This window comes from Azospirillum sp. VT-I1 (assembly GCF_055698305.1).
In genome coordinates, this window is the sequence record NZ_CP168804.1 from 635,001 (window position 1) to 747,305 (window position 112,305).

Here is a 112,305-nt window from a genome sequence, read left to right on the forward strand (position 1 = left end):
CCGATGCTGACATCCAGTCCATTGGCCGACGAGAGCTTGGCCGAGTACAGCCCCTTGCCCTCGCTGGTGAAGCCGGTCACCCGTTCCCCGCCGCTCAGCACCGGCGTCTCGCCCTTGTAGGCGAGGAAGCCATGACCGCTGTCGCGGGAATCGAGGGTCAGCGTCTTGTCGAGGCGATAGGTGCCGCCGCGGACATAGGTGGTGTCGATATCGCTCGACCGCATGGCGTCGCGTGCCTTCTCGAGGCTGGCGAAGGGGCCGTCGGTGCGGTCAGCGTTGGGAGCGGCGAGCCGCCCGGACCAGCTGTCATTGCCCTTGGTGGACACGAAGAAAGCGGTCTGGTCGGTGGTCGGCATCAATTAATCCTCCGTTCTGATGGAGGCATGAGTCAAATTTTTTAGTTAAATTTTTATTTACGGCCTTAGTACCTCTGATGGACAGGTGCGAACCGCGAGATCGGTTTCTTGTATCTGGGTACCCTATTCAAATTTGAAGGCAGTCCTGTTCGGTTTTGTCTGCAAAGCTCCATCAAGTCGGCTCATCGGTCTCGTTGAGAGATGGTTCACCCGATACGTGTGCATGCGGATGGACGGAGTTCGGCGGCCATCGCTGATGCATCACAGGGCATCACTGTGCTGGTCATTTTCTGGAATTTTATGATAAGCTCGTGACCGCCGGGGTCTTGTTCTTGGTCATACAGCGGTGCCACGCCCAGTTCAGCGTCAGGACCGCCCGCCCCGGCCTACAGGACGTGAAAGGGACCTGTCTTGAGCGAAGAGTTGAAGAACGTCACCGCGACGAACGTCACCGCGACGGTAAAGTGGTTCAAGCCGGAAAAGGGTTTTGGGTTCGTCCGCCTCGCCGATGGCTCCGGCGAGGCCTTCTTGCACGCTTCGGTCCTGGCTGCCGCCTCCCTGCCCAACCCGGTCGAGGGCACGACGGTGGTCTGCGATCTGGCCCAGGGCGCCAAGGGGCCCCAGGTCGTCGCCATTCACTCCGCCACGCCGCCGGAAACGCCGCCGGCCCCGCGGGCCCGCAACCAGCGCCCGCCCCGCCCCACCGCGTCGGCCGCCCAGCCGTCGGCCCAGCCCGAGGAGGGCGGCGAGCCCCTCGTCCGCGCGCCCAAGCCGCCGCGTGAACGGCGCGAGCGTCATGCCGAGCCCACCGGCCCGGCGACCATGGCCTACGGCACGGTGCGCTGGTACAATCTGGACAGCCAGTCCGGCCTGATCGAGCCGTGGGAAGACGGGGCGACCGTCTATTTCGACCGCGCCACCCTGCGCCAATCCGGCCTGGACATCGTCGCCGACGGCGAGGACGTGCGCTATCTGGCCGTCGGGTCGGAGGATGCGCCGGTCGCTCAGCGGGTCGAACTGATCTGACGGAAAACCGCTGCCGGAAAACGATGCCGTGCGGAGGGCCCGACAGGCGCTCCGCACGAATTTTTTCCGTTTCTCCGGTCAGAAGCGTGTCGACAGGGTGAAGAAAACGCGCGGGGCGCGGTCCTGCGTGCTGAAGGGCGTGGTGATGAAGGGCTTCGCCACCTCCACGCTGCCGTCGATCCGCCGGAACACGCCGAAGCGCAGTCCGGCGCCGGCCGAGGCGAGCGAGCGGCGGCCGTGGCGCGTGCCGCCTTCATAGTTGTAGACCGCGCCATAGTCGCCGAAACCATAGGCGACGGCGTAGTCCAGCCCCTCCTCCTGCAGCGGCAGGATGTACTGCAGTTCCGCCCGGCCGGCGAAACCGCTGTCGCCGGTGATTTCCGACGGGTCGAAGGCGCGGCCGTACTGCTTGCCGCCCAGGCCGTATTCTTCCGACGACAGCAGCTGGTCAGGGCTGTACTGCGCTTCGCCGGACAGAACCAGGATCAGCGAGTCGTCCAGCGGCTGGTTGCGCTGGGCGGAGACCAGAAGCTTGCGGAAATCGCTACGCCCGCCGCTGCGGGTCAGGTTGGCGCTGCCGGACGAGGTGGAGTTCAGGATGTCCAAGCCCTTGGACAGCTCCGCCGTCAGCAGGTTCGCACCGCCCCAATCGTCGGCGAAGTCGTAGGAGACATTGGCGGCAACGATGCGCAGCCGGTCCTGCGAGAGCTTGTCGCCCAGCACGTCGGTGCGGCTGTCGCGGATGGTGAAGCTGGCGCCGGCCCGCAGGGTCTGCGCGCGGCTGCGGATGAAGGGGTGCGCCACCGCGATGCGGGCGGAACTGGTCAGGCTGTAAAGCTCCAGCGGACGGACGCTGTCGCCCGGCTGCGACCAGGAGCGGCGGGCGCCATATTCGACGGTCGTGCCTTCGGCATCCACCGGCACCAGCTGGCTGACGTCGAAGAAGCGCAACTCGCGGATCTGCGGGGTGACGATGCCCTGGGCGGTGGTGCGCTCGAACAGGCCGAGCTGGTCCTCGGCGCTGGCAACGCCGGTCAGCTGCATCGGACCGACCGAGCGGGTGCCGCGGTTGTCGAGCGACAGGAAGCCGTTGAAGGGCGTGCGCTCCAGCGCCAGCGTCAGACGGGAGGCGCCGGGAGTGTCGGGCGAAGCCTCCAGCACCGTCTTCACCGCCACGCCCGGCAGATCGTCGGCCAGCAGGACGTAGCGTTCCATGTCCGCCATGCGCAACGGACGCGACGCCTTGATCTTCTCTCCCATCCGCCGCAGCAGGTCCAGCCGGTCGGTCGCCTCGCCCTGGACGACCACCTCGCTGACATAGCCCTCGACCACCTGCAGGCGGACGACGCCGTCGCGGATGCGCTGGGCCGGCACCACCGCCTGCGACAGCACATAGCCGTCGTTGCGGTAGCGTGCGGTGATGGCGTCGCGGATGGCATAAAGGTCGGCGAGGGTCACCGGCTTGCCCAGCTTGTCGCCCCAGAGGGCGGACAGGCTGTCGGCATCATAGACGCCGTTGCCGTCGATGCGGATCTCGTTGAGCGTCAGGGTGATGCGTTCCGCGTCGCGGGGCGGCGGGGCCTTTTCCGGTTCCGGCATCTCGATTTCCGGGACCGACTGCGGCACCGCGGGACGCTCGAAACGCTGCTCCAGCCGGTTGGGGTCGAGCGAGGGCGGCAGCACCGGGGAAACCGACTGCGCCAGCACCGGCAGCGGAACGGCGACGCCGGCCAGCAGCAGGGCGGACAGGCGGACAAGGCGCAGGGCGGAACACGGAACGGGACGGGGCATGGCGGGAATCGCGGTCCTGGAAAGGGCGGCTCGAAGGCTATTTGTCGGTGAGCGCGGTCACGCCGGCCCAGTCCGGTTCGGCGGGATGGCCGACGCGCTTTTCCGCCTTGTGCAGCATCGCCAGCGCGGCACCGTCGCCGGCCACCAGGGCGCGGAAGCCGGACGCCGCCGCATCGAAGCGGCCGGCACGCCAATGGTCGAGGGCGGCGGCATAGGCGGCGCGCTGGGCGCGGTCCTCCGGGTCCGCGCGACGGGCCTCGGACAGCGGCTCGAACACCTCGACCGGTTCGCTGCGGCCGACCACCTGCACGATGTCCAGGGCGCGGAAGGCGTCCGGGTCGCCGTGGTGGCGCACGGTCTCGCCGCTGACCATCAGCGCAGTGTTGTAGTATTTGTTGGCACCCTCCAGGCGGGAGGCCAGATTCACCGTGTCGCCCATCACCGTGTAGTTGAAGCGGCGCGGCGAGCCGATGTTGCCGATCAGCGCCGGACCGGTGGCGATGCCAGTGCGGTTGGAGCCGCGCCCGCTGGCCGTCGCCAGCAGGGTCGGATCGTCCGCCATCGCCTGACGCATCGCCAGGGCGGCCGACACCGCGGCGCGGGCATGGTTGTCGATGGCATAGGGAGCGCCGAACACCGCCAGCACGGCGTCGCCGATGTATTTGTCGACGAAGCCGCCATGCGCCTCGATGATGTCGGTCATCACCGTGAAATAGCGGTTCAGCACGGCGACCAGCGCTTCCGGTTCCATCCCTTCCGACATCCTGGTGAATCCGGCGATGTCGCAGAACAGGATGGACAGGTCGCGCTCCTCCCCGCCCAGGCTGGGCGACTGGCCCGACGCGATCATGTCGTCGATCAGCGAGCCCGGCAGGTAGAGCCTGAAAGCATTGCGGATGTGCCGCTGGTCGCGGTCGAGCACGGCGAAGCGGAAGCCGAGCGCCAGCGGGAAGACCAGAAGCGCCGCCAGCGCCGCTTGCAGATAGGGCAGCACCAGCCCGCCCTGGAACGCCTGCACCGCCACCCCGCTCCACCCCGCCAGCAGCAGCAGCAGGCCGGCCGCGGCCACCGCCGGCCGCGTCGCAAGCGTCACGACCGCAGCCAGTCCGGCCAGCAGCAGGACCAGGGCCGCGGCGGCGGGCCGGCCGGTTTCCTCCAGCGCATCATGGGCCATCAGATTGGAGATGGCGGCCGCGTGGATGTAGACCCCGGGGATGCTGTCGCGGGTGCGACCGGCGACATACAGGTCGCTCATCACCGGCAGGGCGCAGCGTTCGGGCAGGTTCAGCCCCTCTGGCTTCGTCACCCAGCGGTTGGAGGAGAGCTTGCGGTCCTCCACGTCCAGCACGGTGCCGACCATCACCGCCTTACCTTTGAAATGCTTGGCGAAATAGTCGGACTTGCCGGCTTCGGCACAGGCATGCAGGTCGGCCAGCGAATAGGTCGGGATGGCGCCGGGCGCCGTGGCGTGGTTGACCAGCAGCCGGTTGCCCTCCCCGCCCGGCAGCCGGTAGCCGCCCAGCGTGGCGGAGCCGTCGGCCCCCCGCTCCAGCGGTGCCTTCAGCGCGCGCGACGCCACCTCCACCGCCATGCCCGGCTCGGCCTTCGGCTGGCCGTCAGGTCCGGTCACGGTCAGCGTCAGCGGCACGCGGCGAAGCACGCCGTCCGGATCCTCCACCAGATTGACCGAGCGGACGTTGTTGACCCCGGCGGCGATCATGTAGCCGCGATAGGGCATCAGCGGGTCGCTCTGGTGCTGCACCTTGGCCAGCACCAGCCGGCCGTCCTTGCCGCCGCGGCGCAGGGTCAGCAGATAGTCGCGCTCGAAACCGGGGATCAGCGTCTCGACCGAAGTCGGGTGAACGAGGTCGAGGCCGATGGCCGCCGCCCCGCCGTCCAGCATCGCCCCCAGCACTGTGCCCAGCCGCGGCCCCCACAGCGCCTGCGGCGTGCCGGCGAAGGGCGGGCGGCGGTAGGTCTCCTCGTCGATGCCGACCACGACCACCGGCGACGGGTCGGGCGCCGGCCACGGGCCGTGCAGCCGCTCGCGCAGCCAGTAGAGGCTGTCGATGGACGGTCCCTGCAGGGATGGCGAGGCCGCCAGAGCCAGAAGCCCGGCGAGGACCGGTGCGACGGCGCCGAGCAGGACCAGCCTCACGCGCCGGGGCAGCTTCATCGTCGGCAGCCTCACGCCCGGCCGGTCAGAAACGGATCAGCCGGCCGAGAGCCGGGCCGCCGCCGGCCGCCGCCTTCTCGTCGATCTTGACGACGAAGGACTTCTGCCCGGCGGAGACCTTGTAGAGGCCGCCGGGTTCTAGCCCGGCGCCCTGCTTGGCGGTGTCCAGCGTGGTGCCGGGGACGTTGACGGTGGTCAGCGCGATGCCCTGCACGTCCAGCCGGTCGATGGTGACCGGGCCGGGGGCCGACAGGATCAGCACCGGATGGGTCTTGAACAGCGTGAAGTCAGGCTTGGGCAGCGGCGCCTTCATGCCCGGCAGCGCGATGGGCGCGCTGCGGAAGACGGTCACCCCCGCCTTGCCCGCCTCGTTCGACGCCAGCAGCAGCTTGCCGCCGTCGCAGGGCAGCGTGTGGCGGTCGATGGTTCCGCCCTGCACCGCCGACTCGCGGGCGCCGACCGTCACCGAACCGCCGGTGATCGTCTCGTTCACGCAGGATTCCAGGTAGCTCAGCGTCAGCGTCTGGCCGGATTTCAGCGACACGGTGCGGCCGGCCGTCAGATAGTCCATCGGCTGCACGCCGTCGACGCCATCCGACACATCCTCCACCAGCGCGGTGGGGGCGGTGCCGGCGGGCGCCGGGTCGGCGGCGAGTGCCGCCGGCGATGCGGCCAGCAGAAGCAGGGCGCCGGCGGCGAGCGCGCGGACAGGCGTCTGGAACGCGACGGACATGGAAACGGCCTCCCGGTCAATGCAACGGGGTATGCCCGCTGCGGACGGATTCGAAATGGCTGTGTACCCTTTAGCGAAGTTACCGGGTTACTTCAAATCCAATACGTCGGCCCGGCATCCCGTTGCCAGTAACGCCGCCCTACAACCGCCGCGAGATTGTCATATTTCCGAAACGAACCCGCAATTCCGGCGTCATCACCCGCAGCTATTGTACGCGTCCCGCGCTGGCACGGCCGTCAAGGCCGCGGCGGTCGGGACGGGCATCAATGGGGCGTCGCGACCGATCATGGGCACCGAACACATCGTCCGCTCCTTCGCGCAGGAACTGCAGCGCCTGTCGAACCTCGTGACCCAGATGGGCGGCGTGGCGGAGGCGCAGGTGGAGGCCGCGGTGAAGGCGGTGTCGCGGCGCGACGTCGGGCTGGCCTCCCAGGTGATGCAGGCCGACGCCCGGATCGACGCCTACGAACGCGACATCGACGCGGAGGCGGTGCGGCTGCTGGCCCTGCGCCAGCCGATGGCACAGGACCTGCGCGAGATCGTGTCGGCCTTGAAGGTCTCCGCCGACCTGGAACGCATCGGCGACTATGCCGCCAACGTCGCCAAGCGGTCGCTGGCGCTGGCCCAGGTGCCGGTGGTGCGCCCGGCGGCCGGCATCCCGCGCATGGGGCGTCTGGTCGAAGCCATCCTGAAGGACGTGCTCGACGCCTACATCGAGCGCGACGTGGACAAGGCCATCGCCGCCTGGGAACGCGACGAGGAGCTGGACGACCTCTACACCAGCCTGTTCCGCGAGGTCCTGACCTATATGATGGAGGACCCGCGCAACATCACGCCCTGCACGCATCTGCTGTTCATGGCGAAGAACCTGGAGCGCATCGGCGACCACGCCACCAACATCGCCGAGATCATCCATTTCCTGGTGGTCGGCACGCCGCTGACCGTCGTGCGGCGGAAGAACGACGGCAGCAGCTTCGCCGTGGTGTCGCCGGCTGTCCCGTCCGCCGACCTGACCGATCTGCAGGACGACGAGCACGGCCCGGCCGACGCCGGCTGACCGAGACGGCGACACTTTGTCCGATCCCTGCCGGTCGAAAGGCCGGAAAATCCCGTCCGCACAGCCCGCGCAGGGGAGATACCGCCGAAGTGCGGGGCTTTTCCGTTTGCATGCGGCGCGGGTGTCGGGTATTAGCCCGCCCCGTGTGTCCGACATTCGCCGCGGCACCCTGTCCCCTGCCTGAAACGAGACGACGCTGGTCATGCCCGCCGACGCATTGAGTTCCGCCCTGCTCCCCGCCGGACTGCACGACGTGCTGCCGTCCGAAGCGGCGCACGAGGCGGCCGCCGTCGAACGCCTGCTGGCGGAATTCGCCGCGCAGGGCTACCGCCGCGTCGATCCCCCGCTGGTGGAGTTCGAGGAGAACCTGCTCTCCGGACCCGGCGCGGCGATGTCCAAGCAGACCTTCCGGCTGATGGACCCGCATTCGCAGCGGATGATGGCGGTGCGCGCCGACATCACCCCGCAGATCGCCCGCATCGCCACCACCCGCCTGAAGAACGAGGCCCGGCCGCTGCGCCTGTGCTACGCCGGGCAGGTGCTGCGGGTGAAGGGATCGCAGCTGCGCCCCGAACGCCAGTTCACCCAGGTCGGCGTCGAGCTGATTGGTGCCTTGGAGGCGGAGGCGGATGCCGAGGTGGTGCTGCTGGCCGTCCAGGCGCTGACCGCCATCGGCGTGCCGCATTTGTCGGTCGACCTCTGCGTTCCCACCATGGTGTCGCGCATCTGCGCCGGGCTTGGCCTTGGCGATGACGAGATCCGGCAGCTGCGCGCGGCGCTCGACCGCAAGGATGCCGCCGCGGTGGCCGCCGTCGGCGGACCGGCCGCGACGCTGCTGGAATCGCTGATGAGCGCGTCCGGCCCCGCCGACCGCGCCATGAAGGCGCTGGCCGACCTGCCGCTGCCGGAGGGGGCCGAGAAGGACCGCCGCCGGCTGACCGACACGCTGGCCCTGCTGCGCGCGGCGATGCCCGACCTGACGGTGACCGTCGATCTGGTCGAGCATCGCGGCTTCGAATACCAGACCGGCCTCAGCTTCACCCTGTTCTCCCGCGCGGCGGGCGAACTGGGTCAGGGCGGGCGCTACCGCGCCGGGGCGCAGGGTGAGGCCAAGGGAGATGGGCGCGGGGAGCCGGCGACCGGCTTCACGCTGTACATGGATACGCTGCTGCGCGCGGTTCCCGCCGCCAAGGCGCCGGGGCGCGTGTATGTGCCGCACGGCACCGGCTGGGAGTTTGCGCGCCGGCTGCGCGCCGAGGGTTGGGTGACGGTGGCCGGGCTCGCCCCGGTGACCGATGCGGTTGCTGAGGCGAAGCGGCTCCAGTGCGGCCATTGGCTGGCCGGCGGGGACGTGAAGCCGGTCGGATGATCCGGTTCTAGGGTGAACGGACCCCCACGCCGCGCGGATGGTGCCCTGCGGCGGATCGGGCGGTCGGGCGGTTCCTTTTTGAAGTTTTGCGGAGACGAGAGATGGCCAACGTTGCGGTGGTCGGCGCCCAGTGGGGCGACGAGGGCAAGGGCAAGATCGTCGACTGGCTGTCCAGCCGGGCCGATGTGGTGGTGCGCTTCCAGGGCGGTCACAACGCCGGCCACACGCTGGTGATCAACGGCGTCGAATACAAGCTGAGCCTGCTGCCGTCCGGCGTGGTGCGCCAGAGCAAGCTGTCGGTCATCGGCAACGGCGTCGTCTTCGACCCGTGGGCCTTCATCCGCGAAGTGAACGCCATCAAGGAGAAGGGCGTCTCCGTCACGCCGGAGAACCTGATCGTCGCCGAGAACGTGCCGCTGATCCTGCCGGTGCACAGCGCGCTGGACAAGGCGCGCGAAGAGGCCAAGGGTGCGGGCAAGATCGGCACCACCGGCCGCGGCATCGGCCCGGCCTATGAGGACAAGGTGGCCCGCCGCGCCATCCGCCTGTGCGACCTGACCGACGACGCCGTGCTGGTGGAGAAGGTCGACGCCCTGCTGGCCCACCACAACGCCCTGTTCCGCGCGCTGGGCGCGCCGGAGATGACCCCGGCCGACATCCTGGACCCGCTGCGCGAGATCGCGCCGCAGGTGCTGCCCTACGCCGCCGTCGTCTGGAAGCAGCTGGACGAGCTGCGCCGCGCCGGCAAGCGCATCCTGTTCGAAGGCGCCCAGGGCACGATGCTGGACATCGACCACGGCACCTACCCCTACGTCACCTCCTCCAACACGGTGGCCGGCAACGCCGCCGCGGGCAGCGGCATGGGCCCGCGCGCCGTCGGCTATGTGCTGGGCATCTGCAAGGCCTACACCACCCGCGTCGGTTCCGGTCCCTTCCCGACCGAGCTGAAGGACGAGATCGGTGAGCTGATCGGCCAGAAGGGCAAGGAGTTCGGCGTCGTCACCGGGCGCAAGCGCCGTTGCGGCTGGTTCGACGCCGTCATGGTCCGCCAGGCGGTCAAGACCGGCGGCATCGACGGCATCGCCCTGACCAAGCTGGACGTGCTGGACGGCTTCGACGAGATCAAGGTCTGCGTCGGCTACCGCCTGGACGGCCAGGAGCTGGACTATTACCCGTCGAACGCCGGCTCCCAGGCCCGCGTCGAGCCGATCTACGAGACCTTCGAGGGATGGAAGGACACCACCCGCGGCGCCCGCTCCTGGGCGGAGCTGCCGGCCCAGGCGGTCAAGTATGTCCGCCACATCGAGGAGCTGATCCAGGCCCCGGTCGCGCTGCTGTCGACCAGCCCGGAACGCGACGACACCATCCTGATGACCGACCCGTTCGCCGACTGACGCGGCTGAAGGTTCGCAAGAAAAAGGGCCGGCGCTTTGCCGGCCCTTTTTCGTTTCCGTGGCCCCAACCCAGAACAGGAATATCGCATTCGGATTTGGTTCGCCGACAAAGCCCCTCTCCCCTTGTGGGAGAGGGGTCGGGGTGAGGGGTCGGAAACCGACGATTCCCAACGGCTTTCAGCCGTCGGCACCCTCATCCCAACCCTTCTCCCACAAGGGGAGAAGGGCTTCCGAAACGGAAAGTCATCGCTCCAAACTCAAACGCGATCGCCATTCGGATCACACCGACCGCGTCAGCCCGCCATCAACATGGATGTTCTGGCCGGTGATGTAGCCGGCGCCCGGCGAGGCCAGGAAGGCCACCGTGGCGGCGATCTCGTCGCTGCTGCCGTAGCGCTGCATGGGCACGCTCTGGCGGCGCTCCTCGGTCGCCGGCAGGCTGTCGATCCAGCCGGGCAGGACGTTGTTCATCCGCACATTGTCCGCCGCATACTGGTCGGCGAAGATCTTGGTGTAGGCGGCCAGGCCTGCCCGCGCGACGGCGGAGGTCGGGAACATCGCGCTCGGCTCGAACGCCCAGGCGGTGGAGATGTTGACGATGGAGCCCGACTTCTGCGCCACCATGACCGGCGCCACCAGCCGGACCGCCCGCACGACGTTCAGGAAATAGACGTCGATCCCGCGGTGCCAGTCCTCGTCGCTGATCTCCAGCAGCGGCCCCCGCGGGCCATGCCCGGCGCTGTTGACCAGCGCGTCGATGCGGCCCCATCGTTCCATCGTGGCGTCGACCAGCCGCTTCAGGTCGTCGTTGGACTGGTTCGACCCGGTCACCCCGATGCCGCCCAGCTCCGCCGCCAGCGCCTCGCCCTTGCCGGAGGAGGACAGGATCGCGACCTTGAACCCGTCGGCCGCCAGACGGCGCGCGGAGGCCGCCCCCATGCCGCTGCCCCCGGCCGTGACGACGGCCACCTTCTCTCCAGACATCCGGAACCCTCCTGAAACCATGTTGGTCCCGCCAACCATAAGGAGACGGGCGCATGGCCTCAAACGCGATTTCAGGATGGGAGGGCGGACGTCCGCAGCGTCAGATGTCGAAGTTGGCGGCGATGTTGCCGGTGGACTGCCGATGGCGCAGGGCGTCGGCCAGCGTCTGGTTGTCGAGCACGGCGGCGGTGGCGTCGCGGACCTGGACCATCAGCCAGCGGACCGAGCAGGTCGCCGTGTCGATGCAGTCCTCGCACGGCCGGAAGGACGCCTTGCTGGCGCAGGGGATCGGGGCCAGATGACCGTCGATCAGGCGAATCACCTCGCCGAAGGTGATCTGCGCCGCCGGCCGCGCCAGCCGGTAGCCGCCGCTCTTGCCGCGCTTGGCGAACAGCAGCCCTTCCTTGCGCAGTTCCACCAGGATCGCTTCCAGGAACTTGCGCGGGATGTTCTCGCGTTCGGCGATGTCGGCGATCAGGATCAGATCGCCATTGTCCTTCTCCGCCAGCATGATCAGGGCACGCAACGCGTATTTGGCTTTCTGCGACAGCATTCCGGCGGAATCCGTATTATTTGCGGCGGCGGCTGGTACGGCCGCCCCGATCTAAAGCTTCAGTGGTTAACATTTGGTGCCGGCCCGGTATTCCACCCAAAGGCGTGACACCCGACCGGACTTGCGGACCTTAGCCAGAATCGCCGCCCAATGCGACCGGCTTTGCGCGAATGGTTTGCGACGGCCGCCGCGGGCGCGTTAAGGTCGCGCGGCCCATTGGTCCGTTCCGCCATCTCCAAGCAGCCCGAAGGTCAGGACATGCAGTACGCCATCGTTCCGGTCACCCCGTTCCAGCAGAACTGCACGGTGCTCTGGTGCCCCGAGACGATGAAGGGCGCCGCCATCGATCCCGGCGGCGACCTGGACCGCATCCTGGCCGCCGCGAAGGCGAAGGGCGTGACGCTTGAGAAGATCCTGGTCACCCACGGCCACATCGACCATGCCGGCGCCGTCGCCGATCTGGCCGACAAGCTGTCCCTGCCGATCGAGGGTCCGCACCGCGAGGATCAGTTCTGGATCGACGGCATGCCGATGCAGAGCCAGATGTTCGGCTTCCCGCCCGTCCGTTCCTTCACGCCCAACCGCTGGCTGGAGGAGGGCGACACGGTGACCGTCGGCAACCAGACGCTTGAGGTGCGCCACTGCCCGGGCCACACGCCCGGCCATGTGGTGTTCGTCCACCGGCCGTCGAAGCTCGCCATCGTCGGGGACGTGCTGTTCCAGGGCTCCATCGGCCGCACCGACTTCCCCAAGGGCAACTACGCCGACCTGATCGCCTCGATCCGCGACAAGCTGTTCCCCTATGGCGACGACATCGCCTTCATCCCCGGCCACGGTCCGATGTCCAGCTTCGGGGAAGAGCGGCTGTACAATCCGTTTTTGAATGACTGAGGCGTAGGTCTAACTGACCCAACCGTCCCTCAATCCACCATCGGCTCGTCACCCAGCAGCAGGTCGATGCGCCGGCGCAGGCTGATGAGTTCGCGGCGCTGCATGTCGTCGACATAGGCGCGGTGCTCGCGCGGATCGCCCAGCTTGGCGGTGGCCCGGCGCAGCGCGTCGAGGAAGCGGCCGACCGCAGATATGGTGCGCAGCGAGGGTTCCTTGGCGGCGTCCTTGCGGCTGCGGGCGGCCTGGACGGTGCCGTCGCCGGCCTTCACCTGTTCCCACAGGGCCATCTGCTCTTCCAGATCCTTGATCCAGGCGATCTCGATCAGGGTGGAGCGGGACACGTCATGATGGGCGGCGGCATACTCCTGCTTGATCGTCTCCGGCAGGCTGTTCAGCCGCAGGGTGTGGCTGACATTGCTCTGGCTCTTGCCGATGATGCGGCCCAGCTGCTCCTGCGTGTAGCCGAAGCGGTCGATCAGCCGGGCCAGCGCCTCCGCCAGTTCCAGCGCATCCAGATCGACGCGCTGCACATTCTCCACCAGCGACAGCTCGTCCGGGTTGCCGGAGGTGACCAGCGCATAGATGGTCGCCAGCCCCAGCATCTCGTGCGCGCGCAGCCGCCGTTCGCCGGCGACCAGCCGGTGGCCGCCCACGACCTCCTGCACCAGGATCGGCTGCTTCAGCCCATAATGCGCGATCGAGTCGGCCAGCCCCTGCATCTCTTCAGGGTCGAAGTGACGGCGCGGCATGCCCGGATTGCGCATGATCCGTGCGACGTCGAGTTCCAGCAGCCGGGGCGGCTTGCCCACGTCGTCGAACAGGTCCGAATGATCGGGCGCGAGCGTCGGCATGTCGTGTTCTGGTCCCCTGGTTCCCAGTCCTTCCGGTTCCGCAACGGTGCCCCGCCGGTCCCGGCCATGTCAACGGTGGAGTGGAAGAAAAGGAGAACATGGCGCCTGCGGTTCGCAAGAATGCCGGCCGCCGTCCTTCCCGCCCCCTTCAGCCTACCTCCATCGGCGAATACGCCTCAAATACTCGACGACCATAAAGTTTCATGACTCGGTCACCGTTTTGTTAAACGATCATTCAAAATCCATTCGGCTGGCGCAATGAAACGTAACTCAGTAGAAAGGGTTGAAGCAGAGCCGAGGAATTGATCCGGCGTCTGTTGGGAGGTCGGTCGATGTCACTTGCTGAACGCAAGCTATTTGTCGAGCGCTGGATTCGCTCACCCCTGAAGGTCGCATCGGTAACTCCAAGCGGTCCCGAACTGTGCCGCGCCATGGCAAAGGCCGCCCAATGCGGTCCCGACCGCCGCGTGGTGGAGCTGGGGCCGGGCACCGGTCCGGTCACCTCCGCCCTGCTCGGCCATGGCGTCGCTCCCGGCAATCTGCTGATGGTGGAACTAGACCCCGCCTTCGCGGACCATCTGTCGGTGCTGCATCCGGACGCGACGGTGGTGCGCGGCGATGCGACGCGGGTGCATCGGATCGTCCAGGCCCATGGCTGGGAGACCTGCGACGCGGTGGTGTCGGGCCTGCCGCTGATCGCCATGCCGCTGTCGGTCCAGGCGCGGATCGTGCGCGGCGCCTTTTCCGTGCTGGCGCCCGACGGTGTTTTCGTGCAATTCACCTACGGCCCCTTCGCCCCGGTGAATCCGGAGTTGATCCGGCGGCTGCGGCTGAAGCCGCGGCGCCATGCCTGGATCGCCCGGAACCTGCCGCCGGCGTCGGTGTGGACCTTCCGCCGGCTGCCCTGACGAGTCGTTTTGACCGCTGACACTGTCCTGGATGAGGCGCGCGCCCTGATCGACGCGCGCCGTTACCGCCCCGCCCTGCGCCTGCTGCGCGGCGACGCCATTCCCAACGGCCTGGAGCGGCTGCAACTGCTGGGGCTGGCGCTTCTCGGCCATCGTGACGCCCCGGCGGCAATTGCCTGCCTGCGCCGGGTGCTGGCGGACCGTCCGGACGACGCCGACCGCCTTGCCGCCCTGGCCCAGGCCCATCAGGCCGACAACGCCCCCTTCCCCGCCGTCCGCTGGTTCGAGCGTGCGGTCCGAGTCGCCCCCGGACGCGCACCGCTGACGACGGCGCTGGCCGGCGCCCTGCGCCGCGACGCCCGCTATGACGACGCGCTGGTCCTGGCGCGCAAGGCGTTGGCAGGCGGCGATACCTCACCCGACATCCGGTACGAGGCGGCGATGGCCGCCGCCTATCTCGGCCGCGATGCGGAATCGCTGGCCCATTTCGACGCACTGCTGGCCGACGACCCCGAACATGCCGCGGCGTGGTTCGGCAGCCATGCCCAGGCGCTGCACGATCACGGCCCGGAAGAGGCGCTGCGCCGCCTGCGTCGCGCCACCCGCTGCGGCGGGGCCAACGGCAAATATTGGGGCTATCTCGCCGCCACCCTGCGGCTGCTCGGCCGCAGCGCGGAGGCCGATGCGGTGGAGGCGGCGGAGATCGGCGACAACCCAAAGCGCCGGCCGCTGCCGGACGGGGCCAGGGCGCTGCTGCCGAAGCTCTCGCCCGACTTCCGCCTGTTCGGCAACAGCGGCCGGCTGCTTCGCCATGCGCTGTCCTGCGCCACCACGCCGGGCCTGGTGCTGGAGTTCGGCGTGCGCCGTGGCACTTCGCTCGACCACATCGCCGATGCGGCGGGGCAGGAGGTCCACGGCTTCGATCTGTTCGAGGGCCTGCCGGAAGGCTGGGTGAACTCCCCCCGCGGGGTGCTGACCACCGGCAGCCAACTGCCGCCGGTGCGCGACAACGCCCGCCTGCATGTGGGCTGGTTCGAGGACAGCCTGCCGCCGTTCCTGGCGGCCCATCCGGGACCGGTGCGGTTCGTGAATGTGGACAGCGACATCTACGCCTCGGCCCGCACGGTGTTGACCGCGCTGGCGGATCGGGTGCGGCCGGGGACCGTCATCGTCTTCGACGAGTATATCGGCAACCGCAGCTGGCGCGACGACGAGTACCGGGCGTTCCAGGAGTTCGCCGCGGAGACTGCGGTGCAGTACGAGTATTTCGCGGCCAGTCCCTACACCAAGCAGGTGGCGGTGCGGGTGTTGGATATCCGATCATAAATGCTGCGGCGGTTGCCCCCTCCCCATCCCTCCCCGCTTCGCGGGAGAGGGGGTAGGACGCTTGCCGAAGCAATGTAGAGGTCGGCGGCAGTCCCCTCTCCCGCCGAAGGCGGGGAGGGTTAGGGAGGGGGCAAAACCCTCCCCCGCCGCCATCACCTCACCCCGCCGCCTTCACCTGCCGGCGGCGGGCATGCAGGACCGGCTCGGTGTAGCCGTTGGGCTGGACGCGGCCCTTGAACACCAGATCGCAGGCCGCCTGGAAGGCGATGCTGCCGTCGAAGTTGCCGGCCATCGGCTTGTACAGCGGATCGCCGGCATTCTGCTTGTCGACGACGGCGGCCATGCGCTTCATGACCTCCATCACCTGGGCCTCGGTGCAGATGCCGTGGTGCAGCCAGTTGGCGATGTGCTGGCTGGAGATGCGCAGGGTGGCGCGGTCCTCCATCAGCCCCACATCGTGGATGTCCGGCACCTTGGAGCAGCCGACGCCCTGGTCGATCCAGCGCACCACATAGCCGAGGATGCCCTGGGCGTTGTTCTCCAGCTCCTGCCGGATCTCGTCCTCCGACCAGTTGGGGCGGTCGGCGAGCGGGATGGTCAGGATGTCGGACAGAGATGCTGCCTGACGCTTGGCCAACTGGTCCTGCACCTCGGCCACGTTCACGGCGTGATAGTGGGTGGCGTGCAGGGTGGCGGCGGTCGGCGACGGGACCCAGGCGGTGTTGGCGCCGGCCTTCGGGTGGCCGATCTTGGCGACCAGCATGTCGGCCATCAGGTCGGGCATCGCCCACATGCCCTTGCCGATCTGCGCGCGGCCCTTCAGACCCGCCTTCAGGCCGACATCGACATTGTTGTCCTCATAGGCCGCGATCCATTTGGTGGCCTTCATCGCCGCCTTGCGGACGACCGGGCCGGCCTCCATCGAGGTGTGGATCTCGTCGCCGGTGCGGTCCAGGAAGCCGGTGTTGATGAACACCACGCGGTCCTTGGCGGCGCGGATGCACTCCTTGAGGTTGACGGTGGTGCGCCGCTCCTCGTCCATGATGCCGACCTTGAGGGTGTTGCGGGCCATGCCCAGCAGATCCTCGACGCGGCCGAACAGCTCGTCGGTGAAGGCGACCTCTTCCGGCCCGTGCATCTTCGGCTTCACGATGTAGACCGAGCCGGCGCGGCTGTTGCGCAGGGCGCCGTTGCCCTTCAGATCGTGCAGCGCGATCAGCGAGGTGAAGACGCCGTCCAGAATGCCTTCCGGCGCCTCGCTGCCGTCGGACAGCTTGACCATGTCGATGGTCATCAGATGGCCGACGTTGCGGACCAGCAGCAGGCTGCGGCCATGCAGGGTGACGCTGCCGGCCGGCGTGGTGTAGGTGCGGTCGGGGTTCAGCTTGCGGACGACCGTCTTGTCGCCCTTGGGGAAGCTGGCCTCCAGCGTGCCCTTCATCAGGCCCAGCCAGTTGCGGTAGGCGACGACCTTGTCCTCCGCATCCACGGCGGCGACGGAATCCTCGCAGTCCTGGATGGTCGACAGCGCGGCTTCCAGAACCACGTCGGCGACGCCGGCGGCATCGTCCTTGCCGATCACGCTGTTGCGGTCGATGCGGATTTCGATGTGGGTGCCGTTCTGCACCAGCAGCACGGCCGACGGGGCCGACGCCTCGCCCTGCCAGCCGACGAAGGCGGCCTTGTCCTTCAGGCCGGTCTTGCCGCCGGACTTCAGCGTCACCGCCAGCGCATCGCCCTCGACCGCATAGGCCGTGGCGTCGGCATGGCTGCCCTCGGCGAGCGGAACGCTGTCGTCCAGGAACTTGCGGGCCCAGGCGATCACCTGCGCGCCGCGGGCGGCGTCATAGCCGCCGGCCGCCGGGGTGCCGGGGATAGCGTCGGTGCCGTACAGCGCATCGTACAAGCTGCCCCAGCGCGCATTGGCGGCGTTCAGGGCATAGCGGGCGTTGGTGATCGGCACCACCAGCTGCGGGCCGGCGAGATAGGCGATCTCCGGATCGACGTTGCCGGTGCCGACGGCGAAGTCGCCGCCCTCCGGCACCAGATAGCCGATCTCGCGCAGGAAGGACTCGTATTCGGCCTGATCGAAGACCTTACCGCGGCGGGAGGCATGCCACGCGTCGATCTGCGCCTGCAACTGGTCGCGCTTGTCCAGCAGCGCCTTGTTGCGCGGCGCCAGCTCGTGCAGGAGCTGGTCGAGGCCGGTCCAGAGACGGTCGGCGTCGACACCGGTCCCCGGCAGCGCCTCGTTATTGATGAAGTCGTACAGCGGTTGGGCGATCTCGAGGCCGCCACGGCGGATCCAGTTGCTCATCTCGTTGCGTGTCCCATTCTCTTGCGCTCGGTTCGCAGACTCCTCTCCGGGAGTCTTGGTCATCGGTTATCGCGTCTTCCGCGCAAGCCGGTCAACACAATGTCGCACCGCAGCGTATGGAGAAATGGTAGCAGACGGCCGCCGTCCGCCGGCCCCGGTGAGGCCGCCGGCTCAGGCCACCGGGTCAGGCCACCGGGTCAGGCGAGCAGATCGAGCGCCGCCGCCGGCTGGGCGGCCGAGGCGCCCGGCATCGCCAGGACATCCGCCGCGTCGGCATCGCCACCAGCAAGCAGCCCGGCGACGCCGAGCGCCTCGCTGGATCCGAAGGCGGCGGCGCGCAGGGCGTTCACCTCCTTCTGGGCGGCCTCGACCATCTTGTCGTCGGCCTTGAAGCCCTCGCGCCGCTCCCGCCGCCGCTTTTCCGATTCATCCAGCATGTTGGCGGCCTTCGCCTCCCCGATGATGCGCTTGGAGGTGGCGAGCACGCCCTCCACCCGCTGGCCGAAGGCATCGGCTTCGCGGTAGCGCGACATCTTCATGGCGTTGTCGGCCATCAGCTGCTGGATCATCGGGCCGTGGCCACCGGTCGCCCTGCCGGTCGCCCCGCCATTCCCGGTCAACCCGGCGGCACCGAGCCCGGACAACACATCCTCGACCAGCCGGGCGACCTCGTCGGGCAGCGCGCCATCCTGAGACGCGGTTTGGCCGGCGGACCCAGCCGCCGCCGCGGCATCGGCGGCCATCAGGTCGGCGGCGGCTGCCGTGCCTTGGGCGGACGCGCCCTCCCCCGCCGAAAACCCGATGGTCAGCGTCACTTCGGTCTGCTGCAGGGTCAGGCTTGTGCTGCTGCGGGTGATGGTGGTCTCGCTGGACAGGACCGTTCCGCCGGCGGCCGCAGCGCTGTCGCCGGGCAGCCCCATCTCCGCCGCCGCCTTGATGCCGGCGCCATATTCCTTGGCGGCGCGCCCGGCCTCGCGCGCCAGCAGCGCCGCTTCGCGCGCCAGGGCCGCCAGCTTCTGCGCATCGCCCTGGGCGAAGCGCATCGCCAGCTTCAATTGCTCGATCTTGCGTTCGACCTGTTCCAGCCGGGCGGCTGCGGCCTCCTTGGACCCGCCGACCCGCCGCGCCTCCTCCAGCGCGGCGCGCGCGGTGGCGTTGTCGCTCTGCCATTTGGCGGAGGGCTGGGTCAAGGACTGCGCGCGCTCCGCCTTCTGGGCGAGCTGGCCTTTGGCGTCCTTCGCCTCCAGCTCCTTCTCCCAGGGTTTCTTCGCCTGCTGCAGTCGGAAAAGGCCGGACTGGCCGTCCGCCACCACGCTGAAGACGCTCATGCCGCCACCCTCCGGCCCGGCCGAACCAGGATGTTCGCGGCAAAGTTTAGCACAATCGCCGCGACTGTCCATTTCGCGCGACGCCTCCGTGGAACCCCGAAGGCTTGGCTGGTGTTTCACTTCACGACACCCGATTCCGCAACGGGCGGTTCGAAACCGCAGGCGCGGAGCCGCGGAATACCGGAATCCCGAGGAGGAAAGACACGATGCCGAACCGCGACATGACCGGCACCGGCGGAACGACCCCGACCGGCTCCACCACTGGACATTCCACCGCCGGCAGCTCCACCACCGCCAATACCCTGTCGGGCGGGCGCGGCAGCGTCGATGACATCAAGCAGACCGTCAACCGCGCCGCCGAAGACGCCGTTTCGACCGGTCGCGAGACGCTGGGCCAGGCCCAGGGCCGCATCCGCTCGCTGCTGGAACAGCAGACCGGCCGCGCCGCCGACCAGCTCGGCGGCGTCGCCAACGCCCTGCACAAGGCCGCAGAGCAGCTGAAGCAGGAAAATGGTGGCGAGAACGGCGGCGTGGTCGCCGATTACGCCGTGCAGGCGGCCGACCGCGTGGAGCGCGTCGCCGACATGCTGCGCGACGCCACCGTCGACGACATCGTCGGCGAGGTCGAAGGCTTCGCCCGCCGCCAGCCGGAGATTTTCATCGGCGCCGCCTTCGCCGTCGGCTTCCTGGCCGCGCGCTTCATCAAGAGCTCCGGCGAGCGGCGGATGCACCGTGCCTCCACCTCGCTGCGCGGCAACGCCCACCCGTCGCAGTCCGTGCGCAGCACCCGCGGCACCGCCTACGACACCGGCCGCGACCGCAGCCGCGACATGAACCGCGACTCCGACCGGTCGCCCAGCCGCGGCATGGCCGGCGGCATCGCCGAGTCCGTCAGCCGCAGCACGCCGTCCCACAGCGCGGACACCCCCACCACCGGGTCATCCAGCGTCAACACCGGCAGCCTCGCCGGCCGCATGGAGTCGGAGCGCGGGGCGGAGCGCCTGGGTGAGCCGAAGCCGGCCGCCGGCCGCATCGGCATGCCGCTGTCCACCGCTCCGGCCTCCGTCACCGGCCGCACCGCGTCGCCGACCGCCGATACGGCGCTGGGCACCAGCACGGTGAGCACGCCGGCCGGCGTGTCGGGCACCACCGGCAGCGCCGGCAGTTCCGTGAATGCCGGCACGACCGGCGTCAGCGGCGTTGGCAACACCGGCACCAGCGGGACCCAGGGCGGGGCCGCCGGCACCACCTCCACCTCCAAGCCGCAGGGTCAGCGTCCATGAGCGCCGCCGAGAACCGCTATGACGAGCCGCGGGATCCGCGGCAGGACCGGCCGCTTGCCGGCCTGTTCGCCGATCTCGCCCGCGAATCCGCCAACCTCGCCCGATCCGAGATCGCGTTGGCGAAGGCCGAGCTGACCGACAAGGCCGCCGAGGCCGCAGGCGGCGTGGCCTTCATCGCCGTCGGCGGACTGGTCGCCTTCGCCGGCGTCCTGGTCCTGCTTGCCGCTGCGGTTCTCGGCCTGTCCAACGTCCTGGCCCCGTGGCTGTCCGCGCTGATCGTCGGCGTGGTGGTTCTGGCGGTGGGCGGCATCCTGGCCTATGTCGGCAAGAACCGGCTGAGCCCCGCCAACCTCCGCCCCCGCCGCACCATGAACACGCTGGAAGAGGACAAGCGTTGGGCCAAGTCCCAGCTTGCCCGCTGAGGGGCCGGCCGATGACGGACGACGACCGCAACCCGCAGGACCTCGACGCCCTGGAAGGCGACATCCGCGCCAGCCGCGCGCGCATCGGCGGCACCGTCGAGGCGCTGCGCGACCGCACCTCACGTTTGCGCGACAGTCTGGCCCGGTGGTCGCCCCAAACCCTGATGGAGAACACCATGAAGCACACCTATACGCCGGCGACGCCGGAAACCCCGTCCCAGCGCTCCCACCAGCACCAGTCCGACCGCTATGAGAGCGGCCAGACCGTCCACTACAAGGGGTCGCGTTCGCGCTCCTCCTCCGACGGCTCGATGCTGAGCAGCGTCACCAGCAACCCGATCCCGCTGGCCCTGGTCGGCATCGGGCTGGGCTGGCTCGCCCTGTCCAGCACCGGCTACGACCGCCGCATCGCCCGGTCCAGCACCGTCCAGTCGGCCCGCCACCGCATGGGCGACGCCGTCGACTATGCCCGCGAGTCGCTGAGCAGCGCCACCGACAGCGTGCGCAGCGCCGCCAGTTCCGCCTATGACAGCGCGTCGGGCACCGTCAGCGGCATGATGGGCGGTTCGGACGACGACCATGTGTCGGGCCGGGGCGAAATCCATGGACAGCGGCAATCGCAAGGCTACGCCAGCCGCGGCATGTCGCGCCTGTCCTCCATGGCGCCGTCGACCGACCATCTGCGCCACCGCGCCCACGACGTGACGACCGGCTTCTGGGACCTCGTGGAGGATCATCCCATCGTCGCCGGCGCCATGGGCGTGGCACTGGGTGCCGCCATCGGCGCCGCCCTGCCGGGCACGCGCTATGAGAAGCAGTGGGTCGGCGAATATGCCGACGAGGCGACCGAGCGCGCCAAGGCGATCGCGATGGACGCGCTCGACCGCGGCACCCGCGCCGCCCAGGCCGCGGCCCAGACCGTGGTCGAGTCGGCCAAGGAAGACGTCCGCGAGGTGGTCTCCGAAGCCACCAACGCCGCCCGCGAGGAAGTGAAGAAGCCGGGCTGATCCCCCTTTCCCGGCTGACACGGACCGACCCCGCGCCCTCCCGGCGCGGGGTTTTCCGTATTGTGCAGTCCGGTTGCGGCAAACCGCCGCATTCCCGCCCTTCACCATCGACTTGGCGGTAGCGTGGTGGAAAGAGCGGCGCTATAACCAAGCAAGCCCGATGGGTATTCCCGGCGTGTCAGCCATGCACAGGCGCCAAAGCCGCGGAAACCCTGCACTTTAATCGACAAACGCCCCTTGCCCCAGGGAGTAATCAGGACTAAATTGGTCCTGTATTCGAAACCGGGTGAAACGGGGTGCGGGCATGATCCGGCTGAGCAAGCTGACCGACTATGCCATCGTCGTGTTGAGCGAGATGGCGCGCCAGGTCGGCACGGTCCATACCGTCGCCCATCTTGCCGACCGCACCGGCGTTCCCGCTCCCACCGTCGCCAAGCTGATGAAGGCGATGACCCCGGCGGGACTGACCACTTCGCAGCGGGGGCCGCCGGCGGTTATGCGCTGAGCCGCCCCGCCGATGCAATCTCCATCGCGGAAATCATCACGGCGCTCGACGGTCCCATCGCGCTGACCGCCTGCGTCGACGGCGCCGACAGCCAATGCGGGGTGGAGCAACTTTGCCCCATGCGCGGCGGTTGGGAAAAGGTGAACCGCGCCATCCGCAACGCGCTGGAGGAGGTGACGCTGGCCGACATGATGGCCCCCATCACCTTCCCGGCCCCGGCAGCCGCAACGAATTCCACAGCCGCCCAGCCGGCCCGCCCTGCGCACTGAACGGCGCGCACCGAACAGCATTCTTGAGAAGGACGAGGCAAAGCCATGGCCGCCCAACCGGAAACCGTCGAGCAGGTCCGCGCCGTCACGGAGCAGAAGTACAAGTACGGCTTCACGACCGACATCGAGGCCGACGTCGCGCCGAAGGGCCTGAACGAGGACATCGTCCGCTTCATCTCCGCCAAGAAGGAGGAGCCGGAGTGGCTGCTGGAATGGCGCCTGAAGGCCTTCCGCGTCTGGCAGACGATGGAGGAGCCGCAATGGGCCGCCGTCAGCTTCCCGCCCATCGACTATCAGGATGCGCATTACTATGCAGCACCCAAGAAGAAGGCCGGGCCGAAATCGCTGGACGAGGTCGATCCCGAACTGCTGAAGACCTACGAGAAGCTGGGCATCCCCCTGCGTGAGCAGGAGATACTGGCCGGCGTCGAAGGGTCGGAGGGCAAGAGCCCGGCCATCGCTGTCGACGCCGTGTTCGACAGCGTGTCGGTCGCCACCACCTTCAAGGCCAAGCTGGAGGAGATGGGCATCATCTTCTGCGCGATCTCCGAAGCGGTGCAGAAGCACCCGGAACTCGTGAAGAAGTATCTCGGCTCGGTGGTGCCCTACACCGACAACTACTATGCGACGCTGAACTGCGCGGTCTTCACCGACGGCAGCTTCGTCTACATCCCCAAGGGCGTGCGCTGCCCGATGGAGCTGTCGACCTACTTCCGCATCAACCAGGCCAACACCGGCCAGTTCGAGCGGACGCTGATCATCGCCGACGAGGGCTCCTACGTCAGCTATCTGGAAGGCTGCACGGCGCCCAAGCGCGACGAGAACCAGCTGCACGCCGCGGTGGTGGAACTGGTGGCGATGGACGACGCGACCATCAAGTACTCGACCGTCCAGAACTGGTATCCCGGCAACGAGGAAGGCGTCGGCGGCATCTACAATTTCGTGACGAAGCGTGGCGCCTGCCGCGGCAAGAACTCCAAGATCTCCTGGACGCAGGTGGAAACCGGCTCCGCGATCACCTGGAAGTATCCGAGCTGCATCCTGCAGGGCGACAATTCGGTGGGCGAGTTCTATTCGGTCGCCATCACCAACAACTTCCAGCAGGCCGACACCGGCACCAAGATGATCCACATCGGCAAGAACACCCGCTCGACGATCGTGTCGAAGGGCATTTCTGCCGGCAAGGCGCAGCAGACCTACCGCGGGCTGGTGAAGATCCTGCCCAGGGCAGAGGGTGCGCGCAACCACACCCAGTGCGACAGCCTGCTGATCGGCGACCAGTGCGGCGCCCACACGGTCCCCTACATCGAGAGCCGCAACCGCTCCGCCCGTATCGAGCATGAGGCGACCACGGCCAAGATCAGCGAGGACCAGCTGTTCTACTGCCGCCAGCGCGGCATCTCGGAAGAGGACGCGGTGTCCCTGATCGTCAACGGCTTCTGCAAGGAGGTCCTGAAGGAACTCCCCATGGAATTCGCCGTGGAAGCGCAGAAGCTGGTGGGCATCAGCCTGGAAGGCAGCGTGGGGTAAGGACATGCCCTCTCCGCTCCCCGAGGGAGCGGAGGAGGACAGAGTGAAGCCACCGGACGGCGTGCCGGAAGCCTGAAGAAGAGAACGAGGCGAAGACGATGATCGAAATCAAGAACCTGCACGCCACCGTGGACGGCAAGGAAATCCTCAAGGGCGTCGACCTGACCATCCGCCCGGGCGAGGTCCATGCCATCATGGGGCCGAACGGCGCCGGCAAAAGCACCATGTCCTACGTGCTGGCCGGCCGTGACGGCTATGAGGTCACTGAGGGCTCGGTCACCTATTACGGCAAGGACCTGCTGGCGATGGAGCCGGAAGAGCGGGCGGCCGAGGGCGTCTTCCTGGCCTTCCAGTATCCGGTGGAAATCCCCGGCGTCGGCAACACCACCTTCCTGAAGACCGCGATCAACGCCATCCGCAAGTACCGCGGCGAGAAGGAACTGGACGCCATGCAGTTCCTGAAGCTGATCCGCGCCAAGACCAAGGCGCTGGGCATGTCCGACGAGATGCTGAAGCGCGCGGTCAATGTCGGCTTCTCCGGCGGTGAGAAGAAGCGCAACGAGACGCTGCAGATGGCGGTGCTGGAACCGAAGTTCGCAATCCTCGACGAGACCGACAGCGGCCTGGACATCGACGCGCTGAAGATCGTGGCCGAGGGCGTCAATGCCCTGCGGTCGCCGGACCGCTCGATGCTGGTCATCACCCATTACCAGCGCCTGCTCGACTACATCGTTCCCGACCATGTCCATGTCCTGGCCGCCGGCCGCATCGTGAAGTCGGGCGGCAAGGAGCTGGCGCTGGAGCTGGAGAAGAACGGCTACCGCGACTTCGGCGCGAGCGAGGCGGCGTGATGACGGCCCCCAACACCCAAGCCAACTCCCGCTTGCATCCGATGACCTACTCGACGCGGGGCGCCGATCCGGCGACGGCGCCGGCCTTCCTGGCGCCGCTCGACGAGATGGGCGCCGGCCTGCCCGGCAGCGGCCTGTCCTGGCTGACCGAGCTGCGCACCGCCGGCCGCGAGCGCTTCGCCGCCGTCGGCCTGCCGACGATCAAGAACGAGAGCTGGCGCTACACCAACCTGCGCGACCTCGCCAAGGTCAGCTTCCAGCCCGCCGCCCCGGCGGCGGCCACCATCGACCTGCTGCCGACCGTCCGGGCCGAGGGGCAGGACGGTCCGCGTCTGGTCTTCGTCGACGGCCGCTTCCGCGCCGACCTGTCGTCGGTCGAGGGCCTGCCGCCGGGGGTGGAACTGCTGAGCCTCGCCGCCGCGCTGTCCACCCATGGCGACTTGCTGGCCGACCATATCGGCCGCCTCGCCGCGGCGGACGACCGGCCGCTGGTGGCCTTGAACAGCGCCTACCTCGCCGACGGCCCGGTGCTGCATGTGCCGGCCGGCGTCCAGGTCGAACGTCCCATCGAGCTGGTCTTCGTCTCCGTCGGGACCGAAGCGCAGGCGACCTCCTGCCACCCGCGCAGCCTGCTGATCGCGGAGGCCGGGTCGAAGGCGGTGGTGGTCGAGCACCATGTCGGCCGCGGCGCCGGCACCACGCTGTCGAACCACGTCACCGAGGTGTTCGTCGGCGAAGGCGCCACCCTGCACCATTACAAGTCGCAGCGCGAAGGCGGCGGCGCCATCCACCTGTCGCACATCGCGGCGACGGTGGCGACCGGCGGCTGCTACGACAACTTCATCCTGACGACGGGTGCCAGGCTGTCGCGCAACGAGGTGGTCAGTCGCCTGGACGGGACCGAGGCGCGGACGCATGTCAGCGGCGGCTATCTGGTCCGCGGCACCCAGCATGCCGACACCACCACGGTGATCGTCCACGCCAAGCCGAACGGCACCAGCCGCGAGGTCTACAAGGGCGTCATCGACGACACGGCGCGCGCGGTGTTCCAGGGCAAGATCACGGTCTGCCCGGATGCGCAGAAGACCGACGGCTACCAGCTGAACCGCGCCCTGCTGCTGTCCGACGGTGCCGAGATCGACAGCAAGCCGGAACTGGAAATCCACGCCGACGACGTGAAGTGCAGCCACGGCTGCACCGCGGGCGAGCTGGACGACGACGCGCTGTTCTACCTGCGCGCCCGCGGCATCGACCGCGACACCGCCCAGGGCCTGCTGATCGGCGCATTCCTGTCGGAATCGCTGGAGGAAATCGCCGAGGAGTCGATCCGCGACGCCTTCCAGGGAATCATCGCCGGCTGGCTGGAGGAGCAGAAGTAACCATGTCCGATGCCATCCTGAACCAAGCCTACGACGTGCAGCGGGTGCGGGAGGATTTCCCGATCCTCGCCCGCAGCGTCCACGCCAGGAAGGGAAAGCCCGGCAAGCCGCTTGTCTATCTGGACAGCGGCGCCTCCGCCCAGAAGCCGCGTCAGGTCATCCAGGCCATGACCCGCTTCCTGGAGGAGGATTACTCCAACATCCATCGCGGCGTCCATTTCCTGTCGCAGACCGCGACCGACCAGTTCGAGGCGGTGCGGGCCAAGGTCGCGCGCTTCCTGAACGCGCCGAACGACCGCTGCATCGTCTTCACCCGCAGCTCGACCGAGGCGATCAACCTCGTGGCCAGCAGCTATGGCCGGACCTTCCTGAACGAAGGCGACGAGGTCATCCTGTCGATCATGGAGCATCACGCGAACATCGTTCCGTGGCAGCTGCTCCAGGCCGAGAAGAAGATCGTCATCAAGGTCGTGCCCTGCGACGAGGACGGCGTCCTCGACATGGATGCCTACCGCGGCCTGCTGTCCGACCGCACGAAGCTGGTGGCGATCACCCACTGCTCCAACGTTCTCGGCACCGTCACCCCGGCGAAGACCATCGCCAAGCTGGCGCATGAGCGCGGCATCCCGGTGCTGTTCGACGGCAGCCAGGCGGTGGTGCATGGCACGGTGGACGTGCAGGACATCGACGCCGACTTCTACGTCTTCACCGCGCACAAGCTCTACGGTCCGACCGGCCTCGGCGTGCTGTACGGCAAGTACGACCTCCTGAAGAAGATGCCCCCCTACCAGGGCGGCGGCGACATGATCGAGAGCGTCAGCTTCGAAGGCACCACCTTCAAGGCGCCGCCGTCTCGCTTCGAGGCCGGCACCCCGCCGATCACCGAGGTCATCGGGCTGGGTGCGGCCATCGACTATGTCGAGGCGCTCGGCCGCGACGCCATCGCCGCGCACGAGCACGACCTGCTGCAATACGCCACGCAGCAGCTGTCGCAGATCGACGGCCTGCGCATCGTCGGCACCGCGCCCGGCAAGGGGCCGATCATCTCCTTCGCGCTGGAGGGCGTGCACCCGCACGACGTCGGCACCATCGTCGACCAGTATGGCGTCGCCGTGCGCGTCGGCCGCCATTGCGCCGAGCCGCTGGCCGAGCGGTTCGGCGTCGGACCGACCGTCCGCGCCTCTTTCGGCCTGTACAACACCCGGGAGGAAGCCGACGCCCTCGTCCAGTCCCTCCAGGCGGTCAAGGAGTTCTTCGGAGCATGATGGACGACCTGCGCGAGCTGTATCAGGAAGTAATCCTGGACCACGGCAAGAATCCCCGCAACTTCCGCCATCCCGACGACGCCAACCGCGAGGCGAAGGGCGAGAACCCGATGTGCGGCGACCGCTTCATGGTCTATCTGACCCTGAAGGACGGGGTGGTGGACGACGTGGCCTTCCAGGGCCGCGGCTGCGCCATCTCCACCGCCAGCGCCTCGATGATGACGGAGCTGGTGCGCGGCAAGACGGCGGCGGAGGCGGAAACGCTGTTCCATGCCTTCCACGAGCTGTGCACCCAGGACGAGCCCGACATCCCCGAGGGTGTCGACGACGAGACGATGGAAAAGCTGATGGTGATGTCCGGCGTGCGCCAGTTCCCGGTGCGGGTGAAATGCGCGACCCTGGCGTGGCACGCCATGAACGCGGCACTGCATGGCGAGGCTGCGGCCTCCAGCGACCAGTATTGAGGGAAGGGGGATCGAAATGCCCGATGAAACCCTGACGCAGCGCCCGATGGCCCCCAATCCGGCGGAAGCCGAGGCGCAGATGAAGGCCGATGCGGCGAGCGAGGCTCCCGAATCAAGGAGTTTGCCCCGATGCCCCAGCCGCCCGAGGGTTACGACCCGCGGGAGGAGATCATGGATCGCGTCGTGGCGGCCATCAAGACCTGCTACGACCCGGAAATCCCGGTCGATATCTGGGAACTGGGCCTGATCTACCGTGTGGACATGGATGGCCAGCGCAATGTCGAGATTGATATGACGCTGACCAGCCCCATGTGTCCGGTGGCCGGCGAACTGCCCGAGCAGGTCCGTCAGGCCGTGCTGGGCGTCGAGGACGTCAACGAGGTCAAGATCGAGCTGGTGTGGGAGCCGCCCTGGCACCAGGGCATGATGTCCGAAGAAGCCCGCCTGCAACTGGATATGTTCTGAGCCGTATTAGGAGACCGTCACCATGACCCGCCCCCTGCCCAAGGCGCTCACCATCACCGACGCCGCCGCGGAGCGCGTCAAGGCGCTGATGTCCAAGGCCACCGACGACATGGTCGGCCTGCGCATCGGCGTGAAGGCGCGCGGCTGCTCCGGCCTCAGCTACGACGTTCAGTATGCCAAGGAGAAGATGAAGTTCGACGAGGTGGTGGAGGACAAGGGCGTCACCATCCTGATCGATCCTGCTGCCGTCATGTTCCTGATCGGCAGCGAGATGGACTATGTCGACGACAAGTTCCAGACCGGCTTCGTCTTCAAGAACCCCAACGAGAAGGGCCGCTGCGGCTGCGGCGAAAGCTTCCACGTTTGAGGTCGGATGACGCCTCCACCGCTGCTCGCGGCGGTGGAGGAAATATCGTTATAAATCCCGCGTAATTTTGACTCATACCCTCACTTGCGCTATGGTGATCGCATCGCCACGCAAAGTTGGGGGTGTAAGATGGTGCAGAGCGTTTACAGCAACGCCTGGGCGGCGCTGACCGGCAATGCCGGTACAACCAAAGCGTCTCAGCTGTTTTCCAGCAAGGCCGCGCCCTCCCCTTCGTCGGCCGCACCGGCAGCATCGGCCGGCGACACCGTCGCCGTGAGCAAGCTTGGCAAGGCCCTGACCGGTATGGCGGCGAAAGCTTTCGAGCATCTCGACTCCGACAGCAAGAAGCAGTTGGAAAGCCTCGTCGAATCCGGCCGCGTGTCGGCGGATGACGCGGTGAAGGGACTGCGATCCCTGGCGAAGAATGCGCTGTTCAACCGCTTCACAACAGAGAGCGGCCATAGTGCTGAAGAGCAGCAGATGGCTGATCGCATGAAGGCACTGCGCGAACAGAACGCCGCAGCGGCGAAAGCCGCCGAGAATCCGGACCATCAGGCAGCGCTCGAGGATCTCGACCGATTGGGTGAAGCCCGGAAAAGCGGATCGGTCAGCCAGGAAGAAGTCAGCGCCATGCACCGCTCGATCTCCGAGCGCCTCAAGGGATTTGGAAAATCGGATATGCTGCGGTTCTCCGAAGAAGAGGGCTCTTTGATGGGGGCGGTCTTCACAAGCAAAGCCAATCGCTTCGCCGATCTTGATTTCGGCGAGGACGATCACGAGAACAGCGCAACGACCAACAAAATCCAGAGCGACGAAGAGATGGCTGCCGCCGAACGGCTCTTCGCCGCCGGCTTCAAGCTTGAAAACAACGCGATGGCGCGCTTCGCCGCCGATTACGACATTCCAGGTCTGGGCAAGGGCACCATGCCGGCTTGGCACAGTTTCAAACCGATCAGCCGATAGCGCTCAACACCCTGATGCCTAGGCACTGCCCGCCGCCCCCTCACGACATCGGGTTGGGCGGCGGCTTCGGCATTTCCGGCAGCGGGATGAATTCGCCGTCGTCGAGGTCCGGCAGTTTCATCCGCCCGGCGCGCCAGTCGGCCTTGGCCTGTTCGATCCGTTCCTTCGATGAAGACACGAAGTTCCAGTCGATGAAGCGCCGACCGACCGGTTCGCCGCCAACGGCGATGACGATGGATTGCGTGGATGCGGTCAGCACAGCCGGATGGCCGGAGCCGAATACGGCCATCCGCCCCGCCTCGAAAACCTGCCCCTCGACCTCCACCGTTCCCGTCACCACATAGGCCGCCCGTTCCCATTCCCCCGCCGGCAGTTCAACCCGGGCGCCGGGGGCGAGATCCCAGTGGATGTAGAACAGGGGCGAGTGGGTCTTCACCCCCGCCTTGGCGCCGAAGGCTTCGCCCGCCACCAGCCGGCCGCGAACCCCGCCCTCCTCGAAGGCCGGCAGGTCGCCGGTGCCGTAATGGGTGAAGGCCGGGTCGGTCTCCTCGTCCGCTTCGGGCAGGGCGACCCAGGCCTGGATGCCGTGCATCCGTCCGCCTTCCATCCGGGCGCGCTCGAAGCGTTCGGAATGGGTGATGCCGCGCCCGGCGGTCATCCAGTTCACCTCCCCCGGCCGGATCGGCTGTTCGGAGCCCACGCTGTCGCGGTGCATGATCTCACCCTCGAACAGGTAGGTGATGGTGGACAGTCCGATATGCGGGTGGGGCCGCACGTCGACGTCGCGCGGCAGGCCCGGCTGGAAATCGACCGGCCCCATATGGTCGAAGAAGACGAAGGGGCCGACCATCCGCCGCTGGACGAAGGGCAGGACCCGGCCAACCTCGAAACCGCCCAGGCTCTTCCGGCGTTGCTCGATCACCAGTTCCAGCATCGGTTTCCCTCCCTAGGATGTAACGGCGTTCGGATCGGCGTTCAGACGCCCGGATCGCGCTGTACGGTCTGGATGACCTCGAACCCCTCGAACTCCGGCGGCCCGACGTAAAGGGGCTTGCGGGTGCCGGCATTGCCATGGGCGGCGCGGAAGGCCTCCGACCGCGTCCAGCCCTGGAAGGCCGCCTCCGACTCCCAGACGGTGTGGGAGGAGTAGAGCCGGTATTCGTCCCGGTCGGGTCCGCGCAGCATGTGGAACTCGACAAATCCCGGAACCTTGTGCAGATGGACCTCGCGGTTCAGCCAGACCTCCTCGAACTCCTGTTCGGCCCCGTGGCGCACCTTGAAGCGGTTCATCGCGATGAACATGCGGCTTTCCTTCCCGGCATCGTCGGCAAGCACGACCTCGGCCCCGACCTTGACCAGGATAGAGGTTGGGGCCGTGGCGCGGCAATCAACCCAGCCCCTCACCGGTGGCCCTCGCGATTGCTTACGATCCGTTAATGTAAAAAGTTCTAATATGAGGAAAAAGATATGATGGCTGCAGGCCGGAATGGCCGGGCACGCAGCCGCGGGGGAATGGCATGACCGGAACAAGCGTAGCGCAGACGGCGGCGGACCGGGTCCGTTGCAGGCCGCCCGGCATCATTGCGACCATCGTCACCCTGACCGTCCCCTTCCTGCTGGTTCTCGAAGCGACGTGGCTGACGGGCTCGGCCGATCTCGCCCATTACCTGCCGCTGCACAGCTTCTTCGAGATCTTCGCCATCGCCGTGGCCGCCCTGATCTTCGCCATCGGCTGGCATTCCCACACGGACGAGACGCCGTCCGCCCTGCTTGCCCTGTCCACCGGCTTCCTCGGGGTGGCGCTGCTCGATTTCGGGCATCTGCTGTCCTACGCGGGCATGCCCGATTTCGTCACTCCGTCGGGACCGGAGAAGGCCATCGCCTTCTGGTTCGGCGCCCGGGGGATGGCGGCGGCGGCCCTCCTGCTGGCGGCGCTGCTGCCCTGGCACCCCGGATCGGCGGCTCTGCGCTACCCGCTGATCGGCGCGGTGCTTGCGGTAACCGCTACGGTCTTCTGGGTCGTGCTTTGGCATCCGGGGGTGCTGCCGCGCACCTTCATCGCCGGTGAAGGGCTGACACCGTTCAAGATCGCGGTCGAATATGTGCTGGTCCTGCTCTATGCCTGTGCCGCGCTGCTGTTCCACAGGCGGCGTCGCGAGGCCCGCAAGCTGGACGTCCACCGCATGGTCATCGCCGCCGTCGCCATCGCGATCAGCGAACTGTGCTTCTCGCTGTATCTCAGCGTCTACGACCTCGCCAACGTGGCCGGCCACATCTACAAGGTCATCGGCTACTGGTACCTGTACCGGGCCGTGTTCGTCACCGCGGTCAACCACCCCTACGAGGCCCTGCACCGCTCCGAGCGCGAGTTGTGGCGGGAAAAGGAGCAGGCGCGCGTCACCCTGCTGTCGATCGGCGACGGGCTGATCGCGACGGACACCGCCGGCCGCGTTACCCTGATGAACCCGGTGGCCGAACGGCTGACCGGCTGGTCCGGCGGCGAGGCGGCCGGACGGCCGGTGACCGACGTCTTCGACATCGAGAATGCCGAGACCGGGGAGCGGGTTCCGGTGCCGGTCCAGCAGGTGCTGGCGAACGGCCAGATGGTCGGGCTTGCCAACCATACGGTGCTGGTGGCGCGCGGCGGGCTCCGCAGCCACATCGCCGACATGGCGTCGCCCATCCGCGACCGCGACGGCACGCTGCACGGCGTCGTGATGGTCTTCCAGGACGTGACGGACGCCTATGCCAGCCGGGAGGCGCTGAAGGACAGCCTGTCGCTCAACACCGGCATTCTGGAAAGCGCCGCCTGCGGCATCATCGCCACCACGCTGGACGGCACAATTCGCGTCTTCAACCGCGAAGCGGAGCGGATCTTCGGCTATGGGGCGGAAGAGATGGTCGGCACCGCCTCACTCCCGCATCTCTATGACGGGGAGGAGCTTCGCGCCCATGCCGGCCGGCTGACCACGGAGCTGGGGCGAGCGATTCCCCCGGGCTTCGAGGCCCTGGTCGCCCGCACCCGTGACAGCGGCCTGCCCGATGCCGGCGAGTGGACCGGGATGCGGAAGGACGGCAGCCGCGTCGCCCTTTCCTCCGCCACAAGCGTGCTGCGCGACAGCGGCGGGGCGGTGCGCGGCTATCTGACCGTGGTGATGGACGTCACCGAACGGAAACGGGCGGAACGGCAGATCGAGAGCCTGGCCTATTACGACCCGCTGACCAACCTGCCGAACCGCCGCCTGCTGCTGGAACAGCTGGACGACCGGCTGCGCGCGGCGCGGCAGGGCGGGCGGTGCGGCGCCCTGATGTTCCTCGACCTCGACGACTTCAAGGGGCTGAACGACGCCCGCGGCCATGTCGCCGGCGACACGCTTCTTCGCGAACTGGCGGCCCGGCTGAACGCCACCCTGCGCCGGGACGACTTCGTCAGCCGGCTGAGCGGCGACGAGTTCGTCATCCTGCTGCCCGACCTGGGCGCCACGCCGGAGGAGGCATCCAAGGTCGCGTGGCGGGTGGCGGAGAAGCTGCGGCATGCCGTCGCCCAGCCCTTCCGCCTGGACCGCTACGAACACAGCATCTTCGCCAGCATCGGCCTGACCGTCTTCCCCAAGACGCCGGAGGAATCGGTGGAGGATCTGCTGAAGCAGGCCGACACCGCCATGTATGCCGCCAAGGATGGCGGGCGGAACACCGTCCGCGACTATGATCCCGCGATGCTGATCGATGCCCAGGCGCGTCTGGCTCTGCAGCAGGATCTGCGCAAGGCAGTGGATGCCGGGGAGTTCACGCTGTTCCTGCAGCCGCAGACCGGCGCCGACGGCACCCTGGTCGCGGCCGAGGCGCTGATCCGCTGGCAGCACCCGCAGCGCGGATTCGTCGCACCCGGTGCCTTCATCGCGGTGGCCGAGGAGTCGGGACTGATCCTGCCGCTGGGCGACTGGATCATGATGGAAGCCTGCCATGTCCTGCGCCGTCTGGCCGATGCCGGCAGCGGCTGCCACCTGTCCGTCAACATCAGCCCGCGCCAGTTCCGCCAGCAGAATTTCTGCGCCGGGGTTATCGCCGCGGTCCGCGCCAGCCGCATCGACCCGCGCCTGCTGACACTGGAGATCACCGAGGGGATCGCCATCGGCGACTGCGCCGACACGGTCGCCAAGATGTCGGAACTGGCAGCGGTCGGGATCTCCTTCTCGCTGGACGATTTCGGCACAGGCTTCTCGTCGCTGTCCTACCTGAAACGGCTGCCGGTGGGAGAGCTTAAGATCGACCGTTCCTTCGTCCAGGACGTCGACCGCAACAGCCACAACGCCGTGCTGGTGGAAACCATGCTGTCGATCGCCAGCCGGCTGGGGCTGAAGGCGGTGGCGGAGGGGGTGGAGACCGCGGCGGAGCGGGATTTCCTGCGCGACCACGGCTGCGCGGTCTTCCAGGGCTATTACTTCGACCGGCCGATGCCCGTCGACGACTTCATGCGCAAATATGTGCTCCCGGCGGAACGGACCGCCACCGAAGAGCCGGCGCTCGCCTGACACCCGCCCGCATGAAGCAGTGACGGCCGAACCGGCGGGGGAAGGCCGCCCGGCCGTCCCCCGAACCGGCGTTTCGGTTACTTCTGGGCGACCATCTTGGGCTGGCCGTTGTTCCAGACATACATCACGTAGTTCGGCTTGGTGATGTCGCCCTTCTTGTCGAATTCAACCGGGCCGACGACGGTGTCGTAGCTGCCGGAATGCAGGGCGGTCGACAGCTTCTTCCCGTCGATGCTGCCGGCCTTCTGCAGGCCCTGGGCGATCACCTGTACGGCGGCGTAGCTGTAGAAGGCGAAGTTGCCCGGCTCCGGCAGGCCGGCCGCCTTGAAGGAGGCGATCAGTTCCTGCGCCTTGGGATCGCTGGCGGCCGACGGGCTGTCGGTGTACAGCGTGCCCTCGCCGGCCTGGCCGGTGATTGCCCAGTATTCCTGGTTGTTCAGGCCGTCGCCGGCGATGAACTGCGGCTTCAGCCCCTGTTCCTGGGCCTGCCGGACGATCAGCCCCAGTTCCGGGTGATAGCCGCCGTAATAGACGGCATCGATCTTCTTGTCCTTCAGGGCGGTGATCAGCGCCGAGAAGTCGCGCTCGCCCGCCGTGACGGAACCGCGGTAGGCGACCTTGCCGCCGGCCTTCCCCAGCGTCTCGACCACGACGTCGGCCAGCCCCTTGCCGTAGGCCTGCTTGTCGTCGAGGACCGCGACGTTCTTGCCCTTGAAGGTCTCGGCCAGATAGTTGCCGGCGACCACGCCCTGCTGGTCGTCGCGCCCGCAGACGCGGAAGATGTTCGGGAAGCCCTTGGAGGTCAGCAGCGGGTTGGTGGCGGTCGGGGTGACCATCACCACGCCTTCCTCCTGGTAGACGTCGGCCGCCGGGATGCTGGCGCCGGAGCACAGATGACCGACGACCGCCGCGACCTGATCGCGGACGAACTGGTTGGCGACCGCCACCGCCTGGCGCGGGTCGCAGGCGTCGTCACCCACCTTCAGCACCAGCTTCTGGCCCAGCACGCCGCCCTTGGCGTTGATGTCCGCAATCGCCTGCTTGGCGCCGTACACCGACTGCTCGCCCAGCGCCGCCACCGGACCGGTGGTCGCCGTGCCGAGTCCGATGACGATGTCCGCCTGCGCCGTGCCGAAGCCGGCCAGCAGCGCCGTCGCGCTGACGAAGGAAAGGACGGTGAGACGCATAATATTTCTCCTGGGATGACCAATTTGCGCCGGTCCACGTCCATCGGCCCCGGCACATTCCCATTTCTGACCCAAGCGACAGGATTTTGAAAGCGCGATCATGGATTTCGCAGCGCTCCGACGGCTGACCGCGACCGTTGGCCGCTCCCGGAGATGTCTCACTATTTGGTATCTACCAAAACTATTTGACACACCCCGCGTCATACGCGAGCATTCAGAAAACAACGGCAAACAAACAAATCATGGGCGGAATCATCCAGGCGACGGAGCAGGAGGCGGAAGGCGGCAAGCCGCAGGGCGCCGGGACCCAGACCCTGCTGCGCGGACTTGCCTTGCTGGAATGCGTGGCCGCTGGCATCGGCGACGTGAAGGGGATCGCGGCGCGGCTCGGCACCCCGCGCAGCACGACCCACCGCATGCTCGTCAGCCTCGTGGCCGAAGGGTATCTCCACCACATCCCCTACAAGGGCTATCTGCTCGGCCCGAAGCTGATCCAGCTGGGGATGAAGGCGCTGGAGCAGCGCCCGCTGGTCGCCGTCGCCCGCCCGCATATCGAGGCGCTGGCACAGGCCACCGGCGACACCGTCCATCTCGGGGTCGAGGACAACGGCGAGGTCTTCTATCTCGACAAGATCCCCGGCACCCGCGGGCTGGAAATGCGCTCCCGCACCGGACAGCGCATGCCCATAGCCTCCACCGGACTGGGCAAGGCGCTGATGCTGGGCATGGCGCCGGCACGCTGGGCGGCGCTGCACGCGCTCACATGCCCCGCCGACCTGCCTCCCGACCGGCCGCGCCCCGCCGATTGGCCGGAGTTCCGGACGCAGCTGGACCGCTACGTCGCCCAGGGCTGGGCGATGGATTTGGAAGAGAACGAACTCGGCATCCGCTGCGTCTCTGCACCTGTACGCGATGGCCGCAATCTGGTGGTGGCGGCGATCAGCGTCGCCAGCGCCGTCCCCTACATGCCCGACGACCGCATGGCCACCCTGGGACCGCTGGTCCGGGCCACGGCGGACGCGATCTCCAAGGATTTGGGATGGACCGCAACCTGAACTCTTCCACCGCACCGGCGCTGATCGCGCTGGACTGGGGCACGTCGAGCCTGCGCGGCTTCCTGATGGACAGTGCCGCGCGCGTGCTGGCCGAACGGGCCACCGGCCACGGCATTCAGAACCTGCCGCAGCCCGGCCCTGCCGGGTTCGACGCGGCACTGGCCGGCCTGTGCAGCGACTGGCTGGACGCGAACCCGGACCTGCCGGTGGTGGCCGGCGGCATGGTCGGCAGTGCCCAGGGCTGGGTCGAGGCCCCCTATGTCGCCACCCCGGCCGATGCGGCGACGCTGGCCGACCGCGCGGCCCGGGTGGAGACGGCGTCCGGCCGCCGCATCCTGATCGCCCCCGGCGTTCTGCACGACCCGGCCGGCGCGCCCCCCGACGTGATGCGCGGGGAGGAAATCCAGATCGCCGGTGCGCTGGCCGAAAATGCCGACTGGGCGCGGAATGCCTGCATCGCCATGCCCGGCACCCATTCCAAATGGGTCCGCGTCACCGATGGGCGCATCGCCGCCTTCTCCTCCTACATGACGGGGGAGCTGTTCGCGGTCCTGAAGACCCATTCGCTGCTCGGCCGCCTGATGCCCGCCGACCGCGAGGCATCGTCCGAGGATGAGGCCGCGGCCTTCGCCTTCGGTATCCGCGCCGCGCAGTCCGCCGGTCCCGGCGACCTGCCGCACCAGCTGTTCGCCACCCGCACGCTGGGCCTGACCAAGCGCATGCCGGCGGAGGCGCTGGCCCACTACCTGTCGGGCCTGCTGATCGGGCACGAGCTGCGGTCCGGATTGGCGCTGTTGGCGGAGATGCCCGCCGGCACGCCGCTGCTGCTGATCGGCGCCCCGGCCCTGTGCAGCCGCTATGGACGCGGGCTCGCCGCATTCGGCGTCACGCCGGCGGCACAGCTGGGCAATACCGCGCCACGCGGGCTGTTCCAGTTCGCCGCTGCGGCCGGACTGCTTGCCACCGGCACAACCCCAGCACGATGAGCGCGCCATGACCGAACTTTCGCTTTCCGCCCGCTTCGATGCGGCTTTCTCCGCCCTGCCCCTGGTCGCGATCCTGCGCGGCCTGACCCCGGCGGAGGCAGAGCCGGCGGCGGCGGCCCTCTACGAAGCGGGATTCCGGCTGATCGAGGTGCCGCTGAATTCGCCCGACCCGTTCGACAGCATCGCCGCCATCCGCAAGGCCCTGCCGTCCGACGCGCTGGTCGGAGCCGGCACGGTGCTGACCCTGGACGCCGTGGACCGGCTGGCCGCCATCGGCGCCGATCTGGTGGTGATGCCGCATGCAGACACCGCGGTCATCCGTGCCGCGAAGTCGCGCTCGATGATCTGCACCCCCGGCGTCGCCACCGCGACGGAAGCCTTCGCGGCACTCGCCGCCGGGGCCGACGCGCTGAAGCTGTTCCCAGCGGAACAGATTCCCCCGACCGTGGTGAAGGCCTTGCGCGCGGTCATTCCGCACAGCGTGCGGCTGTTGCCGGTCGGCGGCATCACGCCCGACACCATGCAGCCCTTCCGCACAGCCGGCGCTTCCGGCTTCGGCCTCGGTTCGGCGCTCTACAGCCCCGGCCTGCCGGCGCCCGAAATCGCAGCCCGCGCCAAGCGCTTCGCCCAGGCTTGGGCGGAGGGATCGTCCGGCCGCTGATCGCCATCCCTTTTTCTGATCGTCACCTTTCAACGACCGGCGCACAAGCCGGCACACCCAGAGGGAATGCCATGAAGGTCTCCACTCGCCTGACCCGTACCGTCCTGACGGCCGGCCTGTCCGCCGGCATGCTGTTCGCGGGAGCCGCAACCATCTCCGGCGCCGCCCTGGCCGCCGAATATCCGGCGAAGCCCGTCGAGCTGATCGTCCCCTATGCCGCCGGCGGCGGCACCGACCTCGTCGCCCGCGCCTTCGCCGATGCGGCCAAGAAGCAGCTGCCGCAGTCGATGGGCGTGGTGAACAAGACCGGTGGCGGCGGCGCCGTCGGCCTGACCGAGATCATGGCCGCCCGTCCCGACGGCTACAAGATCGGCATGGGCACGGTGGAAATCACCCTGCTGCCGCATATGGGCGTCGCCCGCTTCACGGTGGACGATTACACCCCGATTGCCCGCCTGAACGCAGAGCCGAGCGCCATCACCGTCAAGGCCGACGCCCCGTGGAAGACGGTGGAGGAGTTCCTGGAGCACGCCAAGGCCAACCCCGGCAAGGTGCGCATCGGCAACTCCGGCACCGGCGCCATCTGGCATCTCGCGGCCGAGGCGCTGGAGGAGAAGACCGGCACCACCTTCAACCATGTGCCCTTCGACGGCGCCAACCCGGCCGTGACCTCGCTGCTGGGCGGCCATATCGAAGCGGTGTCGGTCAGCCCGGCCGAGGTGTCGAGCCAGCTCGCCGCCGGCCAGCTGCGCATGCTTGCCGTCATGGCGGAACAGCGCAGCAAGACCTTCCCCGACGTGCCCACCCTGAAGGAGAAGGGCATCGACCTGTCCGTCGCCACCTGGCGCGGCATCGTGGTGCCGAAGAAGACGCCGGCCGCGGTGGTCGACACCCTGCGCACCGCCAGCAAGGCCGCGGCGGAAGACCAGGCCTTCCGTGACCAGCTGGCCAAGATGAACCTGACCTGGGCCTATGCCGATGGTCCGGAATTCGGTCAGGTCATGCAGAAGGACAATGCCTTCTTCAAGGACCTGATGACCAAGCTGGGCATGGCGAAGTAACGCCGGACCGACGCCGTTCCCGGCGGTCCGCCGCCGGGAACGCCTTCATCGGTTGAGGAGACCGGACCATGAGCAACGCACCCGCAAGGGGCGAAGGCCCCGGCTTTGGCAACGCCATGCCGATGTCGACGAAGATCGCCAACCTCGTGATCGCCGTCGTGCTGATCGCCATCGCGGCCTCGGCCATCGCCGCGACCGGCGATTTCCCCAAGAGCATGCTGGCGACCGACGTGGGCTCCGCCCGCTTCCCGATCATCCATGCCGGCGCGCTGATCCTGCTGTGCCTGATCCTGATCGCCAACACGCTGCGCGCGCCCACCGCCCCGGCGGACACCGGAGATGCGCCGGTCGGGATCGCCGGCTATGCCGGCGTGGCGCTCGGCATGCTGGCGACCGCAGGCTGCATCGCCGCCATGGAGTATGTCGGCTACGGAGTGGCCACCGCCGTCTACATGGCGGTGATCATGGCGCTGATGGGACAGCGCAGCCCGGTCTGGAACCCCGCGCTGGCGGTCGGCGTGACGGCGATCGTCTATGGCGTCTTCCACTATGCGCTTCAGGTGCCGTTGCCGGTGGGGAGCCTGTTCGAATGACCGCCCACGCCTTTTTCATGGCCGCCGTGTGCGTCGTGGAGTATCGCCGCCATGCATGAACTCGATCTTCTGATGAACGGCTTCGCCACGCTGGCGGCGAATCCCCTGGCGCTGTTTCTGGCGCTGTTCGGCGTCACGCTCGGCATCATCATCGGCGCCCTGCCCGGCCTGACGGCGACCATGGGCGTCGCCATTCTGCTGCCCTTCACCTTCGGCATGGATCCGGTGTCCGGCCTGCTGATGATCTCCGGCGTCTTCTTCGGCGGCGTCTATGGCGGGTCGGTGACGGCGATCCTGCTGCGCATCCCCGGCACCCCGGCCGCCGCCGCCACCGCGATGGACGGGTTCGAGCTGACCAGGAAGGGCATGGCCGGCGTGGCGCTGGGCACGGCGACTCTCTCCTCCTTCCTCGGCGGCACGGCCAGCATCGTCGTCCTGATCTTCCTTGCTCCGGTGCTGGCAGGTTTCGCCCTGCAGTTCAGCGCGTCGGAGAGCTTCGCGCTCGCCGTCTTCGGCCTGAGCATCATCGCCAGCATCTCCGGCCGTTCGGTCATCAAGGGGTTGATTGCCGGCTTCCTGGGACTGCTGATCGCCACGGTCGGCATGGACCCGATGGACGGGTTCCCCCGCTTCACCGGCGGCTATACCGAGCTGTTCAACGTCCCCTTCATTCCGGTGATGATCGGCCTGTTCGCCGCCGCCGAAGCCTTCAAGTCGCTGGAGGACCCGAAGGTCCGCCTGGGCATGGCCGCGGCGCTGGGCCGCATCATTCCGGAATGGGCGACCTTCCGCCGGCTCGTGGGCACGGTGGCACGTTCCACCGGCCTCGGCGTGGTGATCGGCATCATCCCCGGAGCCGGCTCGGACATCGCCGCCTATGTCGCCTATAACGAGGCCAAGCGGTTCAGCAAGACACCGGAAAACTACGGCAAGGGCGAATTGGCGGCAGTGGCCGCCTGCGAGGCCGGTGCCAACGGCTGCACCGGCGGCGCGTTGCTGACCATGCTGACGCTGGGCATCCCCGGCGACGCCGTCACCGCGGTGATGCTGGGCGCACTGACGCTGCAGGGGCTGCAGCCCGGACCGCTGCTGTTCAAGGAACATGCGGATCTGGTCTTCACACTGTTTGCCGGCATGCTGTTCTGCTACGTCGGCATGCTGGTGATCGGACTGGGCTTGCTGCGTGTCATGGGCCGCGTCCTGCAGATGCCGAAGTCGGTTCTGACGCCGGTGATCCTGGTCCTGTGCGTTGTCGGCACCTATGCCATCAACAACAGCCTGTTCGACATCGGCATCATGCTGGCGGCCGGCATCGCCGGCTACTTCATGCAGAAGTGGGATTTCCCGGCCTCGCCGGTGGTGCTGGCGCTGATCATGGGACCGATGGCGGAGGCCAACTTCCGCCGCGCCCTGTCGCTGTCGGGCGGAAGCTACGACTTCCTCTACACCCGGCCGATCACCGTCGTGCTGCTGACCGTCGCCATCCTGACCCTGTTCCTGCCACTGGTGAAGCGCTGGCGCAGCCATCGGGCGGAGACGCGGCAAGCCGGCGCCGACAGCCGCTTGAACCAAGCCTGATTTTCAAAGCCTGACCATAAGGAAACACAGCGATGTTCGACGATCTGAAGGGCCGCCGCGTCCTCATCACCGGTTCGACCCAGGGGATCGGTCTGGCCGCGGCGCAGGCCTTCGCCCGCCATGGCGCCAAGGTCGGCATCAACGGCCGCAAGGCGCCGGCCGATCTCGACACCACCCTCAAGGCGATGGAATCGGTGGGCGGCGAGGCGGCCTTCTTCGCCGGGGACCTGTGCAGCAGCGCCGCCTGCAAGTCCGTGGTGGATGCCTTCGTCGAGCGGTTCGGCGGCATCGACGTGCTGATCAACAACGCCGGCGGTCTGGTCGGCCGCAAGCCGCTGGAGGAGATCGACGACGAGTTCTTCGACGCGGTGACCGACCTGAACGCCCGGTCCGCCCTGATGACGACCAAGCACGCCCTGCCCCACCTGCGCCAGTCGGCCAAGGACAGCGGGCAGACGGCATCGGTGATCCTGGTCGGGTCAGTCGCCGGCTACACCGGCGGCGGGCCGGGCGCCGGACTGTATGGTGCCGCCAAGGCGTGGCTGCACAACATCCAGAAGAACTGGGTCGCCTTCCACACCAAGGAGGGCATCCGCTTCAACACCGTGTCGCCCGGCACCTTCGACACCGCCTTCCATGCCGACAAGGACGAGGCGGCCAAGGCCCGCGTGTCCACCGGCATCCCGATGGGCCGTTTCGGCAAGCCGGAGGAATGCGCGCCCACCTTCCTGTTCTTCGCCTCCCATGCCTGCTCCGGCTACATCACCGGGCAGGTCCTGGACGTGAACGGCGGCCAGTTCATGCCGTAAGGTCCATACCGGCAGGGGACTGCAGGACAAGCGCCCTTTCCCGCTGTTGTCGGAAGACACGGGCGGGAAAGGGACGACGATGACCAGGCAGATTCCCTTGTCGGAGGACAGCAGCGCAATCGATCCGGCGCTCGACGCGCTGCGCAACGACCACACGCACGAGATCGCGCCGGACCTCGCCTATCGGCGGCTCGGCATCGTCAATGTGGTGTTCTGGGGACCACCCGGCGCCGGCGACCGCGAATGGGTGCTGATCGACGCCGGGCTGATGGGCACCAAGGGCTTCATCCGCGGCGCGGCGGCCGAACGTTTCGGCCGCGACTCCCGCCCCGCCGCCATCGTGATGACCCACGGCCATTTCGACCATGTCGGCGTGCTGGAGGATCTGGCGGAGGAGTGGGACGCCCCGGTCTACGCCCATCCGCTGGAACATCCCTATCTGAACGGTCAGGCCGCCTACCCGCCCGGCGACCCGTCGGTCGGCGGCGGGGCAATGGCGGCGTTGGCGCGCTTCTACCCGCGCAAGCCGGTGGATGTCGGATCGCGCCTGCGGTCATTGCCGGACGATGGATCGGTGCCGGTGATGCCGGGCTGGCGTTGGATCCACACGCCGGGACACAGCGTCGGCCATGTCTCCTTCTGGCGGGAGCGGGACCGTTCGATGATCGTCGGCGACGCCTTCGTCACCACGGGGCAGGAATCGGCCTATGCCGTCGCCGTGCAGCGGGCGGAGATGCATGGCCCGCCGATGTATTTCACCGTGGAATGGGACAAGGCGCGGGAGTCCGTCGCCAAGCTGGCCGCGCTGGAACCGCAACTGGTCATCACCGGCCATGGAGAGCCGATGCAGGGGGCGGAGATGCGCACCGCCCTTCACCGGCTGGCCGACGAGTTCGACCGCATCGCCATTCCGCGCCAGGGCATCTACCTCGAAAAGCCGGCGCGGGCGGAGGACCGCAGCGCCTACTGTGCGCCGCGAGGGTAAGTTCTTGTGCTTGGGGTGAGGGAGCCGGGGCACGCCGCCCCGGCTTCCGCACGACGAGCCCCGGCAAGTGCCCCAGGAGCCGAAAGGACGATCGACCGCAACGGGGCGCTGGCTTTGCTCAGGCGTATTGCGCAACGCCATTGCCGAGCGACCAGTTCTCTTTCGCCACTTCGAAGATGTTCACGAAAACGTCCTCCGGCCGGATGCCGGGGTCTTCGCCGAGCAGTTCAACGATCCGCGCAAACAACGCCTTTTTCTGCTCCACAGTACGGGTATTGTTCGCCGTGATTTGGATGTATACGAGGTCATCTCCTCGTGACACACCGAGATAGGATGAACTATAGCGAAAGTTTGCTGCATCATGCTCGGTGATGGTCATGAACTGATCATCTTCCGGCACGTTGAATGTTTCATGCATTGCGCGGTAAAGGCCATCGAAGATGGCCTGCCGATAAGCCTCCGACTTTCCGGTGCGCAGCGAGATGTGAACGAGCGGCATCGCAACTCCTTTCGATGATGTCCGCTTTGAAAGTAGCCTTAGAGCATCCATTTACATATGCTATGATTTTTTATATCTAAGATAACGGTTGGAAATGATGAACCAGCCTCTCGACCTCGATGCGGTCCGGGCCTTCGTGCGCATCGCCGAACTGGAGAGCTTTACGCGAGCGGCCGAAGCCATGCGGACGACCCAAGCCGCGGTCAGCCTGAAGCTGAAACGTCTCGAAGAAAGGCTGGGATGCCGCCTGTTCGAGCGGACGCCACGATATGTGCAGTTGTCGCCACGCGGCGCCGCCTTTCTCGATCATGCCCGTGACCTGCTGGAGGCGCATGATCGCGCGCTCGCCTCGCTGAGCCAAAGCCGCCAACGCATCGCCATCGGCATCAGCGACCATGTGGCGGGGCCGGAGCTTCCCGCTCTTATCGCGCGGATGAACGCGCAGGATCCGCAGCTGGTGATCGAAATCCGGATCGGATCATCGGGGGATCTGCTTCACAGCTTCGACCGACGGGAACTCGACACCGTGGTCGTCCGCTTGCACGCAGAGCGCGATGACGGTCAACTCCTCACCGAAGAGCAGTTCGGCTGGTTCGCGGCGCCAAGCTGGCAGCATCGGGCGGACGAGCCTCTGCCAATCGCCACGATGGCGGAGCCCTGTGGGGTGCGGGCATTGGCCGAGCAGCTTCTCGACGCGGCAGGTGTGCCGTGGACGGAGATCTTCGTCGGCGGCGGCGTGACCGCAGTGGCGGCCGCTGTCATGGCGGGGCTCGGTGTCGCTGCATTGTCCCCGCGCATGGTGCCATTCGGTGCCGTCGATGTCGGCCCCAGACTGGGCCTGCCGGCCTTACCGCGCCTGCCCGTGATTCTGCACACCAGGGTGAAGGATGGACGGCCGCGCGAGGCGCTCGATGGGCTGGCCGCCGCATTCAAGAGCGCGGTTCGAAGCTGATGTCGCCAAGATAGAAAAACCCCCGCCGGATCGCTCCGGCGGGGGCTTTCGTCACTGACCGCTGTGTCCGGCTATCAGGCCGGGACGGCGACCTTATCCGCGACTTCCTGGAAGGCCGGGATCTGGTCGAAGTTCATGTAGCGGTAGATGTCGGCGGCGGCCTGGTTCACCACGCCGACCTGGGCCAGATACTCCTCGTTGGTCGGGATCTTGCCCAGCAGCGCCGCGACGGCGGCCAGTTCGGCCGACGACAGGTAGACGCGGGTGTCGATGCCCAGACGGTTCGGGAAGTTGCGGGTCGAGGTCGAGATGGCGGTAGAGCCCTTGCGGATCTGCGCCTGGTTGCCCATGCACAGCGAGCAGCCCGGCATCTCCATGCGCGCACCGGCCTTGCCGAGGGTGGCGTAATAGCCTTCCTCGGTCAGCATCATCGCGTCCATCTTCGTCGGCGGGGCGATCCACAGGCGGGTCGGGATGTCCGACTTGCCGTTCAGGATCTTACCCGCGGCGCGGAAGTGGCCGATGTTGGTCATGCAGGAGCCGATGAACACCTCGTCGATCTTGTCGCCGGCGACTTCGGACAGCGTCTTCACGTCGTCCGGATCGTTCGGGCAGGCCAGGATCGGCTCCTTGATGTCGGCCAGATCGATCTCGATCACCGCGGCATACTCGGCGTCGGCGTCCGGCTTCAGCAGCTGCGGATCGGCGATCCACGCCTCCATCGCCTTGATGCGGCGCTCCAGGGTGCGCGCGTCGGCGTACCCGTTGGCGATCATCCACTTCATCAGCGTGATGTTGGAGGTCATGTACTCGATGATCGGCTCCTTGTTCAGGAGCACGGTGCAGCCCGCCGCCGACCGCTCGGCCGAGGCATCGGTCAGCTCGAACGCCTGCTCGACCTTCAGTTCCGGCAGACCCTCGATCTCCAGGATGCGGCCGGAGAAGATGTTCTTCTTGCCCTTCTTCTCGACCGTCAGCAGGCCGGCCTTGATCGCGTAGAGCGGGATGGCGTTGACGAGGTCACGCAGGGTGACGCCCGGCTGCATTTCGCCCTTGAAGCGGACCAGGACCGATTCCGGCATGTCCAGCGGCATGACGCCGGTGGCGGCGGCGAAGGCGACCAGGCCGGAACCGGCCGGGAAGCTGATGCCGATCGGGAAGCGGGTGTGGCTGTCGCCGCCGGTGCCCACCGTGTCCGGCAGCAGCAGGCGGTTCAGCCAGGAGTGGATGACGCCGTCGCCCGGACGCAGGGCCACGCCGCCGCGGGTGGAGATGAAGTCCGGCAGCTCGTGGTGCATCTTCACGTCCACCAGCTTCGGATAAGCGGCGGTGTGGCAGAAGGACTGCATCACGAGATCGGCCGAGAAGCCCAGGCAGGCCAGGTCCTTCAGCTCGTCGCGGGTCATCGGCCCGGTGGTGTCCTGCGACCCGACCGTGGTCATCTTCGGCTCGCAATAGGTGCCCGGACGCACGCCCTTGCCTTCCGGCAGGCCACAGGCGCGGCCGACCATCTTCTGGGCCAGCGTGAAGCCCTTGCCGGTGTCGGCCGGGGCAGCGGACTGGCGGAACAGGCTCGACGGGGCCAGACCCAGCGCCTCGCGGGCACGGGCGGTCAGGCCGCGCCCGATGATCAGCGGGATGCGGCCGCCGGCACGCACCTCGTCGAAGATGACCTCGGACTTCACGGTGAACTCGGCGATGACCTCGCCGTTCTTCAGGGCCTTGCCCTCATAGGGGCGCAGCTCGATAACGTCGCCCATCTCCATCTTGTTGACGTCCAACTCGATGGGCAGGGCGCCGGCGTCTTCCATCGTGTTGTAGAAGATCGGGGCGATCTTGGTGCCCAGGCAGACGCCGCCGAAGCGCTTGTTCGGGACGAACGGGATGTCCTCGCCCGTGAACCACAGCACCGAGTTGGTGGCGGACTTGCGCGAGGAACCGGTGCCGACCACGTCGCCGACATAGGCTATCAGGTTGCCCTTCTTCTTCAGCTCTTCCAGCTGCTTGGTCGGGCCGCGCTGGCCCGGCTCGTCGGCCTCGATGCCCGGGCGCGGGTTCTTCAGCATGGCGAGCGCGTGCAGCGGGATGTCCGGGCGGCTCCAGGCGTCCGGGGCCGGGGACAGGTCGTCGGTGTTGGTCTCGCCCGACACCTTGAAGACCGTCAGCGTCATCGACGCCGGGACTTCCGGACGCGAGGTGAACCACTCGGCATCGGCCCAGGACTGCAGCACCGCCTTCGCGTTGGCGTTGCCCTTGTCGGCCAGTTCCTTGATGTCGTGGAAGAAGTCGAAGACCAGCAGGGTCTTCTTCAGGCCTTCCGCCGCCGCGGCGCCGCATTCGGCATCCGACAGCAGGTCGATCAGCGGCTGGACGTTGAAGCCGCCGAGCATGGTGCCCAGCAGTTCGGTGGCCTTGACCTTGGAGATCAGCGGCGAGCTGTCGTTGCCCTTGGCGACGGCGGCCAGGAAGCCGGCCTTGACGCGGGCGGCATCGTCGACGCCGGCCGGAACGCGGTTGGTGATGAGGTCGAGGAGGAAGGCCTCCTCGCCCGCCGGCGGCGCCTTCAGCAGGTCGATCAGCTCCGACGTCTGCTTCGCGGTGAGGGGCAGGGCCGGGATTCCGAGGGCGGCGCGTTCGGCCGCGTGCTGGCGGTAGGCTTCGAGCACGGCAGGGTTCCTCATAAATGAAAGGCCGGCCCTTGGATGGGAACCGTGAGACGGCCCGCTTGAACTCAGGTCGGGTTTATATGCCCGCTTAAGTGAAAGTGCAAGGGGGCGCCCCACTTACGTGAAGCGGACAGGATGAAATGGCCTCCGTTTTTGCACTGGTATTACCGGTGCTTGGTATGACCACTTCATCACCCACGCTTTACTTCAGCGCGGCGGCCTGCTCCGGCGTCAGCACGACGATGCCGTCCTCGTCGGCGAACAGGATGTCGCCCGGCTGGATGAGCGCGCCCGGCAACTCCACGGCCACGTCGACCAGCCCCTGGTCGCGCCGGGTCGAGGCGCGCGGAATGGAGGCCAGCGCCTTGATGCCCAGCGGCAGGGTCGCCAGTTCGGCCACGTCGCGGACGCAGCCCCAGATCACCACGCCGGCCCAGCCGTTCTTGACCGCCGAGGCGGCGATCATGTCGCCCATCAGGGCGCAGCGCAGGCTGCCGGCCCCGTCCACCACCAGGATCCGGCCGTTTCCGGGCGTGGCCAGCAGCTCCTTGACGCGGGAATTGTCCTCCAGGCACTTCACGGTGACGACCTCGCCGCTGAAGCGGGTGACGGCGCCGAAGTCGCGGAAGCCCGGCAGAACATAGCGGGCGGCATCCTTGAAGCGGTCGAACAGGTCGCAGGTGGGGACGAAAGTCTGGCCGGTGGACATGGCTTGCGGCTCCGCAGCGTTGACGGTGCAGGGATTTCTCCCCCACCTCTTGCGCCAAAGGCGAGCGGGAGGCAAGACCCGCAATCGGCCGCTGCCGGCGTCCGGCGATCATGCCGCAGCAGGCTCGCCGAACGTGCAATCGCCGGCTTGGCGATGCGAACCCATATTCGGGCAGGTGCCCCCATTTTCGGGCACGTGCAAAGAGAAGGAACGGTGCCCCTCATGAAATCGCCGAAGATTCCGGCCGCAGCGGCAGCCGGCGCGCTGACCCTTCTGCTCGCCGCCTGCGGGTCCATCGCCCCGCCGCCGGTCGCCACCCCCGACCCCGCCGTGCTGGCGGCACTCGAGCGCAACGCCGCAAACGGCTGCAACCCGTCGGTGGCCTCCGTCCTGACCGGTGCCCGCATCCCGGCCTCGGACATCCGCGGGCTCAGCTACGGCATCTACCGCGACGAGTTCCGCGACACCATCATCCGCTGGGATGCCTGGGTGTACCTGAACAGCCAGCCGGGCGCGGTGGTGGTCACGGTCGACGAGGACTGCCGGCCGATCCAGATCTATGCCCGTGAGGGAGCGAAACTGCCGGGCGCGCGCTGACCGGCGGGAAGGGCGAACCGATCCGCCGGAAGTTCTGACCTGTCTTAACTATCCCCGGCCGCCTGCCGTTCGGAAACATGAGCGTCGACGGCGCGGTCATGCCGCTTCAGGCGCTCCTGCAGGGTATCGCCCATGCGAAGCGCCACGGCGATCGACAGGATGTCGCCCAGCACCAGATGCGCGATGCGGACGGTCATGGGGGAGTGGATGTCGAAATCGTCGGCGATGTCGGCCACGAGGCTGACCGTCGCCATCTCCGCCAGCGGCGTGCCGGAGCGAGTCAGGGCGATCACGTCGGCGCCGGCCTTGCGGGCGTTCTGAACGGCGTCCAGGATATCGCGGGTCCGGCCGGTGCTGGACACAGCCACCACCGCATCGCCCTTCGTCAGCGTGAGGGCGGAAGCGAAATAGATGTGGGAATCGGTGTAGGCCACGGTGGGAATGCCCAGCCGGAAGAACTTGCGCTGGATGTCCTCCGCCACCGTGCCGGAATTGCCGGAGCCGTAGAACTCGATCCGCCGTGCCGATGCCAGGACGTCGGCGGCCCGGTCCACCGCGTCGGCCGGCAGGTTGTTGCGCACCTGCATCAGCGTGGCGATGGTGCGGTCGAACAGCTTGCCGGCCAGCACCGCTCCCGGCACGCCGCCATCGGCATCCAAGTCGCCGCCCACCGACAGGTCCTGGTGCAGGAAGGGCATGCCGCCGGCGATGTCCTGCGCCAGCTTGATCTTGAATTCGCGGAAGCCGCGGCAGCCGAGAGCCGAGCAGAAGCGCGCCACCGTCGGCTCGCTCACCCCGACGCGGTCGGCCAGTTCAGCCATGGACAGGTTGATGACATCGCCCGGATGGGCCATCGCATAGTCCGCCAGCTTGCGTTCCGAAGGCCGGATCTGGTCGCGGACGGCGGCGATTCTCGCCAGCATATGGGGGTCGCTCCCTTCTGAATGTGGGTCAGCCTAGCACATGTAGCAAAGCTACATATACAGCGCTGCGAACGACCGATTCCGTCGCGGCGGCGATACACGCTTTCCACGCGTTTCCAACCAGCTGCGCCTTGCCCTGCGACAAAATGTCGAGCCTGTTCGCCTTGTCCGGAAGACCGTCCGGGAGTATGTAGTAAAACTACAGAGCGGGCGCAAACACGGCGATCGCCGAGCCCCGCCCGGTCTGAAAATATGACGTGTATCAACGATTTTGGCGCCGATCGCGCCTATGCTTCCAATCGTCCCGCGCGGTTCGCGGGCACCACGAGACCGCCGACACGGCATTCGATCCGCGCCGACGGCTAAATCTCTGAGGAGTCATCATGGACACCCTGCTGATGGACGGACTTGCCCAGGCCACGGAGCAGCAGTCCGCCGCCGACCCCTGGCGCGGCTTCGCCCCGGGCGTCTGGCGCCGCTCGGTCGACGTCCGCGATTTCATCCAGCGCAACCTGTGCCCCTATGAAGGCGATGCAGGCTTCGTCGCCGGCCCCACCGCCCGCACCACCGCGCTGTTCGCCAAGGTCACCGACCTGCTGAAGCAGGAACGCGCCGCCAAGGGCGGCGTGCTGGATGCCGACACCGAAACCTTCGCCTCGATCACCTCGCACGCCGCCGGCTACATCGACCGCGAGCTGGAAGTGATCGTCGGCCTGCAGACCGACAAGCCGCTGAAGCGCGCGATCATGCCGTTCGGCGGCTGGCGCATGGTCAAGACCGGCCTGGAGGCCTACGGCTTCACCCCGTCGCCGAAGCTGGAGGAGGTGTTCCCGTCCTTGCGCAAGACGCACAATGACGGCGTGTTCGACGTGTACACGCCCGAGATGCTGCGCTGCCGCAAGTCCGGCGTCATCACCGGCCTGCCCGACGCCTACGGCCGCGGCCGCATCATCGGCGACTATCGCCGGCTGGCGCTGTACGGCGCCGATTTCCTGATCAAGGACAAGAAGGCCCAGCTGGCCTCGCTGGAAGTCAGCCGCATCGACGAGGACGTCCTGCGCCTGCGCGAGGAGATCTCCGAGCAGATCCGCGCGCTGAAGGAGCTGGTCCAGATGGCCGCCTCCTACGGCTTCGACGTCAAGCGGCCGGCCGCTACGGCGCGCGAGGCGGTGCAGTGGACCTATCTGGCCTATCTGGCGGCGGTCAAGGAAGCCAACGGTGCCGCCATGTCGCTGGGCCGCGTGTCCAGCTTCCTCGACATCTACATCGACCGCGACCTGCGCGACGGCGTCATCACCGAGGCCGAGGCCCAGGAGATGATCGACCACTTCGTCATGAAGCTGCGCCTGGTCCGCTTCCTGCGCACGCCGGAATACGACCAGCTGTTCTCGGGCGACCCGACCTGGGTCACGGAATGCCTGGGCGGCATGTCGCTGGACGGCCGGACGCTGGTCACCAAGACCAACTTCCGCATGCTGCAGACCCTGCACAACCTGGGCCCGGCGCCGGAGCCGAACCTGACGGTCCTGTGGTCGGAGAAGCTGCCGGAAGGCTTCAAGCGCTTCTGCGCCGACACCTCGATCAAGACCTGCTCGGTCCAGTACGAGAACGACGATCTGATGCGCGGCTATTGGGGCGACGACTACGGCATCGCCTGCTGCGTCTCTGCCATGCGCATCGGCAAGCAGATGCAGTTCTTCGGCGCCCGCGCCAACCTGGCCAAGACGCTGATGTACGCCATCAACGGCGGCAAGGACGAGGTTTCGGGCGAGCAGGTCGGCCCGGCCTTCGCGCCCATCACCGGCGACGTGCTGGACTATGACGAGGTCATGGCCCGCTTCGAGCCGATGATGGAGTGGCTGGCCAAGGTCTACATGAACGCGCTGAACGCCATCCACTACATGCACGACAAGTACATGTACGAGCGGATGGAGATGGCCCTGCACGACCGCGACATCCTGCGCACGATGGCCTGCGGCATCGCCGGCCTCAGCGTGGTGGCGGACAGCCTGTCGGCAATCAAGCATGCCAAGGTGAAGGTCATCCGCGACGAGAACGGCCTCGCCACCGATTTCGAGATCGAGGGCGACTATCCGGCTTTCGGCAACAACGACGCCCGGGTGGACGACATCGCGGTGTGGGCGGTCGAGCGCTTCATGACGGCCCTGCGCAAGCAGAAGCCCTACCGGAACGCCATGCCGACCCAGTCGGTGCTGACGATCACCTCCAACGTGGTCTACGGCAAGAAGACCGGCAACACGCCGGACGGCCGCAAGGCGGGCCAGCCCTTCGCGCCGGGTGCCAACCCGATGCACGGGCGGGACAAGAAGGGCGCCGTCGCGTCGATGGCCAGCGTCGCCAAGCTGCCCTATGCCCATGCGCAGGACGGCATCAGCTACACCTTCACCATCGTCCCAGGCGCGCTCGGCCGGACGGAAGACGAGCGGGTGGACAATCTGGTCGGCATGCTGGACGGCTATGCCAGCCAGGGCGGCCACCACATCAACGTCAACGTCTTCGACCGCGAGACGCTGCTGCACGCCATGGACCATCCGGAGCTGTATCCGCAGCTGACCATCCGGGTGTCCGGCTATGCGGTGAACTTCATCAAGCTGACGCGCGAGCAGCAACTCGACGTCATCAGCCGCACGTTCCACGACAAGCACTGAGGGACGTCCCCTCCACCCTAAGCGAAAATCCCCTCTCCCCCCGGGGAGAGGGTTAGGGTGAGGGGGAAGCGTTGCGGCCCTTTCCCGAGAATCCACCCGGTGCATCCCCCTCACCCCGACCCTCTCCCCGGGGGGAGAGGGGGCTTTATCCGCTTGTCCCGTGACTTACATGCGTGGGGCGCAGAGTTTTCAAATTGGATCCCTGAAGCAATGACACAGTCCCTCACCCAAGCCCGCCCCGGCTCCGTCTCCGGATGGATCCACTCGGTCGAAACCGGCGGCACGGTGGATGGGCCGGGGATCCGCTACGTGCTGTTCATGTCCGGCTGCCCGTTGCGCTGCCTCTACTGCCACAATCCCGACACCCAGCACATGCATGACGGGACGCGGACCACATCCGCGGAAGTGCTGGACGACATCAGGCTCTATGCCGAATTCCTGAAACGCGCCCATGGCGGGCTGACGCTGAGCGGCGGCGAGCCGCTGGTGCAGCCGGAATTCGCCGCCGCCATCCTGCGCGGGGCGAAGGCCATGGGCATGCACACCGCGCTCGACACCTCCGGCTTCCTCGGCAACCACGCCGACGACCATCTGCTGGAAGACGTCGATCTCGTCCTGCTCGACATCAAGGCCTTCTCCGAGAAGACCTACCGCCACCTGACCGGCGTTCCGCTGCGTCCGACCCTGGAGTTCGCCGAACGGCTGGCCGGGCTGAACAAGCGCATCTGGCTGCGCTATGTGCTGGTGCCCAACCTGACCGACGATGCGGCGGAGATCGACGGGCTGGCGGAGTTCGTCGCCGGCCTCGGCGTCGTCGACCGCGTCGACGTGCTGCCCTTCCACAAGATGGGCGAACACAAATGGAAGGCGCTGGGCCGCCGCTACATGCTGACCGACACCGAACCGCCCTCGCGCGAGCTGGTGGAGCGGGTGCGCGGGCAGTTCCAGGCCAAGGGGCTGCGGGCGGACTGACTCACGCCCGGTCCGCTCATACAGGCTTATGCAAGCGCGCCCCATGAAGACGTCATCGACACGTCACGAACGCGTCACCACGCCGTCATGCGTCCGGCCCTAATACCCCTTTTGAATTCGCTTGGGATTCGATTGGGGGGTTCTTTTCGATGCATAGCAAAATCCGCGCGGAACGGTTCAGGACGGCGCTGCTGTCCGCCACCGGCCTCGCCTCTCTCGTCCTGTCCACCTGCGGTGTCGCGATGGGGGTCGCCTCCGCCCAGACCGTGGACAGCGTGACCGTCGGCGGCTCCAGCTTCGTCAACCAGGGGCTGGTCGGCGTCGGCCGGATCAGCGCCGGGACCCGCGACAAGTATGGCGAGACCTTCGGCTCGATGTCGGGGCTGACCTTCGACGCCAAATCCTGGCGGCGCAACGGCGACAGCTACAGCGGCATCATGTTCGCCCTGCCCGACCGCGGATACAACGTCGCCGGCACCACCGACTACCGGCCGCGCCTGAACACGCTGGCCCTGTCCTTGCGGCCCTATTACGGCAGCGCCGCACTGCCTGCCGGAAGCGGGCAGCAGTCGCAGATCGGGATGAGCCTGATCGACACCACCCTGCTGACCGAAGCGAACGGCGCCGTCACCACCGGTCTCGATCCGCAGCCACGCACGGGCGTGCGTGCGTCGGCGAACGGCCTTCCGGCTCTGCCGCAGGCTTACAATGGCAAGATCAGCGTGGACGCCGAGGGCATCGCCCGGCTCGCCGACGGCAGCTTCTACATCAGCGACGAGTACGGCCCCTACATCTACCATTTCTCCGCCACCGGCCGGATGATCTCGGCGGTGCAGCCGCCGGCGGCCCTGCTGCCGGTGCGCAACGGCAGGCTGGATTTCGCGTCCAACAACCCGGCCGCCGGCCAGCCGGCGCCAACGCCGGCCGACCCGACCACCGGACGGCAGAACAATCAGGGGCTGGAAGGACTGTCGCTGACGCCGGACAGGACCAAACTGGCCGCCCTGCTGCAGAGCGCCACCCGCCAGGACGGCGGAACCGGCGGCAACAGCGCCACCCGGCGCAACACCCGCCTCGTCATCTACGATGTGTCCACGAACCCGGACAGCCCGGCGCTGGTCGGCCATTACGTCGTGCCGCTTCCCACCTTCCGTTCGGGAAGCAACACGCTGGTGGCGGCCCAGAGCGAGATGCTGGCGCTGAACGACAAGCAGTTCCTCGTCCTGTCGCGCGACAGCAACAACGGCCAGGGGCTGAGCGGCACCAACTCGCTCTACCGCAGCATCGACATCATCGACGTGTCGAACGCCACCAATCTGGTCGGCACCGCCTATGACGGCACCACCCCGGTCGCCCCCGGCGGCAATCTGGTGGCGTCGGTGACGCCGGTGTCCTACACCCAGTTCCTCAGCATCAACAACAACGGCCAGCTGGCGAAGTTCGGGCTGCACAATGGCGGCGCGCAGGACGCCAACCTGCTGTCGGAGAAGTGGGAGGCAATGGGCCTGCTGCCGGCGCTCGACGCCGCCCGGCCGGACGATTTCTTCCTGTTCGTCGGCAACGACAACGACTTCCTGACCCGCAACGGCTATCAGGTCGGCGCCGCCTACGATGCCGGGGCCGACGTCGACACGATGCTGCTGGTCTACCGGCTGACCCTGCCGACCTACGTCGATCCGCTCGCCATCGAATCGCTGCGCCAGACTGCCCTGCCGATGGCGCGGGGCCTCGGCAACGCGTCGGTGGCGATGGCCGACGCGGCCTCGCGCTCGGTGCGCAGCCACCTGAACGGCCTGCGCTTCCTCGACGGTCCCGGCGAAGGCGGCGGCGATCCGGTGACTGCTGGCCCCGCCATCAGCGGCTGGGTCGGCGGTCAGCTCGGCTTCAACCGCAGCGACGACACCGGCATGAGGGCCGGCGCCGACACCGACTCGCGCAATGGACAGGTCGGTGCCGACATCCGGATCACCCGCAATCTGGTCGCCGGCTTCGCGGTGGGCGGCGCCCGCAACAGCCTGTCCTTCGGCGACACCGGGAGCGCCAAGGTCCGCTCCGCCTCGATCAGCCCCTATCTGGCCGGAAGCTACGGCGGCTTCTTCGGCAGCCTGTCGGGCACCTATTCCTTCGACAATTACGACAAGATCGTGCGCAACACCGGCGCCTATGGCCTGACCGCCCGCGGCGAGACCAAGGGGCGTAGCTGGTCGGTCGGCATCGACGGCGGCTATGAGCTGGGCGAGGGAGCGTGGTCGTTCGGTCCGGTCGCGGCGGCGCGCTACACCCGCGCCACCATCGACGGCTACACGGAAGCCGAGGCGATCCACCTGAACGGCATCCTGCCGAGCCAGACCCAACGCGGCTGGAGCTGGGAATTCGGCGGGCAGGCCGCCCACCGCTTCGAGACGGAAAAAGCGTCGATCATCCCGCAGGCCCGCCTGAGCTACGAGTGGAACCGCGTGCGCGGGGCCGAGACGCTGGCCGCCACGCTTGCCAACCGCACCACCAGCAGCCTGGGCATGACGACCCGGACCTTCGGCACGCCCGAGCGGGACGGGCTGCGGGCCGGTGCCGGCGTCACGGTGCTGAGCGGCGCCGTGGCATGGCAGGTCGGCTATGACGGCAAGTTCGGCCACGACAACCGCGACCACAGCGTCTTCACGTCGATCGGCTACCGGTTCTGATGACGGGCATTGCGGGTGGGGACACTCCCACCCGCAATGCCGCGCCGGTCTCGCAACCGGTCAGGCCGGCCGGATCGCCTGTGCGAAGGTGAAGAGCATGGTCGGGTCGACCGCCTTCTTCACCTGGGCCAAGCGGGCGAGGTTTTCGCCGTAATAGGCCCGCTGCCAATCGGCGAGCGACGGGTCGGAGAAGTTCTGGAAGGCGCCGGCCGCCTTGGTGCGGCGGTTGACGTCGTCGTAGAAGCGCTGCTGCCAGTCCAGCGCCTGCTCGATCAGCAGCGCGGAGTCGGTCGGACGCCACCAGTTCGCCTCGACTGTGAACAGCCAGTCGTAGCCGCGGTGGACATAGGCGGTCTCCGTCGGGCCCATGCGGTTGATGGCGCCGCCGACCTGGAAGAACTTGAAGGCCACCGGCATCGAGGTGGCGGGCATCCTCGCCGCCCAGTCGAACATGGCGAGGATGGCCTCGTCGCCGATGTCCGCAGCCTTCATGTAGCTGGACTTCTCCTGGTAATAGTAGGGGAAGGTCGTTTCGGTCAGGAAATCCTGTCCCGTCCAGTAGGGTACATTCTCCTTCACCTGCGACTGGTCCTTGTCGATCAGCTCCCAGGTGGATTTGAAGATGTCCTTCAGCGTCACGCTGGATTTGTGCAGCTGGCCGAGGATCGAGAGCTTGATCGGCACGTTGGCGCAGCGGTCCTGCCAGCTGGGGATGGTGACGCTGATCTTGCTGCCGAAATCGTCCGGCGCGGTCGCCAGTTCGGTCAGCAGAAGCTTCAGGACCTTCGGCAGCTCCTTCGTCCAGACCAGGTTGAAGACCGTGACCGGCTCCGCCGGACGGGTTTCGAGGGTGAAGGAGGTGTTGATGCCGAAATTGCCGCCCGCCCCGCCGCGGCAGGCCCAATAGAGGGAGGATTCGGTGCCGGCATCGGCCTTGACATGGCTGCCGTCGGCGGTCACCAGCTCCGTCGCATGCAGCAGGTCGGACGCCATGCCGAACTTGCGCATGTTGAAGCCGATGCCGCCACCCAGCAGGAAACCGGCGGCGCCGACGGAATCGCAACGCCCATGGGTGAGGGTGCGGCCCAGCCGTTCCATCTGCTTGTAGACCAGCGAGTTCAGCGTGCCGCCCTGCACCTTCACCAGCCCGTCCTTGCCCGGCAGCGGCTCGGCCCCCGCCATCAGCGACATGTCGATCAGCAGGCCGGGGGTGGTGGAGAAGCCTGCATAGTTGTGACCGCCCGACCGCACGGCGAAGGGCATGGCCTGTTGCTTCACCCACTTGATGCAGGCCTGAACATCCTCCGGCTTCGCACAGCGGGCGATGCCGGCCGGCAGGGTGGCGCCATAGCGCAGGTTGTTGGGCCGGCAGACATCGGCGAAGAACGGATCCTCCGGCCGCAGCAGCACGCCCTTCAGCCCTTTCGCTAAGTCGGACCAGGCCGACGGCGGCGGGCAGAGCGCCCCGCCCGTCTCCGCCGCGAAGGCGGAACCCGGCATGAGGCGAACCGCGGCCGCGGCGCCCGCGAAACGGCCGGCCCCGACAAGGAAATTGCGGCGAGATGAGTGCAGTCCGAGCGCCATGAGCCTGTCCACCCTGCGTTATGGGTTGTGTTTGATGTTGCTTATTATCCTAATGATAACAAACAGCGTCAATCACGCACGCCGGAAGAAACAGACAAGGCTATTTCACCATCCTTGGAAGGGAAGCGTCTTCAGCCCCCTGCCCCTTGGCCACCGGCCGGGTGCTGCCGCGGACCACCAGTTCGCACTCCAGATTGTGGTGCTGCGGCGTGCTGCGGGCTCCGTCCAGCGCCGCCAGGATTTGCGTGGCGCTGAGCCGGCCGATCTCGCGCTGGGGCGGACGGACGGTCGTCAGCGGCGGCGGGCAGGAGTTGCTGAAGGGCAGATCGCCGAATCCCACCACCGCCAGATCCTCCGGCACGCGCAGGTCGCGGCGGGTCACCTCGAACAGCACGCCCAGCGCCAGCGCGTCGTTGGAGCAGACCACGCCGTCGATGTCGGGGTGGCGCGTCAGGATCTCGTCGATCAGCCAGCGGCCGACCTCGGTCGTGGCGGCGTCGGGGACTGTGAAGTCGATGGGTTCGTGCAGGCCGCGCCGCAACACCTCCGCCTCATAGCCGTCGGTGCGGCTGCGCACGCGCAGGTCCTGATGGGCGGCGGCGCCGATATAGGCGACCTTGCGGCTGCCCTGGTCGTAGAGGTGGCTGGTCTGCATGCGGCCGACCTCGAAATGCGAGAAGCCGACGCTGATGCCGACCGCCTCGCCCGGATGGGACGGCATGTCCCACATCTCCACCACCGGCACCCCGCAGGAGGCCAGCATGGCGCGGGTGCGCTCGGTGTGGTGGAAGCCGGTCACCACCATCGCCGCCGGAGACCAGGCGAGGAAGGCGCGGATCAGGCTCTCCTCCTCCTCCGGGCTGAACTCGCTGACGCCCAGCAGGGTCTGGTAATGCGCCGCCTGGAACATGCCCTGCAGCGTGTTGTAGGTCTCGGCGAAGAAGGAATTGAGGATGGAGGGCAGGATGACGCCGACGGTGCGGCTGCGCGCCGCGGCGAGGCTGCCGGCGACCAGATTGGGCACATAGCCCATCTCGTCGATGACGCGGGCGATGCGTTCGGCGAGATGGCGGGACACCGCCCCGGGCCGGCGGAGATAGAGCGACACGGTGCTGGGCGACACGTCGGCGGCGTTCGCCACGTCGGTCATGGTCACCCGCTGGGTGCCGCGACGCGTCCGCTTCCTCGATTCCGTCGTCTGCATCGTCGGTCTTCCTCACGCATCAACGATTACGGCGACAATCGCCGCCCGTCAGTGTCGGGTCGGCAGCTCCGCGAGAGCCAGCGCCGACAGGGTTTGGATCGCGTCATGGACGAGTTGGTAGGCGGCTTCGATCCGGCTGAGCGCCTGATCGCATTCCACCTCGTCGCCAGTGTCGCGGGTCTCCTGCCGGACGGCACGGAACAGGGTCAGCGCCTGCCGCCCGATCGTCCTGTGGCTTGCCCACAGGCCGCAATCCTCCTGCAGATCCAGGGGGATATGCAACAGGCGATGGCGCAGCACCGCCGCGTCCAGCTCCAATTCGGCGATGCGAAGGGTCAATGTCGGTGTCATCGATGTCATGCCCTGCGGGACGGCCTTGCCCGGACCGCCCCGCTCTGCAGTCGTGCAAGCCGGATCAGCCGGCGACCAGTTCGGCCATGGCCGCCTTCATGCCCTTCGCCTCGATGGCGGCGAGGCTGTCGGCGACGCGGGCGGCAAGGCCGGGGATGGCGGTCAGGTCCTCCTTCCACAGCCGGACGTCCGACAGGACCGCAGCCACCAGCGCCGGCGGGTCGCCGGCGTTGGCCGCCCCGTTGGCAGCCCAGGCGGCGCCCATGGCGGCGATCACCTCGGCATTGTCGCTGATCGGGTAGGACCCGGCCTCGCGCTCGCCGGTGTAGGCGCCGCTGATGTTGAAGCCGCGGTAGAAGCGCAGCAGCGCCGCCAGCGAGAAGGACAGGCCGGCCGGAGCCTGCCCGTCGCGGGCAACCGCGTCCTTCAGGCTGGGCAGCACGCGCACCTGCCATTTCGACACCGAGTTGAGCGTGATGGAGATCAGCTCGTGCCGGATATAGGGGTTGCCGAAGCGCTCCATGATGGTGCGGGCATAGTCCTGCCGCTCCGCCTCGGGCAGCGGCACGAAGGGGACGATCTCCTCGAACATCACCTTGTTCAGGTAGGCCGAGACGGTGGGGTCGTCCATCATCGACTTGACGGTGTCGAGCCCGGCGCAGTAGGCGGCCAGCGCGCTGGCGGTGTGGGCGCCGTTCAGAATGCGGACCTTGCGGGTGCGGTAGGGCTGCAGATCGTCGGTCCAGACCACGTTCAGCCCGGCCTTGTGCAGCGGCAGTTCCTCGGCCAGATGAGCCGGTCCCTCGATCACCCAGACATGGAAGGGCTCGGCGGCGACGGCCAGCCGGTCCTCATAGCCCCATTTGGCGGACAGCGCGGCGGCTTCGTCCTTCGGATAGCCGGGGACGATGCGGTCGACCAGCGTGTTCAGGAAGTGGTTGTGCGTCTCCACCCAGTCGGCGAAGCCGGCCTCCAGGCCCCAGCGCTTGGCATGGGCCAGCACGATGCGCTTCAGGTTGGCGCCGTTGGCCTCGATCAGCTCGCAGGGCAGGAAGACGAGCCCGTTGTCGGCGCTGCCGCCCAGCGCCTTGTACCGGGCGTACAGCAGGGCCGCGACCTTGGCCGGAAAGCTGTCCTGGCAGGCGCCGGGGGTGTGGGGCTCCTCGCGGTCGGCGATGCCGGCCTCGGTGGTGTTGGAAACGAAGAAGCGCAGGGCCGGCGAGCAGGCCAGCTCCACCATCCGCGCCCAGTCGGCATAGGGGTTCAGCGCTTCGGAGACGCAGGAGACGACCCGGCGCGATTCGACCTCGCGCCCGCCTTCGATGCCGCGCAGCAGGACGGTGTAGAGGTTGTCCTGCGCCTTCAGGAGGTTGGCGATGCCCTGGTCCAGCGGCTGGGCGATGGCGACGCCGGCCTTGGTGAGCCCCTGGCCGTTGGCGACATCGACCATCCAATCGACGAAACCGCGCAGGAAGTTGCCGTCGCCCACCTGGAGGATGGTCACGGGCAGGGTCGGCGCGCCGCCGGTATGGGCGACGTCGAACGTGCCGCCGGCAAGCTGGTCACGGGTCAGGGAACGCATGACTGGGCATCCTTACAGGAGCGGAAAAGGCAGGGCCGGCGCCATCGGGGCAGGCGCGGGCGATGAGTTCAATATACTAATATATTAATCTAAGGTGCAAGCGGAAAAGGGTGCGGCAATATGGTTGAGGGGGTGCAGAGGCGGCTTGGGTGGAGGCCGGTCGGCGCGGGAACTTCCGGAAAAGAGCGCCCCTCCCCGCGCGCGGCGGAGAGGGGCAAGGCTTCGGGAGGACGCCCGAGAGGAAACGGGTTGGAACGGGACGGGATCAGGCGTGCGCGCCGACCTCCTGGACCGCCGGCTTGGGTGCGGCCACGGCCGCAACCGGCTTCTTCAGCACCCGCAGCGCCACGGCCGTGACAACGGTGCCCACCACCAGGGCGACGACATAGCCCAGCAGATGCGTCACCGCGTTCGGGATGGGCAGCACGAAGATGCCGCCATGGGGAACCTTCAGCTCCGCCCCGATCGCCATGGAGATGGCGCCGGTCAGGGACGCGCCGATCATCAGCGCCGGAATGACACGCAGCGGGTCGCGGGCGGCGAAGGGGATGGCGCCCTCGGTGATGAAGGCGATGCCCAGGACGGCGGCGGCGTTGCCGGCCTCGCGCTCCTCCGCCGTGAAGCGGTCGGCGAACAGCTTGGTCGCCAGCGCCAGACCCAGCGGCGGCACCATGCCGGCGGCCATGGCGGCGGCCATCGGGGTGTAGACCTGCGACGCGATCAGGCCGGTGGAGAAGGCGTAGGCCGCCTTGTTGACCGGGCCGCCCATGTCGAAGGCCATCATCGCGCCGATCAGCAGGCCCAGCAGGATCGCGCTGCTTCCCTGCATGCCCTTCAGCCAAGCGCTCATCCAGGCCAGGGCTTCGGCGACGGGAGTGCCGACGACGTAGATCATCAGCAGGCCGGTCAGCAGCGAGCCCAGCAGCGGCAGGATCAGCACCGGCTTAAGCCCTTCCAGGTTGCGGTGCAGCTTGATGTGCCGGTTGAGGAAGGCCGTGCCGTAGCCGGCGATGAATCCGGCGACGATGCCGCCGAGGAAGCCGGCGCCGATGCTGCCGGCCAGGATGCCGCCCACCATGCCGGGGGCGATGCCGGGACGGTCGGCGATGGAATAGGCGATGTAGCCGGCCAGCGCCGGAACCATCAGGGCGAAGGCACCCTTGGCACCGATCTGGAACAGGGCGTAACCCAGCGTCCCGGCGTTCGATTCCTCATAGACGTAGATGCCGCCCAGCGCGAAGGCCAGCGCGATCAGCAGGCCGCCGGTCACCACGAAGGGCAGCATGAAGGACACGCCGGTCATCAGGTGCTTGTAGGGGCCGGTGCGCTGGGCCGACCGCTCCGCCTTGCCGGCGGCGACCGCGTCGGCCAGCGGGACGGCGCCGCCGCCGGGGGCGCCATGCGGCTTCGCCTCCGCCAGCGCACGGGTGACCAGGGCCTTGCCGTCATTGATGGCGGGCTTGGTGCCGCTCAGGAACACGCGCTTGCCGGCGAAGCGGGACAGGTCGATCTGGGTGTCGGCGGCGATCAGAACGATGTCGGCATCGCGAATCTCCTCGTCGGTCAGCGTGTCGCGCGCGCCGACGGAGCCCTGGGTCTCCACCCGGACCCTGTGGCCCAGCGCGGTGGCCGCCTGCTGGATGCCTTCCGCCGCCATGAAGGTATGGGCGATGCCGGTCGGGCAGGAGGTGATGGCGACGATCCGGCGCGGTCCCGCGGCAGACGCCGCCCCGGGTGCTGCGGCAGGAGCGCCCAGCGCCCGCTCCACCACCCCGCCCGGATCGGCCAGCACCTCGTCGAGCGAGGCGGTGCTGCGCTTCAGCGTGGCGAAGCGCCCTTCGTCGAGGTCGCCGCCGCCGATCAGGACGACGCTCTCCGCCCTGGACAGCAGCGCGGGGTCGAGCGGGGACTGGATGCCGAGGCTGGTGCGGATCTCCACCTGGATACCATGCCCCAGCGAGGCCGCGGCCTTGCGCAGGGCTTCGGCCGCCAGAACGGCCTGGGTGGTGAGATCGCCCGCCGCGATCACGGCCAACAGGTTCGCCATTGTTTCCTCCTGGCGGGTTCGGTCCCGCCCCTGTCACTGTGTTGAGTCTCGTCCGATGCCGCCGGGCGGCAAGAATCAGGTGCCGAAATCAGGCGGGCGAGGTCAGCGCCACCTGCGCCGCCAGCGATCGCACCACCGCCGGGTCGGGCAGGTTGGGACCGAAGCAGCCCAGCTTGGCGGCGGCGAAGGCCACCGACAGGCGCGCCACATCCTCCAGCCCGCCGCCCGTCTGGAAGGCGGCGATCAGGCCGGCGACCATGGCGTCGCCGGCGCCCACGGTGCTCAGCGCCGTCACCGGCGGCAGCCGCCCGTGCAGCGCGCGCTCGCCGCAGACGAACAGCGCGCCGTCCGCCCCCAGCGAGACCACGACCACCGCCACGCCGCACCGGTGCAGGCCGCGCGCCGCCTCAAGCAGGTCCGCCCCGGTCGGCAGCGGCCGGCCGGCCCAATCCTCCAGCTCGTGGCGGTTGGGCTTGATGCAGTGGGGCAGCGCACCGGTGGAGGCCAACGCCGCCGCCAGCGGCGCCCCGCTGCTGTCCAGCACCACCCGCGCGCCGGCCGCAGAAAAGTCGGCGGTCAGCCCGGCATAGGCGTCGGCCGGCAGTCCATCGGGCAGGCTGCCGGCCAGCAGGACCGGCGTGCCCGGCTCCACCAGCCCCAGCACCGTCTCGCGCACGCGGTCGAGAGCGCCGGCATCGGCGCTCAGGCCCGGCAGGTTGATGTCGGTGGTGTCGTTGGCGGCGAGATCGGCGATCTTGATGTTGACGCGCGTCTCTCCCGGCAGCCGCAGGAAGGCGTCGGCAATGCCCTTGGCCCGGAACAGCGCCTCGAACGGCGCGGCGTTGCCGCTGCCCAGCAGGCCGGCGGCGGCCACCGGCGTGCCCCAGTCGGCCAGGCAGCTGGCGACGTTGACGCCCTTGCCGCCGGCATTGTGGCGCACCGCCTTGGCGCGGTGGACGCTGCCGGGCTTCAGCGCCTCGACCGTGATGGTCTGGTCGATGGCCGGGTTCAGGGTGACGGTGACGACGGGTTTCGTCATGACGCACCCCGTCCAGCGCCCGCACCTCGTCGGAGGATTCGCAGTCCAGCGCGCGCCGGGCGAGATCCTGCAGACCGGCAAGGTCGCTGTCGCGCAGCCGGTCCTTGACGCCGGGGATGTCGCGCGGGGTCATCGACAGCTCGCGCACGCCCAAGCCCGCCAGCAGGGCGGCGCCGAACGGGTCGCCGGCGATGCCGCCGCAGACGCCGACCCAGCGGCCATGCTTCTCGGCCCCCTCCACCGTCATGCGGATCAGGCGCAGCACCGACGGGTGCAGGCTGTCGGCCTCCGCCGCCAGTTCGGGATGCTGGCGGTCGACCGCCAGCGCGTACTGGGTCAGGTCGTTGGTGCCGATGGAGAAGAAATCGACATGGCGGGCCAGCACGTCGGCCTGGATTGCCGCGGCCGGCACCTCCACCATGATGCCCAGCGGCACCGCCGGGGCGTCCAGTTCCGCCCGGATGCGGTCGCAGACGTCGCGCAGCGTCTCGATCTCGCGCAGGGTGGTGATCATCGGGAACATGATCAGCAGCGCACCCGGCTTCGCCGCCTTGGCGGCGCGGTAGAGGGCGCGCAGCTGCGGCTCCAGCAATTCGGGATGGCGCAGAAGCAGGCGGGCGCCGCGCACACCGAGGAAGGGGTTCTCCTCGTGCGGCAACTGCAGGTGCGGCACCTGCTTGTCACCGCCGATGTCGAGCGCGCGGACGATCAGCGGACGGCCGTCCAGCGCCTCCAGCATGGCGCGGTAGGTCTCGTACTGCTCCTCCTCGCTGGGGGCGTCGCCGCGCTCCAGGAACAGGAACTCGGTGCGCATCAGCCCGACGCCCTCGGCACCCTGGGACAGCGCCACCGGCACCTGATCGGGACGGTTGACGTTGGCGCCGATCTCCACCGTATGGCCGTCGCGGGTGCGGGCGGGCAGGCCGCGCCGCTCCTCCTGCTGGGCCTTCTTGACGCGCTGCTCCTCGATCCAGCCATGGGCGGCGGCGAGGTCGGCGTCGGACGGGTCGAGATAGAGGCGGCCGGACTGGCCGTCGAGGATGGCGGTGGTGCCGTTGGCAAGTTCGGTCAGCGCACCGCCACCCGCCACCATCGCCGGCAGCCCAAGCGTGCGCGCCAGGATCGCGGTGTGGGAGGTCGGGCCGCCCTGCGCCGTCGCCAGACCGATGACGCGGCCCATGTCGAGTGCGGCGGTGTCGGACGGCGACAGGTCGTCGGCGACCAGGATGCAGGGGGTGTCCGGCAGGTCGCGGATCGAGCCGCCGCGCAGGTCCGGGTCGATGCGGGTCAGCACCCGGCGGCCGACGTCGCGCAGATCGGCGGCGCGGCAGGCCAGCACCGGGTTGGGGTTGGAGGCAAGCTTCGCAGCGCTGCGTTCCACGGCCTCGTTCCAGGACCAGCCGGGGCCGTGCCCCTCCACCATCAGCTGGCAGGCCAGCGTGATGAGGTCGGTGTCGTTCAGCAGTTCCGCCTGCGCCGCGAAGATGCCGGCCTCGGCGGGACCGAGACGGCGGGCGGTGTCGTCGGCCAGAGCCTTCAACTGCTGGCGGGTCAGGTTCAGCGCCTCGTGCAGGCGGTTGCCGCCCTCCAGCAGCGGGGCCGGACGGTCGGGCACGGCCAGATCGGCCTTCGGCATGACATGGACCGGACCGATGGCAAGTCCGGGGCTGGCGCCGATGCCGGCGACCACCGGCATTTCACGACCGCCATTCGCGCCATCGGCGGCGGCCGGCGGAGTCCAGCCCTGCACCACGGCCTTCGCCTTGCGCGCCGCGGCGGCGGCATCCGCCTTCTCCCGCGCGCTCAAGCCGGTGATGGTCGCGCGCAGGCGGTTCAGCACGGCGCGCGCGTCCGGACCGTCGGCGGACACGGTGATGCGGTCGCCGGGCCGCAGGCCGAGCTGCAGCAATGCCACCAGCGTCTTGCCGTCGGCCACCTCCTCCCCGTGGCGGATGCGGACGCGGCCGGCGGCGGCGCGGGCGGTCTCCACCCAGGCGGCGGCGGGACGGGCATGCAGGCCGGTCGGGTAATCAACCACCCACTCGAAGGTCTCGGCGAGGTCGCCTGCCTCCGACGCCGGGGCGGCCGGCAGCGCGGACTCGTCCGACAAGGCGGCGACCAGATCGGCCGGATCGGTGGTGGTGAACAGCGCGCCCAGACGCTGCTCGTCCTGCATCAGGCGGGTCAGGCGGCGGAGGATGGCGATGTGGGCGTCGGACTGCGCGGCGATGGCAACCACCAGCCGGGCGGTCTGCCCGTCGTTCCACACCACGCCGTCCGGCACCTGCAGGATGGCGATGCCGTTGCGGCGGACCAGGTTGCGGTCGTCCACCATGCCGTGCGGGATGGCGACGCCATGGCCGAGGAAGGTGTTCGCCACCGTCTCCCGCCGGATCATGCTGTCGGCATAGGCGGGGTCGATGCAGCCCGCGGCGATGAGAAGCTGCGCCGCCTCGCGGATCGCCGCCTCCTTCCCGGCCGGGGCGGCGCCCAGGCGGATCAAATCCGGGGGAAGGCTAAGGGGGTGCATGTCGGTGGCCATGGCGACCGTCTCCTCCGCATGTTTTTGTGTGACCTCTTGAGACTGAGTGAAAACGATTACAGTTCCGCTGTCAACGCTTGTTGCGTTGCAGCATATGGGCTTTTCCGGATGAACGGCTTGTCAGGCGCGCAAAAATGGGGGATGTTCTGAAGAAGGCGCTGGAAACGTTTTCAGGAATCTTCTCAAAGTGTGCCGCGCCCTGGTCATCTTCGGCCGGCGCCGCTAAGGTTGCCGCCCCTCGAACGGGGCACCCTCCACACGATCGGTCTGGACATGAGCGTCTCGGGAAAAACCGCCAGCATCAAGGATGTGGCCCTGGCCGCCGGCGTATCGGTCGCCACCGTGTCGCGCGTGCTCGGCAACGGCCCGGTCAGCGAGGCGCTGCGCAAGCGGGTGGAGGACGCGGTGCGCGCCACCGGCTACCGCCCCAACCTGTCGGCGCGGCGCCTGCGCTCCCAGCATTCGCAGACCATCGGGCTGGTGGTGTCGGACATCCGCAACCCCTTCTTCACCGCCGTCAGCCGCGCGGTGGAGGATGCGGCCTACCGCGCCGGCATGCGCGTCATCCTGTGCAACAGCGACGAGAATCCGGAGCGGGAGGAGCTGTATCTCCGCCTGATGCAGGAGGAGCGGATCACCGGCCTGATTTTCGCCCCCACCCGCAGCACGCTGGACCGGCTCGACGGGCTGGACCTGGATTTCCCCGTCGTGCTGATCGACCGCAACGCGCCGACCGGGCGGCACGACGCGGTCGTGCTCGACAACCCGCGCGCCGCGGCGATGCTGGTGGAGCATCTGCATGACCAGGGCTACCGCCGCATCGCCGGCCTGTTCGGCAACACCAGCACCACCGGCCAGGAACGTCACGACGGCTACCGCGCCGCCATGGCCGCCCGCGGCCTGACGCCCGCCGCCCGCTTCCTCGCCCCCTACGCCGACGCGGCGGAGCAGGCGGTGGTGGACTGGATGGCCGAACCCGACCGGCCGGAAGCCTTCATCGTCAGCAACAGCCTGTTCCTGATGGGCGTGGTCAAGGCGGCCCGGCGTCTCGGCCTCTCGATCCCGGACGGGCTTGCGGTCGCCGGCTTCGACAACGAACCCTGGACCGAGTTGGTCGGCCCCGGACTGACCGTGATCGAACAGCCGGTGCAGGACATCGGCCGGTCCGCCATGGCGCTGCTCTTCGAACGGCTGGAGGAACCGGACCGCCCCAGCCGCCGCCTCGTCCTCGGCGGCACCTGCATCCTGCGCGGGTCCACCGCCGCCCGGATGGCCGCCCGTTCGACCGACGCCGGCTGACCGTCCGCCCGGCCGCCGCCTGCCGGCACTTCGGACATGGATCGAAGGTTCCATTTTACCGCCTCCCCAACCCTGGGGGCGGAGCGCGGCGGCGCGCTTGCTTCGCCGTCGGTGCGCAGCCGGCGCATGTCCGGGGTAATCCCACCGCTTTAAAATTGGTGTTCTCGATAATCAAGACCCGAAAGATTCGTCGGGACTTCGATTATCACCCAACGAACGATCAATAAAAAATACCCTTGCGGTGTGTTGGAAGAACAGTTCCGAAAGCGGCGTTGACCATAGCCGCGGTCTCCTACTACCGTTCGATGTGCAAATGCGAAAGAACAAACCCACTCAAGACTGAGTAACGCTGTCTGAGAGAGTTTGTTTCTTCACGAGAAAATAATCGAGATCAGCGGAACTTTTGTTGGTTATGCCAGCAATCTTCGCATGGGATCCGGCGTGACCGGTTCCTTGACTGAACATCCGGGCCACCGAAAGGGATGAATCGTCCACCGCACATGCCCATCGCCGCAGCCTCGGGGGAGGGGCCGGCGCCGAATCCCGGACAAGAGCCGCAACGCCGCCGGGATGACGCGGGACCGACGCTTCAGGGGACACCAACGGGGGTGAGAGCGTGATGCAAAATGGTTCCACCGGTCAGTCTGCGGCAGCAGCACCGGCCCGGCGCAGCTTTGCGCGGGACGGCGTCGCCACAATTCTCGTCACCGCCGCCACGATGGGGCTTGGCCTTCTGACGGGCGTCCTGGTCGCCCGCACGCTGGGACCGGACGGCCGGGGGGCGCTGACAGCGGTGCTCACCACGGCGCAGCTTCTGGGCTGGCTGTTCGGCATGGGCTGCGGCAAGGCGGTGACCTATGCGCTGTCCCGCGATCCCGCGGCCGGCGGGCGGCTGCTGACCACCTGGGTGCTGATGCTGCTGCCGGTCGGCGCCGCCGCGGTGCTGGCGGGTCATCTGCTGCTGCCGACCCTGCTGGCTGCCCAGCCGGCGGAGACGCTGGAGTTGGCCCGCCTCTACCTGCCGATGATTGCGCTGGCTCTGCTGTCGGAGCTGATGCTGGGGCTGGTCCTCGGCGACCAGGATTTCCGCAGCTTCAACGCGCTGAACTTCCTCCAGCCGGCCGGCGTCGCCGCCTCCTATGCCGTGCTGTGGACCGTCGGGCTGTTCACGGTGGAGGCCGCGGTGATCGCCCAGGCGGCGATGAGCACGCTGGTGCTGGTCGCGGCCCTGCTGATTCTGCTGCGGCGCCACGGCATCGGCCGGCCCGACCTGGCGCTCGGCCGCAGCACCGCCTGGTATGCGCTGCGCACCCACGGCGACGTGGTGGGGGGCGTCATCACCCAGCGGCTGGACCTGCTGATCATCCCGGCCTTCCTGCCGGCGGCGCAGGTCGGGCTCTATGCGCTGGCGACCAGCCTGTCCTGGCTGATCGTCAACCTGTCGAGCGCGCTCGCCACCGTGGTGATGCCGGCGGCCACCCGGCGCGGCCGGTCGGGACGCGATCTGGTGCTGAACAGCCTGCAGGCGACCTTCGCCGTCGGCGGGGTGCTGGGGGGCGGGCTGTTCCTGTTCGCCGACATCGCCATCGGTCTGGTCTATGGCCCCTCCTTCGCCGACAGCGCGCTGCCGCTGCGGCTTCTGCTGCCGGGCGCAGTGCTCTATGCCGCGGCGGCGATCCTGCTGAACGGCCTTTATGCCGAGAACCGGCCCTTCACCGCCACGCTGGCCAACCTGCTTGGCATGGCGGTCACGGTGGGCGGCCTGCTGCTGTTCCTGCGCAGCGGCGGGATCCTGGCGGCGGCGGCCGTGTCCACCGTCGCCTACGCGCTGGTGTTCGTCGCCGCGGCGGCGCTCTACCGGCGGGCCACCGGGCTGCCCTGGCGGGCCTTCCTGCCGGACCCGGCGCTGCTCGCCTCCCTGCCGCGGCACCTGCTCAACAAGACGCCGCCGGCCGCCGCCACCGCGGCCGGACATGGCGGCGAATAAGCGGGCGGACCGCCTGACTCCGGAAGCCGCCTGCAAATCGCCTGGAAATCGCCTGGAATTCGAGGAAACCCACGATGCGACTGTCGCTCCTGACGCCCGAATATCCGCCCGGGGAAAAGCTCGGCGGTATCGCCACCCACACCCAGACGATGGCACGCGCGCTGACCCGGCTGGGCCATGCGGTGCAGGTGGTGACGCCCTGGAAGGCCAGCGGTCCGGCCGCGGGGACCGTGATCGAGGACGGGGTGACCGTGCAGCGCGTCGATCCCGGCCCGCGGGTGCAGCCGATGCTGGACCGCTTCCGCACCAACCGCCGTCTGGCCGACGCCGTCCGCTCCTTCCGTCCCGACGTGGTGCACGCGGCGGAGTTCGATGCCGACGCCTGGTGGCTCACCCGCTTCAGCACCATCCCGGTGGTGACGCGGCTCGCCACCCCGACCGGGCTGGTGGTGGACACCAACACCGGCAGCTGGGGGCCGCACACCCACCTGCTGAACGCGCTGGAGCGCGACCAGACCAAGCGCAGCGCCGCGATCTACGCCTCCACCCGCGCCATCGCCCGCCGGGTCGCCGACTACTGGCACATCGCGCCGGAGCTGATCCAGGTGATCCCCAACAGCATCGACCTCGCCGCGGTGAAGGCCGCCGGGGCCGGCCGGCCTCCCATCCCTCTGCCGGGGCGCTTCATCGCGTTCTTCGGCCGTCTGGAAGGGCGCAAGGGCATCGCCGCCCTCGGCCGCGCCATCCCCGCCGTGCTGGCCGCCAACCCCGACCTGCATCTGGTGATGGTCGGCGGCGAGGATCCGGCGAGCGCCGCCGTCATCGACCAGTTCCGCCGCGACGTGGCCCCGGTGGCCGACCGCGTGCTCTTCACCGGCGCCCTGCCGCGCGAGGACGCGCTGGCCGTGGTGGCGCGGGCGGAGCTGGCCGTCGTGCCGTCGCTGTGGGAGAGCTTCGGCTTCGTGGTGGTGGAGGCGATGGCGCTGGGCGTGCCGGTGGTCGCCAGCGACTGCGGCGGCTTTCCCGAGATCATCGAGAACGGCCGCTCCGGCTGGCTGGTCCCGCCGGGCGAGGCGGCCCCGCTGCGCGACATGCTGATCGCCCGGCTGGCCGACCCGGACGGGCTGAAGGCCGCCGCCGCGGCCGGGCTGGAACGCGCCAAGGTCTTCGACGTCGACACGGTGGCCGCACAGGTCGCCGCCCTGCTCGAACATGCCAAGGCCGAGCGCACGCAGGCCGCCGGCGCCGGCATCTACAACAACGGCTACCGCCGCCATTTCCGCCCCGACCATCCGACCACCCCCTTCTACCGCATCTATGACGAGAAGCGGCGCGCGGTGGCAGCGGAGTTGGAGCGGGCGCCGCGGATGCGCATCCTCGACGTCGGCGGCGGCTATGGCCGCATCACCGGCCCCTTCGCCGAGCGCCACGACGTGACGCTGGTCGACATCTCACACGAGATGCTGGCCGAGGCGAAGGAGCGCTTCCCCGCCCTGGCGGTGCAGCAGGCCGACGCCCGCAAGCTGCCCTTCCCCGACGACAGCTTCGACCTCGTCATCGCCATGGACCTGCTCTGCCACCTGCCGGACCTGGAGGCCGGCGTGCGGGAGCTGAAGCGGGTGGTGAAGCCCGGCGGCCGCATCGTCTGCGACACCACCAACGCCAACCCGCTCTGGGTGATCGCCTATCCCCGCTACTACCGCTGGCGGCCCGACCGGCTGCTGGCGACCATGCGCTGTCATGGCGTCCTGCCGGAATGGAAGGCGCTGGTCCGCCACCATTGGGCGCCGGAAATGCGCAAGGCCATCGACGCGACCGGCCTGACCCTGCAGAAGACCGACCATTTCGGACCGCCGGGGGTGGCGAAATGGCACCTGTGGTGGTGCAAGCGCGGCGGCAATGGGCCGGAGGGGCGCGCATCGTGACGAAACCGTCCCTGCTCCTCTTCCTCGCCCATGGCGGCGACCCGCACCGCGTCGCCATCGCGCCGGTGCTGGCCGCCGCGGCGGAGCGCGCCGGCTGGGCCTTCGACCTCTATTACGACGGGCGCCGCAGCGGCCGCCATTTCGGCGGCTGGGAGGACGGCAACCGCACCGAGGCGACCGGCACCGGCAGCCTGATGGCCGGCGGGCGGCACCTGGACCATGCGCTGTGGCTGACCACCCGCTACCGCGTCGTGGCGCTGGGCGATCCCGCCTCGCCGCTGTGGCCGGTGGTGGAGGCAGGCGGCGAGTGCGCCCTGCGCAGCGCCGACCCCGCCGCCCTCTATGAGGCCGCCTTCCGCCTGCTGGGGCAGCCGCTGCCCGACGAAGTCGCGGTGCTGGACATGGCGCCGCAGACCCCGCTCGGCATCGTCGCGGCTCCCTTCCTCTACCCGCGCCTGCTGGCCGAGCCGTGCCTGGGCATCGACGCCAGCGCGGATGCCGACCTGCGCGCGCGGCTGGAGGCCTTGGGTGCCCGTCGCTTCGTCGGACTCTGCGTCGATCCGGTGCGCGCCCGCCATTTCCCCGGCGGCCTCGATGCGGTGGAGGGCAAGGTGGCCGGCGAGAGCTACGCCAGCTTCAGCGCCGGCCTTGCCCACCGCCATGCCGGCTGGGGACGCGGCACCCTGCTGGGCGACCCGGACCTGATCGCAGCACAGCTGCCGCTGGCGGCGGCAAAGCGCCTGCTTCCGCTCTACGGCCGGCCGCAGACCGACGTGATCGACCGCGCCGCCGACCTGATCCGCGCCGGGGCCGACCCGGTCTATGGCCGGCAGTTCGACGACCACGACTTCTTCGCGCTGGGCCGGCTCGGCCGTGGGCTGCAGATCGTCGATCCCGATCCGCCCTTCGCCAGCGCCGCCGCGGTGCCGCTGCGCATCCCGGAGCCGCCGCAACCCTTCACCGACTACGAGCCCGACGACGCGACGCTGCGCCGCTGGGCGGATGAGGGGCGGGTTCTGACCACGCTGGTGTTGTGGTCGGGCATGATCCGCGAGCTGCACTGCATCCCGCGCATCCTCGATCTGGTGGCGGCGACTGGCCTGCGCTGCGGCCTCGTGGTCACGGTCGACAGCCTGACCCAGTCCAGCCCCGCCGACCTCGCCCTGCTGGCGGTGCCGGAGGAGCGCGGCGGCGTGCTGGGCCGGGTGGAGCTTCTGCTCGGCAGCACCGGCCGCGGCGTCTGCGCCGAAGGCGAGATGCAGGCGGACGAGCTGGCCCGCCTGCTGACCGATGCCCGGGTGGAGGTGGCGACCATGCTGCCGCCCGGCCTGATGCCGCGGGGCTGGTGGCCACTGGTCGACTCGCCCCTGGTGCCCGGCAGCACGCCGCGCCTGCATTGGGAGGAGGGCCGGCCGGTCCTGCGCATTTCCCCACGGCCCCGCCCGTCGGAAACGCCGGCCGCCAGCGCCGCCTCTGCCGACACCGGGGCCGCGGCGCCGCGCGCCACCCCGGACCGCCGCCCCGGCGATGGACGCCCGGCGCATGATCGGCAACGCGCTGCGCCGCTACCGGCTCGACCGCTTCTACGAGGCGTGGCGCCCCTACGACGACGCCCGTCCGGGTCCGGTCCGGCCGGACATCGCCGCCGCCGTGCGCTCCGCCGGCTTCGGCTACATGTGGACCAAGGCCGGATTCGGCAGTCCCGCCCCGGCCCTGGTGGACGGCGACTTCGTCGCCCTGCCCTTCACCGCCGGTGACTGGGACGGCTGGTCGCCCTTCTACACCATCCGCAACACCGCGCAGGTCCGCTCGGCCGAACGCCGGCTGGCCCGCGGCGGCAAGCCGGGATGGCTGGCGTCCAACATCGACTCCATCCTGTGGATGCTGCCCGGCGAGGTTCTGGAGAAGGGCCGCGCGCTGTTCCAGGTCGCCCAGCTCGTCGCCGGCGGCGGCGGGACCGGCAAGCTGGTCAACGTCACGCCCAACACCGTCGCCCGCTATGCCCGCATCCTGGCGGAGGCGCAGGCGGGACAGCCGGCCTCCGGACAGACCGCCCCGCCACCGGACCGTCCGTCCGGCACGTCTGGAGCAGCACAAGAGATCGCCGCCTCCAATACCGCCCATACCAAGACCGCCCATACCAAGACCACAAGAGACCCGGCCGAGGTCGGCTGAACCGCCGCCCGTCCCGCCTATCGGCCTTTCCCGCGCACAGTCAGTCGAGATAGAGGAGTTCAGCCCATGGAAGCACCGGAACACCGCCTGCCGTCCGGCGCGGCCGGTTTCGCCTCCGGTCTGGTCGCACCGCCGGTCGGTTCGGGCGCCGACAAGGTCGACGTCAAGCGGCTGGCTCAAACCCTGTGGCGCCAGAAATGGCTGATCCTGGGCATCACCGCGGTCCTGTGGCTGCCGGCGGTGCTGCTGATCAACTCCATGACGCCGCTCTACAGCGCCTCCACCGTGGTGGTGATCGACCCGCACCCGAACCGGGTCATCAATATCCCCTCGGTGTCGGAGCCGATGGGCATCTATCAGGACACCGTCAACACCGAGGTGGAGATCCTGCGCTCGCGCGATCTCGCCCGCCGGGTGGTGGAGGCGCTCAACCTGGGGCAGGAACCGGAATATGCGGCGACCGCCGACAAGCCCGGCCCGCTGACCCCGCTGCTGGAGGACGGCCGCGCCCTGCTGACCGACGTGGCCGGCGCCCTGCCGGAGCCGTTGTCGGCCATGCTGACCCCGCCGCCCCGCCCCGCCGCCCCCACCGGCAACGCCGCCGAGATGGAGAGCGCCCGCCTGATCGACGCCTTCCAGAAGAACCTGCGGGTCAGCCCCGGCGTGCAGTCGCGCGCGATCCGCATCACGGTTGAGGCCAAGGACCCGCAGCTGGCCGCCCGCGCCGCCAACGCGGTGGCCGACGCCTATCTCGCCATCCAGGTGGAGGCGAAGCGCAACGCCACCCAGCGCGCCAGCGAATGGCTGCAGAGCCGGCTGGACGAGCTGCGCCAGGACATGACCGCCACCGGCCGCGCCGCGGTCGAGGCGATGCGGTCGGAAACCGGCATGGTGAAGGGCCGCGACGCCCCGCTGGTGAACGAGGAGATGTCGGCCCTGAACGCCCAGCTGGCGGAGGCCCGCACCGCCCATGCCAACGCCCAGGCCCGGCTGCGCCAGCTGCAGGCCGTGCGTCCCGGCAACCCGGAATCGCTGGTCGGCGCCGACATCGGCGGCGATCCGCTGATCACCGGCCTGCGCCAACGCCAGGCGGCGCTCAGCGCCCAGCTGGCCGAGCTGCGCGCGCAATATGGCGACCGCCACCCGGCGCTGACCCGTCCGGCCGCCGAACTGCGCGACCTGAACGCCTCGCTCGCCACCGAGGTCGACCGCGTCGTCCGCGGCCTGCGCGGCGAGGTGGAACAGCAGGTCGCCAAGATCCAGGACCTCAGCCGCCGGCTGGAGGGTCTGCGCAGCGAATCCTTCGACACCCTCCAGGCCGACGTGCGGCTGCGCGAGCTGCAGCGGCAGGCCGACGCGTCGGACGACAATTACCGCCGCGCCGTCACCCGCCTGAAGGAGACCCAGGTGCTCCAGGCGCTGGAGATGACGCCGGACGTGCGCATCGTGTCGTCCGCATCGGTGCCGGGCGGTCCGGTCGGGCCGGGCAAGACGGTGCTGGCCGGGCTGGCCGCCGTCGTCTGCGGCGCCATCGCCACCGGCATCGCGCTGGTGCGGACCATGGGCCAGCGCGGCGTCTACAGCTCCCATCAGGTGGAGGCCCTGCTGGGCCTGCCGGCGGTCGGCATCGTGCCGCTGCTGGGCCGGGCCAAGCGGGGGCGCGGCGCTCACTCCGCCCGCGATCCCTATGCGGAGACCGGCGGCAGCGACTTCGCCGAGGCGGTCTGGCGGCTCTGCGCCCGGCTGCGGCTGGCCCGCACCGGTGCCGAGACCGCAACCGCCAAGGGCGGCGAAGTCATCATGCTGACCTCTTCCGTTGCGGGCGAGGGCAAGACGACGCTGGCGGTGGCGCTGTCCGCCTTCCTGGCCGATGCCGGCCGCCGCGTGGTGGTGGTCGATTGCGACACCCGCCGGCCCAACGTCCACCGCCTGCTCGGCAACGGCCGCCCGCCCAAGGGCCTGACCGACCTGCTGGACGGCGACGCCACGCTGGATCAGGTGCTGCACCTGGACGAACGCCGCCGGGTGGCGGTGATCGCCGCCGGCCGGCCGGTGGACCGGCCGCAGACCCTGCTCGGTTCCCAGGCGATGCTGTCGCTGCTGGTGGAGCTGTCGGAACGCTACGACGTGGTGGTGCTCGACACGCCGCCGGTGCTGTCAGTGTCCGACGCGCTGATCCTGGCGCCGCTGGCCGACCGCGTCCTCTACGTGGTGCGCTGGGCGCGCACCGCAGCCAGCCTCGCCGGGGCCGGCATCAAGCAGGTGCGGCAGGTCGGCGGGCGGGTCAGCGGGGCGGTGCTGTCGATGGTCAACGCCCGCGAACACGCGAACCTCGAATATGGCGCGCGCCCGCCCAGCGGCCGCTCCTACCGCCTGCGCCGCATCGCCTGAGCGGCCGATTTCCAGCCTTTCGCAAAGGCCTGCCCCTTGCCGGAGAACCCACCATGAAAGTCGCGATCGTCCATTACTGGCTCGTCGGGATGCGCGGGGGTGAGAAGGTTATCGAAGCCCTGTGCGAGCTGTACCCGGAGGCCGACGTCTTCACCCACGTCTATCGGCCGGAGCGCATCTCTCCCGTCATCCGCAGCCACCGGGTCACCACCACCTTCATCGACCGGCTGCCGATGGCCCACCGGATGTACCAGAAATACCTGCCGCTGATGCCGCTGGCGCTGGAGCAGCTCGACCTCAGCGCCTACGACTTGGTGATCAGCAGCGAATCCGGCCCGGCCAAGGGCGTGCTGACGCGGCCCGACGCGCTGCATGTCTGCTACTGCCACACGCCGATGCGCTATGTGTGGAGCGGCTATCACGACTATCTGTCGTCGGCCGGGCCGGTCATCCGGCCGCTGATGCCCTATGCCATCCACCGGCTGCGGCAGTGGGATCTGGCGACCGCCGCGCGGGTCGACCGCTTCATCGCCAATTCGGAGACGGTGGCCCAGCGCATCTGGCGGGTCTACCGCCGCGATTCCACCGTCATCAATCCGCCGGTGGAAACCCGCCGCTTCGCGACCGCCGAGCCGCCCGGCGACCATTACCTGTTCGTCAGCCAGCTGGTGTCCTACAAGCGCGCCGACGTGGCGATCGAGGCCTTCAACCGCATGGGCCGCAAACTGGTCGTCGTCGGCGAGGGCGAGGAGTTCCGCCGGCTGAAGCAGATGGCCGGACCGACGGTGGAGCTGCTCGGCCACTGCTCCGCCGAGGAGCTGGACCGGCAGTATGCCGCCTGCCGCGCCCTGGTCTTCACCGCCAACGAGGATTTCGGCATCGTGCCGGTGGAGGCGATGGCCGCCGGCCGGCCGGTGATCGCCCTGAACCGCGGCGGCGCCACGGAGACGGTGAAGGACGGCCTGTCCGGCCTGTTCTTCGACCAGCAGACGCCCGAAGCGCTGATCGAGGCGGTGCAGCGGTTCGAGGCGCAGGAACACCGCTTCGACCCCGCCGCCATCCAGGCCTACGCCGCCCGCTTCGACGGGGCCGTGTTCAAGGCGCGGCTGCGCGAGACCATCGACAGCTGGATGAACGGCGAGGAGCCGTCGCTGGCCCCGGCACGAGCCGCCGTCCACAACGCCCGCGGGCGGGAGCTGGCCCCCGCATGAGCGAGACCATGAGCACCAAAGGCCTGTCCCGCGCCATCCCGCTGGTCCCTGTCGACCCCGATACGACCGAGCGCCTCGGCGTCACCGTGATCGTCCCGACCTATCGCCGGCCGGACCAGCTGGCCGGCTGCCTCGACGGGCTGGTGCGGCAGACCCTGGCGCCCGCCCAGGTGATCGTCACCGTGCGCGACACCGACCCCGCTTCCGCCGAGGTCGCCCGCCGCTACGAGGGCGCGCTGCCGATGCAGGTCGTCGAGATCGAGGTGCCGGGGCAGGTCGCCGCCATCAACCGCGGCATGGACCATGCCCGCGGCGACGTCGTCGCCATCACCGACGACGACGCGGTGCCCCATCCCGATTGGGTGGAGCGCATCGAGGCCTGGTACCGCACCGATCCCAGGATCGGCGGCGTCGGCGGGCGCGACCATGTCTATCACGACGGCGTGCCGGAAACCGGCGAGAGGCAGGTCGTCGGCCGGCTGCAATGGTTCGGTCGGGTCATCGGAAACCACCATCTTGGCGTCGGCCCGGCGCAGGACGTCGATGTCCTGAAGGGTGCGAACTGGAGCTTCCGCCGTGCCGCCATCGCCGACGAGCGGCTGAACACGCGACTGCGCGGCAGCGGCGCCCAGGTCCGCAACGAAGTGGATTTCTGCCTGCGGCTGTCGCGCCGCGGCTGGCGGCTGGTCTACGACCCGCTGGTGGCGGTCGACCATTTCCCGGCCGTCCGCTTCGACATCGATCAGCGCGGAGCCGACCATTTCCACCCGCTGGCACAGGAGAATGCGACCTACAACGACACCATCGCCCTGATGGCCCATTTCAACCCGGCCAACCGCATGGCCTTCGCCGCCTGGGCCTTCCTGGTCGGGACCTGCGAGTTCCCCGGAGCGGTCCAGTGGGCGCGGCTCGCCCTGCGCGGCGACCGCCATGCCGGGGCGAAGCTGCGCGCCACCCTGCGCGGCCGGCTGGCGGGAATGCGCGACTGGCGGGAGTCGCCGGCATGACCTTTGCCACTGCCGGCGCCGCTGCGGGGATCGACCAGACCCGGCTGGGTCACCAGCAGGGCGGCGACGGCCTGCCGTCCATCGCCAAAATGGCCCCCGCCCTTTTCTGGTTCGTGGTGGCGATGCCGGTGCTGATGGGCAAGGCCGGCCTGCTGGAGATCATCTTTCCGGTCGGCGCGCTCGCCACCGGCGCCCTGCTGGTGACGCGCGACCCGGCCCGCTTCGCCGCCTTCACCTGGTGGCTGTGGTTCCTGACGCCGGAGGTGCGCCGGCTGGTCGATTACCAAGCGGGATGGAGCGTGATCAGCCCGGTCATGGTGACGCCGTTTGCCGTCGGTGCCATGACCTGTCTGGTGATCGCGCAATATCTGCCGATGCTGCGCTACCGCGCCTATTTCGGCTTCGTGCCGGTGATGGTCGGGCTGTTCTACGCCTACGTCAACGGCATCTCCCAGGCCGGCATGGCGGCGGCGACCTTCGCGCTGCTGAACTGGCTGGTGCCGGTGACGCTGGGCCTCTATGTCGCCCTGCACTGGCCGATCTACCCGCAGATCCGCGATGCGGTGCTGCGCGCCTTCGTGCTGGGAATGGCGCTGGTCGGGGGATACGGGCTGATCCAGTACTTCGTGATGCCGCCGTGGGACGCGCGCTGGCTCATCAATGTCGGCATGACCAACCAGGGCCTGCCGCTGCCGATGCAGGTGCGGGTGTTCAGCACGCTGAACAGCTCCGGCCCGCTGGCCTTCCTGCTGGTGACCGGGCTTGCCGTGCTGCCGGCGGCGCGCGGCATCCTCGTGCCGATCGCCGGTGCCCTGGCACTGGGATCGCTGCTGCTCAGCCTCGTCCGCGCCGCGTGGCTGGCGGGGCTGTTCGTCTTCGTCTGGCTGCTGCTGACCATGCCCGGACGGCACCGGCTGCGGCTGGTCGCGGTCGGCTGCGGGCTGGTGCTGTGCTCCCTGCCGCTGCTCAGCGTGCCGATGGTCAATCAGGCCATCGTCAAGCGTTTCGACACGCTGAACTCGATGGAGAACGACCGCAGCTATCAGGAGCGGCAGGAATTCTACGGCCGCTTCCTGATCCAGGCGCTGACGGAGGTGCGCGGCGCCGGGCTCGGCACCGTCGACACCGCGACCAAGCTGACCAACGAGGACGGCCATCTCGGCGCCATGGCCTATTTCGACAGCGGCATCCTGCGCGTCCCCTACGAGCTGGGCTGGCCCGGCACGCTGGGCTATGTCGCGGGCATCGTCACGCTGATGGTCGGGCTGCTGCGCCGGGGTGGCGCCCCGCCGGACCCCTTCGCCCGCTGCGCCGAGACCGCCGCCCTGACGATCCTCGGCTGCATGGTGTTCGAACACACGCTGGTGAAGGTCACGGGCGTCGGATTCTGGTTCTTCCTGGGCATGGGCATGGCCGCGAAGAATTACGGGCTCGCCAGCCTCCAGCCCGCCCCGCAACCGGCGGTCCTCCCCGCGGAGCATTTCCAGGAGGATAAGCCCCAGGAGGATAAACGATGGACGGCAGCCTGACCTTCCCCGCGGAGATGCGGGAGGCCAGCGTGCTCCAGCTCGGCCTCGGCTGGTTCCCCGAAACCCATGGCGGGGCGGAGAACATGTTCTATCACCTCGCCCGCCACCTGCCACAGCAGGGCATCGCCTTCTCAGGTCTGGTGCTCGGCAACACCTCCGCCACGCTGGACAACGGTGCCCGCATCGACAGCTTCGCGCCGCCGACCGCCTCGCTGCCACGCCGTGTGGCGGCGGCACGTACCGCCATCGCCGCGGCGCTGCGCCGGCAGGCGCCCGACCTCGTCGCCTCCCACTTCGCGCTGAACACGGTTGGGGCGCTGCCCGCCCTGCGCAACCGGCCGCTGGTCGTCCATTTCCACGGCCCCTGGGCGCTGGAAAGCGCCGCGGAGGGGGCCGGCGCCCTGTCGGTGCGGCTGAAGTTCCTGGTGGAGCGGCTGGTCTACCACCGCGCCACCCGCTTCGTCGTGCTGTCCCGTTCCTTCGGCACCATCCTGGCCGAGCGCTACGGCGTGCCGCCCGACCGCATCCACCGGGTGCCCGGCGGGGTGGAGGCCGACCGCTACGACCTTCCCGACAGCCGGCAGCAGGCGCGGGCGCGTCTTGGCTGGCCGCAGGGACGCCCTGTCATCCTGACGGTCCGCCGGCTGGTGAAGCGGATGGGGCTGACCGCGCTGGTAGACGCCATGGTGGAACTGCGCCGCCGGGTGCCCGACGCGCTGCTGGTCGTCGCCGGCCGCGGGCCGGAAGCGGCGGCGCTGCAGGACCGCATCGGCGCGCTGGGGCTGGAGGAGCATGTGCGGCTTCTGGGTTTCGTGCCCGACGCGCAGCTGCCGCTGGCCTACCGCGCCGCCGACCTGTGCGTGATGCCCTCGCAGTCGCTGGAGGGCTTCGGCCTGACCGCTCTGGAATCGCTGGCCTCCGGCACGCCGGTGCTGGTCACCCCCGTCGGCGGCCTGCCGGAGGTGGTGGAGGGGTTGGACGGCGATCTCGTTCTGGCGGGGACCGACGCGCGCGCCATCGGCATCGGCCTTGCGGAGGCGCTGACCGGCGTTCGCCGGCTGCCCGATGCCGACGCCTGCAGGTCTTTGGTGCGCACCCGCTTCGACTGGCCGGTGATCGCCGCCAGGACCGCCGCCGTCTACCGCGACGCCCTGCAATGAGTACCATCGTCATCCTCTGCGACCATGCCCATCCCAGCGGCGGGCTCGCCAAGGTCGCCATCGCCGGGGCGGTCGGGCTGGCGCGGCGCGGCCACCGGGTGCACTTTTTCACCGCCGTTCCGCCCATCGACCCCGCCCTGCTGATCGACGGCATCACCGTCCATTGCCTGGACCAGCCCGACCTGAAGGGCAACGCCGACCGCATGCAGGCGGCGCTCCGCGGCATCTGGAACCGGGAGTCGGCGCGCGCGCTCGACGAGCTGCTGGCCCGCTGCCCGGCCAACGACACGGTGGTCCACATCCATGGCTGGGCCAAGGCGCTGTCGCCCAGCGTCTTTCCGGTCTGCCGCCGCTCCGGCCTGCCGGTGCTGCTGACCCTGCACGACTATTTCCCGCTCTGCCCGAACGGCGCCTTCTTCGTCTTTCCCGAGGGCGTCAACTGCCCGCACCGGGCGCTGTCGGCCGGCTGCCTCGCCACCGACTGCGACGCCCGCGCCCGGCACCACAAATGGTGGCGGGCGGCCCGGCATGCGGCGGGCGCGCTGGCCGGCGGCTTCACCGGCGGCATGGCGCTGGTGACGCTCAGCGACCGCCAGCGCGCGGTGATCGCGCCGCATCTGCCCCCCGGCACCATCACCCTGCCGATCCCCAACCCGGTGGAGGTGCCGGACGACATCCGCGACCGCGGCCCCGCTCCCGTCGCCGACAGCCGGCATGTGCTGTTCGTCGGCCGCCTGTCGCGCGAGAAGGGCGCCGCCCTGCTGGCCGAGGCGGCGGCCCAGGCGGGGGTGCCTGTGCGTTTCGTCGGCGACGGCGACGAGGCCGATACGGTCCGCCGCCTGAACCCGGCGGCCGAACTGGCCGGCTGGCTGCCGCCCGACGCGGTGCAGGAGGAGATCCGGCGGGCACGCGCCGTGGTGGTGCCGTCGCTGTGGTACGAAACCTTCGGGCTGGCGGCCTACGAGGCGCTGGCCAACGGCGTTCCCGCGATCGTCAGCGACAATTGCGCGGCGGCAGAGGCGGTGCGGACCGGCAGGAACGGCTTCCTGTTCCGCAGCGGCGATGCGGCCGACCTCGCCCGCTGCCTGCACCTGCTCTCCCACGACGGCGAGGTCCGGCGGATGGGCCGCTGCGCCCATGCCGGCTACTGGCAAGCACCCTTCACGCTGGACCGCCATCTCGACCGGGTGGAGGAGGTCTACCGTGCCGCGCTCGGCGGCGGGCTGGCGGCGATGGCGCAGCTCGACGACGCCCCAGCGGTGCGGGGCTGCGCGCCATGACGCCCGCTCCCCCACTTGCCCGCCGCATCGGCAGGCGCTTTCTGCTGGCGGCAGCGCTGGCCTTTCCCGCCGCAGCACAGGCCGCACAGGACAAACCGTTGCGCCCCCGTCCCGATCCGTCGCCTTCGACCGGCCCCGCCCTGTCCATCCGCGACCGCGGCGCCATCGGCGATGGGCGCAGCCATCCGCTGTCCGAACGCTACAAGAGCCTGGAGGCGGCGCGGCGCGTCCATCCGCATGTCCGCTCGCTCGACCAGGAATGCGACTGGGCGGCCCTGCAGGGCGCCGTTCTGGAGCTGTCGCGGTCGGGCCATGGCGGAACTGTGATGGTGCCGCCCGGCCACTACCGGCTGGACGGCGAGATCGTCCTGCCCAACCTCGACCGCTATGACGAGGCCTTCAACGAGGTGGAGATCGTCGGCGCCGGCATGCGCGCCTCGCTGCTGTCCTGGCCGGAGGATCTCGGCCCCGGCCGCTTCGGCATCCGCGCCGGCAGCCGGCTGGCGAAACAGGACGGCACTTTGAGCGATGATGACGGCTACCAGCGCAGCCGCATCGCCCATCTCAGCCTGCGGGGACCGAAGCCCGGCAACAAACCGGGCGACCCGCCGCCGGGCATGGGCGGTGTGGCCCTGACCTCCCGCTTCGTGCTGGAACGGGTGGGGGTGTTCGGCTTCCGCGCCGGGGTGGATGTCTGGCGCGACCATTCCTCGCTGATCTCCTGCCAGCTGACCAAGAACCACATCGGCGCCTACTGGTCGGCGGGGACCGAGAGCTTCGGCGACCATCTGTTCCTCGACACCGACCTTGCCGGCAACACGCTGGCCTCCATCGCCGTGGCGCCGGAGAACGGCATCGACCATTCCAGCTTCATCTCCTGCCATTTCGGCTTCTCGCCCTACGGCATCCTGGCGGAGGACGGCCCACCCAAGCGCACCTTCCTGTCCAACAACAAGTTCCTGGACTGCGCCTTCGAGGCCTGCGGCAACGGCTGGATCCATGGGCCGACGGCGGAGATGTACGGCAACAGCCTGATCGGCTGCAGCGGCTCGCTCCTGCCCATGTACCGGCTGCCGAAACAGCCCGCGGCCGGCCTGATAGTCGTGCGGGCGCTGGAGCGCAACCAGTTCACCGGCGGCACCGCCAGCTTCGGCGATGGCACCAACGACCGCGCCGCCGACATCCAGGCCGCCGCCATCGTCGCCGCCAGCGCCGTCGGCAACCGGTTCGAAGATGCCGACCGCCTGATCCGCCTCGGCCGCGACGGGCTCGCCCCCGCCCTGTCGGTCACCGGCACCTGCCGCGCCAACCGGTTCGTGGCGATGGAGTGTTCCGGCGAGTTCCGCAAGGTCGGCACCGGCGGCATCGACGCCGGCAATCTGGTGCAGCGCGACTATGACCGCGTCCGCCGTCTGGAACCGGACCGCCCGGCCGACGGCGTCGCCCTGACCTCCGCCCCGGCCGGAGGCGTCGTCCCCGTCGCCACCGCCGGCACCGCCCCGGTCGGCAAGACCCGCGGCGCCATCCGCATGGGCACCGTCCTGCGCCCGGCTGGCGCCATGCCGCACCGGGTCGACCCGGCCTCCGGACCGGCGGCGGCGGTGGGAATCGCCGTGGCGGACGCGCCAGCGGGCAGCGACAGCGTGACGGTCGACCTGCGGCTGGAGGTGAGGTGAGACCTTCGTGGAGGCGATTCCATTTAACTCCCTCTCCCGCCCCGGGAGAGGGAAGGGGCCCATGCGCAGCATGGGAAGGGTGAGGGTTTAGGCACGAAGCCATGCGCTTCGGGATTCTTGGGATCCCCCTCACCCTCCCCGCCTTCGGCGGGTCCCCTCCCTCTCCCGGGGCGGGAGAGGGCGATTGTGGCCAAGCTACGGACCGCCCCCTCAGGACGCCGACCTGACCAGCGCTCCGCCCACCCCCACTCCGCTGCTAAGCGGCCCCAGCGATTCCAGCAGATCCGCATAGTGTCCCGCCGTCACCGGCCAGTCGTGGCGTTCGGCGATGCGGCGGGCGGCTTCTCCCATGCGGCGGCGTTCCTCCGGGTCGGCGGCCAGACGGCGCATCGCCGCCACCAGCGCGTCATGCGCATCCGGATCGTCCAGCACCACGGCCGCTCCGTCCTCCAGCAGCCGGCTGGCGCCGGCAAGCCGGGTGGTGACGACCGGCAGGCCGCTCGCCGCCGCCTCCAGCAGGACCAGCCCGAAGGGCTCGTAGCGGGTCGGGAAGACGAACAGGTCGGCCGCCCGCATCAGCGCCGCCACGTCGCGGCGGTGGCCGAGGAAGCGCACGCGGTCCTCCAGCCCCAGTGACCGCGCCATCGCCGGAAATGGGCCGCCGCGCTCGTCCCCCACCACCGCCAGCGACAGGTCCGGCACCTCGGCCAGGGCGCGCAGCACGCCGTCCAGATTCTTGCGGTCGCTGCGGGCGTCGCCGACGAACAGCGCCACCGGACGGGACGCCGGCAGGCCGAACAGGGCCGGATCGGGCGTGCCGGGCCTGAATTCCGCCACGTCGACGCCGTTGTCGATCACCGCCAGCCGGGCCGGGTCGATGCCGTCCCGGCGCAGCTCCTCCGCCACCGTGCGCGACACCGCCACCAGCCGGCCGGCGCGGCGGAAGCTCCAGCGCTCGAAGCCGACATTCAGCAGGGTGTAGAGCGCCCGGTAGAGCGACAGCGGCGACAGGCCCTTGCGCACGGGATGGGTGGGGGAGCGCATCCAGGCCGAATGGACGAAATGCACGGCGTTGACGTCCGACCGCGCCCAGCTGACGAAGCCGTTCACCACCACCCGGTCGATCCCGGCCCGCCTTGCCCGCGCCAGCGCGCGGCTCGCCCGCCAGGCGAACAGCTGGTCCTTGGCCAGCTGCGTCGGCACGCCGCCGCCATCGACCGGCATCCAGCGCAGGCTGGGGTGGCGCGCCAGTTCGTCGGCGACCTCGGTCGCGATGGCCACCACCTCGTGTCCCCGGCGCAGCAGCTCCTCCACCACCACCGCATTCACCCGGCCCTGCCCGTCATGGCGGACGATCTTCTGCGTGACCACGGCGATGCGCATGGCACTTCCCCTGCTCGGCTGTATCGACGGTATCGGCTGCGGTTCTCCCGGAAGTGGACCACGGAGCCGCCGCATGCGCCAAACAAACGAAAGATACCAAAGGCTCTCAACAGGCTTAAGTCTGCCGTTGCCCGCCCCAAGTCTTTCAACAGCCGAAGAAGTCGCGCCGACCAAATCGATATTTATGGAAGAGTCAAAGATGAGTCAAAGTCCTGCCCCATCTTTGACTCTCCAAATGACAGCGACAACCTGTCAAGACTCCCAAACGAACAGGGTAATCCAATCGATGCGATTACCTCGACCTTGCACTTATTTAAACTTTGGTTAATGGGAGTCGTGCCGATGGCGATCACCGGGTCCAATCTCATCGATGTCACCTTCGCGATCGACGCGTGGGGTCAGGCAGCCGGCGGCATCTGGCCGCATCTGTCGCTGAAGCTGGACGGCACGACCATCGGGCAGGCGACGGTGAACAGCGCTGGCGCCGCGCGCTATACCATCAGCGCGAAGGTCGCCGCCGGTACGGCGCACAACCTGCAACTCGTCTACGACAATGACGGGGTGGTGGGCGGCGCCGACCGCAACCTGTTCGTCCGCGCCATCTCCGTGAACGGCACGCCAATCGCCTCGACCGACCCGTCGGTGACCTACGACAAGGGCGCGGTCGACGGGCGCGACATGGTGAAAGGCCAGGAAGCCATGTATTGGGGCGGCGCGCTGAACGTCCCGCTGCCGGCGACCCTGTTCCCGGTGCCGGACGCCATCACCGCCGAGCCGGCCGCTGCCAAGTCCTTCAGCGTCGTCGTCAACGCCTGGGGCAAGAGCGCCGGCGGCGTGCCGCCGCACTTCAAGCTGCTGGCCGACGGCAAGGTCGTGGGCGAGGCGAAGGTGTCCGCCACCACCCAGACCGCCTACAAGTTCACGGTCGACCTAGACCCGGCGCTGGCGCACAAGATCCAGGTCCAGTACGACAACGACGCCGTCGTCAACGGCCAGGACCGCAGCCTCTATGTCGGCTCCGTCGTGGTGAACGGCCACAGCATCGCCTCCACCGCCGCCGGCGTCACCTATGACCGCGGCGCGCTGGACGGCAAGGACGTCATCGCCGGCCAGCAGGGGCTGTGGTGGAACGGCACGCTGAACGTCCCCGTCACCAAGGCGATGCTGGGCGGCACCTCGACCACCACCCCCGCCGCGCCGGCACCCTCCCCGACGCTGCCGAAGAACGAGCATACCGCCAGCGCCGGGGTCAGCAGCGACCGCCCGCCGCTGAAATCGGACGTGTCCGCCATCTCCTGGGGTGCGGACCGCGGGCTGGCGCCGCAGCACCTGTTCTGGGAATCGGTGCCCGACTATGCCAGCTCCACCCACCTGAAGGAGACGCGCGACGTCGCCGCCGACCATCTGGCCGACGGGGTGATGCCGCTGATCGGCCTGCAGCTGTGGGAGGACACCTTCGAATACTCGCAGACCGGCGGCGAATTCGCCAATCTCGGCGGCCACAAGGCCTGGGTCTCCTGGGTCAAGGCGCACCAGCAGTATCTGGGGCGCGACGCCGACGGCAACATCCTCAATTCCGACGCCAGCAATCCCTACGGCTGGGGTTATGTCAGCCCGCTGATGCCGCTGGACGCCAAGGACGCGCCGGCCGGCTGGACCGGCGGCACCGCCCATTACGGCGACTGGATGGCCGACAAGCTGGGCCGCCTGTCCGCCCTGACCGGCACCCGCGGCTACGAGCTGGCCGACTTCTTCGACGGCAGCCCGCATTCCGGCGTGATGGACTTCTTCAACACGCGGATGATCGCCGAATTCAGCGCCAAGACCGGCATCAAGGTCTCCGGCACCACACTGGCGCAGCAGGCCGACTACATCGTCGCCAACCACCCGACCAAGTGGCTGGACTATTTCGTCGACGGCTGGGCCGAAAGCTGGAAGGCGCTGGACGAGTCCATCGTCAAGCACACCGGCAAGCCGGCCTGGCTGACCACGCAGGTGTCCTTCACCCCGGCGGCGATGCGGGAGTTCGCGGGCGTCGATGCGCGGGTGATCGCCGAGAAGATGAACGAGGACGACATCCTGTTCAACGTCCAGACGCTCGAACGCTTCACCATGCAGCACAAGCAGGCGCCCGCCTCCTACGAGCAGGCGATGCTGGGCATCCATGCGGCCCGCGCGCCGGACGCCCATTTCGGGCACATGATGTCCTCGTCGGAGGATGATTACTGGGGCGCCGTCAACAGCCTCTACACCGGCGTCACCGGCACGGCACGCGAGGAGCTGGGCTGGGGCCGCCTGGAACAGACCTGGCTGCAGAGCGGCTGGACGATGATCGCCGACGACCAGGGCGGCGTGCGCCGCGCGGCGGAGCAGTGGTCGCGCAGCTATCACGACTGGGGCGAGGTGAAGCAGCCCTGGCTGGACATGCTGCGCGACATCGTGCCGACCCGCCCCTTCGGCCCGGCGCTCTACTACAGCGCCAATGCCGAAAAGGCGATGAACGCGCTGGAACCGGCCGGCAACTCCATCGGCAACGCCTATCTGGGCGAGCTGCTGACGCCGATCACCAAGCTGCACGATGCCGGCGTGACCTTCGGCTATTACGTCAGCGACGCGGCGCTGCCGGCGATGACCAAAGCCAGCGCACCCAGCGCCTGGATCATCCCGCAGGCGACCTACAACGGCAAAAGCCTGTTCAGCGATGCCGAAATCGCCGCCCTGAAGGCCAAGGCCCCGGTGCTGATCGGCGACGAGGCGCTGACCTACAAGCACCCGCTCACCTTCACCGACAAGGACCCGGAGGCCCAGATCACTGGCTACGGCTTCTACGACCAGAAGGACCGGCTGATCGTGGTCGCGTCCGACCGGGTGGACTTCAACGACACCGCAGCGCGCAAGTCGGTGGCGACCCATGTGGAGCTGCAGCTGGCCAACGGCCACTACACGGTCCAGGACCTGATCCACAACACCACCCAGAGCTTCGACGTGGTGAACGGCATCGGCGGCTTCGACACCATGATCGACCGCTGGGACACCGGCGTGTACGCCATTACCCACGACATAGCGGCGTAAGGCGGACCCGGATGCTTCTCGACGGGGACGGGAGCCGCTTCGGCGGTCCCGTCCCCGCCCTTTTCGAAAGGTGCGAAATTTCCTCTGGCGGTTGCTGTTTAAGAGTCTATATTATCTTTGCAGATGGGCGGTAATGGAACGTCCGACGAAGTCATAGACTCCATTTCAAATTGTGCTTTTCAATAGTTTTTCTTGTAGTATCGGCGCGATATATCGGCCTGTTCATCTGCGGACCTTCCCCATAAGTCTTCATCCACCGGCGCCAACCCTGGCTTGGTCGGGTTATCACTTCCCATTGCAGGTTCACGAAAGCCCAATTATTGACTGCCTTCCAGGGGCGTCTTTTACCTGCGTGTATAAAACTCTCCCCCTCTGAACCTAGAAGTCTTCCAAAAGTGCTGAAGACAACGCCGTGAGTGCCGGATCATAGTTTGATCTAAATTCGATTGGACGAGCACATACCCACCGATACAACGTGCGCCGCCCATCGATTTCGCACATCGCGCCGGTTCGGCGCGGCGGCAGTCAACGGAGCAAGCGCGACGGCTCGAACGGGGAGCCGAAGGCAAAGCGCCGGGCGGAAGAACCCAGCGGCCCCATCGCCATGCACCATGCCGGCGCACCGTACAGCGTCCCGGGGAGGAGCCTTGCGGCCCGGCCGCGCGATGATGCCGCCCGCCATATCGTCCATTCCTGGGGGAGAGGGACATGCCCGATCGCATACGTGTGATTGTCCACAATCAGAGCCGATTGCTGCGTGAATCCATCCTGAACATCCTGGATGATTGCTTCGAGGTCATCGACCCGCAAAGCCGGCTCGCGACGGGGCTGTCCCCGAAGGCGGCGTGGAACGGACGGGCGGGCGCAGGGGGCGACCGCCTTCCCGCCGGCATCTCAGCCGGCGGGGCGGTGCTGACGCTGGAGCCGCCGTCCGGCCCCGACCGCAGCGGCGAACGGACCGCCGACATCGTGCTGTTCGATCTCGCCTCGCTGAAGACCGACGCCTGGAACTTCCGCAGCTGGTATGGCGAGGACGCCAAGCTGGCGATGATCGCGGACGAATTCTCCGCCCACCACATGCGGATGGCGCTGCGTTTCGGCGTGCGCGGCTATCTGCTGAACCGGATGGCGCCGAGCGCCTTCGTCCTGGCCCTGCGGCTGATCCATGCCGGCGAGCCGGTGGTGCCGGAGGAGTGCTTCGACTATTTCTCGCCCACGGCACTCCGCCGCGGCGGCGAGGACGGGTCGGTAACCCAGCATGAATCGGAGCTTCTGGGCTATCCCGGCCTCTATCCGCGCCATGCGCGCATCCTGAAGCTCATCATGGACGGATGCAGCAACAAGGAGATCGCGCGCGAGATGCTGATGACCGAGGATCTGGTCAAGCTGCATGTGCGCCACATCATGCAGACCATCAACGTCCGCAACCGCACCCAGGCCGCCCTGTGGGCCGCCCAGAGCGGCATCATCCAGGAGATGGAGTATTTCCTGGAGCGCACCGGACCATAGGCCGAGGCGCCTTCGAAACCTGTCCTTGCAGTGCTCCTTGCGGAGCGTGGGCGCGTCGGCTATGCACCCCGCATGAGCGCCGACGCCCTTCCCGATACCGCCCTTCCCGCCTCCGTCCGCCCCCATGCCGTCTCGCCCTCCGCGGCGGAGGTGCGCCGTGCCACCGGCATCGGGACCATCGCCATCCTGCTGTGGTCGACGGCGGCGCTGCTGACCTCGCTGTCCAGCGCCATGCCGCCGCTGCAGCTGGTGGCGGTCACCTTCGGGCTGGCCTTCCTGACCGGCAGCACCGTCGCGGCGGTGCGCGGCCGCAGCGTCCTGGTCGCGATGCGCCAGCCGCTGCCGGTCTGGCTGGTCGGGGTCGGCGGGCTGTTCGGCTATCATGCCTGCCTGTTCCTGGCCTTCCACCTCGCGCCCTCGGCGGCGGTGGAGGTCAATCTGCTGAACTATCTCTGGCCGCTGTGCATCGTCCTGTTCTCCGCCCTGCTGCCGGGGGAACGGCTGAAGGCGGGCCATGTGGCGGGCGCGCTGTGCGGACTCGCCGGCACGGCGCTGATCGTGTCGGGGCGCGGCGGCGGGCTGCATCTGGACGCCGGCAATCTGGCGGCCTATGGCGCGGCGCTGGCGGCGGCGCTGATCTGGGGGGCATATTCGGTGCTGTCGCGCCGCTTCGGTTCCGTCCCGACCGAGGCGGTGAGCGGCTTCTGCCTCGTCACCGCACTGCTGGGGCTGACCGGGCACCTGATGTTCGAGGAGGCGACGGTGTGGCCGCAGGAGATGCTGGGATGGCTCGCCCTGCTGGCGCTCGGCATCGGGCCGGACGGGCTGGCCTTCTTCGTCTGGGACCACGGGATGAAGCGCGGCGACATCCGGGCGCTGGGCGTCCTGTCCTATGCCGTGCCGCCGGTCTCCACCCTGCTGCTGATCCTGTCCGGCCAGGCGAGCGGCGGCTGGTCCGTCTGGGCGGCCTGCGCGCTGATCGCCGGCGGGGCGGTGATGGCCAGCTGGGACATGATCCGCGGCAAGTGACAGCGATTTCATTCCGCCGGCAAGGAAAAGGGTGGTAATCGGCAAGGCGTCACACGACCGCCGCCCGTCCGCCTGCGAGTGCCCGACCAATGCCCGCGCGTTCCTGTACTTCCCCGGCCTCGGTGCCCGCCTGTCCGCGACCCGCCGGTTCCTCGCCGACGTCTGGCGACTGACCCGCCCCTACTGGTCGTCGGAAGAGAAATGGGCGGCGCGCGGCCTGCTGGCGGCGATCGTCCTGCTCAATCTCGGCGCCGTGTTCATGGAGGTCTGGTTCACCCAGATCAACGCCGACATCTTCAACGCCCTGCAGGAGAAGGACCAGGGCGCCTTCATCCACTCCCTTCTGGTCTTCGGCGGGCTGGCGCTGGTCTTCATCGCGGTGGCGGTCAACCGCCTGTACCTGAACCAGATGCTGCAGATCCGCTGGCGCCGCTGGCTGACGGAGCGCTATCTCGGCGATTGGCTGGACAACCAGACCTATTACCGGCTGCAATTCGCGAACACCGGCACCGACAACCCCGACCAGCGCATCGCCGAGGATCTGCGCGGCTTCGTGCAGCTGACGCTGAGCCTGTCGCTGGGCTTCCTGACCAATCTGGTGTCGCTGGTCTCCTTCCTGGCCATCCTGTGGAGCCTGTCCGGTCCGGTCGCCATTCCGTGGCTGGGGATCGACCTGCCCGGCTACATGGTGTGGGTGGCGCTGGCCTATGCCGTCGCCGGCACCTGGATCACCCATAGGATCGGCAAGCCGCTCGCCCGCCTCAGCTTCGACCAGCAGCGCTACGAGGCCGACTTCCGCTTCTCCCTGGTCCGCCTGCGCGAGAATGCCGAGAGCATCGCCCTGCAGCAGGGCGAGGCGCAGGAGGCCCGCGGCTTCGACGAGCGCTTCGCCCGCGTGGTCGCCAACTGGTGGGCGCTGATGCGCACGCAGAAGCGGCTGGTCTGGTTCACCTCCGCCTATGGCCAAATTGCCGTCATCTTCCCGCTGCTGGTCGCCGCCCCGCGCTATTTCAGCGGCGCCCTGCCGCTGGGCTCGCTGATGCAGACCTCGCAGGCCTTCGGGCAGGTGCAGGGGTCGCTGTCCTGGTTCATCGACGCCTATGTGAATCTGGCCGACTGGCACGCCACCACCACCCGCCTGACCGGCTTCCGCCATGGGGTGGAGGCCGTCCGCGCCGCCGGCCGCGACCATGCCGGGGTGGAGCGCACCGCCGGCGCCGACGGCGCCCTGACTTTGGACGGGCTGGCTCTGACCCTGCCGGGCGGTGGCGCGCCGCTGGTCCGCGCCGACCTGACGGTCCGGCCGGGCGAGACGCTGCTGATCACCGGCCCTTCCGGCTCGGGCAAGAGCACGATCCTGCGCGCCATCGCCGGCATCTGGCCCTTCGGCCGCGGCCGGATCGCGCTGCCGGCCGACGCCACCGACGCCACGAACGGCAGCATGGTCCTGCCGCAGAAGCCCTACCTGCCGATCGGCACCCTGCGCGCCGCCGTCACCTACCCCTCCGCCCCCGACGCCTTCGAGACCGAAAGGGTGCGGGAGGTGCTGGACGCCGTCGGCATGGCCGGCTTCGCCGACCGTCTTGCGGAGGAGGACCACTGGACGCAACGCCTGTCCGGCGGGGAGCAGCAGCGCATCGCGGTCGCCCGCGCCCTGCTGCACGAGCCCGGCTGGCTCTACCTGGACGAGGCGACCTCGGCTTGCGACCCGGAGACGGAGGAGCGGCTCTACCGCCTGCTGCGCGAACGCCTGTCCGGCACCGCCCTGGTCAGCGTCGGTCACCGACCGAGCCTCGCCGCCTTCCACGACCGCAGGCTGACGGTGCACCGCAACGGTGAGGGGACGGCGGAGCTGGTGGCGGCAGGGTGACCTTGACTTACCCCTGCCGCAGGATCGCCTGTTGGAAGCGCAGCACCCGGTTGTTGACGATCTGGTCGAGCACCGAGCGCGCTTCGCCGAAGACCGGCTCGGTCCACCGCTTCGCCTTGGTTGCGGCGGCCACAGCTTCGCACAATGAGGAAAAGCTGAAGCTGCCGCCCCCGGCGGGCCGCCGGCGAACAGGTTGGCCAGCGCCGTCACCTCCAGTTGGGTCAGGTGGGGATAGAAATCAGCGATCAGCCCCTTGCGGATGCGATAGATGGCCGACGCCGTGCCGGCGGCGTTTCGGGACAGCGCCGTCGGGTAACGGCGGTAACGCAGCAGGGGCTTCTTCACGTTGGTGAAAACGGCGCCGGCCCGCATGCAATCGATCCAGAAGGCAAGATCACCGCCGGACACATAGGCCTGGTTCCAGCGGATCCGATGCTTCATGACGAAGTCGCGGCGGAACACGGAGGTCGGGTCATAGATGTTCCGCGCCGCCTCCAGGAACAGCGCCTTGATGTCGCAATCGGCAACGGGGGCGTCGCTCGCCCCGGTGTCGTCGCCGAACATCTCCAGATCGGCGCCGCAGACCGTCACCTCGGGCCGGCTGTCCAACACCGCCACCTGCAGCGCCAGGCGATCGGGTGCCGAGATGTCGTCGCTGTCCATGCGCGCGACAAATTCCCCCTCCGCCAGCGCCAGCCCGACATTGAGGATGCCCGACAGGCCGAGCTGCACCGGATTGCGGAAGACCTTCAGCCGCGAATCCCCCATGGCAAGCACCCGGTCGGCCGTCCCGTCGGTCGATCCGTCGTCCAGCACCAGAAGCTCGAAGTCACCATAGGTCTGGGCCAGGATCGACTCCACGGCCTCCTCGACATACGCCGCCGCGTTCCAGGCAGGCAGCAGAACCGAGACGCGCGGAGCCATTCAACAATCCTCGAAATGGAATCGGCACAACCAAGCATGGAAGCGCCTTAGGATCATACTGCACATCCGCGCGCCTCCGCCAGCAGCCACTGCCGGAACGCGGCGAAGGGCGGGTGGTTGGCCTTGCCGCGGGGGTGGACCAGGTAATAGGCACGCGCGCTGCGGTGCGGCCGGTCGATGGCCGGGACCAGGGTGCCGTCCTCAAGCTCGGCGCGGACCAGCAGGGTCGGCAGCAACGCCACGCCCAGCCCGGCCTCCGCCGCCTGGGCGGTGGTGGCGAACTGTTCGAACACCATGCCGGCGCCGGGACGGGGCGCAAGGCCCTGGGCCGACAGCCACTGGTTCCAGGCGTCGGCGCGGGTGCTGGTGTGCAGAAGCGGCAGCGCCGGCAGGTCGGCCGGCTCCGCCACCGGATGCGCCGCAAGGAAGGCGGGGGAGCAGACCGGCAGCACCTCCTCGTCCAGCAGATGGTCGCAGACGGCGTCGGGCCAGTCGCCGAAGCCGTAATGGATCGCGGCGTCCAGGTCGTGCAGGCGGAAGTCGAAGGGCGCCAGCTTGGTGGTGAAGTGGATCGTCACCTGCGGGTGCGCCGCCTGGAAGGCCGGCAGCCGCGGCACCAGCCAGCGCGTGCCGAAGGTCGGCAGGATGGCAAGGTTCAGCACGCCGCCCTTGGGTGCGGCGATGGTCCGCACGGTGGCCGCCGCGATCTGGCGCAGCGCGTCGCGGATCGGGTCGGCATAGAGCGCCCCGGTCGGGGTCAGGCTCACCCGCTGGCCCTTGCGGGTGAACAGCGGGGTGCCGATCTGGTCCTCCAGCGCCTTGACCTGCCGGCTGACTGCCCCTTGCGTCAGCGACAGCTCCGCCGCCGCCGCGGTGAAGCTGCCGGTGCGGGCCGCCGCCTCGAAGGCGGTCAGCATGCTCATGGAGGGGAGGAGGCGGCGCTGCAGATCCATGACCGCTTCATTACCAAAGCTCATGACCTGTGGAAAGAAAGTCGTTTGCACCCTGGCGCCGGGCGCGGCACGGTCGGTATCCTGGAGATCCGGAACAATTCCCACAGGCAGGGCGGGGCGGCATCGCGATGAAGACCGGTGGTCAGTTGATCGTCGAGGCGCTGGAGGCGCAGGGCGTGCGGCGGGTGTTCGGCGTTCCGGGCGAGAGCTATCTCGCCGTGCTGGACGCCCTGCACGACAGCCCGATCGAGATGGTCGTCGCCCGTCACGAAGGCGGTGCTGCGATGATGGCGGAGGCGCAGGCGAAGCTGACCGGCCGCCCCGGCGTCTGCCTCGTCACCCGCGGCCCCGGCGCCACCAACGGCGCGTCGGGCATCCATGTCGCCCAGCAGGACGAGACGCCGCTGGTCGTGCTGGTCGGCCAGATCGAGCGCGGCATGCGCGGCCGCGACGCCTTCCAGGAGGTCGATTACGGCAAGCTGTTCGGCGGCATGTGCAAGTGGGTCGCGGAGATCGACAGCGCCGACCGTGTGCCGGAGATGATCTCGCGCGCCTTCCACACCGCGATGGCCGGCCGCCCCGGCCCGGTGGTGCTGGCCCTGCCGGAGGACACGCTGACCGAGACCGCGGACGTGGCCGCGGCCCCGCTGGCCGTGGCGGTGGACAGCGCGCCGACGCCGGCCCAGGTGGCCGCCTTCGGCGATCTGCTGGGCAAGGCGGAACGGCCGCTGCTGGTCGTCGGCGGCTCCCGCTGGACCGAGGAGTCTGTCGCCGCGCTCCGGGACTTCGCCGAGCGGCTGTCGCTGCCGGTGGCGGTCACCTTCCGCCGCCAGATGCTGTTCGACCATTGCCACCCGCTCTATGCCGGCGACATCGGGCTGGGCATCAACCCGAAGCTGACGGCGCTGGTCAAGGACAGCGACCTGCTGATCTTGCTGGGCGACCGCTTCTCCGAAGTGCCGTCGCAGGGTTACGGGCTGCTCGGCATCCCCGATCCCGGCAAGGCGGTGGTGCATGTCCACCCCGGCGCTGAGGAGATCGGCCGCGTCCATCGCCCGACGCTGGGCATGGTCGCCACGCCGGCCGCCTTCCTGGAGGCGATGGCCGGCCTCACCCTGGCGGCGAACCCCGGCTGGGCCGCCCGCGCCGAAGCCGCCCATGCCGCCTACGAGGCGTGGAGCACGCCGCCCGACGCCGGTCCCGGCGAGGTGCAGATGGGCCGCATCATGGCGTGGCTCGACGACCGGCTGAAAGATGACGCCATCTTCACCAACGGCGCCGGCAACTACGCCACCTGGATCCATCGCTTCCACCGCTTCCGCCGGTTCGGCACCCAGGTGGCGCCGGCCTGCGGTTCGATGGGTTACGGCCTGCCCGCCGCCATCGCCGCCAAGCTGCAGCACCGCACCCGCGACGTGCTGTGCTTCGCCGGCGACGGCTGCTTCCAGATGACCGGTCTGGAGTTCGGCACCGCCGTGCAGGAAGGCGCCGCCGTCATCGTGCTGGTCGTCGACAACGGCATGTACGGCACCATCCGCATGCATCAGGAGCGCGAATATCCCGGCCGCGTGTCCGGCACGCAGCTGAAGAACCCAGATTTCGCCGCTTTCGCCCGCGCCTATGGCGGCCATGGCGAAACGGTGGAGACCACCGACCAGTTCGCCCCGGCCTTCGAACGCGCCCGCGCGTCCGGCCTGCCGGCGATCATCCACATCAAGCTCGACCCCGAAGCCCTGACCCCCAGCCGGACGCTTTCCGAAATCCGTGCGGCGGGAAAGGGGACGTGATTTAGGAAACTTACCCTCTCCCGTCCCGGGAGAGGGAGGGGCCCCACGAAGTGGGGAGGGTGAGGGGGCGACCAAGAATCCGGAACCGCATGGTTCCTTGCACTCCCCTCACCCTTCCCACCGCTTCGCGGCGGGCCCCTTCCCTCTCCCGGGGCGGGAGAGGGAACATCTAACGCCTCGCTTTTTGACCCAAGGAGCCACCCCGGTGCAGCACAGCGACATCCTCTCCCGTTTCGGCCTGACCTCCAGCGGAGCCGGGCTGACCGCCCGGTCGCCGGTCGACGGCGCCACGCTCGCCACGGTGGCGGAGACCGCTCCGTCGCAGGTGTCGGACATCGTCGCCAACGCCGCCCGCGCCTTCGAGGCATGGCGCTCCGTGCCGGCCCCGCGCCGCGGCGAGCTGGTCCGCCTGCTGGGCGAGGAACTGCGCGCCGCCAAGGAGGATCTCGGCCGTCTGGTTTCGCTGGAGGCCGGCAAGATCTACCAGGAAGGCCTGGGCGAAGTGCAGGAGATGATCGACATCTGCGACTTCGCCGTCGGGCTGTCGCGCCAGCTCTACGGCCTGACCATCGCCTCGGAGCGTCCGGGCCACTCGATGCGCGAGACCTGGCACCCGGCCGGCCCCTGCCTCGTCATCTCCGCCTTCAACTTCCCGGTGGCGGTGTGGTCGTGGAACGCGGCGCTGGCGCTGGTCTGCGGCGACCCGGTCGTCTGGAAGCCGTCGGAGAAGACCCCGCTGACCGCCGCGGCCTGCCAGGTGATCTTCGAGCGCGCCGTCGCCCGTTTCGGCGATGCGCCGGCCAACCTGTCCCAGGTCGTCCAGGGCGGCCGTGAGATCGGCGAGGCGCTGGTCGCCCACCCCGGCTTCCCCATCGTCTCGGCCACCGGCTCCACCCGCATGGGCCGCGAGGTCGCCAAGGTGGTGGCGGAGCGCTTCGGCCGCTCGATCCTGGAGCTGGGCGGCAACAACGCCATGATCGTGGCACCGTCGGCCGACCTCGACATGGCGCTGCGCGCCATCCTGTTCTCCGCCGTCGGCACCTGCGGCCAGCGCTGCACCACGCTGCGCCGGCTGATCGTCCACCGCTCGGTCAAGGACCAGCTGCTGCCGCGCCTGAAGGCGGCCTACGCCTCCGTTCCGATCGGCAGCCCGCTGGAGTCCGGCGTGCTGATGGGCCCGCTGGTCGATGCCGACGCCTTCAAGGCGATGCAGCGCGCGCTGGAGGCCGCCAAGGCCGAGGGCGGCACGGTGAGCGGCGGCGAGCGCACGCTGACCGACCGCTTCCCCGACGCCTACTACGTCACGCCGGCCATCGTCGAGATGCCGGGCCAGACCGAGGTGGTGCGTCACGAGACCTTCGCGCCGATCCTCTATGTCCTGACCTACGACACGCTGGAGGAAGCCATCGCGCTGCAGAACGCGGTTCCGCAGGGCCTGTCCTCCTGCATCTTCTCCACCGACGTCCGTGAGACGGAGCGCTTCCTGTCGGCCGCCGGGTCCGACTGCGGCATCGCCAACGTCAACATCGGTCCCAGCGGTGCGGAGATCGGCGGCGCCTTCGGCGGCGAGAAGGAGACCGGCGGCGGCCGCGAGTCCGGCTCCGACGCCTGGAAGGCCTACATGCGCCGCCAGACCGCGACGGTGAACTACTCCTCCGCGCTGCCGCTGGCCCAGGGCATCAAGTTCGAGATCATGGGCTGATCGACGGCTGAGGCACACCACCCCGCGGCGTCATCGCCCCTTGCGACCGGCCCCGCCTGGCGCGACACTTCCGCCATGAACGGTCGGGAGCATGGGGCGATGGCGGATGCGGCGGCTCATACGCTTCTGGCACGCCTGCAGTCCCTGCGGGCGGCGCCGGAACCGCTGGCGGCCCTGCTGGCCGACCTGCGCGGGATCGAGCATGGCGGCGATCCACGCTTTGCCATGACTCTCGACCATTATCTGGAAAGCTGGCTGGGCAGCCGGCCGCGCGAAGTGTTCCGGCTCGCCGGTCCCCGCCTGCTGGTCCTCGCCCCGGCCGAGGCCGCCCCGCTGCTCGACGCCGGGGCACGGGCACTGGCGCACACCCTGCTGTCCCACGGTTTCGGCACGTTGCGCACCGCCAGCTACGATATGGCGACGGACGCCGAGCGCCTGTTCGCCGACCTCTTCCCCAACGACGCCACCGCCGCCCTGCGCGAAGCGGCGGAACGCGCGCCGACCGCGGCGCTCGCCCATCTGCTGGAGGTGGAGCGGGTCCTGCACGGCGCCGACATCGACAGCATCGTCCGCGAACAGCCGGTCTGGTCCTTCTCCGAAGACGGCCCGGCGGTCGTCACCACGGAACTGGCCGTGTCGCTGGAGGAGCTGGAATCCCGCCTCTCCCTGTCGCTCCGCCGCGATTCCTGGCTGCGGCACGAGGTGGCGGTGCGGCTCGACCGCGGGCTGTTGCGCCATATCGCCCGCGACCGCGGCCAGGATCCCCGCCCCTTCGCCATCGACCTGCACACCGCCACCGTGCTGGAGGACGGCTTCGACGATCTGGCGCGCTCGATCCCGGCGGAGATGCGCGGCCGGATCACCGCCGAGCTTCCCTGCTGGGAATTCTCCCTCGCCCCGGCACGGGTGGCCGCGGCGGCCGGGCGGCTGGCCGATGCCGGCTTCGCCGTGGCGCTCGACCATGTGCCGATGACGGCGCTGGGCGGGCTGGATTTGGGCGGGCTGGAACCCGCATTCATCAAAACGCAGTGGATCCGCGGGACCGCCAGTGCGGCCGATCTGCTGGCCGCCGCCGTCGCCCGGTTCGGGACCGAACGGCTGGTCCTCTGGCGCTGCGACGAACCCGCGGCATTGGAAACCGGACGCACTGCCGGGGTCAGCCTGTTCCAGGGCCGCGCGGCGGATGCCGCCGCCGCCGCTCCCCGGCACCCAACCGAAAGGTCGCAACTCCCCGTGGCGGAGGAACCGGAAGAGCCCGCCGTAGCCGAAACGGCGGAAGCCGCACCGCCCCCGCATCCCGGCCTGCTCGGCCGCCTGTTCGGGCGCGGCTGACCGCCGCAGGATGGCTGGCGAGGTCAGGCCAGACACCCGCCACCCCCGATTGACAGCCGGTCATTACGGGTTCCTAATGATTAAAATGCCAATGAAAGACGAAGGCGTCGGATGTCCATCCAAACGCCCGGCCAAACGCCCGGCCAAGCGCCCGCCAAACCCGCCCGCCCTGCGGCATCGCCCCGTTCCACCGGCCTGCTGAACGCCACGGCCGTCGGACTTCTCGGTGCGGTCGCGCTCCTGTCCTACATCGGCCTCGGCCATGGGATGGGGGTGCTGTGGAACCCGACCGGGGCCGTCATCATCGCCGGCGGCATCGCCGTTTCCGCCCTGATGGCCTTCCGGGCGAGCGAGCTGCGCGCCGCCCTCGCCGCCCTCCGCGCCATCTTCCGGGAGGACGAGTCCATCGCCGCCGACATCGCGGAGCTGGTGGCCTTCGCCCGGCTCTACCAGCGCAGCCAAATCCAGCGGGCGGAGGAACAGGGGACCAGGGCCGGCAGCCCGTTCCTGCGGCTGGGTCTGCAGCTGATCGCCGACGGCACGCCGGTCAACGACATCCTGCATGTGATGAACTGGCGCATCCAGAAGCTGATCGAGCGGGAATCGGTGCAGTCGCGCCTGTTCCGCACGCTGGCCGGGCTGGCCCCGGCCTTCGGGCTGCTGGCGACGCTGGTCGGTCTGATCGGCATGATGGCACAGCTGGGCACCGCCACCATCGCGCAGGTGGGAGAACACATGTCGGTGGCGCTGGTGGCGACGCTCTATGGCGTCGTGCTGGCCAACCTCGTCTTCAAGCCGATCGCCATCAAGCTGGAACAGCGCACCGCGCGGCGGGTGGCGATGCTGAACGTGCTGCTGGAGGGAATCATCCTGGTGCGGCTCGGCCGCTCGCCGACGGTGATCGCCGACGCGCTGGCCGAATTCGTGCGCGAGCGCGGGGACGAACTCCATGGCACCTCGTGACGACAGGCCCCCGGACGGCGCCCTCTCTCCGGACGATGCGCGGGATCTCGCGTCCCCGACCTGGATGACCGGGGTCGGGACCGGCCTCGGGGCGGCCGGCGGCCCGCCGCAGGCCGGAGCGGAGGACGACCAGGAGATCTGGCTGCTCAGCTACTCCGACCTCGTCACGCTGCTGCTGTCGGTGTTCGTCATGCTGCTGGCGATCACCAGCGTGAAGGACCAGCTGCCGACCACGCCGCAGCCGGAAAGCCCCGCCGTGGCCGTCCAGGCGGAGGCGCCGCTTGCTCCCCTGTTCGACGAACCGGCACCGGCCGCGCCGGCCGAACCAGCGCCGCCCGATGCGCGCCCGCGCCTGGACGACGGGGAGGTGGCGGTGACCGCACCCGACCGGGTGGCGGCACAGTGGCGCGATACCCTGGCGAAGCTGGGGGTGCCGCCCAGCGTGGCAGTCGACGTGCGGCAGAACCGGGTCGGCATCGTCATCGGCGAAGGGATCCTGTTCGCCCCCGGACAGGCGGACCTGACGCCGGGCGGCGACGGCCTGCTGCGCCGGCTGGCCCCGACCCTGACGGCGACGCGCGGCGAGGTGGTGGTTGAAGGGCACAGCGACTCCACGCCCATCGGCAACCGCCGCTTCCCCTCCAACTGGGAGCTGTCGGGCGGGCGGGCGGCCAGCGTGGTGCGGCGGCTGATCGACCTCGGCCTGCCGCCGGACCGGTTGTCGGCGGTCGGCTTCGCCGACACCCGGCCGCTCGCCACCGGAACAGATCCGGCATCGATGGCGCGCAACCGCCGCGTCGCCATCACCATCCAGGCCGACGGCCTTCCGGAGGGCCATGGCGATGGTCGTCCGGCCGCGCAAAGCCCCGGCCGGGCGATTCCATAGGGGCAGGGTTTGATTTGACGCAATGCCGCAACGCAACGAAGGGGGTTATGCTGGGATCCGGTGGTCGATCTGGTTGACGCATTGCCCTCCACCCCCCACGGCGCCGCCCCACGGGAGCAATCCACGGGAGCATCCAGGCGCCCCTTCCCCTTCCTCCGGGGGAAGGCGGGGCGGGGCCTTTCCGCTTGCCGCCTTAGGAAGACAAAAGCTGCCGGGATGGGTCGGCAAACGCCACCAGCAGTTCGGCCGCCACCAGGGCTGCGATCACCTCCGGCCGCTTGTCGGCAGTCAGCGCCGCACCGATGGGACAGGTCAGACGCTCCAGCGCACTCGCATCGCGACCGCGTGCCCGGAACCAGCGCTCGAACTTCGCGCGTTTCGTTGCCGAGCCGATCATGCCGACATAGGCGGCGTCGCCCCGGCGCAGCGCCGCCTCGGCGATCTCGAAGTCCAGCGCATGGCTGTGGGTCAGCACCAGATAGCCAGCACCGGCAGGGGCGCCCGCCAGCGCATCGAGCGGGCTGTCGGTCAGGATGCGCTCCACGCCTGCCGGGATCGCCTCGGGAAATTCCTGCGCCCGGCCGTCGATCCAGGTCAGGCGCAGCGGCAGCGGGGCGAAGGCCGTCGCCATCGCCCGCCCCACATGGCCGGCGCCGAACAGCAGCAGGCTGGGACACGCCGCCAACGCCCGGCTCTCCCGTTCCCGCAGGGCGGCCGCGGTGCCGCCGTCGGCCCGCTCCAGCCGCAGCACGACATGCCCGCCGCAGCACTGCCCGGTTGCCGGCCCCAGGGGCAGGTCGAGCGTTTCGGCGGCGGTTCCGTCCTCCAGCATCCGCCGCGCGGCGGCGATGGCCGTCCATTCCAGCCGTCCGCCGCCGACTGTGCCGACGCAGGTCTCCCGCCCCACCAGCATCCCGGCCCCCTCCTCCCGCGGGGTGGAGCCGCGCGCCTCGGCGACGGTGACGAGAATGGCGGGTGCGCCGCGGGACAGCCAGTCGGAGAGGGTGGCGGAGAGTGCGGTCATGGTTGGGGTTCTGCTTGCCCCCGGGAAACGCCCACCCGCTCCCGCAGCGCCGCGATGCAGCTCAGCACCCGCTCCGGCGTGGCCGGCGCGTCCAGACGCGGGCACACCCGGTGCCCGGCGACGCTCGCCACCGCGTCCGACAGGGCGTGGAACACCGACATGCCCAGCATGAAGGGCGGTTCGCCCACCGCCTTGGAGCGGAAGATGGTGTCCTCGCGGTTCGGCGCATTCTCAAGCAGCGCGACGTTGAACACGCGCGGGCGGTCCGAGCAGGCCGGGATCTTGTAGGTGCTGGGCGCATGGGTGCGCAGGCGCCCCTGCCCGTCCCACCACAGCTCCTCCATGGTCAGCCAGCCCATGCCCTGGATGAAGCCGCCCTCGATCTGCCCCCTGTCGATGGCCGGGTTCAGCGAGCGGCCGCAATCATGCAGGATATCGACCCGATCGACGACATATTCGCCGGTCAGCGTGTCCACCGTCACCTCGGCGCAAGCCGCGCCATAGGCGAAATAGTAGAAGGGCGTGCCGCGCCCGGCCGCGCGGTCCCAATGGATCTTCGGCGTCTTGTAGAAGCCGGTGGCCGACAGCTGCACCCGCGCCATATAGGCGGCGCGCACCAGATCGGCGAAGCTCATGTCATGGTCGCCGACCCGCACCCGGTTGCGCCCGAACTGCACCGCGTCGGGCGACACGTCCCACTTCTCCGCAGCGAAGGCGACCAGCCGCTCCCTGATGGTCCGGGCCGCCGCCTGCGCCGCCTTGCCGTTGAGGTCGGAGCCCGACGACGCCGCGGTGGCCGACGTGTTGGGCACCTTGCCGGTGCTGGTGGCGGTCGGGCGGATGGTGGAGATGTCGACCTGGAACTCCTCCGCCACCACCTGGGCGACCTTGGTGTAGAGCCCCTGCCCCATCTCGATGCCGGCATGGTTCAGCTGGATGCTGCCGTCGGTGTAGACATGGACCAGCGCGCCGGCCTGATTGTAATGGCTGGCGGTGAAGGAGATGCCGAACTTCACCGGCGTCAGCGCCAGCCCCTTGCGCAGGATGCGGCTGGTGGCGTTGAGGGCGCGGATTTCCTCCCGGCGCGTCCAGTAACCGCTGCTGTCCTCAAGCTGCGCGATCAACTGCGGCAGGATGTTGTCGGTGACGGTCTGGTGATAGGGCGTCAGGTTGCGGTCCCCTCCCTCGGCATCGGTCCCGTAGAAGTTCCGCTTGCGGATCTCCAGCGGGTCCTTGCCCAGCGCGAAGGCGATCTCGTCGATCACCCGTTCCGCCGCGACCATCCCCTGCGGCCCGCCGAAGCCGCGGAAGGCGGTGTTGGACACCGTGTTCGTCTTCAGCGGCAGCGATTCCAACCGCGCCGCCGGATAGAAATAGCCGTTGTCGGCATGGAACAGCGCGCGGTCGGTCACCGGGCCGGACAGGTCGGCGGCATAGCCGGCACGCGCCGCGAACAGCATGTCCACGCCCTGGATCAGCCCGCTGTCGTCGAAGCCGACGCGATAGTCGATCTCGAAGTCATGGCGCTTGCCGGTGATCTGGAAATCGTCGTCGCGGTCGGGGCGCAGCTTGGCGGCCCGGCCGGTGCGCCTGGCGACCAGGGCGGTGCAGGCGGCGAACAGGTTCGATTGCGTCTCCTTGCCGCCGAAACCGCCGCCCATCCGCCGCACCTCCACCGTCACCGCGGCGTCCGGCAGGTCCAGAACATGGGCGACGATGTGCTGCACTTCCGTCGGATGCTGGGTGGAGACATGGATCAGCACCTCGCCATCTTCGCCGGGCACCGCCATGGCGATCTGGCTTTCCAGGTAGAAATGCTCCTGCCCGCCGATGGCGAGCCGCCCCTCCACCCGATGGGGCGCCGCGGCCAGCGCAGCATCGGCATCGCCGACCCGCAAGGTCATCGGCGGGGTGACGAGCGTCCGCTCGCCGTCGCGGGCGGCGGCGATGGTCAGGACGGCCGGCAGCTCTTCATACTCGACCACCGCCAGCCTGGCGGCGCGGCGGGCCTGATCGCGGGTTTCGGCGGCGACGGCGAAGATCGGCTGGCCGACATGCTCGACCAGGGATGAGGCGAACAGCGGCTCGTCATGCTTGCCCATGCAGCCGATGTCGTTCACCCCCGGCACGTCTTCGGCGGTGAGGACCGCCACCACGCCCGGAGCCTGCCGGACCGGCGACAGGTCGATGGAGCGGATGCACGCATGCGCCCGGCTGCTGAGACCGAGATAGACGTGCAGCAGCCCGGCCGGCTCGGCGATGTCGTCGACATAGACCGCCTCGCCGCTGACATGCTTGTGGGCGCTTTCGTGCCGGCGGGAGTCGTGGACGGCGCCCTCGATCCGGGCCGCAGGCACGATTGGGGTCGTCACGTCAGGCATGTGCAAGCCTCCGGTCGCCGACCAGACGGGTGTCCGCCGTCGGGTCGCTGGTCTCGACATACAGCTTCATCAGCAAATTCGCGGCCACCATGGAGCGATAGCCCGCGCTGGCCCGCCAGTCGCTCAGCGGCGTGTAGTCGCCGGCCAGCGCGTCCATCGCCTGGGTGACGGTCTCCTCGGTCCAATGGCGGCCGAGCAGCACCGCTTCGGCCCCGCTGGCGCGTTTCGGCGTGCCGGCCATGCCGCCGAAGGCGATGCGGATGTCGGCCACCCGCCCCTCGCCGTCCAGCGTCAGGCGGAAGGCGCCGCAGACGGCGGAGATGTCCTGATCGAAGCGCTTGGCGATCTTGTAGGCACGGAAGCGCACCCCCGCCGCCGGTTTGGGCAGGATCACCGCCTCAACGAATTCGCCCTCGCGGCGGTCCTGCTTGCCGTATTCGATGAAGAAGTCCTCCAGCGGCAGCTCGCGCGTCTCGCCGCCACGGCGCAGGCGCAGGGTGGCGCCGCAGGCGATCAGCGCCGGCGGCGTGTCGCCGATGGGGGAGCCGTTGGCGATGTTGCCGCCGATGGTGCCCATGTTGCGCACCTGCTCCGCCCCGATGCGGCGGATCAGCTCGCCGAAATCGGGATAGAGCGCGGCGATCCGCTCCGCCCCGTCGCTGTAGGTCACGCCGGCCCCGATCACCAGCGCATCGCCGCGATCCTCGATCCGCCGCAGGTCGCGGACCCGGCCGGTATAGATCACCGTCGCCAGCACGCGCTGGAACTTGGTCACCCACAGCCCGACATCGGTCGCCCCCGCCACGATGGTGGCGCCGGGATTGTCGAGCAGGAGCTGCGCCAGCTGCGGCACCGTGGCCGGCGCCAGGAACCGCCGCCCGCCGGCGCCGACGCTGAGGATCTCCTCGTCCCGCAGGGCCGTCAGCTTTTCCGTCCACGCCTCGCGGTCGGCAAAGCGGTCGGTCGTCCTGTCACCGATCTCGTACATGGCGTGGGCGGCGCGGACGATGGGCTCATAGCCGGTGCAGCGGCACAGGTTGCCGGCCAGCGCGTCGTCGATGCGCTGGCCGTCCGGGCGCTCCTCGTTCAGGTAGAGCGCCAGCAGCGACATGACGAAGCCGGGCGTGCAGAAGCCGCATTGCGAGCCGTGGCAATCGACCATCGCCTGCTGCACCGGGTGCAGCGCGCCGTCCGGCCCCTTCAGATGCTCCACCGTCAGCAGCCGGCAGCCGTCCAGCGTGGCAAGGAAGCGGATGCAGGCGTTCACCGCCTCATAGCGCAGCGTGTCGCCGTCCAGCCGCCCGACCACCACGGTGCAGGCGCCGCAATCGCCCTCCGCACAGCCTTCCTTGGTGCCGACCCGCCGTTCCGACAGCCGCAGCCAGTCCAGCACCGTCAGGGTCGGATCGACCGCGTCGATCTCCCGAAGCTCGTCGCCGAGATAGAAGCGGAGGCGCTGGCGCATGGCTGCTCCCGATGAACTGGTGACGATGTGACGCAGTATTTCACTGACGTTAACTCTGTCACCAGATCGGCAGCGCGGGAAAGAGTTTCAAATGATTTGCAAAGGAGGGGGCACACGCCGACCCTCACGCACTCCCCTCCGGCGTCATCGTCGCCAGTCCGCCATCCGCCCGCACCGACGCCAGGGTCAGCGCATGCCAGTAGAGGTCCAGCAGCGCCGCCGGCATGCCGCCCTGCTCGTGACCCTCCATCGGCAGGATGGCGGCGGCGTGGGCCAGCGCCGCGGTGGCGGCGTTCGTGCTGCGCGACACCGCATCGCCCAGCAGTCCCAGCGTCTGGCCCAGCGCCGCGGCGTCGAACCGCAGAAGCGCCGGCGGCACGGTGATCTGCGCCTCTCCGCCGCGCAGCCGGCCGACGGCGATGTAGACATGCAGCAGGTCGGGCCGCTCCTCCGGCCGCAGCAGGGCGGCGACGATGCGGTTGCCGGTCAGCGCCCCGGTGCCGTCGAATTCGTACATCGTGGCGCGCTCGCCCTGGCGGGTGGCGGCGAGTCCGGCGAGGCGGGCGGGCAGCGGATCCCCGGCGCGGCGGGCGGCCTCGTCGAACAGGGCGGGATGGCTGCCGCCCTCGCTCAGCACCACCAGCGGCGCGTCGGTCGCCGCAGCGGCGGCCAACAGGCGGGCCAGCACGGCGAAAGGATCCGTTCCCGCCTCTCCCGCTTCCGCTTCCAGCAGGCCGGCGCCACGGCGCAGCATCGCCTCGGCAAAGCTGATGTCGATATCCATGGCCCCAACCCTTCCGCTTGCCTCGAACTCCGGCCCGTTTTAGGACGGGGCGCCGCCTCCGCTCAATGGTAACCGAAGCTGCCCGTCACCTTTCCCCGGAACACCCAGTAGGAATAGAAGGTGTAGCCCAGGATCGACGGGATCAGGAAGGCCATGCCGACCAGCAGGAACACCTGCGTCTCCGGCGGGCTGGCCGCCTCCCAGACGGTGACGCCGGGCGGGATCAGGTGCGGCCACAGGCTGATGGCGAGGCCGAGGTAGGACAGGGCGAACAGCGCCATCGAAAGCACGAAGGGCGCCACCTCCCGGCTGTTCTCGATGGCCCGCCACAGGGCGAAGGCCAGCACCGCGGTGACGATGGGCACCGGCGACAGCAGGATCATGTTGGGCATGGAGAACCAGCGCTCGGCGATCTGTGGCAGCAGGAAGGGCGTCCACAGGCTGACCACCGCGACGCCTGCCAGAACCACCAGCATCAACATCCGCGCCATGCGATAGCACCAGTCCTGCAGCGGTCCGATGGTCCGCCAGATCAGCCACGTCGCCCCCAGCAGCGCATAGCCGACCACCAGCGCCGCCCCGCAGAACAGGGCGAAGGGGGACAGCCAATGCAGCATGCCGCCGGCGAACTGCCGCCCCTCCACCGGGATGCCCTGGATGAAGGACCCCAGAACGACCCCTTGCGCGAAGGTCGCCAGCAGCGACCCGAAGAAGAAGGAGCGGTTCCACCAATGCCGGCCGGCCCGCGCCTTGAACCGGAATTCGAACGCCACCCCGCGGAAGATCAGCGCGATCAGCATGACCAGCAGCGGGATGTACATCGCCGGCAGAACCACGGCATAGGCGATGGGAAAGGCCGCGAACAGCCCGGCTCCGCCCAGGATCAGCCACGTCTCGTTGAAGTCCCAGACCGGCGCCACCGTGTTCATCATGGTGTCGCGGTCCTCCTCCGTCGGTGCGAACGGGTACAGGATGCCGATGCCCAGGTCGAACCCGTCCATCAGCACATACATGAACACCGCGAAGCCGACGATCCCGACCCAGATCAGGGTCAGAACGCTTCCTTCCGCAATCTCCTGCATGGGGCTCACTCCGCTGGTTCGATGGACTGGTCGGTGGCGGACAGCGGCCGTTTGGGCCGTTGCGCCTCCGGCGGCTGCTTGGCGTCATGCACAAGGGTCGGACCGGTGCGCAGCAGGCGGATCAGGTAATAGGTGCCGGCGCCGTAGATGATCGTGTAGGCGACGACGAAGGACAGCAGCGAGACAAGCGCCGCCTCCGTCGTCAGCGACGGCGTCACCGCGTCGGCCGTGCGCATATGGCCGTAGACGACCCAGGGCTGTCGCCCGATCTCGGTGGTGAACCAGCCGGACAGGATGGCGATGAAGCCGATCGGCATGCAGCCGACCAGAACGCGGAAGAACCAGTCGCTGGTGTAGAGACGGCCGCGGAAACGCAGCACCAGATGCACCACCGCCACCGCCAGCATCAGGAGGCCGATGCCGACCATCAGGCGGAAGGTCCAGAAGATGATGCGCGGGTCGGGCCGCTCGTCCGCCGGGAACTGCTTCAGGCCGGGAACGCTGCCGTTGAAGTCGTGGGTCAGGATCAGGCTGGACAGCGCGGGGATGCCGATCTCCCAGTGGTTGGTCTCCTTCTTCACGTCGGGAATGGCGAAGAGGACCAGCGGCGCGCGCGGCCCGCCCTCCCAATTGCCTTCCATCGCCGCGATCTTGGCCGGCTGGTGTTTCAGCGTGTTCAGCCCATGTTCGTCGCCCAGGAAGATCTGCAGCGGCGCCAGCACGGTGATCAGCGCCAGCGCCATGCCGAGGCCCAGCTTCGCATGGTCGAAATGGCGGCGCTTCAGCAGATAGAAGGCGCTGATGCCGGCGACGACGAAGCTGGTCGTCAGGAACATCGCCGTCACCATATGGGCGAGGCGGTAGGGGAAGGACGGGTTGAACACCACCTGCCACCAGTCGGTGACGAAATAGCGGCCGTCCCGGATCTCGAAGCCGGCCGGCGTGTGCATCCAGCTGTTGGCCGACAGGATCCAGAAGGAGGACAGCAGCGTGCCCAGCGCCACGAGGCAGGCGGCCATCAGGTGGATGCCGCGCGGCACCCGGTCGCGCCCGAACAGCATGATGCCGAGGAAGGCGGCCTCCAGGAAGAAGGCGGTCACCACCTCGTACTGGATCAGCGGGCCCAGGACGTTGCCCACCGTGTCGGACCAGCGGCTCCAGTTGGTGCCGAACTGATAGGACATGACGATGCCGGACACGACGCCCAGACCGAAGGACAGCGCGAAGATCCGCGTCCAGAACTCCGACAGGCTGCGGTAGATGCCCTTGCCGGTGCCGACCCAAAGCGCTTCCAGCAGCGCGATCCAGCAGGCAAGTCCGACCGTAAAGCTGGGAAAAAGGATGTGGAAGGAGATCGTGAACGCGAACTGAATTCGCGACAGAATCAATGGATCGAGTTCCATGGCCGCCGCCTCTTTTGTTGGGCGCGATGATCCGCTTGCGCCGGCGGGAAGCCCGGCGCCGGTGTGGCAGGAGGCCATGTAGAGTGTGCGACTGGCGCGGAAAGGGGGACTAGTCTTTCAGGCTTAAACCCGACAGCACAAGGTATTGGTGGGACATACGGAGTGATTGGGCATCGAGGTCTGGGGTGGCGGTCAGTGGGGCGGATAGACCGCGGTGATGCCGGAAATGATCGTCTGCGCCGCCAGCGCCGCCAGCACGATGCCCAGAACACGGCTGACCGTGTGGATCACCGTGCGGCCCAGCAGCCGCCCGACCCGGTCGGCGCCAAGCAGGATCAGCGTCACCCCGCCGATCACCGTCGCCGCCGCGCCCAGCACGCTGACCTGTCCCGCCACCGTGCCGCCGGTGCGGTCCATCAGCAGCAGGATGGAGGTGATGGCGCCCGGCCCGGCGATCAGCGGCACCGCCAGCGGAAAGACGGCGATGTCGTGGGCGTCCTCGTCGGTCATCGCCTCGCCGGTATCCCGCTCCTTCCGTTCGGAGCGTTTGGCGAACAGCATCTCGAAGGCGATCCAGAACAGCAGCGCCCCGCCGGCGATGCGGAAGGCCGGCATCTCGATGGACAGGGTCTGCAGCACCACCTTGCCGAAATAGGCGAAGAAGACCAGCACCACGAAGGCTATGGCGGTGCCGCGCAGCGCGATGATCCGCTTGTGCCGCTCATCGAAGCCGCGGGTCAGCGCGATGAACAGCGGCACCAGCCCCGGCGGATCGACGACGACGAAAAAGACGACGAGATTGCTGATGTAGTCCGACAAAGCGGGCTCCAGCCTAGGTGATCGTGGATTGGGTGCATCAATCATAGGCTTGGCGGTGCGGGGTGTCACCTCCGGACCGGGCATATCCCCCTCACCCTAACCCTCTCCCCGGGGGGAGGGGACTGCCAGCGCATGGGCGAACGCCTCGACCCCCTGCAGGCCGGCCGGGGTCAGCGCATAGGTGCCGCGCCCCACTCGTTCGAACCAGCCATAGACGTTGCGCAACAGCATCGGCCCGACATCCTTCGGCGCCCCCGCCTTGCGCAGCGCCGCGACGGTCAGCGGCCCGTCGCGCAGCATGCGGGCGATGCGCAGCGCATCCTGGCGATAGGCGGTGACGATGGCGACCCGGGTGGAGCCGCCGCGGTTGGGATCGCCGACCCGCCGGGCATGCTCCCCCAGCAGCCGGTGCGTGCGCTTCCTGTCCTTGCGAGGGGTATAGGGAACCGGATCGAGCAGCACGGTGACCCGCCGCCCCTCCGCCAGCCCCGGATCGACCATCAGCAGCCCGAGCCCCAGCCGGCGGCAGAGCTTCTTGACATCGGGGTCCAGCGGCGACGGCCCGGTTGCCTTGCGCCCCGGCTGCGGCACGGCGAGATAGACGCTGTCGCTGACCGCCAGCCGGTCCACCCCTTGCAGCACGAGGTCGAGCGTGAAGCGCTTCTTCAGCTCGACGATCACCGGCGGCTCGGCACCGCGCGTGGCGACGAGATCGCAGCCATGGATCTCCGCCTTCACGTCATAGCCCTGGGCTTCGAGGAAGGCTTTGACCGGCGCGTAGAGGTCGGTTTCGGCGGTGACGGTCAAAAGTCGCCTGTCAGGACGTCGATGGCGCGGCGGATGTCGGAACGGGCGTCGGATGCGGACGCGACGACAGCGCCGATTTGCGCAACAGGCAAAGCGACGATCTGCGGCGTCACGACGACGAATTGCTCGTTCCCGACCATGATCGAGGGCATGATTTTGGAAATTGGAGCTTCAACTTCGGACGACCGGATCAACGGAACGACCACACGGGTTCTATCGATACCGACATAATCACCCTGAACGATTAGGAGATAGGGAATGGGGTGATTTTTCCTTCCCTTCGCTGCCGGATTGAGGCAAACGTCGAGAAATCTCATTCGAAGTTCCGGTACTCTTCACCGAAAAGACCAAGCCGGTCCACCAACGCATCGTAGGCTGCAAACGCCGCCCGATTGTCTTCCATCCACTTCTTCTTTTCGGCATCCATGGACGACACGCAGGATGCGTTTTCCAGCGTATCGGAAACGGGATGCTCATTCTTCTTGGCTGGATCTATCCTGGACATCGAACGGCTCCCGACCATGCGTCACCATACTGAGGATAGTGACGCAGCATTATCCTGTCCAGTTCGTGACCAGCTGGATGGTCTCTCAGTTCGAAATCCTCGGAGTTCCGACCGACACATTCCAACTTCGGGAACGAGAGCGTGACGCCGCCCCGACCCAATGCTACAATCCCGGCATGACGAATTCGGTCGCATCTCCTCCCAAGCCACGATAGCCCCGGCAGCGCCGTTCAATGTTGGACGGGACGCGCCGGGGCATCAGCTTGGAGAGGCAAGATGTCTAAAGACATGACGCGGGCGCGCCGCCGGCATGAGCGTGCCCGTATGGTCGCAAAGGTTCGGCGTATTCTCCCTTGGGCCGACATTCCGCAGAAGGTCGCCGACAATATGGCAGTGTGCAGTTGCTGGATGTGCGGCAATCCACGGCGCTACAGAACTGAACTGACCATGCAGGAGCGGCGGCAAGCCATCCGGGAACTGGATTGGAATCACTGAAAGCGACGGGGCGATGCCTCTACCGCGCATCACCCCGTCAAATTTCAAAGGGCCCCCCGCCGCCTGACACAAAAGCGGGAAGAGCCTTCGCTCTTCCCGCTTCCGCTCATCACGCCGCCGCCTTCTGCTTGCGCAGGATGCCCAGGATGTCGGACGCCGCCTTCGGGATGTTGGTGCCCGGACCGTAGATGGCCGC

88 protein-coding genes and 5 pseudogenes (1 of these 93 cut by a window edge) are annotated in these 112,305 nt (G+C 68.7%); 56 read left to right on the forward strand and 37 right to left on the reverse strand.

Annotation, left to right across the window (positions count from 1 at the left end; all coding sequences use genetic code 11):
- Positions 1-356: the 5' portion of a right-handed parallel beta-helix repeat-containing protein gene (locus AB8P05_RS25210; RefSeq protein ID WP_472760887.1), read on the reverse strand. 1,522 nt of this gene lie to the left of the window's left edge; the window shows 356 of its 1,878 coding nt (coding positions 1-356); the start codon lies at positions 354-356; its stop codon lies beyond the left edge, outside the window.
- Positions 357-767: 411 nt separating this feature from the next.
- Here AB8P05_RS25210 and AB8P05_RS25215 point away from each other — a divergent pair, with 411 nt between their 5' ends.
- Entirely contained in the window at positions 768-1,382 is a 615-nt protein-coding gene (locus AB8P05_RS25215) for a cold-shock protein (RefSeq protein ID WP_472760888.1), read from the forward strand.
- 78 nt (positions 1,383-1,460) lie between these two features.
- Here AB8P05_RS25215 and AB8P05_RS25220 read toward each other — a convergent pair whose 3' ends face one another.
- From AB8P05_RS25220 to AB8P05_RS25230, 3 genes are read right to left on the reverse strand one after another with little or no spacing between them, the layout of a single operon-like run.
- Positions 1,461-3,173, reverse strand: a complete 1,713-nt coding sequence (locus tag AB8P05_RS25220; protein ID WP_472760889.1) for a ShlB/FhaC/HecB family hemolysin secretion/activation protein — start codon at positions 3,171-3,173, stop codon at positions 1,461-1,463.
- 37 nt (positions 3,174-3,210) lie between these two features.
- On the reverse strand, positions 3,211-5,349 hold the full coding sequence (locus AB8P05_RS25225; protein ID WP_472760890.1) for a CHASE2 domain-containing protein: 2,139 nt from the start codon (positions 5,347-5,349) through the stop codon (positions 3,211-3,213).
- Between the two features lie 25 nt (positions 5,350-5,374).
- Positions 5,375-6,082: a hypothetical protein gene (locus tag AB8P05_RS25230; RefSeq protein ID WP_472760891.1), complete on the reverse strand. Its 708-nt coding sequence runs from the start codon at positions 6,080-6,082 to the stop codon at positions 5,375-5,377.
- A gap of 286 nt (positions 6,083-6,368) precedes the next feature.
- Here AB8P05_RS25230 and phoU point away from each other — a divergent pair, with 286 nt between their 5' ends.
- From phoU to AB8P05_RS25245, 3 genes are all read left to right on the forward strand, one after another.
- Positions 6,369-7,139: a phosphate signaling complex protein PhoU gene (gene phoU / locus AB8P05_RS25235; RefSeq protein ID WP_455174740.1), complete on the forward strand. Its 771-nt coding sequence runs from the start codon at positions 6,369-6,371 to the stop codon at positions 7,137-7,139.
- Positions 7,140-7,341: 202 nt separating this feature from the next.
- A complete protein-coding gene (locus AB8P05_RS25240; RefSeq protein ID WP_472760892.1) occupies positions 7,342-8,508 on the forward strand; it encodes an ATP phosphoribosyltransferase regulatory subunit in 1,167 nt (388 codons plus the stop codon).
- Between the two features lie 101 nt (positions 8,509-8,609).
- Positions 8,610-9,902: an adenylosuccinate synthase gene (locus tag AB8P05_RS25245; RefSeq protein ID WP_455174738.1), complete on the forward strand. Its 1,293-nt coding sequence runs from the start codon at positions 8,610-8,612 to the stop codon at positions 9,900-9,902.
- Positions 9,903-10,181: 279 nt separating this feature from the next.
- Here AB8P05_RS25245 and AB8P05_RS25250 read toward each other — a convergent pair whose 3' ends face one another.
- Both AB8P05_RS25250 and AB8P05_RS25255 read right to left on the reverse strand, forming a co-directional pair.
- Positions 10,182-10,886: an SDR family oxidoreductase gene (locus AB8P05_RS25250; protein ID WP_472760893.1), complete on the reverse strand. Its 705-nt coding sequence runs from the start codon at positions 10,884-10,886 to the stop codon at positions 10,182-10,184.
- 100 nt (positions 10,887-10,986) lie between these two features.
- On the reverse strand, positions 10,987-11,439 hold the full coding sequence (locus tag AB8P05_RS25255; RefSeq protein ID WP_149225602.1) for an RrF2 family transcriptional regulator: 453 nt from the start codon (positions 11,437-11,439) through the stop codon (positions 10,987-10,989).
- Positions 11,440-11,697: 258 nt separating this feature from the next.
- Between AB8P05_RS25255 and AB8P05_RS25260 the strand changes: the two genes are divergently transcribed.
- The gene (locus AB8P05_RS25260; RefSeq protein WP_472761189.1) at positions 11,698-12,330 is read left to right on the forward strand and encodes an MBL fold metallo-hydrolase; all 633 of its coding nucleotides are present in this window, start codon (positions 11,698-11,700) and stop codon (positions 12,328-12,330) included.
- A 29-nt stretch (positions 12,331-12,359) separates the two neighbouring features.
- On the opposite strand, the gene AB8P05_RS25265 is transcribed toward AB8P05_RS25260, so the two are convergent.
- Positions 12,360-13,181 (reverse strand): ParB/RepB/Spo0J family partition protein, encoded by an 822-nt coding sequence (locus AB8P05_RS25265; RefSeq protein WP_455174736.1) that lies wholly within the window; start codon positions 13,179-13,181, stop codon positions 12,360-12,362.
- A gap of 431 nt (positions 13,182-13,612) precedes the next feature.
- Here AB8P05_RS25265 and AB8P05_RS25270 point away from each other — a divergent pair, with 431 nt between their 5' ends.
- Positions 13,613-14,089 carry a class I SAM-dependent methyltransferase gene (locus AB8P05_RS25270; protein WP_455174735.1) on the forward strand — a complete coding sequence of 159 codons (477 nt, stop codon included), beginning with the start codon at positions 13,613-13,615 and terminating at the stop codon, positions 14,087-14,089.
- A 9-nt stretch (positions 14,090-14,098) separates the two neighbouring features.
- Entirely contained in the window at positions 14,099-15,415 is a 1,317-nt protein-coding gene (locus tag AB8P05_RS25275) for a class I SAM-dependent methyltransferase (protein ID WP_472760894.1), read from the forward strand.
- Between the two features lie 157 nt (positions 15,416-15,572).
- Here the strand turns inward: AB8P05_RS25275 and AB8P05_RS25280 are convergent, their stop codons facing one another.
- Together AB8P05_RS25280 and AB8P05_RS25285 are read right to left on the reverse strand one after the other, a co-directional pair.
- The gene (locus AB8P05_RS25280) at positions 15,573-17,732 is read right to left on the reverse strand and encodes a malate synthase G (RefSeq protein ID WP_472760895.1); all 2,160 of its coding nucleotides are present in this window, start codon (positions 17,730-17,732) and stop codon (positions 15,573-15,575) included.
- Between the two features lie 197 nt (positions 17,733-17,929).
- Positions 17,930-19,060, reverse strand: coding sequence for a hypothetical protein (locus AB8P05_RS25285; protein WP_472760896.1), 1,131 nt, complete (start codon positions 19,058-19,060; stop codon positions 17,930-17,932).
- 206 nt (positions 19,061-19,266) lie between these two features.
- Here AB8P05_RS25285 and AB8P05_RS25290 point away from each other — a divergent pair, with 206 nt between their 5' ends.
- From AB8P05_RS25290 to AB8P05_RS25345, 12 genes and pseudogenes are all read left to right on the forward strand, one after another.
- Positions 19,267-20,343 carry a hypothetical protein gene (locus tag AB8P05_RS25290; RefSeq protein WP_472760897.1) on the forward strand — a complete coding sequence of 359 codons (1,077 nt, stop codon included), beginning with the start codon at positions 19,267-19,269 and terminating at the stop codon, positions 20,341-20,343.
- Positions 20,340-20,765 carry a phage holin family protein gene (locus tag AB8P05_RS25295; protein ID WP_472760898.1) on the forward strand — a complete coding sequence of 142 codons (426 nt, stop codon included), beginning with the start codon at positions 20,340-20,342 and terminating at the stop codon, positions 20,763-20,765. Before AB8P05_RS25290 ends, AB8P05_RS25295 begins: the two co-directional genes overlap by 4 nt.
- A gap of 11 nt (positions 20,766-20,776) precedes the next feature.
- Positions 20,777-21,772, forward strand: coding sequence for a hypothetical protein (locus AB8P05_RS25300; protein ID WP_472760899.1), 996 nt, complete (start codon positions 20,777-20,779; stop codon positions 21,770-21,772).
- A 304-nt stretch (positions 21,773-22,076) separates the two neighbouring features.
- A pseudogene (locus tag AB8P05_RS25305) lies at positions 22,077-22,546 on the forward strand (SUF system Fe-S cluster assembly regulator).
- 45 nt (positions 22,547-22,591) lie between these two features.
- On the forward strand, positions 22,592-24,076 hold the full coding sequence (gene sufB, locus AB8P05_RS25310) for a Fe-S cluster assembly protein SufB (RefSeq protein ID WP_472760900.1): 1,485 nt from the start codon (positions 22,592-22,594) through the stop codon (positions 24,074-24,076).
- 161 nt (positions 24,077-24,237) lie between these two features.
- Positions 24,238-24,927, forward strand: a pseudogene (gene sufC / locus AB8P05_RS25315) (Fe-S cluster assembly ATPase SufC); the annotation flags it as partial.
- On the forward strand, positions 24,927-26,306 hold the full coding sequence (gene sufD, locus AB8P05_RS25320) for a Fe-S cluster assembly protein SufD (RefSeq protein ID WP_472760901.1): 1,380 nt from the start codon (positions 24,927-24,929) through the stop codon (positions 26,304-26,306). The pseudogene sufC and the gene sufD, both read left to right, overlap by 1 nt.
- 2 nt (positions 26,307-26,308) lie before the next feature.
- Positions 26,309-27,571: a cysteine desulfurase gene (locus tag AB8P05_RS25325; RefSeq protein ID WP_472760902.1), complete on the forward strand. Its 1,263-nt coding sequence runs from the start codon at positions 26,309-26,311 to the stop codon at positions 27,569-27,571.
- On the forward strand, positions 27,568-28,035 hold the full coding sequence (sufU, locus tag AB8P05_RS25330; protein WP_455174723.1) for a Fe-S cluster assembly sulfur transfer protein SufU: 468 nt from the start codon (positions 27,568-27,570) through the stop codon (positions 28,033-28,035). The genes AB8P05_RS25325 and sufU overlap by 4 nt, the downstream gene beginning before the upstream one ends.
- A 129-nt stretch (positions 28,036-28,164) precedes the next feature.
- Positions 28,165-28,500 (forward strand): iron-sulfur cluster assembly protein, encoded by a 336-nt coding sequence (locus tag AB8P05_RS25335; protein WP_472760903.1) that lies wholly within the window; start codon positions 28,165-28,167, stop codon positions 28,498-28,500.
- Positions 28,501-28,522: 22 nt separating this feature from the next.
- Positions 28,523-28,867, forward strand: a complete 345-nt coding sequence (locus tag AB8P05_RS25340; protein ID WP_472760904.1) for a HesB/IscA family protein — start codon at positions 28,523-28,525, stop codon at positions 28,865-28,867.
- A gap of 129 nt (positions 28,868-28,996) precedes the next feature.
- Positions 28,997-29,830: a hypothetical protein gene (locus tag AB8P05_RS25345; protein ID WP_472760905.1), complete on the forward strand. Its 834-nt coding sequence runs from the start codon at positions 28,997-28,999 to the stop codon at positions 29,828-29,830.
- Positions 29,831-29,870: 40 nt separating this feature from the next.
- Here the strand turns inward: AB8P05_RS25345 and AB8P05_RS25350 are convergent, their stop codons facing one another.
- Together AB8P05_RS25350 and hmuQ are read right to left on the reverse strand one after the other, a co-directional pair.
- Positions 29,871-30,764 (reverse strand): pirin family protein, encoded by an 894-nt coding sequence (locus AB8P05_RS25350; protein WP_472760906.1) that lies wholly within the window; start codon positions 30,762-30,764, stop codon positions 29,871-29,873.
- A 41-nt stretch (positions 30,765-30,805) separates the two neighbouring features.
- Positions 30,806-31,132: a heme-degrading protein HmuQ gene (hmuQ, locus tag AB8P05_RS25355; protein WP_472760907.1), complete on the reverse strand. Its 327-nt coding sequence runs from the start codon at positions 31,130-31,132 to the stop codon at positions 30,806-30,808.
- 215 nt (positions 31,133-31,347) lie between these two features.
- Here hmuQ and AB8P05_RS25360 point away from each other — a divergent pair, with 215 nt between their 5' ends.
- Positions 31,348-34,362: an MASE3 domain-containing protein gene (locus AB8P05_RS25360; protein WP_472760908.1), complete on the forward strand. Its 3,015-nt coding sequence runs from the start codon at positions 31,348-31,350 to the stop codon at positions 34,360-34,362.
- Between the two features lie 77 nt (positions 34,363-34,439).
- Here AB8P05_RS25360 and AB8P05_RS25365 read toward each other — a convergent pair whose 3' ends face one another.
- Positions 34,440-35,549, reverse strand: a complete 1,110-nt coding sequence (locus AB8P05_RS25365; protein WP_455174717.1) for a branched-chain amino acid ABC transporter substrate-binding protein — start codon at positions 35,547-35,549, stop codon at positions 34,440-34,442.
- Positions 35,550-35,791: 242 nt separating this feature from the next.
- On the opposite strand from AB8P05_RS25365, the gene AB8P05_RS25370 reads away from it, so the two are divergent.
- The 8 genes from AB8P05_RS25370 (at position 35,792) to AB8P05_RS25405 (ending at position 43,277) form a co-directional block, all read left to right on the forward strand.
- Entirely contained in the window at positions 35,792-36,604 is an 813-nt protein-coding gene (locus AB8P05_RS25370) for an IclR family transcriptional regulator (RefSeq protein WP_472760909.1), read from the forward strand.
- Positions 36,589-37,590, forward strand: coding sequence for a 2-dehydro-3-deoxygalactonokinase (locus AB8P05_RS25375; RefSeq protein ID WP_472760910.1), 1,002 nt, complete (start codon positions 36,589-36,591; stop codon positions 37,588-37,590). Before AB8P05_RS25370 ends, AB8P05_RS25375 begins: the two co-directional genes overlap by 16 nt.
- 7 nt (positions 37,591-37,597) lie before the next feature.
- Positions 37,598-38,251 carry a 2-dehydro-3-deoxy-6-phosphogalactonate aldolase gene (locus AB8P05_RS25380; protein WP_472760911.1) on the forward strand — a complete coding sequence of 218 codons (654 nt, stop codon included), beginning with the start codon at positions 37,598-37,600 and terminating at the stop codon, positions 38,249-38,251.
- Positions 38,252-38,322: 71 nt separating this feature from the next.
- On the forward strand, positions 38,323-39,312 hold the full coding sequence (locus AB8P05_RS25385) for a tripartite tricarboxylate transporter substrate binding protein (RefSeq protein WP_455174713.1): 990 nt from the start codon (positions 38,323-38,325) through the stop codon (positions 39,310-39,312).
- A 68-nt stretch (positions 39,313-39,380) separates the two neighbouring features.
- On the forward strand, positions 39,381-39,905 hold the full coding sequence (locus tag AB8P05_RS25390; RefSeq protein ID WP_472760912.1) for a tripartite tricarboxylate transporter TctB family protein: 525 nt from the start codon (positions 39,381-39,383) through the stop codon (positions 39,903-39,905).
- 51 nt (positions 39,906-39,956) lie between these two features.
- Positions 39,957-41,483, forward strand: coding sequence for a tripartite tricarboxylate transporter permease (locus AB8P05_RS25395; RefSeq protein ID WP_472760913.1), 1,527 nt, complete (start codon positions 39,957-39,959; stop codon positions 41,481-41,483).
- A gap of 32 nt (positions 41,484-41,515) precedes the next feature.
- A complete protein-coding gene (locus AB8P05_RS25400; protein WP_472760914.1) occupies positions 41,516-42,292 on the forward strand; it encodes an SDR family NAD(P)-dependent oxidoreductase in 777 nt (258 codons plus the stop codon).
- Between the two features lie 79 nt (positions 42,293-42,371).
- Positions 42,372-43,277: an MBL fold metallo-hydrolase gene (locus tag AB8P05_RS25405; protein WP_472760915.1), complete on the forward strand. Its 906-nt coding sequence runs from the start codon at positions 42,372-42,374 to the stop codon at positions 43,275-43,277.
- 118 nt (positions 43,278-43,395) lie between these two features.
- Here the strand turns inward: AB8P05_RS25405 and AB8P05_RS25410 are convergent, their stop codons facing one another.
- Positions 43,396-43,776 (reverse strand): tautomerase family protein, encoded by a 381-nt coding sequence (locus AB8P05_RS25410; protein WP_472760916.1) that lies wholly within the window; start codon positions 43,774-43,776, stop codon positions 43,396-43,398.
- A gap of 94 nt (positions 43,777-43,870) precedes the next feature.
- On the opposite strand from AB8P05_RS25410, the gene AB8P05_RS25415 reads away from it, so the two are divergent.
- The gene (locus tag AB8P05_RS25415; RefSeq protein WP_472761190.1) at positions 43,871-44,728 is read left to right on the forward strand and encodes a LysR family transcriptional regulator; all 858 of its coding nucleotides are present in this window, start codon (positions 43,871-43,873) and stop codon (positions 44,726-44,728) included.
- Between the two features lie 74 nt (positions 44,729-44,802).
- Here the strand turns inward: AB8P05_RS25415 and acnB are convergent, their stop codons facing one another.
- A complete protein-coding gene (gene acnB, locus AB8P05_RS25420; protein ID WP_472760917.1) occupies positions 44,803-47,394 on the reverse strand; it encodes a bifunctional aconitate hydratase 2/2-methylisocitrate dehydratase in 2,592 nt (863 codons plus the stop codon).
- Positions 47,395-47,596: 202 nt separating this feature from the next.
- A complete protein-coding gene (gene rraA, locus AB8P05_RS25425; protein ID WP_472760918.1) occupies positions 47,597-48,103 on the reverse strand; it encodes a ribonuclease E activity regulator RraA in 507 nt (168 codons plus the stop codon).
- Between the two features lie 222 nt (positions 48,104-48,325).
- On the opposite strand from rraA, the gene AB8P05_RS25430 reads away from it, so the two are divergent.
- Entirely contained in the window at positions 48,326-48,700 is a 375-nt protein-coding gene (locus AB8P05_RS25430) for a hypothetical protein (RefSeq protein WP_472760919.1), read from the forward strand.
- Positions 48,701-48,744: 44 nt separating this feature from the next.
- Here the strand turns inward: AB8P05_RS25430 and AB8P05_RS25435 are convergent, their stop codons facing one another.
- Positions 48,745-49,623: a MurR/RpiR family transcriptional regulator gene (locus tag AB8P05_RS25435; RefSeq protein ID WP_472760920.1), complete on the reverse strand. Its 879-nt coding sequence runs from the start codon at positions 49,621-49,623 to the stop codon at positions 48,745-48,747.
- 383 nt (positions 49,624-50,006) lie between these two features.
- Between AB8P05_RS25435 and pflB the strand changes: the two genes are divergently transcribed.
- The 4 genes and pseudogenes from pflB to AB8P05_RS25455 all read left to right on the forward strand — a co-directional run bounded on the left by pflB (position 50,007) and on the right by AB8P05_RS25455 (position 55,945).
- Entirely contained in the window at positions 50,007-52,292 is a 2,286-nt protein-coding gene (pflB, locus tag AB8P05_RS25440) for a formate C-acetyltransferase (RefSeq protein ID WP_472760921.1), read from the forward strand.
- A gap of 210 nt (positions 52,293-52,502) precedes the next feature.
- Entirely contained in the window at positions 52,503-53,264 is a 762-nt protein-coding gene (gene pflA / locus AB8P05_RS25445; protein ID WP_472760922.1) for a pyruvate formate-lyase-activating protein, read from the forward strand.
- A gap of 149 nt (positions 53,265-53,413) precedes the next feature.
- Positions 53,414-54,928, forward strand: a pseudogene (locus tag AB8P05_RS25450) (esterase-like activity of phytase family protein); the annotation flags it as partial.
- Between the two features lie 243 nt (positions 54,929-55,171).
- Positions 55,172-55,945 (forward strand): autotransporter domain-containing protein, encoded by a 774-nt coding sequence (locus tag AB8P05_RS25455; RefSeq protein ID WP_472761191.1) that lies wholly within the window; start codon positions 55,172-55,174, stop codon positions 55,943-55,945.
- 60 nt (positions 55,946-56,005) lie between these two features.
- On the opposite strand, the gene AB8P05_RS25460 is transcribed toward AB8P05_RS25455, so the two are convergent.
- The 7 genes and pseudogenes from AB8P05_RS25460 to ptsP all read right to left on the reverse strand — a co-directional run.
- Positions 56,006-57,445, reverse strand: a complete 1,440-nt coding sequence (locus AB8P05_RS25460; RefSeq protein ID WP_472760923.1) for an FAD-binding oxidoreductase — start codon at positions 57,443-57,445, stop codon at positions 56,006-56,008.
- A gap of 184 nt (positions 57,446-57,629) precedes the next feature.
- Complete coding sequence (locus AB8P05_RS25465; RefSeq protein ID WP_472760924.1) at positions 57,630-58,733, reverse strand: LacI family DNA-binding transcriptional regulator; 1,104 nt, start codon at positions 58,731-58,733, stop codon at positions 57,630-57,632.
- A 48-nt stretch (positions 58,734-58,781) separates the two neighbouring features.
- Positions 58,782-59,072, reverse strand: coding sequence for a hypothetical protein (locus AB8P05_RS25470; RefSeq protein ID WP_472760925.1), 291 nt, complete (start codon positions 59,070-59,072; stop codon positions 58,782-58,784).
- A gap of 76 nt (positions 59,073-59,148) precedes the next feature.
- Positions 59,149-60,666: a tagaturonate reductase gene (locus AB8P05_RS25475; RefSeq protein WP_472760926.1), complete on the reverse strand. Its 1,518-nt coding sequence runs from the start codon at positions 60,664-60,666 to the stop codon at positions 59,149-59,151.
- A gap of 265 nt (positions 60,667-60,931) precedes the next feature.
- On the reverse strand, positions 60,932-62,713 hold the full coding sequence (locus AB8P05_RS25480; RefSeq protein ID WP_472760927.1) for a fructose-specific PTS transporter subunit EIIC: 1,782 nt from the start codon (positions 62,711-62,713) through the stop codon (positions 60,932-60,934).
- A gap of 88 nt (positions 62,714-62,801) precedes the next feature.
- Entirely contained in the window at positions 62,802-63,752 is a 951-nt protein-coding gene (pfkB, locus tag AB8P05_RS25485; protein ID WP_472760928.1) for a 1-phosphofructokinase, read from the reverse strand.
- 7 nt (positions 63,753-63,759) lie between these two features.
- Positions 63,760-66,294: pseudogene (gene ptsP / locus AB8P05_RS25490) on the reverse strand (phosphoenolpyruvate--protein phosphotransferase); the annotation flags it as partial.
- Between the two features lie 273 nt (positions 66,295-66,567).
- Between ptsP and AB8P05_RS25495 the strand changes: the two are divergent.
- From AB8P05_RS25495 to AB8P05_RS25550, 12 genes are all read left to right on the forward strand, one after another.
- Positions 66,568-67,593: a LacI family DNA-binding transcriptional regulator gene (locus AB8P05_RS25495; RefSeq protein ID WP_472760929.1), complete on the forward strand. Its 1,026-nt coding sequence runs from the start codon at positions 66,568-66,570 to the stop codon at positions 67,591-67,593.
- A gap of 619 nt (positions 67,594-68,212) precedes the next feature.
- On the forward strand, positions 68,213-69,580 hold the full coding sequence (locus AB8P05_RS25500) for an oligosaccharide flippase family protein (RefSeq protein ID WP_472760930.1): 1,368 nt from the start codon (positions 68,213-68,215) through the stop codon (positions 69,578-69,580).
- A 74-nt stretch (positions 69,581-69,654) separates the two neighbouring features.
- Positions 69,655-71,505: a glycosyltransferase gene (locus AB8P05_RS25505; RefSeq protein ID WP_472760931.1), complete on the forward strand. Its 1,851-nt coding sequence runs from the start codon at positions 69,655-69,657 to the stop codon at positions 71,503-71,505.
- Positions 71,502-73,262, forward strand: coding sequence for a hypothetical protein (locus tag AB8P05_RS25510; RefSeq protein ID WP_472760932.1), 1,761 nt, complete (start codon positions 71,502-71,504; stop codon positions 73,260-73,262). The genes AB8P05_RS25505 and AB8P05_RS25510 overlap by 4 nt, the downstream gene beginning before the upstream one ends.
- Entirely contained in the window at positions 73,180-73,680 is a 501-nt protein-coding gene (locus tag AB8P05_RS25515) for a hypothetical protein (RefSeq protein WP_472760933.1), read from the forward strand. The genes AB8P05_RS25510 and AB8P05_RS25515 overlap by 83 nt, the downstream gene beginning before the upstream one ends.
- Before the next feature lie 66 nt (positions 73,681-73,746).
- Positions 73,747-76,071, forward strand: coding sequence for a GumC family protein (locus AB8P05_RS25520; protein ID WP_472760934.1), 2,325 nt, complete (start codon positions 73,747-73,749; stop codon positions 76,069-76,071).
- A gap of 53 nt (positions 76,072-76,124) precedes the next feature.
- On the forward strand, positions 76,125-77,282 hold the full coding sequence (locus AB8P05_RS25525; RefSeq protein ID WP_472760935.1) for a glycosyltransferase: 1,158 nt from the start codon (positions 76,125-76,127) through the stop codon (positions 77,280-77,282).
- A complete protein-coding gene (locus AB8P05_RS25530) occupies positions 77,279-78,289 on the forward strand; it encodes a glycosyltransferase family 2 protein (RefSeq protein WP_472760936.1) in 1,011 nt (336 codons plus the stop codon). Before AB8P05_RS25525 ends, AB8P05_RS25530 begins: the two co-directional genes overlap by 4 nt.
- A complete protein-coding gene (locus tag AB8P05_RS25535) occupies positions 78,286-79,818 on the forward strand; it encodes an O-antigen ligase family protein (protein WP_472760937.1) in 1,533 nt (510 codons plus the stop codon). Before AB8P05_RS25530 ends, AB8P05_RS25535 begins: the two co-directional genes overlap by 4 nt.
- A gap of 14 nt (positions 79,819-79,832) precedes the next feature.
- Positions 79,833-80,978: a glycosyltransferase family 4 protein gene (locus tag AB8P05_RS25540; RefSeq protein WP_455175177.1), complete on the forward strand. Its 1,146-nt coding sequence runs from the start codon at positions 79,833-79,835 to the stop codon at positions 80,976-80,978.
- Positions 80,975-82,258, forward strand: coding sequence for a glycosyltransferase family 4 protein (locus AB8P05_RS25545; RefSeq protein WP_472760938.1), 1,284 nt, complete (start codon positions 80,975-80,977; stop codon positions 82,256-82,258). Before AB8P05_RS25540 ends, AB8P05_RS25545 begins: the two co-directional genes overlap by 4 nt.
- Positions 82,255-83,934: a DUF2190 family protein gene (locus AB8P05_RS25550; protein ID WP_472760939.1), complete on the forward strand. Its 1,680-nt coding sequence runs from the start codon at positions 82,255-82,257 to the stop codon at positions 83,932-83,934. The genes AB8P05_RS25545 and AB8P05_RS25550 overlap by 4 nt, the downstream gene beginning before the upstream one ends.
- 210 nt (positions 83,935-84,144) lie before the next feature.
- On the opposite strand, the gene AB8P05_RS25555 is transcribed toward AB8P05_RS25550, so the two are convergent.
- Positions 84,145-85,317, reverse strand: coding sequence for a glycosyltransferase family 4 protein (locus tag AB8P05_RS25555; protein ID WP_472760940.1), 1,173 nt, complete (start codon positions 85,315-85,317; stop codon positions 84,145-84,147).
- A gap of 342 nt (positions 85,318-85,659) precedes the next feature.
- On the opposite strand from AB8P05_RS25555, the gene AB8P05_RS25560 reads away from it, so the two are divergent.
- The 4 genes from AB8P05_RS25560 to AB8P05_RS25575 all read left to right on the forward strand — a co-directional run bounded on the left by AB8P05_RS25560 (position 85,660) and on the right by AB8P05_RS25575 (position 92,797).
- A complete protein-coding gene (locus AB8P05_RS25560) occupies positions 85,660-88,389 on the forward strand; it encodes a carbohydrate-binding domain-containing protein (RefSeq protein WP_472760941.1) in 2,730 nt (909 codons plus the stop codon).
- A gap of 708 nt (positions 88,390-89,097) precedes the next feature.
- Positions 89,098-89,898, forward strand: a complete 801-nt coding sequence (locus tag AB8P05_RS25565) for a LuxR C-terminal-related transcriptional regulator (protein ID WP_472760942.1) — start codon at positions 89,098-89,100, stop codon at positions 89,896-89,898.
- Positions 89,899-89,970: 72 nt separating this feature from the next.
- On the forward strand, positions 89,971-90,927 hold the full coding sequence (gene yddG / locus AB8P05_RS25570) for an aromatic amino acid exporter YddG (protein WP_472760943.1): 957 nt from the start codon (positions 89,971-89,973) through the stop codon (positions 90,925-90,927).
- A 31-nt stretch (positions 90,928-90,958) separates the two neighbouring features.
- Positions 90,959-92,797: an ABC transporter ATP-binding protein/permease gene (locus tag AB8P05_RS25575; RefSeq protein ID WP_472760944.1), complete on the forward strand. Its 1,839-nt coding sequence runs from the start codon at positions 90,959-90,961 to the stop codon at positions 92,795-92,797.
- A 7-nt stretch (positions 92,798-92,804) separates the two neighbouring features.
- On the opposite strand, the gene AB8P05_RS25580 is transcribed toward AB8P05_RS25575, so the two are convergent.
- The 3 genes and pseudogenes from AB8P05_RS25580 to gcvA form a co-directional block, all read right to left on the reverse strand.
- Entirely contained in the window at positions 92,805-92,930 is a 126-nt protein-coding gene (locus AB8P05_RS25580) for a hypothetical protein (RefSeq protein WP_472760945.1), read from the reverse strand.
- A 284-nt stretch (positions 92,931-93,214) separates the two neighbouring features.
- Positions 93,215-93,721, reverse strand: a pseudogene (locus tag AB8P05_RS25585) (glycosyltransferase family 2 protein); the annotation flags it as partial.
- Between the two features lie 53 nt (positions 93,722-93,774).
- On the reverse strand, positions 93,775-94,674 hold the full coding sequence (gene gcvA, locus AB8P05_RS25590) for a transcriptional regulator GcvA (RefSeq protein ID WP_472760946.1): 900 nt from the start codon (positions 94,672-94,674) through the stop codon (positions 93,775-93,777).
- Between the two features lie 128 nt (positions 94,675-94,802).
- Between gcvA and AB8P05_RS25595 the strand changes: the two genes are divergently transcribed.
- The 5 genes from AB8P05_RS25595 (at position 94,803) to AB8P05_RS25615 (ending at position 101,344) form a co-directional block, all read left to right on the forward strand.
- On the forward strand, positions 94,803-96,461 hold the full coding sequence (locus tag AB8P05_RS25595) for a thiamine pyrophosphate-binding protein (RefSeq protein WP_472760947.1): 1,659 nt from the start codon (positions 94,803-94,805) through the stop codon (positions 96,459-96,461).
- A 205-nt stretch (positions 96,462-96,666) separates the two neighbouring features.
- Positions 96,667-98,163 (forward strand): L-piperidine-6-carboxylate dehydrogenase, encoded by a 1,497-nt coding sequence (amaB, locus tag AB8P05_RS25600; protein WP_472760948.1) that lies wholly within the window; start codon positions 96,667-96,669, stop codon positions 98,161-98,163.
- A gap of 75 nt (positions 98,164-98,238) precedes the next feature.
- The gene (locus AB8P05_RS25605) at positions 98,239-99,495 is read left to right on the forward strand and encodes a hypothetical protein (protein WP_472760949.1); all 1,257 of its coding nucleotides are present in this window, start codon (positions 98,239-98,241) and stop codon (positions 99,493-99,495) included.
- 111 nt (positions 99,496-99,606) lie between these two features.
- Complete coding sequence (locus tag AB8P05_RS25610) at positions 99,607-100,458, forward strand: motility protein A (RefSeq protein WP_472760950.1); 852 nt, start codon at positions 99,607-99,609, stop codon at positions 100,456-100,458.
- On the forward strand, positions 100,445-101,344 hold the full coding sequence (locus AB8P05_RS25615) for an OmpA/MotB family protein (RefSeq protein WP_472760951.1): 900 nt from the start codon (positions 100,445-100,447) through the stop codon (positions 101,342-101,344). Before AB8P05_RS25610 ends, AB8P05_RS25615 begins: the two co-directional genes overlap by 14 nt.
- Before the next feature lie 193 nt (positions 101,345-101,537).
- Here the strand turns inward: AB8P05_RS25615 and xdhC are convergent, their stop codons facing one another.
- The 10 genes from xdhC to AB8P05_RS25665 form a co-directional block, all read right to left on the reverse strand.
- Entirely contained in the window at positions 101,538-102,368 is an 831-nt protein-coding gene (gene xdhC, locus AB8P05_RS25620; RefSeq protein ID WP_472760952.1) for a xanthine dehydrogenase accessory protein XdhC, read from the reverse strand.
- On the reverse strand, positions 102,365-104,749 hold the full coding sequence (gene xdhB / locus AB8P05_RS25625) for a xanthine dehydrogenase molybdopterin binding subunit (protein WP_472760953.1): 2,385 nt from the start codon (positions 104,747-104,749) through the stop codon (positions 102,365-102,367). Before xdhB ends, xdhC begins: the two co-directional genes overlap by 4 nt.
- Positions 104,742-106,214, reverse strand: coding sequence for a xanthine dehydrogenase small subunit (xdhA, locus tag AB8P05_RS25630; protein WP_472760954.1), 1,473 nt, complete (start codon positions 106,212-106,214; stop codon positions 104,742-104,744). Before xdhA ends, xdhB begins: the two co-directional genes overlap by 8 nt.
- Before the next feature lie 124 nt (positions 106,215-106,338).
- Positions 106,339-106,998 (reverse strand): hypothetical protein, encoded by a 660-nt coding sequence (locus tag AB8P05_RS25635; RefSeq protein ID WP_472760955.1) that lies wholly within the window; start codon positions 106,996-106,998, stop codon positions 106,339-106,341.
- Positions 106,999-107,060: 62 nt separating this feature from the next.
- Positions 107,061-108,080 (reverse strand): cytochrome d ubiquinol oxidase subunit II, encoded by a 1,020-nt coding sequence (cydB, locus tag AB8P05_RS25640; protein WP_472760956.1) that lies wholly within the window; start codon positions 108,078-108,080, stop codon positions 107,061-107,063.
- A gap of 5 nt (positions 108,081-108,085) precedes the next feature.
- The gene (locus AB8P05_RS25645) at positions 108,086-109,483 is read right to left on the reverse strand and encodes a cytochrome ubiquinol oxidase subunit I (RefSeq protein ID WP_472760957.1); all 1,398 of its coding nucleotides are present in this window, start codon (positions 109,481-109,483) and stop codon (positions 108,086-108,088) included.
- Between the two features lie 192 nt (positions 109,484-109,675).
- Positions 109,676-110,302, reverse strand: coding sequence for a MarC family protein (locus AB8P05_RS25650; protein WP_455174663.1), 627 nt, complete (start codon positions 110,300-110,302; stop codon positions 109,676-109,678).
- A gap of 96 nt (positions 110,303-110,398) precedes the next feature.
- A complete protein-coding gene (locus AB8P05_RS25655) occupies positions 110,399-111,109 on the reverse strand; it encodes a DUF2161 domain-containing phosphodiesterase (RefSeq protein WP_472760958.1) in 711 nt (236 codons plus the stop codon).
- On the reverse strand, positions 111,106-111,426 hold the full coding sequence (locus AB8P05_RS25660; protein ID WP_472760959.1) for a CcdB family protein: 321 nt from the start codon (positions 111,424-111,426) through the stop codon (positions 111,106-111,108). The genes AB8P05_RS25655 and AB8P05_RS25660 overlap by 4 nt, the downstream gene beginning before the upstream one ends.
- Positions 111,423-111,614: a type II toxin-antitoxin system CcdA family antitoxin gene (locus tag AB8P05_RS25665; protein ID WP_472760960.1), complete on the reverse strand. Its 192-nt coding sequence runs from the start codon at positions 111,612-111,614 to the stop codon at positions 111,423-111,425. Before AB8P05_RS25665 ends, AB8P05_RS25660 begins: the two co-directional genes overlap by 4 nt.
- Positions 111,615-111,890: 276 nt before the next feature.
- Here AB8P05_RS25665 and AB8P05_RS25670 point away from each other — a divergent pair, with 276 nt between their 5' ends.
- Positions 111,891-112,109: a hypothetical protein gene (locus AB8P05_RS25670; RefSeq protein ID WP_472760961.1), complete on the forward strand. Its 219-nt coding sequence runs from the start codon at positions 111,891-111,893 to the stop codon at positions 112,107-112,109.
- Positions 112,110-112,305: the final 196 nt, after the last annotated feature.

What these genes read in the sequence shown, in the direction of transcription:
- AB8P05_RS25285 (WP_472760896.1), bottom strand. Translation starts at nt 19,060, where the DNA reads ATGAGCGTCTTCAGCGTGGTGGCGGACGGCCAGTCCGGCCTTTTCCGA.
- AB8P05_RS25500 (WP_472760930.1), top strand. Translation starts at nt 68,213, where the DNA reads ATGCAAAATGGTTCCACCGGTCAGTCTGCGGCAGCAGCACCGGCCCGG.
- gcvA (WP_472760946.1), bottom strand. Translation starts at nt 94,674, where the DNA reads ATGGATCTGCAGCGCCGCCTCCTCCCCTCCATGAGCATGCTGACCGCC.
- AB8P05_RS25350 (WP_472760906.1), bottom strand. Translation starts at nt 30,764, where the DNA reads ATGCTGGAACTGGTGATCGAGCAACGCCGGAAGAGCCTGGGCGGTTTC.
- AB8P05_RS25225 (WP_472760890.1), bottom strand. Translation starts at nt 5,349, where the DNA reads ATGAAGCTGCCCCGGCGCGTGAGGCTGGTCCTGCTCGGCGCCGTCGCA.
- AB8P05_RS25610 (WP_472760950.1), top strand. Translation starts at nt 99,607, where the DNA reads ATGTCCATCCAAACGCCCGGCCAAACGCCCGGCCAAGCGCCCGCCAAA.
- AB8P05_RS25550 (WP_472760939.1), top strand. Translation starts at nt 82,255, where the DNA reads ATGACGCCCGCTCCCCCACTTGCCCGCCGCATCGGCAGGCGCTTTCTG.
- AB8P05_RS25595 (WP_472760947.1), top strand. Translation starts at nt 94,803, where the DNA reads ATGAAGACCGGTGGTCAGTTGATCGTCGAGGCGCTGGAGGCGCAGGGC.
- AB8P05_RS25615 (WP_472760951.1), top strand. Translation starts at nt 100,445, where the DNA reads ATGGCACCTCGTGACGACAGGCCCCCGGACGGCGCCCTCTCTCCGGAC.
- AB8P05_RS25455 (WP_472761191.1), top strand. Translation starts at nt 55,172, where the DNA reads ATGAGGGCCGGCGCCGACACCGACTCGCGCAATGGACAGGTCGGTGCC.
- AB8P05_RS25530 (WP_472760936.1), top strand. Translation starts at nt 77,279, where the DNA reads ATGAGCGAGACCATGAGCACCAAAGGCCTGTCCCGCGCCATCCCGCTG.
- AB8P05_RS25360 (WP_472760908.1), top strand. Translation starts at nt 31,348, where the DNA reads ATGACCGGAACAAGCGTAGCGCAGACGGCGGCGGACCGGGTCCGTTGC.
- AB8P05_RS25400 (WP_472760914.1), top strand. Translation starts at nt 41,516, where the DNA reads ATGTTCGACGATCTGAAGGGCCGCCGCGTCCTCATCACCGGTTCGACC.
- AB8P05_RS25410 (WP_472760916.1), bottom strand. Translation starts at nt 43,776, where the DNA reads ATGCCGCTCGTTCACATCTCGCTGCGCACCGGAAAGTCGGAGGCTTAT.
- AB8P05_RS25605 (WP_472760949.1), top strand. Translation starts at nt 98,239, where the DNA reads ATGAACGGTCGGGAGCATGGGGCGATGGCGGATGCGGCGGCTCATACG.
- AB8P05_RS25390 (WP_472760912.1), top strand. Translation starts at nt 39,381, where the DNA reads ATGAGCAACGCACCCGCAAGGGGCGAAGGCCCCGGCTTTGGCAACGCC.
- AB8P05_RS25520 (WP_472760934.1), top strand. Translation starts at nt 73,747, where the DNA reads ATGGAAGCACCGGAACACCGCCTGCCGTCCGGCGCGGCCGGTTTCGCC.
- AB8P05_RS25415 (WP_472761190.1), top strand. Translation starts at nt 43,871, where the DNA reads ATGATGAACCAGCCTCTCGACCTCGATGCGGTCCGGGCCTTCGTGCGC.
- AB8P05_RS25645 (WP_472760957.1), bottom strand. Translation starts at nt 109,483, where the DNA reads ATGGAACTCGATCCATTGATTCTGTCGCGAATTCAGTTCGCGTTCACG.
- sufU (WP_455174723.1), top strand. Translation starts at nt 27,568, where the DNA reads ATGATGGACGACCTGCGCGAGCTGTATCAGGAAGTAATCCTGGACCAC.
- AB8P05_RS25300 (WP_472760899.1), top strand. Translation starts at nt 20,777, where the DNA reads ATGACGGACGACGACCGCAACCCGCAGGACCTCGACGCCCTGGAAGGC.
- AB8P05_RS25660 (WP_472760959.1), bottom strand. Translation starts at nt 111,426, where the DNA reads ATGAGATTTCTCGACGTTTGCCTCAATCCGGCAGCGAAGGGAAGGAAA.
- AB8P05_RS25325 (WP_472760902.1), top strand. Translation starts at nt 26,309, where the DNA reads ATGTCCGATGCCATCCTGAACCAAGCCTACGACGTGCAGCGGGTGCGG.
- rraA (WP_472760918.1), bottom strand. Translation starts at nt 48,103, where the DNA reads ATGTCCACCGGCCAGACTTTCGTCCCCACCTGCGACCTGTTCGACCGC.
- AB8P05_RS25395 (WP_472760913.1), top strand. Translation starts at nt 39,957, where the DNA reads ATGCATGAACTCGATCTTCTGATGAACGGCTTCGCCACGCTGGCGGCG.
- AB8P05_RS25230 (WP_472760891.1), bottom strand. Translation starts at nt 6,082, where the DNA reads ATGTCCGTCGCGTTCCAGACGCCTGTCCGCGCGCTCGCCGCCGGCGCC.
- AB8P05_RS25495 (WP_472760929.1), top strand. Translation starts at nt 66,568, where the DNA reads ATGAGCGTCTCGGGAAAAACCGCCAGCATCAAGGATGTGGCCCTGGCC.
- AB8P05_RS25475 (WP_472760926.1), bottom strand. Translation starts at nt 60,666, where the DNA reads ATGCGTTCCCTGACCCGTGACCAGCTTGCCGGCGGCACGTTCGACGTC.
- cydB (WP_472760956.1), bottom strand. Translation starts at nt 108,080, where the DNA reads ATGCAGGAGATTGCGGAAGGAAGCGTTCTGACCCTGATCTGGGTCGGG.
- phoU (WP_455174740.1), top strand. Translation starts at nt 6,369, where the DNA reads ATGGGCACCGAACACATCGTCCGCTCCTTCGCGCAGGAACTGCAGCGC.
- AB8P05_RS25335 (WP_472760903.1), top strand. Translation starts at nt 28,165, where the DNA reads ATGCCCCAGCCGCCCGAGGGTTACGACCCGCGGGAGGAGATCATGGAT.
- AB8P05_RS25270 (WP_455174735.1), top strand. Translation starts at nt 13,613, where the DNA reads ATGGCAAAGGCCGCCCAATGCGGTCCCGACCGCCGCGTGGTGGAGCTG.
- AB8P05_RS25240 (WP_472760892.1), top strand. Translation starts at nt 7,342, where the DNA reads ATGCCCGCCGACGCATTGAGTTCCGCCCTGCTCCCCGCCGGACTGCAC.
- AB8P05_RS25515 (WP_472760933.1), top strand. Translation starts at nt 73,180, where the DNA reads ATGTGGACCAAGGCCGGATTCGGCAGTCCCGCCCCGGCCCTGGTGGAC.
- pflA (WP_472760922.1), top strand. Translation starts at nt 52,503, where the DNA reads ATGACACAGTCCCTCACCCAAGCCCGCCCCGGCTCCGTCTCCGGATGG.
- xdhC (WP_472760952.1), bottom strand. Translation starts at nt 102,368, where the DNA reads ATGACCGCACTCTCCGCCACCCTCTCCGACTGGCTGTCCCGCGGCGCA.
- AB8P05_RS25460 (WP_472760923.1), bottom strand. Translation starts at nt 57,445, where the DNA reads ATGCCGGGTTCCGCCTTCGCGGCGGAGACGGGCGGGGCGCTCTGCCCG.
- AB8P05_RS25280 (WP_472760895.1), bottom strand. Translation starts at nt 17,732, where the DNA reads ATGAGCAACTGGATCCGCCGTGGCGGCCTCGAGATCGCCCAACCGCTG.
- sufB (WP_472760900.1), top strand. Translation starts at nt 22,592, where the DNA reads ATGGCCGCCCAACCGGAAACCGTCGAGCAGGTCCGCGCCGTCACGGAG.
- pfkB (WP_472760928.1), bottom strand. Translation starts at nt 63,752, where the DNA reads ATGACGAAACCCGTCGTCACCGTCACCCTGAACCCGGCCATCGACCAG.
- xdhB (WP_472760953.1), bottom strand. Translation starts at nt 104,749, where the DNA reads ATGCCTGACGTGACGACCCCAATCGTGCCTGCGGCCCGGATCGAGGGC.
- AB8P05_RS25465 (WP_472760924.1), bottom strand. Translation starts at nt 58,733, where the DNA reads ATGCAGACGACGGAATCGAGGAAGCGGACGCGTCGCGGCACCCAGCGG.
- AB8P05_RS25345 (WP_472760905.1), top strand. Translation starts at nt 28,997, where the DNA reads ATGGTGCAGAGCGTTTACAGCAACGCCTGGGCGGCGCTGACCGGCAAT.
- AB8P05_RS25370 (WP_472760909.1), top strand. Translation starts at nt 35,792, where the DNA reads ATGGGCGGAATCATCCAGGCGACGGAGCAGGAGGCGGAAGGCGGCAAG.
- AB8P05_RS25435 (WP_472760920.1), bottom strand. Translation starts at nt 49,623, where the DNA reads ATGCTGGCGAGAATCGCCGCCGTCCGCGACCAGATCCGGCCTTCGGAA.
- AB8P05_RS25560 (WP_472760941.1), top strand. Translation starts at nt 85,660, where the DNA reads ATGGCGATCACCGGGTCCAATCTCATCGATGTCACCTTCGCGATCGAC.
- AB8P05_RS25365 (WP_455174717.1), bottom strand. Translation starts at nt 35,549, where the DNA reads ATGCGTCTCACCGTCCTTTCCTTCGTCAGCGCGACGGCGCTGCTGGCC.
- AB8P05_RS25405 (WP_472760915.1), top strand. Translation starts at nt 42,372, where the DNA reads ATGACCAGGCAGATTCCCTTGTCGGAGGACAGCAGCGCAATCGATCCG.
- AB8P05_RS25380 (WP_472760911.1), top strand. Translation starts at nt 37,598, where the DNA reads ATGACCGAACTTTCGCTTTCCGCCCGCTTCGATGCGGCTTTCTCCGCC.
- AB8P05_RS25255 (WP_149225602.1), bottom strand. Translation starts at nt 11,439, where the DNA reads ATGCTGTCGCAGAAAGCCAAATACGCGTTGCGTGCCCTGATCATGCTG.
- AB8P05_RS25565 (WP_472760942.1), top strand. Translation starts at nt 89,098, where the DNA reads ATGCCCGATCGCATACGTGTGATTGTCCACAATCAGAGCCGATTGCTG.
- AB8P05_RS25555 (WP_472760940.1), bottom strand. Translation starts at nt 85,317, where the DNA reads ATGCGCATCGCCGTGGTCACGCAGAAGATCGTCCGCCATGACGGGCAG.
- hmuQ (WP_472760907.1), bottom strand. Translation starts at nt 31,132, where the DNA reads ATGTTCATCGCGATGAACCGCTTCAAGGTGCGCCACGGGGCCGAACAG.
- xdhA (WP_472760954.1), bottom strand. Translation starts at nt 106,214, where the DNA reads ATGCGCCAGCGCCTCCGCTTCTATCTCGGCGACGAGCTTCGGGAGATC.
- AB8P05_RS25220 (WP_472760889.1), bottom strand. Translation starts at nt 3,173, where the DNA reads ATGCCCCGTCCCGTTCCGTGTTCCGCCCTGCGCCTTGTCCGCCTGTCC.
- AB8P05_RS25480 (WP_472760927.1), bottom strand. Translation starts at nt 62,713, where the DNA reads ATGGCGAACCTGTTGGCCGTGATCGCGGCGGGCGATCTCACCACCCAG.
- AB8P05_RS25260 (WP_472761189.1), top strand. Translation starts at nt 11,698, where the DNA reads ATGCAGTACGCCATCGTTCCGGTCACCCCGTTCCAGCAGAACTGCACG.
- yddG (WP_472760943.1), top strand. Translation starts at nt 89,971, where the DNA reads ATGAGCGCCGACGCCCTTCCCGATACCGCCCTTCCCGCCTCCGTCCGC.
- AB8P05_RS25295 (WP_472760898.1), top strand. Translation starts at nt 20,340, where the DNA reads ATGAGCGCCGCCGAGAACCGCTATGACGAGCCGCGGGATCCGCGGCAG.
- AB8P05_RS25535 (WP_472760937.1), top strand. Translation starts at nt 78,286, where the DNA reads ATGACCTTTGCCACTGCCGGCGCCGCTGCGGGGATCGACCAGACCCGG.
- AB8P05_RS25430 (WP_472760919.1), top strand. Translation starts at nt 48,326, where the DNA reads ATGAAATCGCCGAAGATTCCGGCCGCAGCGGCAGCCGGCGCGCTGACC.
- AB8P05_RS25340 (WP_472760904.1), top strand. Translation starts at nt 28,523, where the DNA reads ATGACCCGCCCCCTGCCCAAGGCGCTCACCATCACCGACGCCGCCGCG.
- AB8P05_RS25375 (WP_472760910.1), top strand. Translation starts at nt 36,589, where the DNA reads ATGGACCGCAACCTGAACTCTTCCACCGCACCGGCGCTGATCGCGCTG.
- AB8P05_RS25545 (WP_472760938.1), top strand. Translation starts at nt 80,975, where the DNA reads ATGAGTACCATCGTCATCCTCTGCGACCATGCCCATCCCAGCGGCGGG.
- AB8P05_RS25265 (WP_455174736.1), bottom strand. Translation starts at nt 13,181, where the DNA reads ATGCCGACGCTCGCGCCCGATCATTCGGACCTGTTCGACGACGTGGGC.
- AB8P05_RS25385 (WP_455174713.1), top strand. Translation starts at nt 38,323, where the DNA reads ATGAAGGTCTCCACTCGCCTGACCCGTACCGTCCTGACGGCCGGCCTG.
- AB8P05_RS25525 (WP_472760935.1), top strand. Translation starts at nt 76,125, where the DNA reads ATGAAAGTCGCGATCGTCCATTACTGGCTCGTCGGGATGCGCGGGGGT.
- AB8P05_RS25505 (WP_472760931.1), top strand. Translation starts at nt 69,655, where the DNA reads ATGCGACTGTCGCTCCTGACGCCCGAATATCCGCCCGGGGAAAAGCTC.
- AB8P05_RS25290 (WP_472760897.1), top strand. Translation starts at nt 19,267, where the DNA reads ATGCCGAACCGCGACATGACCGGCACCGGCGGAACGACCCCGACCGGC.
- AB8P05_RS25250 (WP_472760893.1), bottom strand. Translation starts at nt 10,886, where the DNA reads ATGTCTGGAGAGAAGGTGGCCGTCGTCACGGCCGGGGGCAGCGGCATG.
- AB8P05_RS25635 (WP_472760955.1), bottom strand. Translation starts at nt 106,998, where the DNA reads ATGGATATCGACATCAGCTTTGCCGAGGCGATGCTGCGCCGTGGCGCC.
- AB8P05_RS25665 (WP_472760960.1), bottom strand. Translation starts at nt 111,614, where the DNA reads ATGTCCAGGATAGATCCAGCCAAGAAGAATGAGCATCCCGTTTCCGAT.
- AB8P05_RS25540 (WP_455175177.1), top strand. Translation starts at nt 79,833, where the DNA reads ATGCGGGAGGCCAGCGTGCTCCAGCTCGGCCTCGGCTGGTTCCCCGAA.
- pflB (WP_472760921.1), top strand. Translation starts at nt 50,007, where the DNA reads ATGGACACCCTGCTGATGGACGGACTTGCCCAGGCCACGGAGCAGCAG.
- sufD (WP_472760901.1), top strand. Translation starts at nt 24,927, where the DNA reads ATGACGGCCCCCAACACCCAAGCCAACTCCCGCTTGCATCCGATGACC.
- AB8P05_RS25245 (WP_455174738.1), top strand. Translation starts at nt 8,610, where the DNA reads ATGGCCAACGTTGCGGTGGTCGGCGCCCAGTGGGGCGACGAGGGCAAG.
- AB8P05_RS25670 (WP_472760961.1), top strand. Translation starts at nt 111,891, where the DNA reads ATGTCTAAAGACATGACGCGGGCGCGCCGCCGGCATGAGCGTGCCCGT.